119 protein-coding genes (2 of these 119 running past the window's edge) are annotated in these 114,171 nt (G+C 39.5%); 34 read left to right on the top strand and 85 right to left on the bottom strand.

Annotated elements, in window-relative coordinates; all coding sequences use genetic code 11:
- The 6 genes from ACXACJ_RS09885 to ACXACJ_RS09860 form a co-directional block, all read left to right on the top strand.
- Positions 1-533: the 3' portion of a TolC family protein gene (locus ACXACJ_RS09885; protein WP_475134204.1), read on the top strand. Its footprint begins 184 nt before the window's first position; the window shows 533 of its 717 coding nt (coding positions 185-717); its start codon lies beyond the left edge, outside the window; it ends in the stop codon at positions 531-533.
- Between the two features lie 29 nt (positions 534-562).
- A complete protein-coding gene (locus ACXACJ_RS09880; protein WP_475134203.1) occupies positions 563-1,744 on the top strand; it encodes an efflux RND transporter periplasmic adaptor subunit in 1,182 nt (393 codons plus the stop codon).
- Between the two features lie 26 nt (positions 1,745-1,770).
- On the top strand, positions 1,771-1,986 hold the full coding sequence (locus ACXACJ_RS09875) for a hypothetical protein (RefSeq protein ID WP_475134202.1): 216 nt from the start codon (positions 1,771-1,773) through the stop codon (positions 1,984-1,986).
- Positions 1,976-2,710, top strand: coding sequence for a HupE/UreJ family protein (locus tag ACXACJ_RS09870; protein ID WP_475134201.1), 735 nt, complete (start codon positions 1,976-1,978; stop codon positions 2,708-2,710). Before ACXACJ_RS09875 ends, ACXACJ_RS09870 begins: the two co-directional genes overlap by 11 nt.
- A 10-nt stretch (positions 2,711-2,720) precedes the next feature.
- The gene (locus ACXACJ_RS09865) at positions 2,721-3,344 is read left to right on the top strand and encodes a hypothetical protein (RefSeq protein WP_475134200.1); all 624 of its coding nucleotides are present in this window, start codon (positions 2,721-2,723) and stop codon (positions 3,342-3,344) included.
- 79 nt (positions 3,345-3,423) lie between these two features.
- A complete protein-coding gene (locus ACXACJ_RS09860; protein WP_475134199.1) occupies positions 3,424-4,671 on the top strand; it encodes an MFS transporter in 1,248 nt (415 codons plus the stop codon).
- A 270-nt stretch (positions 4,672-4,941) separates the two neighbouring features.
- Here ACXACJ_RS09860 and ACXACJ_RS09855 read toward each other — a convergent pair whose 3' ends face one another.
- Positions 4,942-6,243 (bottom strand): restriction endonuclease PLD domain-containing protein, encoded by a 1,302-nt coding sequence (locus ACXACJ_RS09855; RefSeq protein ID WP_475134198.1) that lies wholly within the window; start codon positions 6,241-6,243, stop codon positions 4,942-4,944.
- Positions 6,244-6,575: 332 nt separating this feature from the next.
- Here ACXACJ_RS09855 and ACXACJ_RS09850 point away from each other — a divergent pair, with 332 nt between their 5' ends.
- The 3 genes from ACXACJ_RS09850 to ACXACJ_RS09840 are packed head-to-tail and all read left to right on the top strand — an operon-like array spanning position 6,576 to position 10,510.
- Positions 6,576-7,313 (top strand): XRE family transcriptional regulator, encoded by a 738-nt coding sequence (locus ACXACJ_RS09850; protein ID WP_475134197.1) that lies wholly within the window; start codon positions 6,576-6,578, stop codon positions 7,311-7,313.
- 6 nt (positions 7,314-7,319) lie between these two features.
- Complete coding sequence (locus ACXACJ_RS09845) at positions 7,320-9,959, top strand: Eco57I restriction-modification methylase domain-containing protein (protein ID WP_475134196.1); 2,640 nt, start codon at positions 7,320-7,322, stop codon at positions 9,957-9,959.
- Positions 9,960-9,970: 11 nt separating this feature from the next.
- Positions 9,971-10,510 (top strand): hypothetical protein, encoded by a 540-nt coding sequence (locus ACXACJ_RS09840; protein ID WP_475134195.1) that lies wholly within the window; start codon positions 9,971-9,973, stop codon positions 10,508-10,510.
- 39 nt (positions 10,511-10,549) lie between these two features.
- Here ACXACJ_RS09840 and ACXACJ_RS09835 read toward each other — a convergent pair whose 3' ends face one another.
- Both ACXACJ_RS09835 and ACXACJ_RS09830 read right to left on the bottom strand, forming a co-directional pair.
- Complete coding sequence (locus ACXACJ_RS09835) at positions 10,550-10,816, bottom strand: helix-turn-helix domain-containing protein (RefSeq protein ID WP_475134194.1); 267 nt, start codon at positions 10,814-10,816, stop codon at positions 10,550-10,552.
- Positions 10,817-11,057: 241 nt separating this feature from the next.
- Entirely contained in the window at positions 11,058-11,369 is a 312-nt protein-coding gene (locus ACXACJ_RS09830; RefSeq protein WP_475134193.1) for a helix-turn-helix domain-containing protein, read from the bottom strand.
- Between the two features lie 126 nt (positions 11,370-11,495).
- On the opposite strand from ACXACJ_RS09830, the gene ACXACJ_RS09825 reads away from it, so the two are divergent.
- Entirely contained in the window at positions 11,496-11,702 is a 207-nt protein-coding gene (locus tag ACXACJ_RS09825) for a hypothetical protein (RefSeq protein ID WP_475134192.1), read from the top strand.
- Between the two features lie 64 nt (positions 11,703-11,766).
- Here the strand turns inward: ACXACJ_RS09825 and ACXACJ_RS09820 are convergent, their stop codons facing one another.
- The 19 genes from ACXACJ_RS09820 to ACXACJ_RS09730 form a co-directional block, all read right to left on the bottom strand.
- The gene (locus tag ACXACJ_RS09820) at positions 11,767-12,876 is read right to left on the bottom strand and encodes a hypothetical protein (RefSeq protein ID WP_475134191.1); all 1,110 of its coding nucleotides are present in this window, start codon (positions 12,874-12,876) and stop codon (positions 11,767-11,769) included.
- A 16-nt stretch (positions 12,877-12,892) separates the two neighbouring features.
- Positions 12,893-14,227: a Na+/H+ antiporter NhaA gene (gene nhaA, locus ACXACJ_RS09815; protein WP_475134190.1), complete on the bottom strand. Its 1,335-nt coding sequence runs from the start codon at positions 14,225-14,227 to the stop codon at positions 12,893-12,895.
- Positions 14,212-14,568 (bottom strand): SpoIIAA family protein, encoded by a 357-nt coding sequence (locus ACXACJ_RS09810; RefSeq protein WP_475134189.1) that lies wholly within the window; start codon positions 14,566-14,568, stop codon positions 14,212-14,214. The genes nhaA and ACXACJ_RS09810 overlap by 16 nt, the downstream gene beginning before the upstream one ends.
- A gap of 54 nt (positions 14,569-14,622) precedes the next feature.
- Positions 14,623-17,133 (bottom strand): heavy metal translocating P-type ATPase, encoded by a 2,511-nt coding sequence (locus tag ACXACJ_RS09805; protein ID WP_475134188.1) that lies wholly within the window; start codon positions 17,131-17,133, stop codon positions 14,623-14,625.
- Between the two features lie 19 nt (positions 17,134-17,152).
- Positions 17,153-18,043: a bestrophin family protein gene (locus ACXACJ_RS09800; RefSeq protein WP_475134187.1), complete on the bottom strand. Its 891-nt coding sequence runs from the start codon at positions 18,041-18,043 to the stop codon at positions 17,153-17,155.
- 6 nt (positions 18,044-18,049) lie between these two features.
- The gene (locus tag ACXACJ_RS09795) at positions 18,050-18,487 is read right to left on the bottom strand and encodes a Fur family transcriptional regulator (RefSeq protein ID WP_475134186.1); all 438 of its coding nucleotides are present in this window, start codon (positions 18,485-18,487) and stop codon (positions 18,050-18,052) included.
- The gene (locus tag ACXACJ_RS09790) at positions 18,484-19,038 is read right to left on the bottom strand and encodes a hypothetical protein (RefSeq protein ID WP_475134185.1); all 555 of its coding nucleotides are present in this window, start codon (positions 19,036-19,038) and stop codon (positions 18,484-18,486) included. Before ACXACJ_RS09790 ends, ACXACJ_RS09795 begins: the two co-directional genes overlap by 4 nt.
- A complete protein-coding gene (locus ACXACJ_RS09785; RefSeq protein WP_475134184.1) occupies positions 19,038-19,802 on the bottom strand; it encodes an AlbA family DNA-binding domain-containing protein in 765 nt (254 codons plus the stop codon). The genes ACXACJ_RS09790 and ACXACJ_RS09785 overlap by 1 nt, the downstream gene beginning before the upstream one ends.
- A 63-nt stretch (positions 19,803-19,865) precedes the next feature.
- Positions 19,866-20,084 carry an SHOCT domain-containing protein gene (locus ACXACJ_RS09780; protein ID WP_475134183.1) on the bottom strand — a complete coding sequence of 73 codons (219 nt, stop codon included), beginning with the start codon at positions 20,082-20,084 and terminating at the stop codon, positions 19,866-19,868.
- A gap of 241 nt (positions 20,085-20,325) precedes the next feature.
- On the bottom strand, positions 20,326-20,451 hold the full coding sequence (locus tag ACXACJ_RS09775; protein ID WP_475135080.1) for a zinc-ribbon domain-containing protein: 126 nt from the start codon (positions 20,449-20,451) through the stop codon (positions 20,326-20,328).
- A 23-nt stretch (positions 20,452-20,474) separates the two neighbouring features.
- A complete protein-coding gene (locus ACXACJ_RS09770) occupies positions 20,475-20,816 on the bottom strand; it encodes a P-II family nitrogen regulator (protein WP_475134182.1) in 342 nt (113 codons plus the stop codon).
- A 71-nt stretch (positions 20,817-20,887) separates the two neighbouring features.
- Positions 20,888-22,099 (bottom strand): efflux RND transporter periplasmic adaptor subunit, encoded by a 1,212-nt coding sequence (locus ACXACJ_RS09765; RefSeq protein ID WP_475134181.1) that lies wholly within the window; start codon positions 22,097-22,099, stop codon positions 20,888-20,890.
- A 24-nt stretch (positions 22,100-22,123) separates the two neighbouring features.
- Entirely contained in the window at positions 22,124-26,536 is a 4,413-nt protein-coding gene (locus ACXACJ_RS09760) for a CusA/CzcA family heavy metal efflux RND transporter (RefSeq protein ID WP_475134180.1), read from the bottom strand.
- A gap of 298 nt (positions 26,537-26,834) precedes the next feature.
- Positions 26,835-27,146: a DUF6660 family protein gene (locus tag ACXACJ_RS09755; RefSeq protein ID WP_475134179.1), complete on the bottom strand. Its 312-nt coding sequence runs from the start codon at positions 27,144-27,146 to the stop codon at positions 26,835-26,837.
- A 60-nt stretch (positions 27,147-27,206) separates the two neighbouring features.
- A complete protein-coding gene (locus ACXACJ_RS09750; protein ID WP_475134178.1) occupies positions 27,207-28,358 on the bottom strand; it encodes a tyrosine-type recombinase/integrase in 1,152 nt (383 codons plus the stop codon).
- Positions 28,355-28,714: a helix-turn-helix domain-containing protein gene (locus ACXACJ_RS09745; RefSeq protein WP_475134177.1), complete on the bottom strand. Its 360-nt coding sequence runs from the start codon at positions 28,712-28,714 to the stop codon at positions 28,355-28,357. The genes ACXACJ_RS09750 and ACXACJ_RS09745 overlap by 4 nt, the downstream gene beginning before the upstream one ends.
- A gap of 245 nt (positions 28,715-28,959) precedes the next feature.
- Positions 28,960-30,342 (bottom strand): tRNA uridine-5-carboxymethylaminomethyl(34) synthesis GTPase MnmE, encoded by a 1,383-nt coding sequence (gene mnmE, locus ACXACJ_RS09740; protein ID WP_475134176.1) that lies wholly within the window; start codon positions 30,340-30,342, stop codon positions 28,960-28,962.
- Between the two features lie 58 nt (positions 30,343-30,400).
- Positions 30,401-31,102: a hypothetical protein gene (locus ACXACJ_RS09735; RefSeq protein WP_475134175.1), complete on the bottom strand. Its 702-nt coding sequence runs from the start codon at positions 31,100-31,102 to the stop codon at positions 30,401-30,403.
- A 154-nt stretch (positions 31,103-31,256) separates the two neighbouring features.
- Positions 31,257-31,694: a universal stress protein gene (locus tag ACXACJ_RS09730; RefSeq protein ID WP_475134174.1), complete on the bottom strand. Its 438-nt coding sequence runs from the start codon at positions 31,692-31,694 to the stop codon at positions 31,257-31,259.
- Between the two features lie 206 nt (positions 31,695-31,900).
- Between ACXACJ_RS09730 and ACXACJ_RS09725 the strand changes: the two genes are divergently transcribed.
- The 3 genes from ACXACJ_RS09725 to ACXACJ_RS09715 are packed head-to-tail and all read left to right on the top strand — an operon-like array spanning position 31,901 to position 34,514.
- Positions 31,901-32,365, top strand: coding sequence for a (2Fe-2S)-binding protein (locus ACXACJ_RS09725; RefSeq protein ID WP_475134173.1), 465 nt, complete (start codon positions 31,901-31,903; stop codon positions 32,363-32,365).
- Positions 32,358-33,473 (top strand): molybdopterin cofactor-binding domain-containing protein, encoded by a 1,116-nt coding sequence (locus ACXACJ_RS09720; protein WP_475134172.1) that lies wholly within the window; start codon positions 32,358-32,360, stop codon positions 33,471-33,473. The genes ACXACJ_RS09725 and ACXACJ_RS09720 overlap by 8 nt, the downstream gene beginning before the upstream one ends.
- Positions 33,474-33,485: 12 nt before the next feature.
- Positions 33,486-34,514 carry a molybdopterin cofactor-binding domain-containing protein gene (locus tag ACXACJ_RS09715; protein WP_475134171.1) on the top strand — a complete coding sequence of 343 codons (1,029 nt, stop codon included), beginning with the start codon at positions 33,486-33,488 and terminating at the stop codon, positions 34,512-34,514.
- A gap of 150 nt (positions 34,515-34,664) precedes the next feature.
- On the opposite strand, the gene ACXACJ_RS09710 is transcribed toward ACXACJ_RS09715, so the two are convergent.
- The 6 genes from ACXACJ_RS09710 to ACXACJ_RS09685 all read right to left on the bottom strand — a co-directional run bounded on the left by ACXACJ_RS09710 (position 34,665) and on the right by ACXACJ_RS09685 (position 40,016).
- Positions 34,665-35,459: a hypothetical protein gene (locus tag ACXACJ_RS09710; protein ID WP_475134170.1), complete on the bottom strand. Its 795-nt coding sequence runs from the start codon at positions 35,457-35,459 to the stop codon at positions 34,665-34,667.
- On the bottom strand, positions 35,447-35,959 hold the full coding sequence (locus ACXACJ_RS09705) for a glycine-rich domain-containing protein (RefSeq protein ID WP_475134169.1): 513 nt from the start codon (positions 35,957-35,959) through the stop codon (positions 35,447-35,449). Before ACXACJ_RS09705 ends, ACXACJ_RS09710 begins: the two co-directional genes overlap by 13 nt.
- A 45-nt stretch (positions 35,960-36,004) precedes the next feature.
- On the bottom strand, positions 36,005-36,346 hold the full coding sequence (locus ACXACJ_RS09700) for a VOC family protein (protein ID WP_475134168.1): 342 nt from the start codon (positions 36,344-36,346) through the stop codon (positions 36,005-36,007).
- Between the two features lie 279 nt (positions 36,347-36,625).
- On the bottom strand, positions 36,626-37,339 hold the full coding sequence (locus tag ACXACJ_RS09695; protein WP_475134167.1) for a DJ-1/PfpI family protein: 714 nt from the start codon (positions 37,337-37,339) through the stop codon (positions 36,626-36,628).
- Positions 37,340-37,417: 78 nt separating this feature from the next.
- A complete protein-coding gene (locus ACXACJ_RS09690) occupies positions 37,418-37,993 on the bottom strand; it encodes a Crp/Fnr family transcriptional regulator (RefSeq protein WP_475134166.1) in 576 nt (191 codons plus the stop codon).
- Positions 37,994-38,135: 142 nt separating this feature from the next.
- Entirely contained in the window at positions 38,136-40,016 is a 1,881-nt protein-coding gene (locus tag ACXACJ_RS09685) for an amidohydrolase (RefSeq protein WP_475134165.1), read from the bottom strand.
- A gap of 372 nt (positions 40,017-40,388) precedes the next feature.
- Between ACXACJ_RS09685 and ACXACJ_RS09680 the strand changes: the two genes are divergently transcribed.
- Positions 40,389-41,684 (top strand): aminotransferase class V-fold PLP-dependent enzyme, encoded by a 1,296-nt coding sequence (locus ACXACJ_RS09680; RefSeq protein ID WP_475134164.1) that lies wholly within the window; start codon positions 40,389-40,391, stop codon positions 41,682-41,684.
- Between the two features lie 88 nt (positions 41,685-41,772).
- On the opposite strand, the gene ACXACJ_RS09675 is transcribed toward ACXACJ_RS09680, so the two are convergent.
- The 17 genes from ACXACJ_RS09675 to ACXACJ_RS09595 all read right to left on the bottom strand — a co-directional run bounded on the left by ACXACJ_RS09675 (position 41,773) and on the right by ACXACJ_RS09595 (position 58,879).
- Positions 41,773-44,040: an aconitate hydratase gene (locus ACXACJ_RS09675; protein ID WP_475134163.1), complete on the bottom strand. Its 2,268-nt coding sequence runs from the start codon at positions 44,038-44,040 to the stop codon at positions 41,773-41,775.
- A 112-nt stretch (positions 44,041-44,152) separates the two neighbouring features.
- Positions 44,153-44,878, bottom strand: a complete 726-nt coding sequence (locus tag ACXACJ_RS09670; RefSeq protein ID WP_475134162.1) for a hypothetical protein — start codon at positions 44,876-44,878, stop codon at positions 44,153-44,155.
- A 3-nt stretch (positions 44,879-44,881) separates the two neighbouring features.
- On the bottom strand, positions 44,882-46,231 hold the full coding sequence (locus tag ACXACJ_RS09665; RefSeq protein ID WP_475134161.1) for a short-chain fatty acid transporter: 1,350 nt from the start codon (positions 46,229-46,231) through the stop codon (positions 44,882-44,884).
- A gap of 75 nt (positions 46,232-46,306) precedes the next feature.
- Complete coding sequence (locus ACXACJ_RS09660; protein WP_475134160.1) at positions 46,307-46,642, bottom strand: ArsR/SmtB family transcription factor; 336 nt, start codon at positions 46,640-46,642, stop codon at positions 46,307-46,309.
- Positions 46,639-47,079, bottom strand: a complete 441-nt coding sequence (locus ACXACJ_RS09655) for an SRPBCC family protein (protein ID WP_475134159.1) — start codon at positions 47,077-47,079, stop codon at positions 46,639-46,641. The genes ACXACJ_RS09660 and ACXACJ_RS09655 overlap by 4 nt, the downstream gene beginning before the upstream one ends.
- 70 nt (positions 47,080-47,149) lie before the next feature.
- Positions 47,150-47,518 (bottom strand): response regulator, encoded by a 369-nt coding sequence (locus ACXACJ_RS09650; protein WP_475134158.1) that lies wholly within the window; start codon positions 47,516-47,518, stop codon positions 47,150-47,152.
- Positions 47,493-48,050 (bottom strand): biliverdin-producing heme oxygenase, encoded by a 558-nt coding sequence (locus tag ACXACJ_RS09645; RefSeq protein ID WP_475134157.1) that lies wholly within the window; start codon positions 48,048-48,050, stop codon positions 47,493-47,495. The genes ACXACJ_RS09650 and ACXACJ_RS09645 overlap by 26 nt, the downstream gene beginning before the upstream one ends.
- A 1-nt stretch (position 48,051) precedes the next feature.
- Complete coding sequence (locus ACXACJ_RS09640; protein ID WP_475134156.1) at positions 48,052-48,477, bottom strand: response regulator; 426 nt, start codon at positions 48,475-48,477, stop codon at positions 48,052-48,054.
- Complete coding sequence (locus tag ACXACJ_RS09635; RefSeq protein WP_475134155.1) at positions 48,474-50,720, bottom strand: ATP-binding protein; 2,247 nt, start codon at positions 50,718-50,720, stop codon at positions 48,474-48,476. The genes ACXACJ_RS09640 and ACXACJ_RS09635 overlap by 4 nt, the downstream gene beginning before the upstream one ends.
- A gap of 152 nt (positions 50,721-50,872) precedes the next feature.
- Entirely contained in the window at positions 50,873-51,394 is a 522-nt protein-coding gene (locus tag ACXACJ_RS09630) for a YdeI/OmpD-associated family protein (protein ID WP_475134154.1), read from the bottom strand.
- A gap of 9 nt (positions 51,395-51,403) precedes the next feature.
- Positions 51,404-52,204, bottom strand: a complete 801-nt coding sequence (locus ACXACJ_RS09625; RefSeq protein WP_475134153.1) for a glutaminyl-peptide cyclotransferase — start codon at positions 52,202-52,204, stop codon at positions 51,404-51,406.
- Between the two features lie 17 nt (positions 52,205-52,221).
- Positions 52,222-53,874 (bottom strand): DNA repair protein RecN, encoded by a 1,653-nt coding sequence (gene recN / locus ACXACJ_RS09620; protein ID WP_475134152.1) that lies wholly within the window; start codon positions 53,872-53,874, stop codon positions 52,222-52,224.
- 88 nt (positions 53,875-53,962) lie between these two features.
- Complete coding sequence (porD, locus tag ACXACJ_RS09615; protein WP_475134151.1) at positions 53,963-54,880, bottom strand: type IX secretion system protein PorD; 918 nt, start codon at positions 54,878-54,880, stop codon at positions 53,963-53,965.
- Positions 54,852-56,054, bottom strand: coding sequence for a bifunctional phosphopantothenoylcysteine decarboxylase/phosphopantothenate--cysteine ligase CoaBC (gene coaBC, locus ACXACJ_RS09610; protein ID WP_475134150.1), 1,203 nt, complete (start codon positions 56,052-56,054; stop codon positions 54,852-54,854). Before coaBC ends, porD begins: the two co-directional genes overlap by 29 nt.
- A gap of 5 nt (positions 56,055-56,059) precedes the next feature.
- Positions 56,060-56,383, bottom strand: coding sequence for a DNA-directed RNA polymerase subunit omega (locus tag ACXACJ_RS09605; protein WP_475134149.1), 324 nt, complete (start codon positions 56,381-56,383; stop codon positions 56,060-56,062).
- Positions 56,384-56,385: 2 nt separating this feature from the next.
- Positions 56,386-57,216, bottom strand: a complete 831-nt coding sequence (locus tag ACXACJ_RS09600; RefSeq protein WP_475134148.1) for an outer membrane protein assembly factor BamD — start codon at positions 57,214-57,216, stop codon at positions 56,386-56,388.
- A gap of 97 nt (positions 57,217-57,313) precedes the next feature.
- Positions 57,314-58,879 (bottom strand): OstA-like protein, encoded by a 1,566-nt coding sequence (locus ACXACJ_RS09595; protein WP_475134147.1) that lies wholly within the window; start codon positions 58,877-58,879, stop codon positions 57,314-57,316.
- A 45-nt stretch (positions 58,880-58,924) separates the two neighbouring features.
- Here ACXACJ_RS09595 and tilS point away from each other — a divergent pair, with 45 nt between their 5' ends.
- The 4 genes from tilS to ACXACJ_RS09575 all read left to right on the top strand — a co-directional run bounded on the left by tilS (position 58,925) and on the right by ACXACJ_RS09575 (position 62,226).
- A complete protein-coding gene (tilS, locus tag ACXACJ_RS09590) occupies positions 58,925-60,244 on the top strand; it encodes a tRNA lysidine(34) synthetase TilS (RefSeq protein ID WP_475134146.1) in 1,320 nt (439 codons plus the stop codon).
- The gene (locus ACXACJ_RS09585; RefSeq protein ID WP_475134145.1) at positions 60,237-60,785 is read left to right on the top strand and encodes a cyclic nucleotide-binding domain-containing protein; all 549 of its coding nucleotides are present in this window, start codon (positions 60,237-60,239) and stop codon (positions 60,783-60,785) included. The genes tilS and ACXACJ_RS09585 overlap by 8 nt, the downstream gene beginning before the upstream one ends.
- 63 nt (positions 60,786-60,848) lie before the next feature.
- A complete protein-coding gene (mdh, locus tag ACXACJ_RS09580) occupies positions 60,849-61,769 on the top strand; it encodes a malate dehydrogenase (RefSeq protein ID WP_475134144.1) in 921 nt (306 codons plus the stop codon).
- A gap of 196 nt (positions 61,770-61,965) precedes the next feature.
- Positions 61,966-62,226, top strand: a complete 261-nt coding sequence (locus ACXACJ_RS09575; protein ID WP_475134143.1) for a hypothetical protein — start codon at positions 61,966-61,968, stop codon at positions 62,224-62,226.
- A gap of 90 nt (positions 62,227-62,316) precedes the next feature.
- On the opposite strand, the gene ACXACJ_RS09570 is transcribed toward ACXACJ_RS09575, so the two are convergent.
- Positions 62,317-62,913, bottom strand: a complete 597-nt coding sequence (locus ACXACJ_RS09570; protein WP_475134142.1) for a hypothetical protein — start codon at positions 62,911-62,913, stop codon at positions 62,317-62,319.
- 245 nt (positions 62,914-63,158) lie between these two features.
- Here ACXACJ_RS09570 and ACXACJ_RS09565 point away from each other — a divergent pair, with 245 nt between their 5' ends.
- The 5 genes from ACXACJ_RS09565 to ACXACJ_RS09545 all read left to right on the top strand — a co-directional run bounded on the left by ACXACJ_RS09565 (position 63,159) and on the right by ACXACJ_RS09545 (position 67,966).
- Positions 63,159-63,998 (top strand): AraC family transcriptional regulator, encoded by an 840-nt coding sequence (locus ACXACJ_RS09565; RefSeq protein WP_475134141.1) that lies wholly within the window; start codon positions 63,159-63,161, stop codon positions 63,996-63,998.
- Positions 63,999-64,163: a helix-turn-helix domain-containing protein gene (locus tag ACXACJ_RS09560; protein WP_475135079.1), complete on the top strand. Its 165-nt coding sequence runs from the start codon at positions 63,999-64,001 to the stop codon at positions 64,161-64,163. It abuts the gene before it with no gap.
- A 176-nt stretch (positions 64,164-64,339) separates the two neighbouring features.
- Positions 64,340-64,795 carry a (2Fe-2S)-binding protein gene (locus ACXACJ_RS09555; protein WP_475134140.1) on the top strand — a complete coding sequence of 152 codons (456 nt, stop codon included), beginning with the start codon at positions 64,340-64,342 and terminating at the stop codon, positions 64,793-64,795.
- Between the two features lie 12 nt (positions 64,796-64,807).
- On the top strand, positions 64,808-67,009 hold the full coding sequence (locus ACXACJ_RS09550) for a molybdopterin cofactor-binding domain-containing protein (RefSeq protein WP_475134139.1): 2,202 nt from the start codon (positions 64,808-64,810) through the stop codon (positions 67,007-67,009).
- Positions 67,010-67,342: 333 nt separating this feature from the next.
- Positions 67,343-67,966, top strand: coding sequence for a hypothetical protein (locus ACXACJ_RS09545; RefSeq protein WP_475134138.1), 624 nt, complete (start codon positions 67,343-67,345; stop codon positions 67,964-67,966).
- A gap of 78 nt (positions 67,967-68,044) precedes the next feature.
- Here the strand turns inward: ACXACJ_RS09545 and ACXACJ_RS09540 are convergent, their stop codons facing one another.
- Both ACXACJ_RS09540 and ACXACJ_RS09535 read right to left on the bottom strand, forming a co-directional pair.
- Positions 68,045-68,635: a hypothetical protein gene (locus ACXACJ_RS09540; RefSeq protein ID WP_475134137.1), complete on the bottom strand. Its 591-nt coding sequence runs from the start codon at positions 68,633-68,635 to the stop codon at positions 68,045-68,047.
- A 145-nt stretch (positions 68,636-68,780) separates the two neighbouring features.
- The gene (locus ACXACJ_RS09535; protein WP_475134136.1) at positions 68,781-69,143 is read right to left on the bottom strand and encodes a nuclear transport factor 2 family protein; all 363 of its coding nucleotides are present in this window, start codon (positions 69,141-69,143) and stop codon (positions 68,781-68,783) included.
- 111 nt (positions 69,144-69,254) lie between these two features.
- On the opposite strand from ACXACJ_RS09535, the gene ACXACJ_RS09530 reads away from it, so the two are divergent.
- Both ACXACJ_RS09530 and ACXACJ_RS09525 read left to right on the top strand, forming a co-directional pair.
- Positions 69,255-70,622 (top strand): MATE family efflux transporter, encoded by a 1,368-nt coding sequence (locus tag ACXACJ_RS09530; protein WP_475134135.1) that lies wholly within the window; start codon positions 69,255-69,257, stop codon positions 70,620-70,622.
- A gap of 103 nt (positions 70,623-70,725) precedes the next feature.
- Positions 70,726-71,013: a lasso peptide biosynthesis PqqD family chaperone gene (locus ACXACJ_RS09525; RefSeq protein WP_475134134.1), complete on the top strand. Its 288-nt coding sequence runs from the start codon at positions 70,726-70,728 to the stop codon at positions 71,011-71,013.
- 11 nt (positions 71,014-71,024) lie between these two features.
- Here the strand turns inward: ACXACJ_RS09525 and ACXACJ_RS09520 are convergent, their stop codons facing one another.
- The 12 genes from ACXACJ_RS09520 to ACXACJ_RS09465 form a co-directional block, all read right to left on the bottom strand.
- Positions 71,025-71,924: a hypothetical protein gene (locus ACXACJ_RS09520; RefSeq protein WP_475134133.1), complete on the bottom strand. Its 900-nt coding sequence runs from the start codon at positions 71,922-71,924 to the stop codon at positions 71,025-71,027.
- The gene (locus tag ACXACJ_RS09515; RefSeq protein WP_475134132.1) at positions 71,924-73,357 is read right to left on the bottom strand and encodes an MBOAT family O-acyltransferase; all 1,434 of its coding nucleotides are present in this window, start codon (positions 73,355-73,357) and stop codon (positions 71,924-71,926) included. Before ACXACJ_RS09515 ends, ACXACJ_RS09520 begins: the two co-directional genes overlap by 1 nt.
- Positions 73,358-73,704: 347 nt before the next feature.
- Positions 73,705-76,650, bottom strand: coding sequence for a glycosyl hydrolase family 28-related protein (locus ACXACJ_RS09510; RefSeq protein ID WP_475134131.1), 2,946 nt, complete (start codon positions 76,648-76,650; stop codon positions 73,705-73,707).
- Between the two features lie 152 nt (positions 76,651-76,802).
- The gene (locus tag ACXACJ_RS09505) at positions 76,803-77,366 is read right to left on the bottom strand and encodes a PIN domain-containing protein (protein WP_475134130.1); all 564 of its coding nucleotides are present in this window, start codon (positions 77,364-77,366) and stop codon (positions 76,803-76,805) included.
- Positions 77,356-77,811: a helix-turn-helix domain-containing protein gene (locus ACXACJ_RS09500; RefSeq protein ID WP_475134129.1), complete on the bottom strand. Its 456-nt coding sequence runs from the start codon at positions 77,809-77,811 to the stop codon at positions 77,356-77,358. Before ACXACJ_RS09500 ends, ACXACJ_RS09505 begins: the two co-directional genes overlap by 11 nt.
- Before the next feature lie 221 nt (positions 77,812-78,032).
- Positions 78,033-78,578 carry a hypothetical protein gene (locus ACXACJ_RS09495; RefSeq protein WP_475134128.1) on the bottom strand — a complete coding sequence of 182 codons (546 nt, stop codon included), beginning with the start codon at positions 78,576-78,578 and terminating at the stop codon, positions 78,033-78,035.
- Positions 78,579-78,580: 2 nt separating this feature from the next.
- The gene (locus ACXACJ_RS09490) at positions 78,581-79,054 is read right to left on the bottom strand and encodes an RNA polymerase sigma factor (RefSeq protein WP_475134127.1); all 474 of its coding nucleotides are present in this window, start codon (positions 79,052-79,054) and stop codon (positions 78,581-78,583) included.
- 2 nt (positions 79,055-79,056) lie between these two features.
- Positions 79,057-80,409, bottom strand: coding sequence for a serine hydrolase domain-containing protein (locus tag ACXACJ_RS09485; protein ID WP_475134126.1), 1,353 nt, complete (start codon positions 80,407-80,409; stop codon positions 79,057-79,059).
- A gap of 150 nt (positions 80,410-80,559) precedes the next feature.
- Entirely contained in the window at positions 80,560-81,819 is a 1,260-nt protein-coding gene (locus ACXACJ_RS09480; protein ID WP_475134125.1) for a hypothetical protein, read from the bottom strand.
- A 231-nt stretch (positions 81,820-82,050) separates the two neighbouring features.
- The gene (locus ACXACJ_RS09475; RefSeq protein ID WP_475134124.1) at positions 82,051-82,518 is read right to left on the bottom strand and encodes a nuclear transport factor 2 family protein; all 468 of its coding nucleotides are present in this window, start codon (positions 82,516-82,518) and stop codon (positions 82,051-82,053) included.
- A gap of 256 nt (positions 82,519-82,774) precedes the next feature.
- A complete protein-coding gene (gene groL / locus ACXACJ_RS09470) occupies positions 82,775-84,406 on the bottom strand; it encodes a chaperonin GroEL (protein WP_475134123.1) in 1,632 nt (543 codons plus the stop codon).
- A 32-nt stretch (positions 84,407-84,438) separates the two neighbouring features.
- Positions 84,439-84,717: a co-chaperone GroES gene (locus ACXACJ_RS09465; RefSeq protein WP_475134122.1), complete on the bottom strand. Its 279-nt coding sequence runs from the start codon at positions 84,715-84,717 to the stop codon at positions 84,439-84,441.
- 258 nt (positions 84,718-84,975) lie between these two features.
- Between ACXACJ_RS09465 and ACXACJ_RS09460 the strand changes: the two genes are divergently transcribed.
- Both ACXACJ_RS09460 and ACXACJ_RS09455 read left to right on the top strand, forming a co-directional pair.
- The gene (locus tag ACXACJ_RS09460; RefSeq protein WP_475134121.1) at positions 84,976-85,698 is read left to right on the top strand and encodes a hypothetical protein; all 723 of its coding nucleotides are present in this window, start codon (positions 84,976-84,978) and stop codon (positions 85,696-85,698) included.
- 96 nt (positions 85,699-85,794) lie between these two features.
- A complete protein-coding gene (locus tag ACXACJ_RS09455) occupies positions 85,795-86,502 on the top strand; it encodes a DUF4197 domain-containing protein (RefSeq protein WP_475134120.1) in 708 nt (235 codons plus the stop codon).
- Positions 86,503-86,587: 85 nt separating this feature from the next.
- On the opposite strand, the gene ACXACJ_RS09450 is transcribed toward ACXACJ_RS09455, so the two are convergent.
- A complete protein-coding gene (locus tag ACXACJ_RS09450) occupies positions 86,588-87,223 on the bottom strand; it encodes a peroxiredoxin (RefSeq protein WP_475134119.1) in 636 nt (211 codons plus the stop codon).
- 137 nt (positions 87,224-87,360) lie between these two features.
- On the bottom strand, positions 87,361-87,747 hold the full coding sequence (locus tag ACXACJ_RS09445; protein ID WP_475134118.1) for a GtrA family protein: 387 nt from the start codon (positions 87,745-87,747) through the stop codon (positions 87,361-87,363).
- Between the two features lie 107 nt (positions 87,748-87,854).
- On the opposite strand from ACXACJ_RS09445, the gene ACXACJ_RS09440 reads away from it, so the two are divergent.
- Positions 87,855-89,561 (top strand): ArnT family glycosyltransferase, encoded by a 1,707-nt coding sequence (locus ACXACJ_RS09440; RefSeq protein ID WP_475134117.1) that lies wholly within the window; start codon positions 87,855-87,857, stop codon positions 89,559-89,561.
- A 44-nt stretch (positions 89,562-89,605) separates the two neighbouring features.
- Here the strand turns inward: ACXACJ_RS09440 and ACXACJ_RS09435 are convergent, their stop codons facing one another.
- The 17 genes from ACXACJ_RS09435 to ACXACJ_RS09355 all read right to left on the bottom strand — a co-directional run bounded on the left by ACXACJ_RS09435 (position 89,606) and on the right by ACXACJ_RS09355 (position 101,984).
- Positions 89,606-89,983: an SdpI family protein gene (locus ACXACJ_RS09435; RefSeq protein ID WP_475134116.1), complete on the bottom strand. Its 378-nt coding sequence runs from the start codon at positions 89,981-89,983 to the stop codon at positions 89,606-89,608.
- Positions 89,983-90,153, bottom strand: a complete 171-nt coding sequence (locus ACXACJ_RS09430; RefSeq protein WP_475134115.1) for a type II toxin-antitoxin system antitoxin — start codon at positions 90,151-90,153, stop codon at positions 89,983-89,985. The genes ACXACJ_RS09435 and ACXACJ_RS09430 overlap by 1 nt, the downstream gene beginning before the upstream one ends.
- Positions 90,154-90,156: 3 nt before the next feature.
- A complete protein-coding gene (locus ACXACJ_RS09425; protein WP_475134114.1) occupies positions 90,157-90,303 on the bottom strand; it encodes a hypothetical protein in 147 nt (48 codons plus the stop codon).
- 11 nt (positions 90,304-90,314) lie between these two features.
- Complete coding sequence (locus tag ACXACJ_RS09420) at positions 90,315-91,166, bottom strand: SPFH domain-containing protein (RefSeq protein WP_475134113.1); 852 nt, start codon at positions 91,164-91,166, stop codon at positions 90,315-90,317.
- Between the two features lie 218 nt (positions 91,167-91,384).
- Positions 91,385-92,794, bottom strand: coding sequence for an MATE family efflux transporter (locus ACXACJ_RS09415; protein ID WP_475134112.1), 1,410 nt, complete (start codon positions 92,792-92,794; stop codon positions 91,385-91,387).
- Between the two features lie 153 nt (positions 92,795-92,947).
- The gene (locus ACXACJ_RS09410; RefSeq protein WP_475134111.1) at positions 92,948-93,640 is read right to left on the bottom strand and encodes an SIR2 family NAD-dependent protein deacylase; all 693 of its coding nucleotides are present in this window, start codon (positions 93,638-93,640) and stop codon (positions 92,948-92,950) included.
- Positions 93,640-94,179 carry an HD domain-containing protein gene (locus ACXACJ_RS09405; RefSeq protein WP_475134110.1) on the bottom strand — a complete coding sequence of 180 codons (540 nt, stop codon included), beginning with the start codon at positions 94,177-94,179 and terminating at the stop codon, positions 93,640-93,642. Before ACXACJ_RS09405 ends, ACXACJ_RS09410 begins: the two co-directional genes overlap by 1 nt.
- Before the next feature lie 102 nt (positions 94,180-94,281).
- Positions 94,282-96,591 (bottom strand): S9 family peptidase, encoded by a 2,310-nt coding sequence (locus ACXACJ_RS09400; protein WP_475134109.1) that lies wholly within the window; start codon positions 96,589-96,591, stop codon positions 94,282-94,284.
- Positions 96,592-96,757: 166 nt separating this feature from the next.
- Entirely contained in the window at positions 96,758-97,327 is a 570-nt protein-coding gene (locus ACXACJ_RS09395) for a DUF2911 domain-containing protein (RefSeq protein WP_475134108.1), read from the bottom strand.
- A 56-nt stretch (positions 97,328-97,383) separates the two neighbouring features.
- Positions 97,384-98,616, bottom strand: coding sequence for a nucleoside recognition domain-containing protein (locus ACXACJ_RS09390; RefSeq protein WP_475134107.1), 1,233 nt, complete (start codon positions 98,614-98,616; stop codon positions 97,384-97,386).
- Between the two features lie 47 nt (positions 98,617-98,663).
- A complete protein-coding gene (locus tag ACXACJ_RS09385; RefSeq protein ID WP_475134106.1) occupies positions 98,664-99,356 on the bottom strand; it encodes a 16S rRNA (uracil(1498)-N(3))-methyltransferase in 693 nt (230 codons plus the stop codon).
- Positions 99,357-99,416: 60 nt separating this feature from the next.
- Positions 99,417-99,860, bottom strand: coding sequence for an rRNA adenine methyltransferase (locus ACXACJ_RS09380; protein WP_475134105.1), 444 nt, complete (start codon positions 99,858-99,860; stop codon positions 99,417-99,419).
- A gap of 6 nt (positions 99,861-99,866) precedes the next feature.
- Positions 99,867-100,127, bottom strand: a complete 261-nt coding sequence (locus tag ACXACJ_RS09375) for a hypothetical protein (protein ID WP_475134104.1) — start codon at positions 100,125-100,127, stop codon at positions 99,867-99,869.
- Positions 100,128-100,324: 197 nt separating this feature from the next.
- Complete coding sequence (locus ACXACJ_RS09370; protein WP_475134103.1) at positions 100,325-100,702, bottom strand: DoxX family protein; 378 nt, start codon at positions 100,700-100,702, stop codon at positions 100,325-100,327.
- A gap of 11 nt (positions 100,703-100,713) precedes the next feature.
- Positions 100,714-101,124: a VOC family protein gene (locus ACXACJ_RS09365; RefSeq protein WP_475134102.1), complete on the bottom strand. Its 411-nt coding sequence runs from the start codon at positions 101,122-101,124 to the stop codon at positions 100,714-100,716.
- A gap of 3 nt (positions 101,125-101,127) precedes the next feature.
- Positions 101,128-101,550, bottom strand: a complete 423-nt coding sequence (locus tag ACXACJ_RS09360) for a VOC family protein (protein WP_475134101.1) — start codon at positions 101,548-101,550, stop codon at positions 101,128-101,130.
- A 17-nt stretch (positions 101,551-101,567) separates the two neighbouring features.
- Positions 101,568-101,984: an SRPBCC family protein gene (locus tag ACXACJ_RS09355; RefSeq protein ID WP_475134100.1), complete on the bottom strand. Its 417-nt coding sequence runs from the start codon at positions 101,982-101,984 to the stop codon at positions 101,568-101,570.
- A gap of 175 nt (positions 101,985-102,159) precedes the next feature.
- Between ACXACJ_RS09355 and ACXACJ_RS09350 the strand changes: the two genes are divergently transcribed.
- Positions 102,160-103,137 (top strand): GlxA family transcriptional regulator, encoded by a 978-nt coding sequence (locus ACXACJ_RS09350; RefSeq protein ID WP_475134099.1) that lies wholly within the window; start codon positions 102,160-102,162, stop codon positions 103,135-103,137.
- A gap of 45 nt (positions 103,138-103,182) precedes the next feature.
- Here the strand turns inward: ACXACJ_RS09350 and ACXACJ_RS09345 are convergent, their stop codons facing one another.
- Positions 103,183-103,815 (bottom strand): nitroreductase family protein, encoded by a 633-nt coding sequence (locus ACXACJ_RS09345; RefSeq protein WP_475134098.1) that lies wholly within the window; start codon positions 103,813-103,815, stop codon positions 103,183-103,185.
- Positions 103,816-103,942: 127 nt separating this feature from the next.
- Between ACXACJ_RS09345 and ACXACJ_RS09340 the strand changes: the two genes are divergently transcribed.
- The gene (locus ACXACJ_RS09340; protein ID WP_475134097.1) at positions 103,943-104,290 is read left to right on the top strand and encodes a winged helix-turn-helix transcriptional regulator; all 348 of its coding nucleotides are present in this window, start codon (positions 103,943-103,945) and stop codon (positions 104,288-104,290) included.
- 1 nt (position 104,291) lies between these two features.
- Here ACXACJ_RS09340 and ACXACJ_RS09335 read toward each other — a convergent pair whose 3' ends face one another.
- The 5 genes from ACXACJ_RS09335 to ACXACJ_RS09315 all read right to left on the bottom strand — a co-directional run bounded on the left by ACXACJ_RS09335 (position 104,292) and on the right by ACXACJ_RS09315 (position 110,747).
- Positions 104,292-104,759: a cupin domain-containing protein gene (locus ACXACJ_RS09335; RefSeq protein ID WP_475134096.1), complete on the bottom strand. Its 468-nt coding sequence runs from the start codon at positions 104,757-104,759 to the stop codon at positions 104,292-104,294.
- 156 nt (positions 104,760-104,915) lie between these two features.
- Positions 104,916-105,245, bottom strand: a complete 330-nt coding sequence (locus tag ACXACJ_RS09330; protein ID WP_475134095.1) for a DUF6686 family protein — start codon at positions 105,243-105,245, stop codon at positions 104,916-104,918.
- Positions 105,246-105,248: 3 nt separating this feature from the next.
- Positions 105,249-105,575, bottom strand: a complete 327-nt coding sequence (locus ACXACJ_RS09325) for a DUF6686 family protein (protein WP_475134094.1) — start codon at positions 105,573-105,575, stop codon at positions 105,249-105,251.
- A gap of 148 nt (positions 105,576-105,723) precedes the next feature.
- Positions 105,724-108,405 (bottom strand): DUF5695 domain-containing protein, encoded by a 2,682-nt coding sequence (locus ACXACJ_RS09320; protein WP_475134093.1) that lies wholly within the window; start codon positions 108,403-108,405, stop codon positions 105,724-105,726.
- A 20-nt stretch (positions 108,406-108,425) separates the two neighbouring features.
- On the bottom strand, positions 108,426-110,747 hold the full coding sequence (locus ACXACJ_RS09315; RefSeq protein WP_475134092.1) for an alpha-L-arabinofuranosidase C-terminal domain-containing protein: 2,322 nt from the start codon (positions 110,745-110,747) through the stop codon (positions 108,426-108,428).
- A 337-nt stretch (positions 110,748-111,084) separates the two neighbouring features.
- Between ACXACJ_RS09315 and ACXACJ_RS09310 the strand changes: the two genes are divergently transcribed.
- The 4 genes from ACXACJ_RS09310 to ACXACJ_RS09295 form a co-directional block, all read left to right on the top strand.
- Entirely contained in the window at positions 111,085-111,759 is a 675-nt protein-coding gene (locus ACXACJ_RS09310; protein WP_475134091.1) for a response regulator transcription factor, read from the top strand.
- Positions 111,756-113,042, top strand: coding sequence for a PorY family sensor histidine kinase (gene porY, locus ACXACJ_RS09305; RefSeq protein ID WP_475134090.1), 1,287 nt, complete (start codon positions 111,756-111,758; stop codon positions 113,040-113,042). The genes ACXACJ_RS09310 and porY overlap by 4 nt, the downstream gene beginning before the upstream one ends.
- A gap of 51 nt (positions 113,043-113,093) precedes the next feature.
- Complete coding sequence (locus ACXACJ_RS09300; RefSeq protein WP_475134089.1) at positions 113,094-113,837, top strand: COG4705 family protein; 744 nt, start codon at positions 113,094-113,096, stop codon at positions 113,835-113,837.
- Positions 113,838-113,915: 78 nt separating this feature from the next.
- On the top strand, positions 113,916-114,171 hold the 5' portion of the coding sequence (locus ACXACJ_RS09295; RefSeq protein WP_475134088.1) for a PepSY-like domain-containing protein. The gene runs 215 nt beyond the window's last position; 256 of the gene's 471 nt are visible here — the first part of the coding sequence; it begins with the start codon at positions 113,916-113,918; its stop codon lies beyond the right edge, outside the window.

Below are 114,171 nucleotides of genomic sequence, written 5' to 3'. Positions count from 1 at the left end.
TAAAACAGAACGTAGTTATTAACACCCAGCAGGTAAAGGTTGAGCGAAATAAAATGCTTCCAGATTTGTTAATAGGATATTCCAGCCAAACTTATATCGGAGGAGCTGATTATAATGGTGTTTACCATGATTTTAATAGCTCAGACCGATTTGGATATTTTACTCTTGGAGTTTCAATACCAATATTTCCTGGCGGGTATCGGTCAAAGATAAGCTCCGCGAAAATAAATTCGGAGATTGCCAATTCACAGGCCGACCTTGCAGAGACGCAATTAAGAGGTCAATTAAACTCTCTGGTGCAGGAATACAATAAGTTGCAAAGCTCTCTGAGGTATCTTGAAGGAGAGGCATTACCACAAGCTGATTTGATTATTTCCAATTCCGAGATAAGCTTCAAAAATGGAGAGATTTCATATAGTGAGCAACTTGTTAACCTCACCTTGGCTATTGATATACAGCAGGAGTATCTAAATACTGTCTGGCAGAATAATCAGGTCGTTATCGAGATAGAACAACTCTTGGGAATTAGATAATCAGTAACCAAATATTAAAAATAGAAAAAATGAAATCCAATATAAAATATACCATTTTAATGGCCATAGCCATGAATGTTTTCATGGCATGTGAAAGTTCAAAAGAAGAAAATCGGGAGACAGTACCGAGTGAATCAACAAGCAATGAAACGGGTAATAACCAGGTGTTTTTTACAAAGGCTCAATTTGAGTTAGCAGATGTTAAAATTGGGAAAACAGAAATGAGAAGCCTGAGTAATTTGCTCAAATTGAATGGTGAAGTGGATATTGAACCGAGCGGTAACGCAACTCTTTCTGCACCATTAGGTGGGTACCTGACAACTCCGGCATTGTTACCAGGTGAAAGGGTAAAGAAGGGTCAGGTGTTAGCCATGCTCGAAGACCCAAAATTCATTGAAATCCAACAACAGTATCTGGAGAGTCTAGGGCAATTGGAATATTTGGAAGAAGAGTACAAAAGGCAACAAAAATTGCGAGATCAAGATGTTAACTCTGCTAAGACCTTTCAAAAAGTATCTTCTGATTACAAAATACTTCAGGCTAAAATTAAAGGACTTGAAGAGACATTAAATCTTATTGGGATTAATATCGACCTGCTGAAAGGTGGTAACCTAAGTCGAAAGGCTAGCGTGTATTCGCCAATTAATGGTTTTATAAAGTCAAGTAATTTCAATTTGGGTAATTATATCAACCCTAAAGATGTGTTGTTCGAGATAGTTAATACCGATGAGCTTCACATCGTATTAAATGCCTATGAAAAGGATATTTCTCAAATACAAGAAGGGCAAGATCTGCGATTCTCGCAGGGAAATGAAAGTGGATATCAACGTAAGGCTACTGTATTTCTTGTAGGGAAAGCGAGTTCAGAAGATAGAATTGTACCTGTTCATTGCCATATATCAGACGGTGATGAAAAGGGAATCCTACCAGGTATGTATGTTAAGGCATTGGTTGAAACCAGTGCAGCACAACAAGTAACAGTTCCATCTGATGCCATAGTTAAGTATAGTGGCAATGACTTTCTGATCAGGTTAGTTTCAAAAACAAATGACAACTATGTGTTCGAACTGGTTGCAATAAGAACCGGAACAATTGCGGATGGCTATACGGCAGTTGAAGTTCCTGGAATGGATTCCATTGAAGAACAAGATTGGGTCGTTGGAAATGCCTATGCCATCATCGCAGCTAAAATCAATTCAGAAGAAGAATAATCAATAAAATCAAAAAGAATAAAATTATGAAAAAGTTAATGTTTATACCTGCTGTTGCCCTTCTTATGCTAAGTGCTTGTAATGGAAATAAATCAAACGAAAGCAAGCAAGAGGAAAAGCAAGTTGTACAGCCTATTGAAAAGGAAACTCCTGTGGAGAACTCAATGAAGGATCAGGAAGAAAAAGAAGCCAGAAGACTGGATAGTTTGAGACAAGTAAAAGAACATGGTCATGCACATTAAGCTAGATAAGTTATTTAAACAAATGTTCACTGTCTTTCAGAATAGAAAGACAGTGACTTTAGCAATGTTGGCTCTATTCAGCTTTTTAGGGACACAGGTTTATGCACACGGAGTGGATGAAAATACTCAAACGTTTTTGTCTGGAAACAGTGGCGTTGCATTTATACCCTTCCTCTATATTGGAGCGAAGCATATGATAACCGGGTATGATCACTTACTCTTTTTGGTTGGTGTTATTTTCTTCTTATACCGTACTAAAGAGATTCTGCTCTATGTTAGCATGTTTACAATTGGGCATAGCATAACGCTATTATTGGGTGTCATGGCAGATATTGCAATTAATGCATACTTGATTGATGCCATTATTGCCCTTTCTATAGTATATAAAGGCTTTGATAATTTAGGTGGATTCAAACGCTTTTTCGGAAAGCAACCGAATACCAAAGCAGCTGTGCTCATATTCGGGCTGTTTCATGGTTTTGGTTTAGCAAGCAAATTGCAAGAATTTAAATTTGATAGGGAGGGGCTGTTTACCAATCTGATAGGATTTAACGTAGGTGTTGAAATAGGCCAATTTATGGCTTTGGCACTAGTGCTATTACTGATTATTACATGGCGAAGACAGCCAAGTTTCAGACGATTTGCAACACTAACAAATACTCTTCTTATGGCAGCAGGATTTTTGCTCCTGGGCTTTCAATTAACAGGTTATTTCACCTCATAAATGTTTAAACATGGAACAACAAATTTTAGATAAAAAGCAGCTTATAAAAGCAACACTCATAGCAGTCATTTTAGGCGGGTTAGTATTAGTGATGGCAGTTTTACCTGCTGAGTATGGCATGGATCCAACAGGAGTCGGGAAGGCTCTGGGCTTTAGTAAACTTTATATTGAGGATGATCCTGGAACTACCGAGAATATGGCTATAGTAAAAGAAAACAGGCCTGTTATTCGTCTGGAGAAGGCCGGTTCTGGTCCAGGTGTTGCTATCCCAAAAGAAGCATTTGACCCTGCTCCTGAAAAGCAGTATTCAGAAAGGACAGATGAAATTTCCATTACTGTGCCAGCAGGGAAAGGCATTGAATACAAAATAAATGTGCTAAAGTATGGTAAACTCAAATATGAATGGTTGACTGAAAATGGAGTACTCTATTTTGATTTTCATGGTGAAGTGGATGAAGAAACGCCAAGTAATCAAACGTATTTTGAGAGTTACACCATTGCATATTCGAATAATATGGTTGGAACATTTCTAGCTCCATTTAAGGGGAAACATGGTTGGTATTTTAGGAATAACAGTGATGAGGATATTACGGTTAAACTGAGATTAAAAGGGGAATATGTTTTAAGAGGATAAGTTATTGATTTAAAGCCCTGGGGGTGAATTGGAATGAAATCTTCTGAAGGTTCACCCCACAGGTACAATTATTATCAGCATGAATCTATTAATAAAAAAACTTCCTTTTCAGACTTTTAAAAACAGTCTTTTCCTGAGGCTCTATATATCACAAACGATAAGTCTTTTTGGTGATGCATTAACTTGGTTAGGTTTAGCGCTTTTGGCATTTGAACTTTCCCCAGACAACTCAGCAACCATATTATCGATAGCACTTACGATACGAGTATCAGTGTTTGTCATTCTCTCACCAATTGCGGGAGTAATTGCAGATAGAGTTAACAGAAAGAATGTGCTAGTGATTACTCATTTATTTCGATTAGCAATCGTTGGATTACTTCCTTTCGTTGAAACCACTTGGCAACTTTATATTTTAATTGGATTGTTGAACTGCTTCAATGCATTTTTTACACCGACCTATAACGCTACTATACCTTTAGTATTTGATGATGAAAAAATGTATGGCAAAGCTATTTCTCTTTCGGCTTCAACATATCAATTATTAGGTGTACTGGGACCTGGCATTGCGGGGGCAATGGCAGCATTTATCGGGTTGGAGCAATTATTCTATCTGGACTTTATAACTTTTTTTGTTGCAGCCATTATTATATTCACTTTGCCGGGAAAGCTTCAGGTTTCAAGTAGTCACTTGCAGGGCAGGGTTAATAAAATCAGTTGGAAAGACCTGCAAACGGGAACAACTCATTTATTTAAGAATATGAATTTGCGATTTCCTTTGTTTATGCAATTGGTAACATCTATTGCTGGAGCTATGATTTTGGTCGGAACAGTGGGTTATGTGAAAGGAAATCTAAATCAAAGTGAAGTAGAATACGGCTGGGTAATGGCGTCACTTGGCATAGGAGCCAGTTTGGCCGCATTTTTACTAGGTAATATAAATGAATCTATTAGCAGAGTGAGATTAACTATAATCGGAGCTGTAGTTGTTTCGTTAATTATTATTCCCGGTAATTTTTTGCCCTTGCCATTTCTGATGATTGCTTGGTTTATTGCAGGAGCTTCACAAAGCTTGGTAAATGTAAGTATGCAAACGCTGATAGCTTTGAATGTTCCGAAACCCGAGCAAGGACGAGTATATGGAGCACATTTTGCATGGTCACATTTGTGGTGGGCTTTTGCTTATCCGTTATCCGGACTGATTGTTAGGTTCTATAATGATAGAAATTTTCTGTTGGGGGGTGTTGTATCCTTAATTTTTTTTCTTGTTGTAATCTTTAGTTTGAAAAGAAATAATCAAAAAGAAATGATTGTGCCTGAAAAACCATAAGTTGTTCTTGCTGTAAGGCGGTATTTCTTCATTAACGAAATGAGGGGTGATTCGAATAACCATTTCGGGGTGCTTGATTGTTTCTGGTAAGTTTTTTCATACTCGTTTGGGTTGGGAAAAGCAAGTGTGGCACGGTATGGAATGCAGCAGAGCGGAATGGAATAACGGGCTACTCTTGTTGTGGGTGACCGGAAGCTTGAGAGTGCAGCGAAGCGGAATGCACAGGCTGGAGGGATAGGTTAGGGGGATGGGATGAAAGGATACTTATGTTTAATTCATTATCCTATGGCGCATCATTTCATAAAGAGGGAAGAGCAATTTGAAAACGTCAAGTGTTTCTGAGGGTAAGTTTATTTCTGACATTTGGGAATCACTGATGTTATAATCCTTGCCAATTATAAAGTACTGTTGAAGATTATCATTCTTGCAAAATCTGTGAAGGTCGTCAGATGAGTTGAATTCGGAGCAAAACGTCTTTTTGCCTCCTACCGATATGAAGTACTCTTCTGGTAATGATTTAAGTATTCGAAATAGCTTTTCTCTATAGTCCGCATTTCTCATTCTGTCTTTAAAAAATGCTCTATCAAATATCCCTCCCTCATTTTCCTTTGCGAAAAGCAACCAAATACCAATATTCTTAGTATCAATTCTTATCTGCAATCTCGCATGATGGATAAAAGTCTGTTTGGATTTTTGATCTGGGCCAACTTCCTTTTGGTATTTTTTTATTTCACTTTCACTCTTTCCATAGCTCAGCCACATGGCATCAATCGCTCTTGGTTTAGTTGGATCAATTTGTCGAATCATAGAAATCAAATGGTCGGGCATGGGATTAGGTTCCAGTATTTGAATTCCGTAGTCGCTGAATTGTTGGAAAATGGTTTTATGTAACTCGATGCATTTTTCTTTTGCTAATTCTCTCTCAGCAATTGCCTCCTCGCTATCACTGTACCACAATTCTCTCCGAAATGCTAAATGATGTTCTTTCTTGAAATATCTGTCTGAGAAGTCGATACTATCTAAGGGGTCTTGATTTGATTTTGGTCTTCTAAGCTTGATAGATTTTCTCCTTTGCTTTAGGTTCTCTTCGGATTCGTGAATTGCCTCCACTTGCTTTTCATATTCACGTATATTTTCCGTTGTTAAGGGGAATCCTTCTTTGTATAGATCATTGAACCATGTCAAGATTGAAAGACAATCATCCTGATTGGTCACCTTGTAATTTAATTCCACGTTCTTTTCTAAGCCTCCATCGGTAAGATTAGATGAACCGATGAATGCAGTGAATAAGGCATTTGATTTGAATAAGTACACTTTAGGGTGATAATTGAATTGATTCTTATAAACTTGACATTCAACTAGCCCCGGTTCTAAGGTTGATTGTATGGTCCTCAAAACAGTTGGTGTTGTTGGTAAATCAATACCTAAGAGGTAGTGTTGCTTGCAATTCTCTTTAATTGAGCTCTTGATGTATTCAAATGCGCTGTCCTTTATTAGAGCTATTGCAAACCATAGTTCATCAGCAGTGCTGAGGTATGTTTCAATGTCTTTTTTCAGTGAATTTGATATCATATTTCTGGACGTTAGGATTTTCTGATGAGCTGAAAGAAGAAATGGAATCAAGCCAAGTAGCATAATCTCTTTTTAGCCTCCTTCTTGTTAGATGGTATCTAAAGATAGCAGTTTTGATCTTTGCTTTTTCTGATTTCCTGGATGAAATTCCCTAGACAACCATTAGTCAAAAAAACAGAAAACATTAACGTATTCTATGGAAAGCCTGGTTTTGTTGAAAGCGGGATTTACAATTTGTTAACGCAATCAAATGTCGTGTTTTCGATGAAGTCGGGTGCTTAAATTGCTACTTTGAAGATACTTTATGTATATTTGACGAAAAATCCGTCATTATGACGAAAAATCCGTCAAATAGGTTTGCAGAAAATTTAAAGAACTATAGAAAAGCTCGAAATCTTACTCAGGGAGAACTGGCGAAGTTATTGGATTTTAGTCGTTCGACACTGGCTGATTACGAAAATGGGAAAAGTGAACCTAGCTTGGAAAGACTTGAAATACTGGCTAATTATTTCGACTTGTCCATTGATGTACTAATAGGAAAAGAATATCAAGAGGATAACTTAAAAATATTAACAATAAGCGTGGATAAGGACGGAGAAGAAAACATCGAATTTGTCCCTGTTACTGCTAGGGCGGGTTATATTAATGGATATTCTGACCCTGAATATGTGCAGACTTTGCCAAGATTTCAAATCCCTGGGTTGCGACTGGGAACATATCGAGCTTTTGAAATAGATGGATATTCTATGCCCCCAATTGAGAATGGATTTATAGTTATTGGTAGGTATGTTGAAAATCTTGACGAATTAAATGAGGGGGGGAGGTATGTATTGATCCTAAGAGATGAAGGGGTGGTTTTTAAAAGGGTGTTTCATTCGGACAAACCTGATGAGTTTAAATTGGTGTCAGACAATAAAGAATATTCACCTTACTCAGTTAAAAAAAGAAACATAAGGGAAATATGGGATTTTCAAGCATTTATCGGTTACCCTAATTATGTAGATAATTTACCAATTCAGAACTTGGAAAAAAAAGTAGATGAAATATATAGACATATAAAAAAGAATTAAGCAGATATGCTTCCAATAATACAAAACTTAACCAGACCGTGGGAAGGCAACCACCAAACATATAAGCAACTACAAAATTTTGCTGAGAATCTTGGTTGGTACCCTAGTGACATTATAGAAAATGAAAGGCCTGATGGCTATGTTACTGGTCATTTATTTGTTGAGCATGGTTTAGGGAACTCTGCTGTGATTACTTTTATCAACAACAGGTATCGCTACAGTGACTTAAGCTATTCTCAGCATGAGGATCTATTGAAAATTTCCTACAATAACCTTGTTGACTTACATATATCGGTTGACTTGGAAAGAGTAAATGGCTTTCATAATCGATACAAAAAAGAAGAGCAATTACTTTACAGTGGGCTTATTAAATCTGATGTAGAGAACTTAAGAAGTGATTTCTTCGAGAAAATCATTGCAGAAAAGCGACTTTACCCAAATATAAAAGCTCTGGATGATGCACTCATAGATACCATTTCAAATTGGAAGAGAGTACTGTCTTCAGAATTAGGGAATGAAGTAGATAATAGAGATTTATCAAATTTATTTAACACTGTTATTTTCACAAGGGCTGTTGAGGATCATTACACTAGAAGAAGTGACTCTAAAGAAATAAGATTAGGTTTACCGACATTCTTACTGCAAAAGAAAGATGAATCTCTAAAAAGCGTTTTCGAGAATTTCTTAAACCAGTTTGGCATTGATTCTTGGCCGGATCATATTATTGATCTAAACACATGTTCAAAGTTTGATAATATCAATAAGGAAATAATCTATAGGTTCTTTAATGAATTTTATTTTAACAAATTTGCTCCTTACAAATATGACTTTTCGATTATTTCAAAACACGCTTTAAGTAGAATTTATGAAAGATATGTATCAATCCTTAGAGTAGAAACAACTGACCAGTTGAATCTATTTGGGGCACCAATCCCATTTGAAGAAAATAAGAAGTCTTCAGGGACATACTATACTCCTCAGTTTGTTGCGAGGTTTTTGGCGAGATATGTTGAAGTAAATCAACCCCAATTTAAGTTCAAACCCATTTCAGTATTGGATCCGGCAGTTGGATCTGGAATATTCTTGCGCACCATATTGGAAAAGAAGGCGGAAACGCTTGGTCTTGGTCTTATTGATCAGGTGAAAGAAAGCTTTTTACATATAAAGGGTGTAGATATTAATCCAACTGCATGTGATGCGACTAAACTTTCTCTTACATTATTGTATTTGGTCCTAACAGATGAACTCCCCAAAAATCCGTTTGAAATAATCGAAGCGGATGCATTGGATGTATTTACAGAAAATGATGAGAAAAGAGATGTGGTAATTGCAAATCCTCCTTATGTGGCCTATAATAATTTGTCTGACATTGAAAGGCAAAAGCTTCGTGAGTTTCTTGGTAATCTGGCGTATGGAAGATCTGACTTGTATTTGCCATTCATAAAAATTGCAATAGACAATCTAAAGGATGGGGGATTAGGGTTATTTGTGATACCAAATACCTTCATGATAATGGATAGTGCCAAGGAGTTAAGAAAATATCTAATAGAAAACACCTTTATAAGATGTATTGTAGATTTGACTGAAATCCAAGTTTTTGCTGAGAACGTTTATACAATACTCCTAATATTTGAGAAGGTAGCACCTAATGAGCGAACAGAAAAAGGAGCGTATAATGCAGAACCCCTTGCAACAATAGCAAAGGTACAAGACAATGTAGGTGAAGCATTATACAAATTGTTAAGTGGTAATCGGCTTAACAATCCATATTATGCTATTTATGATGTTACTCAGGACTTTTTCAAAAGTGAACAGTGGTACTTATTGCCACCAACAGAGCATAAGCTAAAAATGCGTCTGGAAGAATTCCCTACAATTGACTCTTTTTTCGAAATTAGGACTGGGTTTTCATCTGGAGCTTCTGATGTATTCATACAGCATTTTCAAAGTATACCTAAGGAAGAAAGAGCCATCTATATTCCTTTCTTAGACGATAGGGATGTGGAGTCCTATGAGAATCTATCCGGAAGTGATCAATACTTTTTCTATCCATTTGAAGGAACACAACAAATTGATGAGGAAAGATTACAAAGCAAGTATCCGAAGACATTTTCGAGGTTAAACAGGTCCAAGTCTAAGTTATCTGAAAGAAAGGAAGTTCAAGATGGAAGAATAAATTGGTGGTATCCTAGTAGACCTAGAAGTCCGAAATTTATGCTTGTTCCAAAAATAGTTACGCCTCATTTGGTATATACACCAAAGTTCACGGTTGATTTTACTGGAAAGTTTGCTGTGTCCAGAGCTCCATTCCTTGTTTTAAAAGAGAAGTGGTCTAAGGAGAGAGACTTATTGTTTTATTATACGGCTGTCTTGAATTCTAGCGTTTGCTTTTGGTATTTAATCAATCATGCACCAAAGTATCAGAAGGGATATGCAATGCTCGAACCAAAGTATTTAAAGAGTATGCCTATTCCCTCGCATGAAGAGGTGGATAAGATAAAACTGAAGAAAATTATTGAATTGGTCAAAGAACGAATGGAGTCAAAGAAAGGAAAACAAATTGAGCTAGATAAACGACTTGAACGAATGGTGGCGGAATTATATGGATTGAGTGAAGATGAATTGAAATTCTTGAACATAGATTAACCCTCCTTAAGATGGCAATTCTATACACGGAGAAAGATTTACATAAACGAGAGAATAAAATAAGGAAGCTGCTAAGACCCTTATTGGGTGATAGGCAGGATATTACAGCGAGACGGGTGAGTACTACTGGAAACTCAATGATATTCTCTGTTTTTAGTGGCTCTTCTCCAGTAACGAATAGTCATAGGGACATGACATTCAAAACTCTTTCAAAAAGCATTAGAGGTAATTATTTTGAGGTATGGAAAAAGACCGAGAAAAAAGAATGGCAATTGTCGAATGCTTATTTGAAGTTGATTGATTTAGACCAAAAGGAACTTCTTTCACTTCATTGTGATCCATCCGAATCAAAAGACAGTGAAATCTATATCTACAAAAGTGGGCCTCACCTACATATTAGTCATCCAACAAATTCTATTATTTCCAGTGCACACGTTGCATTGAACATCAGTGATCTTGAGGAAGTATTAAGTTCTATTGATAACTTGGAAAAGGCATTTGGTAATGCACTAAATATGATTTCTAATGAGGTCATACTAAAGACTTCATAATAGTCTTTTTTGTTAATTTATTTTTTCTGGAGAGGTAAGTCAGCTTATTTTATTCCTCCTCAACATCTCCACTATATCATCATATTCATAGAAGATTACTCCGGCTACTTTGGAGTAAGGGAGGTGGCCTTTGGTGCGGAGGTTGTGGAGGGTACCGGCACTGATGCAAAGCAGCTCCTGAACGTCCTGGCTTCTGAGCCATTTACGCTGAGGTGTACCGTGGGTCTGTAATAGTTTTTTGATCTCCTGTATTAGCTCATCTTTGAAAAAATAGAGGTCTTCGGATGTGACGACATTAGCGGGCATGATATGTTTATTGTATAATACATAGCGGAAAGATTAAAATTTTCAGACTAAAATAACAGGTAGTAGGGTAAGTGGTTAGCGTGGTTGGTCTTTCTGCAAAAATTCCTGGAGATCAGTAAGGTGTTTTGGAGATAGCTCGTTGAAAAATTGAGGGATTCCCGTTTTCACGGGAATGACGGAGAAGGAGATGGGGAATGTTGGAGAAAGGGTATGACACCCCTTTAATATTCTCCAGGGGATATTAGTCGAAACCTTCCGAGAAGAATTCCGCAGGGGTCATGTCAAGTGCCTTGATTACTTTAAGTAATGAGGTATATCGTAAGTCTCCGCCTTTTTCATACCTGCCATACTGTACCCTATGAATTCCATTTTCAAAGGCAAATACTTCGTAACTGGTGTAGCCTTTGGCTATTCTGAGACTTTTGATTCGCTTTGCAAGTTTGTCTAATTCCTGATCAAAATTGATCTCCTGATTATCTTTTGACATTCCACAAAACAAAGTGAGCAACCGCTTAAATGTTACTTCTAAAAATGCCCTACTTATTAGTAACATAGTTGTTTGCTTACTAACTTTAATTAAAGTTCATAAACAGATAACTCACTTCATTATTTAAAATGGTTATCTGTGTGGAAATTGAGAACTCCCTTTCCGAATGTCATGAGCCAAGAGAATTTCACCATGCTATATAAAAGGTTGGAGGAACTACCTGTAGAAGGTGAATTGCTTTCATTTCTAGTGGCGCAAAATGTCAAAAACCTAAACCAATTGCTTCGTGAGTGGTCGGTATGCAGCCTTTTGAATAGGGGTGGTGTCAGCTATCATTTCTTAGTAGAGCTGTATGGCCTTTTGGAGCAGCTGGGGTGTGAGGATCTGTTGCGGGAGTAGTGCTCTTCAGATTTTATTGACTTTCCGGGCGACTGCCATAGGTATTCCCCTAGGAAGTGGAGAGTTATTTGCGGTTGAGGTAATTGAGTAAGGTGTTCAATAGCTCTTTTAGGGGTTGTTTGTCTGAGTGTTTTTCAAAGAATTTGCGCTGAACGCTCTGCTGTGATATGTTCGATTGATTTTTTGAGGAGATATTTTTTGCTAACCACCGAACTGTTTGATTTGCTCCGGAACTTGTGTTTTTGGTGTCGTGAAATAGGCGAAAGAGACTGGTGATCACCTCTACCGAAAGTTGGAAGCGAAGCTTTTGAGTTTGGGTGTCTACAGTCGATTCTTGTTTGATTGAGTGTTTTATAATCGTAATTTCCTCTTTGAGCCAGTAGTTAACCTGTGTTTTCAAGGGAGGCAAATCTGAACTGTAAGCTGTTCCTTTAATATATCTGATCCTACGAAGGCAATGTCTGGATTTTTGAAGATAGTCGAGATATTGCTGGTTATCGTCCAGCTCGTCTCTTATTGCGTTATAGTGATTGGCCATAAATGAAAGCATGCCTATACTGTTGAAGTTGAGGACACACAGAATTTCCAACAATTCCTTTGCATCAGGGTCTGGTGAGGTTTCAAACCATTGAATAAGTTTGGTTACGTAGGTATTTAGGTATTGCTTCTTTTGGTGTGTAATGCTTTCACCATCGATATTCGTAAGTTTTTGGAGTGGTTTAAGGGTGATTTTCTTCAGCTTAGGGCTGATATCGCTTTTGCCTAGAAAACCTTCTAATAGCTCTTTTTTTGGATTGAGGTGTCTTAAGAATTTTTGAGTACCTATTCGGGATAGGTGCTGTCTGGTATCAATGTATATGTGGTAGGTGTTTTCAATATAAAACCTGATATCATCCAGGTCTTGGAGGGATTGTTTTAGTGCCTTCTCTCTGGATATACTATCATTTGTTTCGAGCTCTTCACGTACTTTAAACTCGAATGTATCTATTGTTAGGAGTGTCTTATGGATATAGAACTCGGCTTGAGCCTTGCTTTGTAACTGGAAGAAGCATTGATCGATGGAATGAATAATGCTTTCTGAGAGCTTAGTGAAGTCTTGAGGAGGCTGTTGAGAAGTATTTGCTCTGCCGAGGATTAGTTGATTGAAATTTTCAAATGGAAATTCTGGTTGCATTATGCTTCATCCACTTTTAGAGTTCGTTGCCTGGTTTGGTGAAGAATAATGTAACGGTACCTCCTAGCGCAGCGATGAGTGAAGCTGAAAGAATACTGATCTTTGCTACCTGGATCAATTGTTCGTTGTCGTATGCCAGATTGGTAATGAATAGAGACATTGTAAAGCCTACGCCTGCCACCATTCCCATGCCGATAATATGCGGCCAACGCAAAGATGTATGTCGCTCTGAAATGCCCAGCATTTCTCCTAAGTAGGAAAATAGAGTGATCCCTAACACTTTGCCAAGGGCAAGTCCCAGTAGTATTCCAAGCCCGAGGGAGCTTGAGAGAACCTGTAAAATACCAATGTTGAGCTTGACACCTGCATTGGCAATGGCAAAAACAGGTATGATAAAAAAAGCATTGAAATCGACTAAAGCGTTTTCAAGTTTTAGTAGCGGGGGTCTCGAGTTTTCTGTATCCCTTTTGATCGCTTTTAATATCCTCCTTTGTTGGATGTCTTGTAAAGGGTCTTTGGTTTCTATTTCGGTTTGTTCGAGGGCTGCTACATGGTGAGCTGTTCTGTCTTTTAATATCTTGCTATCCAATTTTGGCTTGACTGGAATTGTAATAGCAAAAAGGACTCCTGCAATGGTTGGGTGAATGCCTGAATTCAAAAAGCAAAACCATAGCACAATACCTCCAATGATGAACCAAAGTAGATTCTTGACACCTAGATAATTGATTAGCATGAGAACCAGGAATATGCTCAATCCTGTGGCTAAGAACTGCCCGTTTATTTGTTCAGTATAGAACAGGGCAATTACCAAAATAGCGCCCAGATCATCTGCAATAGCTAAAGCAATAAGAAACAATTTTAACTGTGATGGCACTCGAGACCCGAGCAGGCCAATAATACCCAGAGAATAGGCTATATCGGTTGCCATGGGAATTCCCCACCCGTTGATACTTTCTTGCTGCAGATTTAAAGCAGTGAAAATCAATGCTGGAAAGAGCATTCCTCCGAATGCAGCAAATAGGGGCATTGAAGCTTTCTTGAAGGAAGATAGCTCTCCAACCAGTATTTCTCTTTTCAATTCCATTCCAGCCACCAGAAAGAAGATGGCCATTAGTCCATCATTGATCCATTCCTCGATGGTGAGTCCAAAGCTAAAATGTTCTGAAAACTCAAATATAAATTCATCTGACAGGTAATGATGGTATGCCTCAGCCCATTGGGAGTTGCCTAGCAAAAGTGCTATGATTGTGGCTACAATTAGGCATAGCCCGCCTGTGGTTTCCCTGTCGAGAAATCTCTTTGCGGTTTGTTTAATATAACCGTTACTGTTTTCAGTTAGTGATGAATCCATTCTTTGGCTAAGGTTTGATTGTCATAGTCATAGTATCTGATTTCGGCATTGCAAAATGGTTTCAAAAAGGGCACAATCCATTCTTGCCATTTTCGGTTTACCACGATGGATATTTTCTCATAGTCCGCAGCATGCTGTATATCTATGTTTGAATTCAGCCACAGTCCCTGGGAGGCCCATCCGTCAGAATCTTCTATTTCAAAGTACCATCTTACTCTTTGATTGTTATCCAGGATGTTGTGAACGATTGGGTGAATCTTTTCCATATCCTGTTGTGAAAGCTGGCTATCAGCTTTTGTAGCGATGATGTTACCATTTGTTAGTGAGAGAATTTGGAACATAGCTAGGTGATTTGATAATTGAGATTCTGTAGGTTATCAAGTCTGATTACCTGATCAATTGCGAAATTTATCCTTAAAGGCAAGCAGTCTGAGGGCATTAAACACTACCAGTAGGGTTGATCCTTCATGTACCATTACAGCAGGACCTATGGTGGCAATTCCTGAAATGGTCAGTGGAATGAGCAAAGCGACAATGCCAAGGCTTACCCATAGGTTTTGCTTGATAATGGCTTTGGATTTTCTGCTGAGTCCAATGGCAAAAGGTAAGGTTTCAAGCTTATCGGCCATTAAGGCTATATCCGCTGTTTCCAGAGCTACATCGCTTCCTGCAGCTCCCATTGCAATGCCCACTGTGCTATTGGCCATTGCGGGAGCATCATTTACTCCATCTCCAACCATGGCCACTTTGGATTCTTTCTCCCGTAGCTTTTTGATGGCTTCTACTTTTTCTTCCGGAAGCAGGCTACCCCATGCATCCGTAAGGCCTATTTCTTTCGCAACTGCATCCGCCACTTTTTGATTATCTCCAGTCAGCATGATCATGCGCTTGATGCCTATTTTCTTAAGCTGATCGAGCGTGTTCTTTGCTTCTTTTCTAGGAGTGTCCATCAAAGCAACTATACCGATGAAAGTATTATTTTGACGAATCAGCATCGTTGTATTTCCATCGGATTCTAATGCTTTTACTTTTTCTTCAATCTCTTTCGATGGTTTTTTATCATCCAGAGATTCAAACAAGTCTAGATTGCCGATGTATACTTTGTCTTTTCCTAACTGAGCTTTGATTCCCTTGCCTAAAACCGCTTCGAGATTTTTGGCTTCAGGTATCTCTGAATCTTTCAATCGCTCTTTTCCATCCCGTACTATTGCTTTGGCTAAAGGATGGTCGCTGAGTTTCTCGACAGCTATGGCTGTTTTGAGCACCTCATCTTCATTTGCTTTATTCAGTGCTACAACTTCTGTCAGTTTAGGTTTTCCTTCGGTAAGTGTGCCTGTCTTGTCGAATGCCAATGCGGTAAGAACTCCCAGGTCTTCTAATGGTCGACCTCCCTTGATGAGTACACCACTTTTAGCTGCCCTTGCAACACCACTGAGTACTGCACTAGGGGTAGATATGGCCAAGGCACATGGACTGGCCGCTACTAAAACTGCCATTGCCCTGTAAAAACTTTCGCTGAATGGCTCATCGAGTACCAGAAAAGCGAAGTTCAGCAGTACTACCAGTATTAAAACGGATGGTACAAAGTACTTTTCGAATTTATCCGTGAACTGCTGGGTAGGGGATTTTTGAGTTTGTGCTTCGTTGACCAGTTTTACCAGGCGTGACAGGGTGGAGTCCTTGGCCTCTTTGATGACTTTTATTTCGAGGGTGTTATTGCCGTTAATGGTTCCGGAGAAAACTCTGTTTTCATCTTTGATGTCATCGTCTTGAGACCATTCTTTTTCAGTGTCCTCCACTGGCTTTTTGTCAACGGGTACGCTTTCTCCTGTGATAGGTGCTTGATTCACTGTGCTTTGACCTACCACCACCACACCATCAGCAGAGATTTTGGTGTTTGGTTTGACTACTATGATATCACCTATCTTCAGCTCTTCAATGCCAACTTCACTGGTCTGTCCATTTTTCTTTAGCAATGCTGTTTTAGGGGCCAATTCTGCCAGTGCAGCAATGGATTTTCTTGCTTTGTTCATTGCATAATGTTCCAATGCATGGCCAATGCTGAAAAGGAATAATAGTAGGGCGCCTTCTGCCCATTCACCTAAAATGGCGGCTCCTATAGCAGCTACCAGCATTAAGAAATCAATTTCAAAGCCTCCTTTGGCTACCGTTTCAATTGCTTCTTTTACTGTGAAATACCCTCCAAAGAAATATGCTCCAATGTAGAGTGCCATGCTTACCCATGATGGGACAGCTTCCAGGTAAGTGAGGCCAAAACCTATTCCTAATAATGCTCCACAGATGATGGAAAAGATCAGTTCGGTGTTTTTACCGAAAATGCCTCCGTGTGAATGGTCGTGTTCTGTAGCTTCTTTTTCAGAATCCTGCTCTTTGTGCAAGTGTTCCGGTTGACTTGAATCCTGAGAAGTGTTTTTAATGTATCGTTCTACATCAACCTGGGTTGTGAGAATATCCAAACCTTGTTTACGCAGGAACTTGAGAATTTCTTCTTCATTGATTTTGGCTGTTTCAAACTCAATACCAATCATGCCGGAAGCAGAGACGGCTGCCTGTAAAACGCCTTCAAGTTTGGTGAGCGTTTCTTCAATTTTGCGAGCATGCCTGGTATGCCTGATACCATCTACTTCTATTAGTTTGTGCCCATATTTATCAAGAATGGAAGCACCTGTGCGAACGGCAAGTGTTTGAATACGGTCCAGGGAAATCCTCTCCGGATCGTAGTGAAAACAAAGCTGCGGTATACCATTATCGGTTTTATCGACTACATGAACTTTTTCCAGGCCTTCAGTATCCTGTAGGCGACTGATGAGCTTATGTACACATTGATCTTTTTCGTCAGGTACCTCAGGCAGAATGAGGGGTATTTGTATCTGTAGTTTTTTCATTTTAAAAAGTTTCGTATTCTTAAAGAATGTAATAAATATCTGATTCTACTTTTACAGGAATATCCCTCTCTCCAATCATTTGCTTCAAATTAATTTCTATTGTTTCTGATAAATCTGTCATAGGGGTATCCAAGGGTTGGTTTTCAAAAGGGTCTTGCATGAGTATGGAAGTTTTTTCTATGGCTATAAAAATGATTGGGATGCCAATGGTAAGTCCAATTTCTACCAAGAGGTATTTATCCGACAACCCAAACGGAAGCATGGTGGCAAAAATATAAATGATGGTATGGATCAAAAGACTGTGGGCTTTTGGAAAAACGGTGTTTTTGATGCGCTCGCATTTTCCCATGGAGTCACACAGTCGGGCTATTGTACTGTCTATTTGCACCTGCTGAAAATCATTAACCATGTTTTTTTCTTTTGCTGCTAATAGCGTTTCAGCATGTTCAGAAAGTAAGGCATTGGGCAGGTTAAAGGCTTCAATGTTTTGTGTATCAAGATATTGCTTTACCCTGGATGTATTGGGCAGCTTTCTCAATGCTTCACCAAGGGCATAGCACCAGATGATCTGCCGCTCGGTCATTTGTTTTACCATAAGATTATAGTCTTGATGCTCTCTATTGAAAAAAGACACGCACTGCCTGACCAATGTTCTGGAATCGTTTACGATGGCTCCCCAAATAATTCTGGCTTCCCACCAGCGCTCATAAGCCTGATTAGTACGAAAACCTAAAAGCAATGCTACCGCGGTACCGAACACGGCTGTGACACTTATTGGAACTGAAATCTTGCCAAGAAATTCGTATTGATCTAGAGTACCGACCACAACTGCATAAGTTGTAATAAGTATAATATCAATCTTAATTGTTTTAAGAAAGTCAAGTATGGATATCCGTTTGTTGAGCAGCATTTCTTTTTATTTAATTATTTCCTTTTTGCACTGTGGACAAATGCCCTTTACCACCAGATTGGCTTCTTCGGCCTGATGATCAGGCGGAAGTACAATTTCAGGAATTTTATAGCTAGTGAGGCATTTAGTTTCTCCGCATATTCTGCAATGAAAATGCAGATGCAGGTCTCTTTCTATTTCACATTTACAACCATCTTCACATAAAGCATACTTGGGCACACCGGTTCCATCATCAATGCTATGAACCATACCGTTTTCTTCAAAAACTTTCAGGGTTCGATAGAGCGTAGTACGATCTGACTTTTCGAAATCTTTGTACAATTCGGTCAGACTAACTGCTGATTCACGATCTAACAGGTACTCCAATACCAAGAGCCTCATTGCTGTTGGGTTTATCTTATTCTTTACAAGAGTTTCCTCTAATTCTTTTATCGTACTACTCATAATGTATTTTTTCTAAGTATCACTTGCGTAAACTGCACTTTTAAGGCCTCACTAACTCCTGGGATGAAGGACTCCAAACCAACTTCTTTTGTAGAAAAATCTCCCGTAGCACTTAGCAAACATGCAATGGATTCTCCACCATTAAAATGCTTGAGCGTGGCATTCATTACTACCTGAAATTCCCGTTCACCTGTTATAATTTTAATAGGCCAGTTAAACGATATAGGAGAATGAGGCTGGCTAATAAAATCATCCACCGGAATCCTCCCGGAAAAAGTGATTCTTGATGCATCGTTTGAAAGCTGGCTTTTCTGTTCACTTAAAAAACCGTTACCAACATCCAGGCTTTTCAGGTTAAGCTTACCTGAAATTTCTTTTGTGTCATAGTCCAGTTGAATCAATAGTTGATGACTTTCAGCAATCACCTGCTCATCATATATTTCAGCTACCATTACTATATGCCCTTCAGTAGTCCTGTAAAGCGTTTGACCTTTAACCACAAAGGAGTTGAAGGCAATTAGCAGAAGTATAAACAACTTGATTTTCATCATTAACGAACGTTTAAATTTTCTTCTATATAATCGAGTGCCTCAGGTATATCCAACTCACGTGTACCGTTGCCCGTGCGAACAAAAAAATGAGAACGGTCGTTATCATGAAGATAAACCGGGGAACCGGCCCTTTTGATAGCGAGATGGCAGAAATCATATGCCTCGATCTTGTAAAAAGAAACGGCTACCAACGTACATAAATTTGTTCCCAGCTTATTGGATATTAGTTCCATAATGTATTGTTCAAAACCATCTCTGCCAGGTTTTTTTAGCGTGGCATAATCTTCCTGTAAACCTCGTAGTTGTCCATAATCATCAATACCGATGAACAGATGTCCTCCACTTGTATTCATAAATCCGGCTATTGTCTTAGCTACTACTGTTTCCAGTGCCTTATTCGGCTTAAATTGGTGTAAGTCCCACCTCAAAGTAGATTTAAATTCTACCTGCTGGTTTTCTCCCGCAGCTATAAGCTCCTTGATCTCCTCCAGTCTATCTCTTTTCCCGGTAAGCTGAAATATTTTTTGTCTGATCATAAAAAGAAGTGCGAGGATAACACCTAACAATCCAAAGAGCAATTTGGTAACCGCCTGATCCACATCCCACGATCCAACAACCTGCTGATAGGAAGTAAGTAGCCATGCCCACCAATTTCCCTGGTCTCCCTGCATATCGTACATGTGCAGTGAAATAACCAAAGGCTGTAGTAAGAAAATACCGAGGGTAAACCCAATAGCGATGTATAGAAGTAACTTGCTTTTCATCTTCTTGTCAGTTTTGGAGCCACAGGTGCCACATTTGATGTGAAGACACCTGCGACCCTATACCTATTTCTTCCTGTTTTGAAGAACTTTCTTCTTTTGCTCAAATTCTTCATCGCTGAGCTCCCCTCGGGCATAGCGCTCTCTTAGCGCCTCCATGGCTTTATCCTTGCTTCTTCTTTGCCCGGGTGTAGGGTATGGAATCAGAAATATCCAAAATATGAGGATCAGCCATAGGATCCACCAAATCCAGTGCATTCCTCCGAAATACCAATCATGCATCATAACTATGAGGGTTTAAGGTTTAACATTTATTTACACTTTTTACACCACTTCCCCTGTACCACACTGTCTGCAGTAGCCAGAAAACGATGGCCGTTTTTACATTGCCATCTGAGTGGCGTTTTGGAATTTATATATTCTTCAGAAAGACAAGTACCGCCCTTTGTAGCAGCCAGTGCTTTCACCCTTTCTATCCCGTGAGGCCTATTGTTAGCACAGAATGGGCACCAGCTTTTTCTTATTCTTACACTGAAGGGAGTAGCGCCTGCCAGCGATGGCCTTCAGCACATTGCCACCACAGTTTTGATTTGCTGTTTATGTACAAATCGGATAGACAAAGCCCTCCTCTTTTTCGGGCCAGATATTGCATTTCTTCAATTGGACTTGACATATCTACTTCATATCAAATCTTTTAATAGATTTTCCAGTCTTGATCCGATAAGCATCATCTATTTCTGATACGTAAATAATGCCATCGCCCGGTTCAGGTGTTTGAGCCTTGCCACAGATCAGTTGAATGGCTTTATCCGTTTCCTCATTTTGGCAGACCAGTTCCAGCTTAACAATCGGGCTATCGGTAAAATGAAAATCCAATGATGGAGATGCATCAGGATCTTTATGAGCTCCGGTACCTTCTCCTTTGGATAGGGTTACACTTTCAAATCCTGCATCTCGCAGCGCATCTACGACACCTTGAACTTTTGCTGGTTTTATAAATGCTTTTATTTCTTTCATCTCTTTTAATGTCTTATTCAAGAATTGGCAATAGCCGCAGTGAACGGCTATTGCTTTTGTTTCTGATGATCCTAATGGCTATGAGAAGTCTGGCTTTTCTTCATTTCGGAAACCAGGTAGTAGGCGTTGTTGAGGGCCACTTTAGTGCCTTCTGGCATAGGCTCCAGTAGGTTGATTTCTGTCCAGCCTTCTTCTGAAATACCGGTTCGAATCTCGACTGGTCTGAATGCCCATTCAGTTTCACCATCTTCTTTATGGGCTTCAGCAAGAAAGATATAGGGCTTGCCATCCTCTTCTACAATGGCTTCTGAGGGTAGCGCTTTCACCGTTTCGTTCTGCGTGTGGATCTTTCCATTGATGTACATTCCCGGCACCAAGAAATCTGTCTTTCCTTTGATTTCTGCATGTACATGGACTGCTTTGGGGTTTTGTTCGAATTGTTTGCCAACAGAATAGATTTCCGCTTCCAGTCGTTTTCCAGGTACGGATTCCACAGTGAAGGATACCTTTTGTCCTTTTTTCACTTTATAAACATCTTTTTCAAAGACCATTAAATCGGCATGGATATGCTCGTTGTTTACAATGGTGAACATTTCCTTCTGCGGGTCAACAAACTGCCCCACCTGAACCAGAACCTTTTCTATATATCCATCTATTGGGCTTATTACGGGAACAAACTGGTAGATGTCTCCTTCTTGAATTTTGGAGGTGTTTAAGCTGAGCTGTTTTAACTGTACTTCATAACCTTTCACTTCGCCTTTCATTGCGAGATATTCAGCCTGGGTTTCTTGATATGTTTTTCCTGACCCAACCTCTTCTTCATAAAGTCTTTTTTGACGCTGAATTTCTTTTTCAAGGTACTGGAGGCGACTATAGGATTTGATATAATCGGTTTGAAGTTGTGTCAGGTTAGGGTGAGTCAGGTAACCCAATACTTGACCCTTGTTTACCTTATCTCCCTCAATGATTTTGATGGATGAAACATTAGCTCCAATGATTGCCGTGACTGTTGCTTCGTATTGAGGAGGTACTTCTAATTGACCATTGGCAATGACCAGCGCTGATAATGCCCTGGTTGGGAGCGTATCCAATTTCATGTCCAGGGCTTTAAACTTGAGTGCCGATAAATGGACTTCTCCCATTTCTTCCTCACCGTGTTCACCAGCTTCTTCACCGCTGGCGTGCTCTTCGTGTCCGGCTTCTTCAACTTCAGGGGATTTGCTTGTGCATCCGCTAACTATTAAGAGGCCGACTAATAGAATATATAAGATTGTATTTTTCATTTTCTTTGTTATTTGCTCTTGATTTTATTGACCAATTAGGAATTCCAGATTGATTACAGCCTGATTGTACCCATTGAGCACATCGAGGTATTTGAATTTGAGACTCAGTGCCTGATTGAGGTTTTGGAAGTATTCCACATAATCTATATTGCCACTCTCAAAGCTCTTTTGAGCATTGTTTATGATGAGATTAGCTTGTGGAATAGCCTTTTGATTGTAGTAATCAAGACTATTTTGAAACTTGTTTATTTTCTCAATCTGCTGGTTGTATTGTCCTTTTATTGTTGTTTGGAAGTATTCAAAATCTACCTGTCTCATTTGCTCACGCAATTGAGCAGCTTTGATATCTGCTTTGTATGATCCAAAAAGGAGGGGGATGGAGATTCCTGCCTGCAGTCCACCGAAGCGATCATTAGGGCCTGCAATCGTTCCGTTGACGGTTTCTCCGCCAATTAAGGACTGATTGAAATACCCAATTGAAAAATCAGGCAATAGCTGAGCAGATGTCACTGATTTTTCTGCTTTTGCAATGTCTACCTGTTGCTTAGTCAGTTGCAATAGGGGGTTGTTTTGAATCAATAGCTGATCTTGTGTTAATAAAGACTGACGTTCTTCTAAAGAGCCAGTAACGAAGGTTAGATTGGAGGTGTCATTCAATAGGATCTGAAGTTGTTTCTCTTGAATGACTCTATCTGCTTCCAACAGCTTTATTTGATTTTGAACCTCCATTACCTGTGTTTCAGCAGCTGCTTTTTCGAGATAGCTTGTGGCTTCTGTTTCAAAACGAATGGTAGCTGCCTTCAGGAATCGGGCGTAAATGGAATCTTGATAGAGAAGTAGCTCATAACTTTCGTTTAGATAGGACAGCTGATACCATGCCTGCCGTATGTTCCATTTAAGTTCATTCTCTGTGGCCTCCAGTTTTCTTTGACTTCCTTCGACTTGTTCATTTGCCAACTGTCGCTGCCTGGCATATACGGTTGGGAAATCGAAAGATTGACTTATGTTAAATGAGAGATCATTCTCAAAGCTGTTATACTGGCCATATTGCATTCCAATTCCTGTTTTACCAGGGTTGAAAGCGGATTTTATTCCTTCTTTTTGAACGTCTATATTCGTTCTAGCAACTTTTACATTTCCGTTGTTGGCTAGGCCTATTTCAATGGCTTCTTCGAGTGATGTCACTTGATCGGCTTGCTGTGCATTAGCAATTGACGGGCTTCCGAAAATCCCTGCAACAGCAATTATCAAGATGATCAAATTGGTGCCAGGAGCGAATCGTTGTCTTTTTTCACTTCTGGATTCGACCAAAGTGTATAGGACAGGAAGTACCACCAGGGTCAATAAGGTGGCTGTCACCATGCCACCAATAACCACTGTGGCCAAAGGGCGTTGTACCTCGGCACCTGCAGAGCTAGAGAACGCCATTGGTAGAAATCCAAAGATGTCTGTAGTGGCCGTGAGCATGATCGGCCTGATTCTTTCTTTAGTTCCTGTGAAAATGCGCTCCCGAATACTTGTTACCCCTTCTTCTTTTAAAGAATTGAAGCGATTGATTAGTACCAATCCATTGAGTACGGCAACTCCAAATAGTACAATGAACCCGACTCCAGCAGATATACTAAAAGGCATATCTCTTAGCCATAGGGCGAACACACCGCCAATGGCAGCCAGAGGTATGGCTATGTAGATCATTATGGATTGAGAAAAGGACTTTAAAGCAAAGTAGAGCAGTACGAAAATGAGGAATAGAGCAATTGGTACCACAATTTGTAATCTGCCTTTTGCCCTTTGTAGGTTTTCGAACTCCCCACCATAAGTGATGTAATATCCAGGGGGAAGGTCAAGCTCTGCGTCTAATTTTTGTTGAATGTCTTTTACGACAGATTCAACGTCCCGACCTCTTGTGTTAATGCCAACATAGGTTCTTCTGAAAGTATTATCCCGTGATATCTGCATTGGCCCAGGCACATAGCTAATATCTGCTACCTCTTTAATGGGCACTTGAGTGCCATCCTGAAGATCGATATATAATGAACGTAGGTCGTCAATGCTCTTTCGGTGTGCTTCATCGAAGCGGATCACCATATCAAATCGCTTTTCACCTTCGAATATTACTCCTGCAATCCCACCAGCAAATGCAGCACTGACGTATTCATTTAGTTTTTGTATATCTAGTCCATATTGGGCTATTTTTTTGCGATTGTAGCGGACGGTCATTTGTGGGAGCCCTGATGTTCTTTCCGGATTGACATCACCCACACCAGGTATGGATTGGATAATTTCGGCCATTTCTTCTGCCTTTTTCGACAACAGGTCGAGATCTTCACCATAGAGCTTTACGGCAACATCTTCCCGGACACCTGTAAGCAATTCGTTGAAACGTAATTCTACAGGTTGACTAAATACCAGATTGACCCCCGTAAGTTTAGATTCCAGTAACTCTTTGATTCCGGCAATTAATTCTTCTTTCGTTTCGACAGAGGTCCATTTGTCCTGATCTTTCTCAAGCACAATGAACATGTCTGCTATGTCCATGGGCATTGGGTCTGTTGGGATATCTGCAACTCCAATCCGAGCAACTACCGTTTTAATTTCAGGGTAGTTTTCAAGCAGTGTTTTTTCAATTTTTGATGAGACATCAATAGCTTCTGTCAATCCGCTACCAGGACGGATCAGCGCTTGCATGGCAATGTCTCCTTCATCGAGCTGAGGTACGAACTCACCACCCATTCGAGAAAACACGAAACCAGCAACACCTAATAGAATAACAGCAACAATAATGATTACTGATTTGACCCTAAGTGCACCTTTGAGTAGTGGAACATAAGCCCATTCGATACCACCAATAATTTTATCGCTGAGTTTCTCGAGGCTTCTTTCAAACCGTCCAAACCAATTCTTTTTGTTTTGGATTGGTTTCATAAAAAGTGCCGACATCATTGGCACGTAAGTGAGACATAGGATGATTGCTCCAATCATGGCAAAACCGAAGGTATACGCCATAGGCTGGAACATCTTGCCTTCTACGCCTGTGAGGAATAAGATTGGTGCAAAAACAATCAGGATTATTATTTGACCAAAAAATGCAGAGCCCATCATGGTGCTGCCTGCATCGTAGGCAACCTCATTCATCAGACCTTGATTGAAGGTGAGTTTTCCTGATCTGATCCTTTTCTGAATTTCGTAGACGGTTCCTTCAATAATGATTACTGCCCCATCTATTATAATCCCAAAGTCTATAGCGCCCAAGCTCATGAGGTTAGCCCAAACATTGAACTGCTTCATTAGTATAAAAGCAAACAGTAGAGATAGAGGGATAGTGGTGGCAGTGATTATTCCTCCTCTGACACTTCCTAATAAAATGACAAGAGCAAAAATCACAATTAAAGCTCCTTCCAGGAGGTTCTGCTTTACTGTGTCGGTCGTTCTGGCAATGAGTGCGCTACGATCAAGGAAAGGCTTTATTTCAAGGCCTTCTGGTAAGGATTTTTGCACCTTCTGCATTCTCTCCTTAACGTTTTGAATAACAGCGTTTGGGTTGGAGCCCTTGAGCATAAGCACCATTCCACCAACAGCTTCCTGCCCGTCTTGAGTGAAGGCGCCATATCTGACCTGGTTTCCAAACTGAACTTTCTCGGCAACATCACCAATGGTGATTGGGATATTGCTTTCGGTCCTCACCACGATCTCCCTAATGTCGTTCAAAGAGCGAACGAGGCCTTCTCCACGTATGAAATTGGCCATGTTGTTTTTCTCAATGTATGCCCCTCCTGTATTTACATTGTTTCTTTGGAGGGCTTCAAAGACTTCAGATATGGAGACATTTAGCGCATTTAGTTTTTCAGGGTTAATTGCGATTTCATACTGCTTTATTTTCCCTCCGAAAGCATTTACATCAATGACACCATCTACTAGAGTTAACTGCCTACGGACAATCCAATCCTGGATGGTTCGTAATTCTGTAGGGGAGTATATTGAATCGTAGCCTGGCTTGGGTTTTATCGTATACTGATAGATTTCACCTAAACCAGTTGTGATTGGCCCCATTGATGGGCTTCCGAATTTTTGAGGTATCTTTTCTTTGACCTCATTGAGCTTTTCCTGAACGAGCTGTCGGGGTTTATATATCCCCATGTCGTCATCAAAAACAATTGTCACTACTGAGAGTCCGAAACGAGAAACGGATCTTATCTCTGTAACCCCAGGCAGGTTGCCCATTGCAAGCTCTACCGGGTAGGTAACAAATTGTTCAATGTCTTCAGTGGCCAGGTTCTGCGAAACAGTCATCACCTGCACCTGATTATTGGTTATGTCTGGTACTGAACCCAGGTTGATGGTCGTCATGGAGTAAAGTCCTACTCCAATAAGGGCTAGCGTTAGCAAGCCTATTATGAACTTATTCTTTATTGAAAAAGAAATGATCTTATTAATCATGAAAATATGAATTAAAATGGGCGAAGAGATGTAGTACCCGCCATAGTATGCCTATCAGTAGGAGCACACATATTACTAGTGTGAAAAACCACTGGAGCACTTTGGCTGGAGCAACTTTTTTCCTTCTCTTCTTCCTCTTCTTTGTTTTGTTTTTGATTGATTTCTTCAAAACCCACGAAGTATTTTGAGATCAATTGAAAAGGGTTGCCGAATTGGCAGAAGGAGTTAATCTTGGAGGTTTTGTATGTGAAATGGATTGTTTTTCAACAAGGCATACTTATCCCAAGAAACTTGTTGATTAAGAGCGGGGAGGCTTAAGAAAATCAAATAGAGCGGTAGCCTGAAAGTCCTGAGTAAAGCTGTTAAAGCTTGATGAGGTTTTAGCTACAGGGTAATTACTGTTAGCGTCTGTGGGGAAGAAATGCAGATGGCAACAATGACAAACACAAAAAGGAGAGCAATCGTCCCAAGATTCTGCATGGGAATGGGAGGAATGATCAGCTTGACTAATCGTAACAGATTGATCATCAATTGTTTTTTCATTGTCAGCACATGCCATGCCTGCCAATGCAATGAAATAGAAACTCAATATGTAGCATATGATTTTCATCTTTACAAATGTACGCAGTTAAGGCATGCAATGGCATTGCAAAGTTATTTGGAGCCACTTCTAGTTTGCTAGACGAAGTTTCGGAGGGCTACTGTTTAAGTCAGGAATTCTGTCAGCAGCCTCTTTTTTCTTCTGGTCAATTACCTTGGCGTATATCTGTGTGGTTTTAACGTTTTTATGGTTAAGAAGTTTGGAAACGGTATATATGTCAGTTCCTAAAGAAAGTTGCAGGGTAGCGTAAGTGTGTCTAAAACAATGAAAGGTGATCTTCTTGATAATGCCTGCACGCATCACCCACTCGGAGAGCTTAAGGTTGGTCCAGGCGGAATATTTCAAGCTTTCAAAAATTTTGAACTCTGGCCCTTTCGGGTAGCCAATGAGATTGACTGCTTGTTCAGGAATGTTGAGGGTTTGCGGGCGATCGGTCTTTTCGTGGATAAATCGGATGAAATAGCCGTTGATCTCTGAATATTGGATCTCCTTCCAGGTAAGGCCAATCAGGTCGCTCCAGCGAAGCCCAGTAAGGGCTGAGAAGATAGCAGCTTGCTTCAAAACAGGTAATTCGCACTCTGTGGCATAGAGTGCTCTCAGCTCTTCCAGCGTGAGAAACTCACGCTGTGTTTCTTTTTGGGAAATTCTATCAATGCGCAACATATAGTTTTCCTCCAGATAGCCTTTCTTGAAAGCTTCTTCTATAGCTACAGAGAATTTACTGAAGTAGGAGGACTGGCTATTTTGTGAAAGTTTTTTGGCTTTGCTTTTCAGACTAGTTGTGGTCTTAAGAAAGTCTTTGAAACCCTCACAAAAGTCTCTGTCTATATCTCCAGTGTTACATTGCCCTTTGGTATAAAGCTTCAGATATTTATAAGCACTAAGCCAGTTGCCATGATTTCCTTCACTTTCCCATTTCTTGTTTGTCAGCTTCTTGAAGAACTGAAGGAAATCAACTTGTTTGGCTTTCTTGAATATGAAGTCATAGTTGTTGCGCTGAATGTCGAGCTGTCTGGCTGATCGGACGCTTTCTGCCTGTATCTTGGTTTCCTTGTTATGCTGTTTCTCGATCTGGCTTTTAGGCTTCTCATAAATCTGCATTCCAAGGAATTCTCTGCGGGTAGACTTCCTAGTTTCTGGATCTACTAAAGGAGGGTAGAAGTCGAGGTATAGACTGATCATGCCTTTGGAGATCTTTTTCTGGCGTAGTGTGACTCTCATGGCGCTGGGTTTACAAGTTCATTGATTGATTTTCTGGAGATCACTTTCTTTTTGCCGATAGTGGCAAACCTTAAAGCTCCGTCTTTTCGCATCCTATAGAGCGTGGTGCGACTTACTCCCAGCAGCCTGGCTGCATCATCTAATGATAAGAAGTCTTTCTCTTGTATTTCAAGAAGTGGTTTTGATTTGATTGTTACAGTTTCCTGATCGGACTGCATAATCTTCTCATTCTTCTTGCGTCTCTTATATGCTCTCTTAGCGCAATTATCGCTGCAGTACTTGGTTACTGTAGTTCTGGCAGTGAATTCATTTCCGCAGTGTTGGCAGATTCTTTGGACGTAGATGTTGGAACTCATGGTTATCTCGTATTAGCAAAATGGAGGCTATCGATTCAATATGATTCATTTTGTTTCAAAATGTTTCATGATCTCTCCATTTTTGTACCTTATATAAAGATAAACAATTAGGTACAAATAAGGTACAAAAGGGTGCTAAAAATCGAGAATATGAGCTAAATAAAAACAGTCTAAAAACATCAATAAATGCTTATTTAGGCTGATTTTTAGGTTTGTTTAGTGGTGTTTATGAGTTGTTTGGAAGGTTACTTGCCAATACAGAATTTCGAGAAAATATTCGCCAGCAAATCATCCGTAGTGATCTCACCCGTGATCTCACCCAGGTAGTGCAAAGCCTGGCGGATGTCCATGGCCACAAAGTCATTGGTGACCTGGTTGTCGATGCCTTCGATGACATTCATCAGGGCGTTTTTGGTTTGCAGGAGGGAGTTGTAATGGCGGATATTGGTCACCACCGTATCGCCCCGCTTGAATTTGTTGAGGTTCACGAGCTCCAGGATGCGTTCTTTGAGCAGTTCTACATGCTCCGGATCTTTGGCGGTGAGGAAGAGCATATCCGGATGCTGGGCCTGTAATTTTTCTACCAGAGCTTCTTCTACCTTATCCAGCTTATTGCCCACTTTGAGGAAGGGCACACCTGTATTTTCCAGCACATTGATTTCCTTGTTCATCTCCACAATATCCACCTGAGAAAGGTCGAAGAGGTAAATGATCATGGAAGCGGTTTTCATTTTAGCCTGGGTGCGTTCCACACCAATTTTCTCAATGGCATCGGTCGTTTCGCGGAGGCCGGCCGTATCGATAAAGCGGAAAGCCACACCACCGATCACGATCTCGTCTTCGATAAAGTCGCGGGTAGTACCGGCAATATCGGAGACAATGGCTTTCTCTTCCTTCAGCAGGGCGTTGAGCAGGGTAGACTTTCCGGCATTCGGCTTACCTGCGATGACAGTGGGGACACCGTTCTTGATCACGTTGCCCAGGTCAAAGCTTTGGATGAGGGCATTCACTACCACCAGCAGCTTGTTCACCAGCACCTTGAGGTCGTCACGGCTGGCGAATTCCACATCTTCTTCGCCAAAATCGAGCTCCAGCTCAATCATGGAAGCAAAGTGAATCAGCTCTTCGCGAAGCTTCTTGATTTCTCCGGAGAAGCCACCGCGCATTTGATTTAGGGCTGCGTTATGGGCCGCTTCAGTGTCAGCATTGATCAGGTCGGCTACCGCCTCTGCCTGAGCCAGGTCAAACTGACCATTCATAAAGGCCCGCTTGGTGAATTCTCCCGGTTTGGCCGGACGGGCTCCCTTTCGGATCAGCAACTGAATGATCTGCTTGATGATAAAGTTCGATCCGTGGCAAGAGATTTCCACCACATTCTCCTTGGTGAAGGATTTTGGTGCAATGAAAAGTGAGATCAATACTTCATCGAGGATACGGTTTTCTTCATCGCGAATGGTTCCGAAATGGATGGTATGCGACTCCTGTGTGGTTAGGTCTTTCCCCTTAAAAACCTTATTAGTTATGTTAATGGCTTCTTTTCCACTTAGGCGGATTACGCCAATGGCGCCAATGCCTTGAGGCGTGGCCAGCGCAATAATAGTGTCATCGTTTTGCAGCAGTGATCGCATGGCTGCAAAGGTAGGGCTTAATTATGAATTTCGAGCGGCAGGTTTACGCGATTCAGTTTTAAGGAAACTGCTTTTTCTCCTTGAAAATCGATCCTAAAGCAGCCATTAAATGATTGGTCGACTTGAGGTTCAGTTCGTTTTCGCTAATAAAAGTCTCAATTTCAGGGTTGAATTTTTCCAGCGTAGAAATTAGCCTTTTTCGGCTGATAGAAGTTTTTAGTTTTCCTTCTTTCTTTTCCGAAGAAACCACTGTTCCTATCTCTTCAACATTTCCCAAGTTATCAATCATGAAAAAGGTTTTGGTGAAGAAGTATTTGTTGAAAGTTACAAAGGGTTTGTTTTTTGCGTTACTCTCAGAGCTGCCCATGCTGAGCAGGCTATTGCGGTCGAATGAGTTGTGTTGAATGGCAAGAATGGCTTTTTCTCCATCTTCACCAATCACTTCGTAAATCTGATTTCCTAAAGGAAGGTCTAAAGATTTGAACTGAATTTTGGGGTCGAATTTGCTAAAACTTAGGTGGAAGTTCTTGATTTCATTATGATCATACATGGCTTTTTTATTGCCCGAAGTCACAATAACGCGATTGGCAAGATATTCATACTTCAATTTGCCTTCTATGGTAGAATCGTTCCATAGCGTGAGCGAACCCTCGTAGCCGTTGAACATTTCGTATCGCTTTATGTTTTGCGCCAAAGCGGCATTGGATAAGAGCCCAGCAAAAAATACTGCCATGATGGCCCACACAACCTTTCGCTCCATAATTCAAAAAATCAAACTTCCCTTAATTCAATTAAGCTTCAATTTTAAGAAACCTTATTTAGAATTCAAGGGAAAAAAAGATGATTTTTTCAATAAATAAATTTCTATCCTACTGACTGTTAGGTGTATGGGGTTTATGGAATTGTACTAAGGTTTAGTCGGGCAGAGGCACTATGAACAATGGAATTTCCGATTTTCTCACCAATTGAGTGGCGTGAACTTCGGTAAATAATCTATATATAAAGCTGTGATCGTGATGGCCCAGCATAATCAAATCGGCTTTTAATTTCTTTGATTCTTCCAAAATCACCTCAATTGTTGGTCCTTGAACCAGAAGTCCGTCAGTATCAATGCCTCTTGCTAATAGATTTTCAACAAACTGAGAAAGTTGCAGATGTTCACCTTTCAAGGTGTCTGCTCTGCTATCTCGAATATATTGAGGGCCAACACCATAACCCACAAAATCAGGGTCGGGCGCAGCGGCATGAAGTAACCAGATTTTAGCTGAAAGCGCATTAGCCATTTCGGCTGCTTTATTGAGAAGCAAAGGTGTAGATCGTTCGAAATCTACACAAACCAATATATTTTTCATTTTGGCAGAAGTTTAAAAAGGGAAGTCAAACTTTGATAAGATAACCAATTTTAGGGCTCAACTGTTTCTGTTATTTCTTTTTGAATTTACCTCGATGGCGCTACCTCATTTCGAATGTGTCTTCAAATCTTAATTGAAATAAACGGAATGATTCCATTCATCAATCATTAACTGAAAAGCTCTGACACATTTCCTAACTTAAGCTTATGAAATCCCCAATCAAGCTCAATGTGAATGGCAAGGTGCACCAAGTGGAAATCGATCCGCAAACTCCTTTGCTCTATGTGTTAAGAAACAATCTTCAATTGAATGGCCCGAAATTCGGGTGTGGCCTTACGCAGTGCGGAGCATGCACCGTTCTTTTGGATGGGCAAGCCATTCCTTCTTGTGCGTTTCCGGTTGGGCAGGCATCGGATAAGGAAATTACCACGATAGAAGGCTTGACCAAGGCCGATGGTACTCTGCACCCCGTTCAGCAGGCGTTTATTGATGAGCAAGCGGCCCAGTGTGGTTACTGCCTGAATGGGATGGTGATGGCCTCTGTTTCTCTTTTGAACAGAATTCCTAAACCGAGTGAAAAGGAAATAGGGGATAATCTTCAACGAAATATTTGTCGTTGTGGAGTACATGCAAGGGTAGTTCGGGCTATAAAAAGAGCGAGTAATGGATAAGTTTTTAAATACTTCTCGAAGGGGTTTCATTAAGCAAATGGGCTTTTTGAGCATTGGTTTTTCTTTGGGAACCCATGTTTTGGGTTTAGGTGAGGATGGAATTCTGATTCCAGATGAAAATCAAATCAATGCTTGGCTTAGGGTTCTGGAAGATGGAAGAATTCAGGTTTTGACTGGGAAATCTGAACTCGGTCAGGGAATAAGTACGGCTGTGATGCAAGTAGCAGCAGAGGAGCTCAATACTTCTATGGAAATGGTGGAAGTGGTTTTGGGAGAAACAGAAGTGACCCAAAACGAAGGCTATACTGCTGGTAGCCGATCGATTGAATCGAGTGCCATGACCATCAGAAATGCAGCGGCAACGGCTCGAGAATTGCTCTTGAAAATGGCTGCAAAGGAATGGTCGGTGAGTGCTTCTTCATTGAGCATTCAGAATGGAAAAGTAAAGTCTGGAAACCGAGAAGTCAATTTTTATGACCTTTTAAAAGGCAAGCAGATTGAAGAGAGCATAGAAGGAAATGTGCCGATCAGGGGAAAAACGGTTAGAAAGATAGTAGGTCAGCCTGTTCCTAGAAGATCGATAGAAAAGATGGTTCGGGGAGAGCAGCACTTTATTCATGACCTGCGTTTTCCCGGAATGGTTCATGCCCGAATCGTTCGGCCTAATGCCTATGGTGCCAAGCTGAAGAGTTTAGAGCCTTCCACAGTAGAAGGAGAAGAAGGCTTTTTGAAACTGATTAAAGTAGGGAGTTTTGTTGGGGTTTTGGCGGAGGAAGAATATCAGGCGGTTCGGTTTAAATCCGAGCTACAGCAAAATGCGATTTGGGAAGGAGGAGAGAAGCTTCCCGCAGGAAAGGATTTAAAGACCTATTTAAAAAGCTTAAAAGCAGATTCAAATACAGATGAATCCAAAGGAGATCCAAACGCCATCAATCAAGGAGATATTCAGCATTCAGCTTCTTATTTCAAACCTTATATTATGCACGGAAGTAATGGGCCTTCATGTGCTGTGGCTTTGTTCGAAAGTGGAGAATTGAAAATCTGGTCACATACACAAGGTGTTTATCCTTTGAGAGAATCAGTTGCAGATTTGGTCGGTTTACCATAAGAAAAGGTTCATGTGAAAAGTGATCCGGGGTCAGGCTGTTATGGACACAATGCTGCGGATGATGTTTCAGCAGAAGCTGCTTTGTTAGCAGTAAATTATCCTGGCAAACATGTCCGTTTGCAATGGATGCGGGAAGATGAACATGGTTGGGAACCTTTCGGAACAGCTATGATCATGGATTTGAAAGCTTCACTGACCAAAGAAGGAAAGATTAAGGGTTGGAGTTATGATTTATGGTCAAACTCGCATAGCACGCGCCCAAGCCGAAACGGTACCAACCTGTTGCCTGCACGATATGTGGACAAAGGATATAGAAAGCCTGGAGGAGGTTTTAGAGGTGGAGCTACTAGAAATGCCGTGCCATATTATGATGTCCCGAATGTGGTTCAAAAGTCTCATGTTTTCCAAGGGCCGTTGAGGGTTTCGGCACTTCGGGGCTTGGGTGCCACTGCCAATATTTTCGCCATTGAGTCATTTATGGAAGAACTGGCCTACAAAGTTGAGCAGCATCCGCTCGATTTCAGATTAGCACATTTGACTGATCCAAGAGCAAGAGAAGTGGTTGAAAGACTTAAAAGGAAGATTGAAAATATGAAACCAGCCAGAAATGAGGGACTTGGTTTTGCCTTCTCGCGTTATAAAAACTCTGCTTCATATTTTGCTATGGCCACTTTGGTTGAAGTGCATTCTGATTCCGATAAAGTGCAGATTAAGAAAATGTGGGGTGTGATAGATTCCGGAGAATGTATCAATCCCGATGGCTTGAAAAACCAAACTGAAGGAGGAATGATTCAAGCGGCCAGTTGGGCTTTGATGGAAGAAGTGAAGTTCGATGAACAGCACATCATTAGTGTAGACTGGAATGGTTATCCCATGCTTCGTTTTCCCAATATTCCTGAAGTGGAAGTAGAGGTGATTGATAGACCTGAAGAAAAACCATTAGGAGCTGGTGAAGCAGCACAAGGGCCTTCTATGGCTGCCTTGGCCAATGCGGTTTTCTCTGCCAATAGCAAGAGGCTGCGGAATTTGCCGATCAGGTAATGCTAAATAGTTTTTTGGTAAATAGGTAAAGCATTACTTATCAGACCAAATAGCCAACTCATTTCCTGTTGGGATGGCATAGTCAAAGGAGCTTCCATAGAGAAGTGTTTCTACTTCGTTTATAAAAACAGAAGTATCGAATATTATAGATTAAGAACCGCATCCCCCACATCCCCCACAACCACTACAACCTCCGCAACCAGAATCCCCCCCACAGCCACTTCCGGATGAATCTGATATGGAATCAAAAGTTGAATCGAAGGAGTTTGAATTTTCATAATATGATCCAAAATACCCCCCACAGCCATAGTATCCGGTTTCTACATTCTCCTTTTTCTCGAAAGCTTCATCTATTTCTTTTAAAATCTCCGAGTTTAATTCTTTTATGAGGTAAATATTTCCTCCAATTGAACCTACTATCTCCAAGATTTCATCTTTGGCCTTCAGGTTTATAGCTTGATTGATCTTATTTGAAACCTCTTGAAGGTAGAGTTTTATCGAGCTTCTAGTCTCTTCTCCAAGACTGTTTAAAGGTGCTGGATCAAATAGTCTCAGAAGAAAGTTGTTTTTAAAGTAGGGTTTAAGATTTTGATTTTTACTTATTACCCTAGATGTAAAGAAGTATCTGTTTCTACCATTCTCAAAACCAACTCTTATCAGCTGATGAAAAAGAATTTCAAGCTCTTGACTTCGTTCAAATGGCTGTGTGAAAATCCGTTCATAGGGTTTAATTGATGATAGTGACCAATTCTCACCTCTTAGAACATAGGATAAAATAATTTCACCATCCCCTAGAACAACCTCAGACTTCCTTTTTTCAATCTTAAGTATCTTAGATAAGATCAGTTGGGCAAGAGTCAGTTTTAGCAATTCATTGTATTCAATTCTCGCATTATTAAGAATTAAATAGGTTTCGGAAGGGGAGAGTTTTTTTAAGACTTCCATTTTTTAAAGAATTGAGGTTTACGAAGAATCCAGTTCTTATGAAGATTAACTCTAACGAAATTTATATCTTCAAATCTAACTCGATTTGTTGGCCAGATGTCATCAGGAGGTAAAGACCCAAATTTTAGTTTATATAAATCTTTCGTTTTAGAATACCAGTCATTGAATTTTGATTTTTCACTATTACCGCCTTTAGTAGGGCCATGATTGATTTTCCTATTTAATGTTCTTTCGCAGAGTTCATCCCAATATGACTCTGTATAAAGTAGGTGCAAATGCCAAACTTGGTCTACTTGATCTGAGGGAGTAAGGGGATGTTTAGATATACATATCAGAAACATGAATTTCTTGTATTCGAGAATAGCTCTTAAGGTAAAGTCGTAGCTCCATCCATTTTCTCTAGCAAGCCTTTGACTAAATGAGAAAGTGGAGTACTGATCATCCATTTCAAAGTGCTTTATTTTAGTCCAGATATTAGTTTCTTCAGGAGTTAGGGGCATTTTGTTTTAGCTTATATTCTTTAGATAGGTAAAAATATTAGCCCCCTACTTATCAGACCAAATGGCCAACTCATTTCCTGCTGGATCGGTGAAGTGAAACCTACGGCCTCCAGGAAAAGAGAAGATGTATTTTACTATGGCGCCACCATTGGTTTTTACAGTTTCTAATACTTCTTCCAGTTGGCTGTGATAAAGAACAATCAAAGCACCATTCACAACGGGTTCGTTCGATCTCTCAAAACCACCTTCAAGACCAGCTTCGCTAAAAGCAATGTAGTCCGGGCCATAATCGGTGAATTTCCAACCAAAGGCCGCTGAATAAAACTCCTTAATGGCTTCTAAATCTGCGGCCTTAAACTCGATGTAGTTGATGTGATTATCTTTCATGGGAGAGGTGTTATGCTCCCAAGATAGAAAATCTGATGCTAGTTATTCAAGTCGATGAACTTGATTTTAGCAAAGTGAGACCTTGAATTTTTGTAAGGTTTTAAAAGCTATTTTTCGAAGTCTTCCTTTTTAAAAGAAGACTGTTTTTCCAGAAGTGATTGACTTGTATGATTGGAAAAAATAGTCTGATCTGGAGAAATAAGTCTTTTAGCGGTTTCTTCATTTTAGGGAAATTCCAGTTATAGAAATTTCCCTAAAAGCTTTGTAATAAGCAAGTTGTTACTTCTTCCAGTTCTGTAATCTGTCTAAATAAAGATAGGACTCCACAAAGGCTCTATGTTCAGCACTGGTCATTTTTTCCACCAAATTCAAAGAAGAAATGTAACTGGCCAAATTTCCGTTTGACGACATGAATTTCCCGTCTTCAACAAAGCTTACAACGGCATCATCTTGAACCAAAAGATTTGGGTAATCTTTCTGAAGGTCTTCTCCGCCACCAATCCAGGTAACGATTTTCTTTCCATCTGCAATGCCAGATTTGCCAATCAGCTGAGCACCACCGCAATTGCTCACAGTGTATTGCGTATTTTTGTTTTGGGCAATTATAAAGTCTACAAGTTTTTGATTGCGCACTTGAGTGTACATATCGTAGGCGCTAGGTACAAAAAGTACATCTAGTTTAGGGCAATTTTCGAAGGTATAATCTGGCAACATTGTTAGTCCTTCCTCACCTAAAATAGCTTCAGAGGTTTCTGCAATGGTAATCACATTGAAAAGCTGAACTCCATCTTCTGTAGGCTTTGAGAATACATCCAAAGGAGCGGTGACTTCCGTGGTTAACACACCATCATACATCAATAAGCCGATTGTAGGAAGTTCGGGATTGAATTCCTTCTTGTGTTTTGGCTCTGTTTTTACTTCTTCTTTTTGGGGTTGAGCGCATGATACCATTACCAAAGCGATCAAGCAGAATAATAGGTTTATTTTCTTCATAACTGGTCTTTTAATAGGCGTTATTCATTGATGGCGGCAAAGGTATTTTACGCAGTATTCAAAAAAACTTGAACTAGTTCAAGAAAGCTTTTTTGCTCTGATCTTGCTCAAATATTCGGGGGTAAGCCCTAAATAAGTGGCTACCAAATACTGAGGTACTCGTTTTACAAATTCTGGAAAATGTTCTTGAAACAGAGAGAAAACTTCTTCTTTGGAATAGTTGAAAATATACCTCAATCTTCTGATGGCCGCTCCATAGCCAATCTGGTACATCACTCTAAAGTACTTTTCGAGCGAAGGGAATTGCTGAAGCAGAAGTTCTTGGTTTTCCTTTGAAAGACGAAGAACTTTTGAGTTTTCTACCGCTTGAATGTAATAGTCTGTTGGAGATTCATGATGCAGAGCCAGATAGTCGCCAATCCACCAATCTTCAATGGCAAACTGGATGGTTTTTTCAAACCCTTGATCGTCAATAAAATACATGTGGAGGCACCCTTTGACCACGAAATATTGGTAATCACATTTTTCACCCAGTTCAGAAATAATTTCCTTCTTTTTCAGGTTTACTGTTTCAAAGTATTCAAAAATGCGAGGCATTGAGTTGGCTTCAATGTCTACATATTGTGAAATGTGACGGTAAAGTGAATCCCTCATTAAAGTAAATGGCTCAGTTTATTTCCTTCCAAAGTTAAAACTACCCTTGGTTTTTTCTGTCTGTAAAGTTGATTTATCCTAAAAGAAAAAGGCTTTCAATAATGTTTTGAAAGCCTTTTGAAGAATTAATAATATTCAACTTTTAGAAAACTTGTGTGCCCCCTTTCCATGTTTCTAAAACTTCAATATTTCGCATGTTCAGAAAGGCCTTTTGGGCAGTGTCCATCAGTATTGGGTTTTGTCTCAGCATAACAAAATCTGCTGGGCAATTCTCTGTCAAAGTGCCTGTACCCTTGGGCGCTGAACATTGATAGGCAGAACTATAGGTTACAGCTGAAAGTGCTTCTTCAGGAGAAATTCTTTCCTCAACAACCAAAGTATTGTTGTCTAGCGTTTGCTCATCATAAAGCGCTTTATGGTTCTCTTTTATTTCTGGAGCTCCCTCCATAATTCTGGTTACAGATTGTTCCATCATACGTAATGGCCCCAAAGGAGAAACAGGGAAATCACTGTGGAGGGAAATTTTCAATCCTCTATCCAAAGAGCTTTTGCAGAGGTCAATTCTTTCGGCTTTTTCTTCAAAAATAGCTTCGCGAAAAGCATAACCCCAATAGCCAACGTGGCCTATGAGAAAACTAGGGACAACATCTAGATTGACCATTCTTTCCAAACTTCCTTTTTCTTCTGTAGAAAGAATAGAACAATGCTCAATGCGGTGAACCGTCTTCTTATCCGCTTTTCCATCTAAGGCTTGTTCAATTACATCAAGCGCATAATCAATGGCTTTGTCACCGTTGGCATGGATCATCAGTGGCCATTTTTTGGAAGTTAAAGTACTTACCAAGGTGTTATAATTTGGCTTGTGAGCGCCTTGTGAATCTTTGTAATCGAAATTGAAAAGGCCCAAATTATCATCAGGATTACAGCAGTAGGCTTTGGATTGATAACCTGTTAAGCCTTGATTGGACCCATCAGAAACCAATTTTGCTGCGCTTACTCTAACGTTTGGATGCTCTTTTACATTAGGTGAATAATCATAATCGGGCAAGTCTTCTTCTTTCTCAATAATTATTCCGCCACTCAAATTGATATAAGGATGTGCAGTTGCGAATATATTGAGCAAATAGGCTTGTGCTGTAGTAAGCGATGCATCGTTAAGCGTGGTAATTCCTTTGGAAGAGGCTTCTTTAAATAGTCCCAATAAGTAATCGGCAATATTTTCTGGAGAAAGGAATTGAGCTGCTTGTGATACTGGTAAGGTTTTGAAAACAAAATTCATCTCGTCTACCTCTTGAAACTGGCCGTTGGTTCTAGCCTTGAAAGCATCAAGTGAATCAGATTTGAATATGGCTTGAAAATCTTGATCGGATTTGAATTTTGCATAAACCTGCTCGGTTACAAGGGAATTGGCATAAAAGGTATGAGCAGAAGCACTGAGCAACAACAAAGGGCGCTGCGTTTCGAGTAAACCATCCATGGTTTTAAGATCAAGTGTTGTCAGGTCATTCAGTTGCTTTCCTTCATTTAGAGTGAAGGGCATAAGCGCTGGATCTACTTCTTTTCCCAAAACCCAATCGTTTTGGCCGAACTCATCTAAATGTCTAGCAATCTCATTTTTGACCCAATCAAGATCATATTCAGCACTTAGTCTCTGATCTACAATTCCGCTGAGATTGATCCAGGTATCAATCAGAGATGAAGACAAAATATGAACATGAGGCTCTACAAAACCAGGAATAATTGTTCTGCCGTTTCTTAAAGCTACTTCTCGGAACATGCCTTTGGTTAAGGCTTGCATTTCGGCCGCTACTTTAGGGAGACTACCGGTGGTTGCCACTTTGCCTTGGTAAATACCCATGGCGTCAACGGGGGTCAGTTTGCCATTTTGCATGGTATAAATGGCTGAATCAGGCTGGTCGACATAGTATAAAACTGATGATTCAATCAGATCTATCTTCGGCTGTTTTTTAACGGTTTCAATGAATTTTGCGACAAAATCATGAGAAGTCAAAATGCTTGGCATTGGCCTTAAAAAGTTGATTCTCACAGCCACAATGAGTACAGTTAATACTGTGTTGATGGTTTTTCATAAGTGTTTGAGTGAGTGATAAAAAATGATTAATTATTGTTGAGTTGTGATTTTTTTATTAGAGGTAAAAATTAAAATTAATTAGATTATTATATGTGAAAATTAATTTTAAATTATTTAAAAATTACTTTCAATTCTAACTAATCTTCTCCGGTATTTCTAATTTTTACAGAATCTTGTTCGTATCTCGGGGATCGTTTATTATGCGAGCGTTATCAATTTTGATTAATTCAGAGATTGGAAGCTTGGTTCAGTCTTATTGTTGAATTGATTCTTAACTTAAACTCCCATTCAAACTGAGCCGAGATGAAAAGAAGAGCCTTACTTCAGCAATCCATTATGGGAATGCTTTCCATTCCATTTCTTAGAAAAAGTGATTTCCAATTGTCAGCATCTGAGTCTGAGCTAACAGAGGAGTGGGAAGGGCAGTTTAGCCTCGATAAAATTCAGGATGAAACTTTTTGGAAACGTTTTAAATCATCGCATTACGATGTGACGGACAAATGGATTAACCTTGAAAATGGCTATTTCGGAGTTCAACCTAAAATGGTTGTTGAAGCTTATATTGAGGCTATTCAGAAGGTAAATAGTCAGAATTCAGGTTTTGCCAGAAACACCTTTTCTCAAAAGGAATTTGGTCCAATTATGAATACCCTTGCTGAGTTTTCGGGAGCCCAAAGAGAAGAACTTTTAATCACCAGAAATGCTACAGAAGCATTGAACATTTTGATTCAAGGCATGCCTTTTCAATCTGGTGATGAAGTTATACTTCACGATCAAGATTACCACAGCATGATTGAGGCTTTTGAAATGCTGGAAAAGACTAAAGCAATCAAGATCAATAGAATTGAAGTACCTTTGATTCCGGAAAGCGATGATCAAATTGTGTCTGCGTATGAATCGGCCATCACCCCGAAAACAAAGTGCATTTTGGTTACCCATCTTATTCATTTAACGGGGCAAGTTATGCCAGTTAAAGCCATTTCGGATATGGCAAAAAAGAGAGGGGTGGATGTAATTGTGGATGCCGCACATAGTTTTGCTCATATCGATTTCAAAATTCCAGATTTGGGTTGTGATTTTGTTGGGGTCAATCTTCACAAATGGTTTAGCGCTCCTTTGGGAATGGGGTTGATGTACGTAAAGAAAGAACGAATCAAAGACTTGAGCCCGATGTTTGGCGATGTGGGGCAGAGGAAAGACAGTATTAACAAGTTGGGACACTTTGGAACCTTGGCTTTTCCTACATTGCTCACAGTACCCAAAGCAGCGGAATTCAATAATATGGTCACATTACCTGTAAAGGAAGCTCGTTTGAGGTATCTTCAGAATTACTGGACAAAGGAATTGAGGAGCATAAATAATGCAGAATTACTAACCCCAATAGAACCTAAAAGAAGCTGTGCTATGGCGGCTTTTCGATTGAAGAATTTGGATGTGGACCAGACAATCCAAAAGTTATACGAAGATTTCGGAGTATTCACTGTTAAGCGCAACTTACCTCACAATGAAAAGGCGATTCGAGTTACGCCTAATCTTTACACCACCACAGAAGATGTAGATAGACTGTTGGAGGGAATCAGTAAGTTGAGCAAAGTTTGATCGTAAGAATTAAAATCGCATAAAAAAGCCCAACTCAATGAATCGGGCTTTTGTCTATTCTCTGACGTCTAAAATCTAACGTCTATTATTATTTCTTGTTTTGCTCTTTAATCAAGTTCAAAGCAGAACCTGCTCTAAACCAGCCAATTTGAGCTTCATTGTAAGTGTGGTTCGCTACAATTACATCTTTGCTTCCATCAGCGTGAACAAACTCAATATTCAATGGTTTGCCTTCAGCAAATTGATCTAAATCCAAGAAATTGATAGTGTCGTCTTCTTGAACTTTGTCATAATCGTTCTCATTTGCGAAAGTAAGTCCCAACATACCTTGTTTCTTAAGGTTTGTTTCGTGAATACGGGCAAAAGACTTCACCAATACTGCTTTAACGCCAAGGTGTCTTGGTTCCATAGCAGCGTGCTCTCTTGAAGAACCTTCACCATAGTTATGATCACCCACAACAATAGTAGGAATACCTTCAGCCTTGTATTGGCGCTGAGTAGCAGGGACTGGACCATATTCACCAGTGATTTGGTTTTTCACTTTGTTGGTTTCTTGGTTGAATGCGTTTACCGCACCAATCAAGCAGTTATCAGAAATGTTATCCAAGTGACCTCTGAATCTCAACCATGGACCAGCCATAGAGATGTGGTCAGTAGTACATTTTCCGAAAGCTTTAATCAAAAGCTTAGCACCAGTAATGTTATTGCCATCCCAAGGTTTGAAAGGCTCCAATAACTGAAGTCTTTTAGAATCTGGTTTTACAACTACTTCAACATCGCTACCATCTTCTGCAGGAGCTTGGTAACCGTTGTCTTCTACTGCGAAGCCTTTTTCTGGAAGTTCTTCCCCTACAGGAGGATCAAGCTTAACTTGCTCTCCGTTTTCGTTGGTTAATGTATCTGTGATAGGGTTGAAGCCCAAGTCGCCTGAAATAGCGATTGCAGCCACCATTTCTGGAGAGGTTACAAAAGCGTGAGTATTTGGGTTACCATCTGCTCTTTTCGAGAAGTTTCTGTTGAAAGAGTGAACGATAGTGTTTTTCTCACCTTTATCTGCTCCTGTTCTGTCCCACTGGCCAATACAAGGGCCACAAGCATTGGTGAAGATAGTTGCGTCTAAATCTTCAAAGATTTTCAATAAACCATCTCTTTCAGCAGTATATCTCACCTGCTCAGAACCTGGGTTGATACCGAAATCTGCTTTGGTTTTTAATCCTTTATCTACAGCTTGTTGCGCAATAGAAGAAGCTCTTGAAAGGTCTTCGTAAGAAGAGTTGGTACAAGAACCGATCAATCCCCATTCTACTTTCAAAGGCCAGCCGTTTTTCTCAGCTTCAGCTCTCATTTGAGAAACAGGAGTGGCTTTATCTGGAGTGAAAGGACCGTTTACATGTGGTTCCAAAGTGTCTAAGTCAATTTCGATTACTTGATCGAAATACTTTTCTGGATTAGCATAAACCTCGTCATCACCTGTTAGATGCTCACGAATTCCATTAGCCAATTCAGCAACATCAGCACGGCCGGTAGCTCTTAGGTAACGCTCCATTGAATCGTCATAACCGAAAGTTGAAGTAGTAGCTCCAATTTCAGCACCCATGTTACAAATTGTACCTTTACCTGTAGCTGAAAGTGATTGAGCTCCAGGGCCAAAATATTCTACAATAGCACCTGTTCCACCTTTTACGGTTAAGATACCAGCTACTTTCAAAATCACATCTTTAGGGGCGGTCCAGCCATTCATTTTACCGGTTAATTTAACACCGATAAGTTTCGGGAATTTCAATTCCCAAGCCATTCCAGCCATAACGTCTACTGCATCGGCACCACCAACACCAATGGCAACCATTCCTAGTCCACCAGCATTAACAGTATGAGAGTCAGTGCCGATCATCATTCCGCCAGGGAAAGCATAGTTCTCCAATACTACTTGGTGAATGATACCTGCTCCGGGTTTCCAGAAACCAATGCCGTATTTGTTAGAAACAGATTCTAAGAAGTTGAAAACCTCTCCAGAAGCTGTTAAAGAATTTCTTAAATCTTGTTCGGCACCTTGTTTAGCTAGGATTAAGTGGTCGCAGTGAGCGGTTGATGGAACAGCCACTTTATCTTTTCCAGCTTGCATAAACTGCAATAGAGCCATTTGAGCCGTAGCATCTTGCATGGCTACTCTATCAGGAGCAAAATCTACGTAGGACTTACCTCTTTCAAAAGCCGTTGAGGCTTCTCCGTCCCAAAGGTGAGCGTAAAGGATTTTTTCGGATAAAGTGAGCGGTTGGCCCACAGCTTTTCTTGCTGCTTCTACACGAGAAGGGAATTTCTCGTAAACAGCTTTAATCATATCAATATCAAATGCCATAAGGGAAGTTTTATGTTCTTTGCTGTATACAAAACTAACTTGTATAGGGCTGGCAAAGTTATCACTTTTCGCAAATAATAAAATCCGTAATTGTGTAAGCTTTGCCTATTTATCAATCCTTTTTGAACTGCTCTAGTTCCTTGTTAATGGCATTTGTAAGCTCGTTGTAGCGAGTTTGAGCAGAATGACTAATCGCAATAGCGTTTTGAATACGGTTAATTCTTAAATAGATTAAATCTATAAAAGCGCGGTCGTTTAAGAGTTGGCGAATTATTCGATTGATTTGGCTGTCAGAAATCTCAATGGCTTCGCTGTTTTGATAAGGTTCCAAAAGAGAAATTACCCTGCGTTCGGTCAAAAATGTTTCAATCTGGTTTTGAATCAATAGGTTATCGTTTGTTCTCAGATCTTCAATTTGATTAAGGGCATTTTTAAAGTGTAAGGCTGCTAGAAGTACTGAAGAAGATGGATTCGTTTTTACAGAAAGGGTAAATTCTGAAATGCTTGGGAGATTTTGCTTTAAAAGCTGGCGAATTCCCATTTTCAATGTATCGGGTTCTACAATCCGAATTCCCGTTTCAATCAATTTTTGTAAAACTTCTTCTTGACTGACTAATTGTGATTCTAAATCGACTAAGTATGATTCATGAGTTTTGGCAAGTCCTGAGAGTGTGGTTAACTGAAGCTTTTGGTTTTCTAGATTCTGTTTTTGAGCTTTCCATTTATTGAATTGATAGAATGAGATCACTCCTAAACCAAGAATGATCAGGAAAAAGAGGAGTGCTGTAAATAAACCTGATGATTTTTTTCTTCTGTTGGAACCAAGGTATTGAGCCAAAACTTAAAAAATTAATAGTGAGATACTAAAGATAATTAATCCCACCATCATTATTAAAAAAGAATAAGGAAGAATATCCTTTGCCTTTAGTTTTGTGATTCCCAAAAGCGGCAAAGCCCAGAAAGGCTGGAGCATATTGGTCAGCTGGTCTCCATACGAAAGTGCCATAACCGTTTTGGGAATTGAAACGCCAAGGTTTTGAGCGGCTTCAGTTACAATTGGCCCTTGAACTGCCCATTGGCCGCCTCCGCTAGGAACAAAAACATTCACAATAGCTGCGCTTAAAAAGGTAAATAATGGCAATGTGGTGGCATTAGCTATTTCCATAAACCCTTGGGAGAAAAGTGCACCTAAACCAGAATATTTCATTATGCCCATAATTCCTGCATAAAGAGGAAATTGAATGATAATTCCTGAAGCTCCGCCAATGGCTTCTTCTATGGCCGAAATAAACTTTTGAAAGCTACCATGAAGAATTACAGCCAACCCAAATAGAAAGAAGTTAATGTAATTGAGGTTGATAAAACTCCAACCTACTTCCGATGGGCTAATGAAAATTTGTCTGATGGAAAGAAAGCAAATTACACCTCCAAAAATGAACGCTAGCCATTTAGCATTGTCAAGTTTTTCAGCGCCTGTCAACAGTGGTTTTTTCTCTGTTTCTTCCGAAAAGGAAATGTAATTCAACTCTTGGTCAGAACTTCTTTTGCCTAGAATGAAAAATGTAAGAGGAACAATGATTAACAAAAGGAGAGAGGTGACCAAATTCATGGATGAAAACAAAGTTTGGTCTATGCCTATTTGCCCAATTTCTTGAATAAGAAAATGATTCTTTCCCGAAACTGTTAGAGGAGCTGAACCAGAAAATCCTCCATGCCAGCACATCATGCCGCTGTAACCTGCGGCTCCTAAAAGAGGGTAATTCAGTTTCCAGCCTTTAGCCTTGGCCTTTTCAGCCACTTTTCGGGCGAAAATAGCACCAAAAACCAAGCACAAACCCCAGTTAAATAAGCTAACTAAAATGGTAAGTAAGCTAATGGTAAAGGCTGCCCTTGCTGATGTGTTACACGATTTTGTGAATTGATTGATCAGGCGATCTATCATGGGAGTAAGTGCCAAAGCATGGCCAAGAATTAGAATCAAAGCCATTTGCATGGTGAATTCTAAGAGCTCCCAAAACCCAGTTTCCCAATATCCTAAAATGGTAAGACCATATACAGAACCTGAATTTTCTGGCCTTTGAGTGAAAAAAAGTGCAAGAAAATAAGTGACGGCAGTTAGTAATACCGCAATTGAAAATGGTGAAGGCAGATATTTTTGAACAAACTTTAGGTATAAATTCTCTTGTCGCATATACCAAAACTAGCAATTCGGAGGATGCGGACAAGAGTAATGTGTTCGGATGGTTTTAGGCGATTATAACCCAACTCATGAATTTGTTGCTTTACCTTCTTTAAGTTGAATGAGCTTGTCTAGCTTTTTCAGTCGGGTAGACCAAAAATCGTCAAAGAACTCTATCCAGTTTTGAAGCGCAGTGAATCCGTCTTGTTTTAAAATGCAATAACGTTCGCGCCCAACGTCTTCAATGGAAATAAAGCCTGAGGCATTCAACACTTTTATATGTTTGGAAACCGCAGGGCGACTCATTTCAAAGTTTTCCGCAAGAGCATTAATACTCATACTGTCTTTATACAAGAGCATCAGTATTTCACGCCTGCTGGGATCGGATAGTGCATGAAATGGATCGGTAATTTGGCGTTTCATTGCTTGGCTAATTTTAGAAGTTCATCTAGCCTACCTTTCACGTTAATTTGCCATCCTTTATTCATGATGATATAGCTTATATAATTCTTCATTCCTTCAAAACCACTATGCTCTAAGCGTAATTCTGTTCCGTTTTCCTTTTCTGTCAACGTCCAAGTTACGATAGAATCCAAGGTGATTTTTCCTTTCTTAGGGCCTCCTTTCCACGAATAGGCAAGTGTTTTATAAGGTTCAACTTGTAAAACCTCACAATAAATATTGCCGTCAAAACCGATCTTTACTTTAGGCTTGGCATGAAACATAAACTTATGACCAATAATAGGTTTGAAGTCATTCTCCATCAACCATTCCGCGAGCAAATCCGAATCCGTTAAATATTTCCAGATCACTTCTGGTTTGTGAGGAAAGCTCCAAACATGAACAATATCCTTTTTCATAAAGCGTAACTTTTGGGTTACGTAAATTTATGTAACTTCTAGGTTACTTGAAAATGGCTTTTACAAAAAATTAAGAATCAGATAAAACTTGTGTGAGCAATTCTTTTAGCTGAGCAATTTTAAAGGGTTTTTCTAAGGAGGCGGTAACACTGAGGTTGGTTGTTTCTTTCTCAATATCAACCGAGCCCGTTAATAAAATCGAGGGAATTTGATCGAATGCTTTCTGATCTTTGGATTTCAGCAATTCAATTACATCATAAGCCGTATAAAGGCCAATGTGAAAGTCGATTAAAAGCGCATCAAATTGTTCTAAATCTGTGATCTCTTTTAAATCATTAAAATCGCTTACGGTTTGTACTTTGTAATCCTTTCTCAATGCCATATTCAGCATTTCGAGATACTCTGCACTGTCATCAATTATGAGCAGCTTCTTCACCATACGTTAATCTATAATTTTCTATTAAGCAGTTAAAACCCTGAATGGCGCCTTCAACTACTTTTCCCTGATCTAAATCTTCAGAATGATGGAGATAAGTTAAGAAGTTTTGCCAAGTGGTTTGGTCTGCTTCATTGGGTTCAAAAAACAAAAAATGATGATGGTTCAGGTGTGGCATACGGCTCAATTTCGCGTGAATAACCTTTGCGCCTAAAGTAGAACCTAAAGCTACATAGAGTAAACCTACGGCTTTAGACAGATCAACTTGGCCTAAAAAGTCAGTTTCATTCGAAATTTTTGCGCCTAATGTCTCTAAGTCATTAGCTGCCAATTCGGCTCTTTTGGGTGTGAATTCATTTAATTCTATAATTGAGGATAGTTTCTTTTCTAGTATTTCGAAAAACAAATAATTGGTTTGAAGAATATGGATCAGCTCATTTTCCTGAAGTGTCTTGTTCATGATTTTTTCAGCATACAACAATTCTTCAAGCTGTTTGTGAAGGGGAGCGGTGGCCTCTCGAATAGCGGCTATCATACTATACAATTGAGCTGGTATAATTATGATTGAGCCAGAAATTGCAAGTGTCTTCTACCATCGATCGGATTTTTTTAATGCCTGAAGGTTTTGTCAAATAAGCGTTTGCCCCAAGATTCAAAGCGCTGCTTACATCATTAGGGCTATCGCTCGATGATAAAATTACCACAGGAATATGACGGGAGTCATTCAACTCTTTTAACGATTTCAGAATTTCCAATCCGTTAATGTCTGGCAAATTAAGGTCGAGTAAAATCATTCTGGGACGCACCTGAGGACTAGCGCCTGTTTTTAGAGAAGCCATGGCCAATAAACCAGCTTCAATAAAATGGACATTTACCCTCATAGTGGTGGATTCAAAAGCTTTCGACAAGAAGAAGCGAAAGTCTTCATTGTCTTCTATACACAGAATATCTACTTGATTCATACAAATTTCTTTAAGCTGAGCCTAAACGTGGAACCGTCTCCCTCACGGCTTTCTACCCAAATTCTTCCTTTTTGTTTCTCAACAGTTCTTTTTACGATGGCTAGACCAACGCCCGTGCCTTCAACCTCGGTTTTTGAGGGTACTCTGCTAAATAAGCCAAAAATTTTGTCTCTTGCCACTTCTGGAATCCCTATTCCGTTGTCTTTAATGGAAAACTCAACCTCTTCTTCTCTTTCTGAAGCTGAAATTATAACGTGTGGTGTTATAGAAGAATCAGTATATTTAATAGCATTGTCTATCAAGTTTAGAAATATCTGATAGATCATGGTTTTGTTTCCCCAAACTAGCGTGTCTTTAGGAACCTGAATGTCAATAGTGCTTTCTCTTCGGTTTACCTTCATCTGAGCAGCTACTTGATTAATTAAGCTTTTAACATTCACTTTTTCCAAAGTAATTTCTTCTCTGCTGATTTTAGAATATTGAAGAATACTGCTGATCATTTCTTGCATTAAATCAGCATTACTAGACATTTTGGCTAAAAATGGATCGGTAGAAGCAATATCTTTATGTTCTTCCATAAAAAGCTCCAGATAACCTTTAATGGTGGTTAAAGGAGTTTTTAGGTCGTGAGAAAGTGTGTAACTGAAAGAATCCAGTTCTTCATAAGCTTGGTTAAGTTTTTCATTCAGCCTTCTGATTTCGTTGGACTTAAGTTGTAAAAGTGAATGCACCTTTTTGAGCAATCGCGTAGCGGAGTTGATTTCAGCTTCGCTCCAAGCTTCCGAAGTATTTCTTACCTGTTGCGACCAACTTTCAAATGATTTTCGAGGCGAAATTCTGATGTTTCCATCCTTGTCTTTCGAAATGTCTTTATTGTTTTTACCAGCCCAAGTTACATTCACCAACTGTTCTGGTTTAAACCAAATGATATGCTCGTGTAGTTCTTCTGAAATGGTAAGCGCAAGCAATCCACTGGCTTTTTGGCTGTAGCCAGACGATTCTGGAAAGAACTGGCTCAGATTGGTAGTTTGAAATAATTTGCCTCTGAAATTCTGAGAAGAAAGCCATCGCATAATATGTCTCACTTCAGTTTCGGTTGGCGTTTCTCCAACTAAAACTAACTCTTCATCAAAGCAAATGGCACCTCCAATAGCTTCTGTAATATCTAGGAAATTGGTTTTATGGGCGGTTAAGCCCTTAATTACATCCCAATCTTCACGCATATGAGATTCTAAGCGCTCAATGGTAGAATCGTATTGCGTTTGTGCTTTTTCGCTTTCTTCTCTGCTTTTAAGCTCAATTAAATTTGAAAGGTATTGAGATATGATTTCGCTCGACTTTCTTTGGTCATAATTCAAGAAAATAGGTTCTGAATGATGGCAGGCAATCAAACCCCAAAGTTCTCCTTTGTGTAATAAGGAAATGGAATAACTAGCGGAAACCCCGCCCATATTTTTTAAATATTCTATATGAATAGGAGAGACAGCCCGAATGGGTACTTGGCTCAAATCTAAGGGTTCTTCTTTGGCGGAAAGTATGGGAACAGGCGTAGAATGAACGTCAGAAATTAAACGAATGAGATTCTTTTTATAGAGTGCTCTCGCTTGTTTAGGGATGTCCGTAGCAGGGTAGTGGAGGCCTAAAAAGGGAGTAATGTCCTCTTTTCTTGCTTCAGCAATTACTTCTCCATGCCAATCTTCCCAAAACTTGTAAATCATTACTCTATCCAAGTTTAAGAGGTTGCGGAGCTGCGTGGCAGCCACCTGCATTAGCAACTCAAAATCATCATTTGCAAGATTCAGTTTCAGTATGATTTCGCCCAGAATCATTTGGTTTTTCATGGGCATATCATCAGAACCTTGAGGTTCCAAACTCAAAATGATCATGTCTTCGTGTTCAGAAGAAATGATGTTCAATTTTGTGTCTCTGATGGTTACTTTATAAGGATTGTGGCTTGAGAAATTATTTCCTCTGAGCTGCACGTTCAACAATTCTGTGAATGTATCTCCTTTAACCGGAGTTTCTATTTTTTTATCAAAAACGCTGATGGACTGCCCCACTAAGTCTTTTTCTTGAAAAAGCTCTTGGCAGTTTTCACTTACGTATTGAATGATATAGTCTGTTTTTGTAACGGCAATTAAATATCCATGGGCCTGAACAAAACCTATTTGGTGAATAGGTTCTTTGTCACAGTTAGACAAATTCTCGTTCAACTGTTCTTTTGAGTCAAATTCTGCTTGCATAGCTCGGTTTGATTGAGGTTTAAAAAACCATTTGGGATTTCTGAAAAACTACTTAAAAAATGAGACAATCCATATCGATGGTTTGTAATAGAAGAGCCACATTTTATATAGAACAGCAGAATGTGGTTAGTGTTATAAAAAATTACGAACGGCTAATGATTTTTGCCTCGCTGGTTGTACTCCTTGATTTTAGCGTTAAGCATTTTAAAGTCAATTTTACCTTTGGCATCTCTCAGGTGCTCTAGAATGGCCATTCCCTTATTGAGTTGACTGTCAATGTTTTTAACCTTGCCCACGATGTAAATCAGGCTGCGTTGCTTGCCAGGGGTAAGTTTATGGAAGTAGTGACTGCCTTCTTCATCTTGATCGAGAAGTACTTGAAAAAACTCAGGTATGGGGATTCCATATTCTGAAGTGTCCTTTTCTAGCTTCAAATTAACAGAATCACCTTCTTCAATCTTAAGTTTCTTCCTTACCTCTTTATTCACCATAATGTAGCTGCTATCGCCAATAGGCATAAGTGCTGTATGAATGGTGACTTGATCGTTAACGATGCAAACTACTCTTCGGTGATCGCCATCGCTAAATTGAGCCGTTATCTCAGCGTTTATGGGAAAATGGTAACTCCAAATGCTATAATTAAGCTGTTCTAATGTGGTTGTGAGAGTTACCATAATCAAAGTTTATTCTGAAGCTTTTGAACTATTGCCCGACAGTTTTAAAACATACATGCTTGGCCAAAGCTTACCCGTTACAATCATGGTTTGGGTAGATTCGTGCCAAGCAATTCCATTTAAAACGTCAATAGATTGATTGAGCATTTTTGTGCGATAGGTTATATCTGAAAGGTCTAGAAATGCTTCGATTTTTCCGGTCTTGGCATCAATTTTAGCAATAAGATCTTTAAGGTAAATGTTTGCCCAAATGTATCCATCCACATATTCAAGCTCATTTAGGCTGCTTACAGCAACGCCTTCATAAGTCACATTCATTTTGCTTTTTACCGCTAAAGTAGCGGTGTCCAGAAAATATAAAGTGTTAGAACCATCGCTCATAATAAGGTCTGAGCCATTGTCTGTTAGTCCCCAACCTTCAGTTTGATAAGAAAACTCCTTTAGTTTTTCAAAATTCTTCAAGTCATATACAAAACCAGTTTTTTCTTGCCAGGTGAGCTGATAGATTTTGTTGTTCAAAATGGTAATGCCTTCACCAAAATATTTATCGTCAAGAATTACCTTTTTTTCTGGTTTTCCCGATTTAGGGTCGACAATACCAATCCACGAACCTTCGCGTCCGGTACTTTCAAAAAGTTGACTATCATGAATCAAAAGTCCTTGCGTATAGGCCGTAGGATCGTGAGGCATAGTTTGCTCCACTTTGTAAGAAATCAATTCCGGATTGCTAATGGAATGTTTTTCCTTTTTAGGGCCACAAGAGGCTACCAATGTGAATACAGCCGATAAAACTGCGTATTTATAGTTCATGCTTAGTTGTTTCAATTTTAAGATTTCATAAGTTCTCTGGCACTCTCCAAAGAACTGTCGGAGAACTGTTTGCCTCCAATCATTTGTGCAATTTCGGTAAGTCTTTCCTCAGCCGATAGAGGTCTGATATTACTCGATGTCACACTTTCTTCATTGTCTTTGTACACAAAATAATGCGCTTTTCCTTTAGCTGCAATTTGTGGCAAGTGGGTAATGGTAATTACTTGGTGATTTTCAGCCATTTTCGACATCATTTGTGCCATTCGAATGGAGATTTCACCCGAAATACCAGCATCAATTTCGTCAAAAACTATGGTAGGAAGTGCAGTTTTGTCCGCCAAAATGAATTTTACGGCAAACATCAATCGTGAAAATTCACCTCCAGACGCTACCTGTTTTAAAGCCTGAGGTGCAATTCCTTTATTGGCAGAAAATAATAAGTCTACTTTGTCAATTCCAGATTCTGATGGTTCTTTTTCCGTATGCTGAATACTGAGACGAGCATGAGGCATGCCTAAATCGGCCAATAAAATGCCAATTTCAGTTTCAAAGGTTTTGAACATCTTGATGCGTGATTGGCTGAGCGTTTTCCCTGTTTTCTGAACCAAGGACAAGGCTTTGTCTGTGGCTTTTTGAGCTTCTTCAATGGCCTCATCAAGATTGCCCACTTTCAGAACCTTGCTGCCTAATTCCTCATATATCTTGATGAGCGCAGAAATATCGTTTACTTGATGCTTTTGTTGAAGTTTATAAATCAGACTTAATCTTTCTTGAACTTCTTCTGTTCGCTGAGGATCATACTCAACTTTTTCTTCTTCGCCTTCAAGTTCAGCAATTACATCCTTCAGCTCAATCCAAACGCTTTGCAGTCGTTCAAAGAGTTGTTCGTATTCTTTAGAAAACTTCTGAATTTGGCCTAATGCTCCCTTGGCTTCTTGAAGCATTTGGTTTGTATTAAAGTCTGACTGATCCAGAGCAGAGAGGGCATCGTTCAGTTTCAACTTAATTTCTTCAGCGTTTTCAAGCTTATTGAGTTCGCTTTCGAGGCTTCCTTGTTCATCAGCAGAAAGTTGAGCCTTATCCAATTCATCAAACAAAAATTGATGATAATCTGCCTCTTTTTTCAATTCTGAAGATTCAGAAATAAGCTCTTCCAGAATGCTTTGCTTCGCTGCATAATCTTGAAAAGCCTGAACATAGCTCAGTTTCAAATCTTGATTCTGGGCAAAGGCATCGATTAGACTCAGCTGATATGCATTTGAGCCCAATAGGAGATTATCGTGTTGAGAATGAATGTCCATCAATCTTCGGCCGAGTTCTCTTAAAAAATCAAGATTGGTGAGGCCATCATTCACAAAAGCTCGAGATTTTCCACTTGGACTAATTTCCCTTCTTACAATACACTCGGTTTCATAGTCCATCTCGAATCTCTCAAAAAGTGGCTGCAGATTATAAGCCGAGATGTCAAATGTGCCTTCGATAACACACTTCTTTTCTTGATCGAGCAATGATTTAGTGTCCGCACGGTTGCCCAGAAGCAAGCCTAATGCTCCTAGAATAATTGATTTTCCTGCACCGGTTTCTCCAGTAATAATATTGAGTTGGGCGTGAGGTTCAATTTCGAGCCTTTTAATCAAGGCGTAATTTTCTATACTCAAACATTGCAGCATAGCACAAATGTATCAATTCGAAGGGCTAAGGACAATATTCGGGCTTAAGTTAATTGTGATGAAATTGCTATGAATGGGCAGAATTCTCCTAGTTCTGAACAATTTTTTGGTATTTGCCTCTGCGGGTAGGGTCGAGCTTCAGAAGTTCATTGTACACTTCCCTTCTTGTATTCATTTGGCCTTCCGAAAAAATGTTGGTGATTTCTTCATTTTTTGAATCAAGAAATGAAATGATAAGAATGGCGTTGGGCAAAACCCTGTTCACTTCTTGAACCTTTTTGATTACTTCTTTAATAACCTCTCTGCTTTCTTCTGGCTTGTCTTTAAACTTGTCCATGCCATTGATGTGGTAATCGTAAAAACCTTTTCTGATGGCCTCAAATTGATTATTCACAACCAAATTTTCGACCAGCCAATATCTATTTCTTCTGCTTTCAAATTGTCCCCAGCCTAAGCCACCGTTGTTTTGAGCATTATTTACAATATCTAATGCGGTTTGAAAAAATGGTGTTCCACCCAATGGGCTGAACGAGTTGTAATCTATGCCAATAGCGATGTAGGCGTAGTAGGCGAGGAGGGATGAAATATTGTTGAAGAAGCGGTTTCCGTTGAAATCGAGGATTTGACCTTGTGTAAACTGAAATTCCCAGTTTCGGTCGGCAAAATTCAGAAGTAAAGTTTCGTAGGAAGTGCCATAAACAGGACGAATCACTTGAATTTGAGCGCTGGCTTTAAACTGGCCAATGGTGGGCTGTTCTAGAATGGTAAGGATTAAATTTCCCTTGATTTTTTCGTTATTCTGAAAGTTGTCTTCCGTCCAAACTCTATCATTAAAGAACTGTTGAAAGGCTGTTTCCATTTGAGAGAAAATACCTCTTTCTGTAGTTTGAACATTATCGGCATTAATACTTACTGTGAAATTCAACTCTTGAGCAGAGAGCTGAAAAGGGAGATAAAGTAGAAAAAAGCTTAAGGTTTTAAGCTTCCAGTTTTTTAACAATGGCATTAATGATGTCTTTGGCAACTTCCTTTTTGGTCTTTAACTCAAAATCCTGAATATTATTTTCTCTATCAATGATAGTGATTTTGTTTGTGTCGTGGCCAAAGCCTGCACCACTATCATTTAGGGAATTCAAAACGATGAGATCAAAATTTTTGCTCTCGATTTTCTTTTTGGCGTTGTCCATCTCGAATTCAGTTTCCAAAGCAAAGCCAATATTCAATTGATTAGCCTTTTTCAGCGCGCCTAATTCTTTGGCTATGTCAGTGGTTTTCACCAATTCGATGGTCATGGAATCGCCTTTCTTTTTGATCTTCTGATCGGCTACTGTTTTGGGAGTGTAATCGGCTACTGCAGCAGCCATAATGTTGATGTCGCTCGTCTTATTAATCTCTAAACAAGCTTCATACATTTGCTTGCCCGACTTTACTCTCTTTAAGGTTACATTCGGATGCGAAATACTCAGGTTTGTAGGGCCAGAAACCAACGTAACGTTTGCGCCTTGGTTTGCAGCTTCTTCGGCCAGAGCAAATCCCATTTTTCCTGAAGAATGATTTCCGATAAAGCGAACGGGGTCCAAGGCTTCATATGTAGGCCCAGCGGTAATTAAAATTTGTTTACCAGCCAGTTTTGATGAACCTGAGAAATAATCAGATAGGAAATTGAGTAGATGCTCAGGTTCAGCCATTCTTCCTTGGCCAACCAAACCACTCGCTAATTCGCCATGTTCAGCTTCAATTAACGGATTGCCATAACTCGTAAGCTTGGCGATGTTTGCCAAAACCGCAGGATGTTGGTACATATCCAAATCCATAGCTGGGGCAAAAAACACAGGGCATCGGGCAGAAAGATAAGTAGCCAACAAAAGATTGTCACATGCACCATTGGCCATTTTTGCCAGCGTATTGGCACTGGCAGGAGCAATAATCATAGCATCGGCCCAAAGGCCAAGATCTACATGATTGTTCCATTCGCCTGTTTCGTCTTTTTTAAATTCAGTTAAAACAGGTCGTTTAGAAAGGGTAGAAAGCGTTAAGGGAGTGATGAATGCATGGGCCGTTTCAGTCATTATAACCTGAACTTCCGCGCCTTCTTTCACAAGTAACCTAACGAAAATAGCAGCCTTGTAGGCTGCTATACTTCCGGTTACTCCCAGAATAATCTTTTTACCCTTTAACATTGAGTTTATTTAGATTCTGAAGATTGTTCAGCATCTCTCATTCTCCAATAGATTTCTCCATTGATGAACTCTTCAACAGCCATTGCAGTTGGCTTAGGCATTCTTTCGTAGAATTTAGAAATTTCGATTTGCTCTCTGTTTTCGAAAATTTCTTCAAGGTTATCTACTGTAGAAGCGAACTCTGAAAGTTTTCCGTTTAGTTCTTCTTTCATGTCGCTAGCAATTTGCTTAGCTCTTTTAGAGATTACTGCGATTGATTGGTAGATGTTTCCCGTTTGATCTGCCAACTTATCGGTGTCACGGGTTACAATTGATGGGCTAGCTGCCATAATTAAACTGTTTTATTTAGTTCTTCTAATTGTTTTACTGATTTGCTGTAGTAGTCATTCACTTTGTCGGTGTATTGGCTACTTGGGTACTTCTCGATAAACTCTTTGTAATAGTCTATCGTTCTGTTCAACCTTTCTTTTTTCTTGGAAAACACACTGTTCGTGGCTAATTCATATCCAGTTTCTACTGAAAGGTAAAGTATTTCTTCGTTGTATTTCGAATCAGGAAAATCATTTTTGAAAGCATCGAAAGTAACGAGTGCTGCTTCCAAATAGTTTCTATATGTCAATCCTGTTGAAAGTCTGTGGTAAAGTTTTGCCTTTAAGTAGGCTTTTGTCTCGAATCTTACTTGAAGCTCGTCAATAATTTTGTTGGCTTCTGTAAAGTATTTAGAAGAAGGCCATCTATTCAAGAAGTTCTGCATGGCCACTACGGCTTCTTCCGAACTTGATTGATCTAAATTGGCATCAGGCGCATCTTTATATAAGGCATAAGCGGCCATATATTCGGCCTCTTCAGCATATTTACTTCTTCCGTAAGTTTGGTAGAATGTTTTAAAACGGAAAGAGGATAATTGGTAAAGTCGTTGATAGTAAAGGCTATACGCCCAGTAAAACTGAACTTTTTCCGCTTCAATTGTTCCTCTGTAATAAGGAGAGATTTTTTCGAACAGTATTTGAGCTTTACCATACTTGCCTTGTTCGTAAAAGGCGATGGCTCCTTTGTATAGCTCTTCAAAGTCGTTGCTTTTTTCAAGTTTGGCCAATCTAGTGGTACAACTCGAAAAGCCAATAAGTGTAATTAAAAGGGCTATAAATACCGTTTTTTTCATAAGTCCGCAAAGTTACCAGTTATGTCCGATAATTCCAATCTTCTGACAATGTGCTTATTCTACAAATAAAGTAAGTTTTAGGCCTCAGTTTTAGAGATTAACCTTTTTTAACTCCCAAGGGCGTTTTCTCTAAAAGCTGCTCGGGTTCTCTTTTCTTTTCAATTGGAGCAATGCCTTTAATCTGTTCGAGGGTGGGTTTTTGGTCAATCAACCATTTAAAACCTTTCAGCTTTTTCTCAGGAGTAACGATCTCTGTTTCGGGTACAAGCCTACCGTCCACTTCCTTGTAGGTTCTTAGTTGAGTTACCGTATTTTTATCGAAATAGAGCGCCATGTTTGAACAGGTTAATTTGTTCATCGTCAGGGAATTGTTCTTGACATCTTTGGCGAAGTAAATGCTTTCTCCATTGCCAAATACATCGGTTTTCCGAATAAAACCTTCGTTGAAAGTCACTTCCATATTCCGCCCTTTTACCTGGTTGAAGTTTTCAGCGCTATCGGCAGAAATCACAAAAGAATTTTGGCGCAAATGCATTTTAGAAATTCTGTTATTGGCCAGTTGAATGCGGATTGAATCAGAAGAAATTTGGCTGTCCGTATTCCAAATCAACGGAGCGGAATACATATAAATGGTTGAATCCATCATGTTATACGAAACCGAATCAGCCGCGCCCTGAAAGTCAGTTTTATAAAGTTTCACATTATGAAAGGCCGTTAAATACTTCTGGCTATCCAATTCGTTTTGAACCGATTTAATGGTGTCGCCTTTGATGAATAGGCTATCGCCTTGCATCATTTTTTTCAAGTAGGCATTATCGTATACATAGGCCAAACTTTCATTTTTGAAATATTTGGCATGGTCGCCATAAACGGTCAATGAGTCTCCAAAAGTGGTGAGTTCCACTTTTTGATCTGCCTGATAATATTTCAAGCTGTCATCTGCAATTAGTTTTTCTCCTTTGATATGATAGTCTTCGGTTTGAATATAGCCATCATAAACTTCGCTGTACTTGATTTGCGACTTGTACAGAAACCCTTTGTTGCTGGAAAGTGTGTCGCCTTCGGCAGAAACTCCAAGCGTTTTGCCTTCCGATCTGGCTACTTTATCAATTGTGGAGTAATTGAGCGTATCCGTTTGCAAGTCGAAATCTGGATTATCGAGATTTACTGAATCGAGAAAAAGTGCCTTTTTGGTTAGCGAGTAATAGTAACCTCTTTTGCTGGTTAGTACATTTGCGCTGTCCAGTAGTTTCCCTCCATCCTGATAATATCCAGTTTCTGTTTCTCTATTGTAATCTAGGTAATCAGTGAAGAGTTGGGTTTCATCATCCTTCAAAATTACATTATCTCTGATTTTAACAATGCGTTGATTTCCCAGGTATTCCATGTAGTCTCCGGCTAAATCAAGAGAATCTACAGTGTCAATTACTTTTACGTGCCCATAAGCAATCGCTCTGTTGGTTTCATTGTATAGATAGGCCGAATCGCAATATATGGTTGTGGTTTCTTGGGTAAGAACCACAGAGCCCACCAATCTTCGGAGTGTCAAACCGTCTTTGGTTGACTGGTATAAATACTCAGCAGAATCGATGCGAACTCGCTTTTGACCAAAGGTCGAAAGTGAAAGCAACAGAAATGATATTAGGAAAAGTGGTCTTGCCATGCTTTAAGAAACCGCAAAATTATTGATTTATGCTAATTTTGATCCATGTTGAATCGGTTTTTGGAATTTATCAAAAAGCATGCCTTGATCAAGGGGCATGAAAAGCTGCTTTTGGCAGTCAGTGGTGGCACCGATTCCATGGTGCTTTTGCACCTTTGCCATTCAGCTGGCTTCGACATCGCAGTGGCTCATTGCAATTTTGGTCTCAGGGCTGAAGAGTCCGATGGAGACGAAGAATTGGTTAGAAATACCTGCTTAGGTTATGGAATTCCATTCTTCACCAAAAAACTAAAGGCCAAAGTTTATGCAAAGGAAAATGGTGTTTCAACCCAAATGGCGGCTCGAACTTTAAGATATGCTTGGTTTGAAGAAGTTTTAAAAACTGAAGGTTTTCAAAAACTTGTCGTAGCCCACCATGCTCAAGATAATTTGGAAACCGTGCTTTTGAACTTGGTTCGGGGAACGTCCATTTCTGGTTTACGAGGAATGTTGCCACAAAATGGAAACATCATTCGCCCAATGCTTTGCTTTACACGAGAAGAAATTGAAGGCTATCAAATAGAGAATCAGATTCAGTTTAGGGAAGACAGTTCAAATTTGTCGGACGATTACAAGCGCAATTTCTTGAGGCATAATGTAGTCCCTTTGTTGAAGGAATTGAATCCTAATTTGTTCACTACTTTGGAGAACACATTAGAGAAAAATCTTGAAGTTGAAAAAGTTTTTAAGCGGCATGTTTCCGAACTGAAGTACTTAGTAGAGAAAGATTCAGAAGACTTTAAGATTTCCATTGAGGCATTAGAACAAAAGAAGGTTGGGCCTTATCAGCTCCATAAACTGATCGAAGATTTCGGGTTTAATTTTGAGCAGGCCAAGGAGATTCTAGAGGCCAAGGATGGACTTTCTGGAAAGTCATTTCTTTCAGAATCGCATCAGCTTGTTATTGATCGGGATTACCTCTTTATTTTCTCCAATCAGAAAACAGAATTTAAACCTATCCGTATTTCAGAAGGCGTTTCTAGCTTTGCTTTAGACGATAAAATTTATTCGGTTCGAATCCATGAAGGAAACAGCATTTTTGATAAAAACCCGAAGCATGCGGCCTTGGATTTCAACGAGTTGAAATTTCCTTTAGAAATCAGGTCATGGCGCCAAGGCGATGCTTTTGTTCCGCTTGGGATGAAAGGCAAAAAAAAGCTCAGCGATTTTATGATTGACCAGAAATTTCCTCTAAACTTAAAACAAAGGGTCAAAGTAATGACTTCTGGAGAAGACATTGTTTGGGTGATTGGCCATAGGGTAGACGACCGCTTTAAGGTAACTTCAAAAACTCAACAGATATTTAGCATTAGCGAACATGTATAATCCGTTCAAGAAAACATACAGCCAAAACGAAAAGGATCAGATTAACTTTTTAAGGTCGGTGGAGCCTTTCAGTAGACTTACCGATGACGAGCTTTTTGTTTTTACGCCTTACCTCTATAAAAGGAAGTACAAAATGAACGAGGCGGTTTTCTTCAGCAAAGATCCTAGCCAAGCGGTTTACATTATTAACCATGGAAAGGTGAAGCTGTGCATGGAAAGAAATGGTTCGTTTGAGGATTTGCTCGAAATTGGCGATCGTGAATGTTTTGGCGACAACGCATTCTTGAAAGATTCTCACCGCCTTTATAATGCTTTGGTTTCTAGCGATGGAGCGGAACTTTTTGTGCTTCCTCAAGGTAACATCATCGATATTTTCGAATCATACCCCCGAATCAGGGCCTCAATCATGGAAAGCCTAATGATTCGCTATAATGAATACACCTTGCAGTTGTTCAAATCTTATCAAGAATCTTACGGGTTTTTCGAATTAAAGCAGGCTTATTCGGCCAATTCCGCCTCTCGTATAAACTTAGAAGACTAGGTTTCATTTACATCCCTTGGTTACTATCTTTGTCGTGTTTGAAAGTAACTAACCCTATATCACATGAAAGTAACTGTTGTAGGTGCCGGAGCAGTAGGTGCCAGTTGTGCTGAATATATAGCCATTAAAGATTTTGCCGCAGAGGTAGTATTAATCGATATCAAAGAAGGTTTTGCTGAAGGTAAGGCCATGGACTTGATGCAAACGGCTTCATTAAACAGCTTCGATACCAAAATTACTGGAACTACGAACGATTACAGCAAAACTGCGGGTAGCGATGTGGCTGTGATTACTTCTGGTATTCCTCGTAAACCAGGTATGACCCGCGAAGAATTGATCAGCACCAATGCTGGTATTGTGAAATCAGTAGCTGAAAACTTGATCAAGCATTCTCCTGAGGTAATCATCATTGTGGTTTCTAACCCAATGGATACTATGACTTACCTAACTCACAAGGCTACTGGTCTTCCTAAAAATAGAATTATCGGTATGGGTGGTGCATTAGACTCTGCTCGTTTCAAATATCGTTTGGCCGAAGCTTTGGATGCTCCAATTTCTGATGTGGATGGTATGGTAATCGGTGGTCATAGCGATACAGGAATGATTCCTTTGACAAGATTAGCAACAAGAAACAGTGCTTTGGTTTCTGATTTCATCAGCGCTGAGCGTATGGAAGAAGTGAAGCAAGAAACTAAAGTAGGTGGAGCTACTCTTACCAAATTATTGGGAACTTCTGCTTGGTATGCTCCAGGTGCAGCGGTTTCTGCTATGGTTCAGGCTATTGCCAACGATTCTAAGAAAATGTTCCCTTGCTCTTGCTTGTTAGCAGGCGAATATGGTTTAGACGATATCTGTATCGGAGTTCCTGCTTTGATTGGCGCTAAGGGTATTGAAGAAATCGTTGAAATTAAACTTACTGACGAAGAAAAAGCAGAATTGACTAGCAGTGCTGATGCTGTTAGAAAAACCAACGGATTGCTATAATCCATTTCTAAAGAAAATTAGGTTTAGAAGAGATCGCTTTTGGCGGTCTCTTTTTTTTATGCCTTGCCTTTTCGTTTTAATATTCGAATAAACGATTATAGAAAATAAAGGGATTGGCCAAATTCTGGTGTTTTGGGCAAACAATAGCCCTTTCTGTGACCTTAATTATATAGTTAGAACATAGAAATTAAAATTTATGAATACATCAGAAAAACAAATTCAAGGCATAGAAAAAAGGTTGGACCTTCTTTGGGAACAACATAAACACGATCATAAAAAGGACGAAAAGCTGGGTACTTATGTAGACGTAGATAACTTGGCTATTCGCAATGCCGGGATTTCAAGAGGTAGTTTATCTTCTCCTGGAAGCTTCAAAACTTGGAGGAACAATACATCTTCTGGCCGCTACTTCCTAGAAGGTTTTGGCGCGGGTAGAACCCGAATGTTCAGAAGATAGAGTCAAATTAGTTTAGCAAAAAGCTGTTTTAGAGCAATTGGAAGTATTAAACCGCTGTCATGGTTTACTTTCATCTTTAAAGCAGCTTTTTTAATTTTTGGGCAGCGCGATTTTTTTAACAGTTGCTGTAACGGGTATGACATCCACTTCTCCTTCTTTCCACATAAAAATCACATCCTGAGTTTTCCCTATTAGAATACCGCTTTTTGTTTCATTGTCCACATAGGTTATTTCAATGGGTTTCGATTCTAGTATTAGGTTTTTGGAAATTTGACCATACATATCGGCAGCTACATATAGATAAACAATAAATCCAAAGGCAAAGGCAGAATACCTGAATGTGCTAAACCAGCTTTTTTTGTCCCAACCGAAGGTGGAGCGAGAATAGGAAGTGGGATATTTTTTCTGCCAAACAATATCAAGCCTAACAAGGCAAAACGAGAAGAACATTGAAACGATAGAGAAAAGCAGGATTTTATAATCCGCGAATGGCGCAAGCAAAAAATCAAATACGTCTGAATAATCGAAAATATTTATGCCAAATTCTGCGTACAGCTGATAGTTAAAGAGCATTCCGATACCAACTGTAAGAATATAGGCCAAAGAGATTACGGTTTGCATTTCTTTGATTATCAGTTCATAAGCGTCTTTGATTAGACCTTCCTTCAGTGTGTTTCCATTTGGCATCTTCAAAAATGCCTAAAACCCAATTCACTTGCAAAACAGCTTTAGAGTTTGAGCTATATTGAAACATAGTGAATGTTTGATTTTTGTAATTTTTGCTTTGAAAGCTGCTAAAAGAAAGTGATTGATTTTCAGGATTTTGTAAAGAGATGATTACAAAGCGATGAAGAGAGTGTACCGTTTGGGGTTGCCATATTTGATTTCAAGTTTTAATCAGGTCATTTCATCGAATCTGAATACTGGCGATTTTGAATAGAACATCAGTCTGGTTTACAGTTTCAAAAATCAATTTAACCGAGCAAAATGAAATGCATTACAGTTGGTTTGAATTGCTTGAATATGATAAATTTCTAATCATGAAAGGTGCAGAATCATTAGAAGAGTTTTATAAAAGAAAATTTCAGTGGGTTCCTGAAGAAATCAGAAAAGATATTGGTCATTTTAACCTTTTTCGGCTTAAACCTGACTTTTGCGGGCCTGAAAGCATTCCTTACAGAAGGCGGGATTTTTACAAAGTGATGCTGATGAAAGGCCACAGCCGTGTGCATTATGCCGATAAAGTTGTGGAAGTAAGGGATTATGCGCTTTCGTTTTCAAACCCGAAAATCCCATATAAATGGGAGCATATTGAACCGATGGAAGAGTGTACTTACTGTATTTTCAGTGCGGATTTCTTTCATCAGTTTGGGCATTTTCAGGATTACGAAGTGTATCAGCCCAACGGTACCCACATATTCGAACTTTCAGAAGAACAGGCTGCCGAAGTGCGGTTGGTTTTCGATAAAATGGAAGCAGAGTTTAAGTCAGAATATAAATACAAGTATGATGCGGTACGAAACCAGATTTTCGAGTTGGTTCATTATGCACTAAAACTCCAGCCTTCAGCGCAGTTGAATGTGCAGCCTATAAATGCTTCCAGAAGAATTTCCATGTTGTTTATGGAATTACTGGAAAGGCAGTTTCCTATCGATGAGCCTAACCAATATGTAGTAATGCGTTCAGCTTCCGAATTTGCAGGGCATTTGAATGTGCACGTAAATCATTTAAATAGAGCAGTAAAACAAACCACGGAAAAAACCACGACTTAGATTATTGCAGAACGGATTATGCAAGAGGCGAAAGTACTTCTGAAGCAAACTGCTTGGTCTGTTTCGGAGATCTCATTTGCCTTAGGGTTTACAGAAGTAACTCACTTCAACAACTTCTTTAAAAAGCACCAAGAGCTCAGCCCCCTGAAATTTAGAAATGGCTGAGGAATAGAGAAATCATTTTGCTTTGATCTCCGTTAGCGTTAAAGAAACGAGCAATAGGGCTTCACCGCCCTTCTAAAATCTTCCCATTGTTTGATTTTCATAAGTCTCTATTGAAAAAGCTTCGTTATTTTTAAATTGATATTGAATAAGCAATCTGAAAACATAAAATATACTTCATGGCCAATTTTACTTTAAACATTAATGGAAAGCAGAAGCAGGTGGATGTCGACCCCAGCACACCGCTGCTTTGGGTACTACGCGACCATCTGGATATGGTGGGCACAAAATACGGATGCGGAATTGCGCAATGTGGCGCTTGCACGGTTCACTTGAATGATGTAGCGGTTAGGTCTTGTTCTTTGCCGGTTTCAGCCATTGCCGATCAGCCGATTACTACGATCGAAGGTTTGTCTGAAAATGGTGATCATCCGGTTCAAAAAGCATGGTTAGAAGTTGACGTACCACAATGTGGCTATTGCCAAGCGGGCCAAATTATGAGTGCCGCAGCCTTGCTCAAGCAAAATCCAGCTCCTTCCGATGAAGAAATTGAGTTTGCTATGACCGGCAATCTTTGCCGTTGCGGAACTTATGTAAGAATCAAAGAAGCCATTAAATCAGCCGCTCAACTTTAAAACCATCCAAACATGACCTTAATAAAAACGAAAGTAGGAAGAAGATCATTTCTGAAAACCTCGGCTGCTGCTGGGGGAGGAATGTTGATCGGTTTTAGTTGGCTTACAAGCTGTTCTTCTTTGGAAAAAGGCAAAGAAGGCGTAGCGATTCCAAACGAATGGTTTGATATCAACGGTTATATCAAAATTGGTGATACGGGTATGGTGACCATCTATTCACCAAATCCTGAAATTGGCCAAAATGTGATGACTTCTATGCCAATGATTGTGGCAGAAGAGCTGGATGTGCCTTGGGAAAATGTAGTAGTTGAACAAGGTAGATTAGATGAAGATGCCTTTAAAAACCCTCAATTTGCCGGAGGTAGCATGTCCATTTTAATGGCTTGGGATCCTTTGAGAATGGCAGGCGCAGCAGGTAAGCGAATGCTTATGGAAGCTGCTGCTAAAGAATGGGGCGTGAAGGTTTCTGAAGTTTCAGCTAGCAATGGCGTAATCAAAGAAGTAAATGGCAGCCGATCAATCGATTATGGTCAAATTGCTTCGAAAGCGGTAGGTATTGAAGTTCCTGAAGAACTCGACCTGAAAGATCCGAAAGATTACAAGTTGATTGGTACTTGGAAGAAAAATGTGGAAGGTTCGAAAATCGTAACAGGAAAACCACTTTTCGGTATCGATTATAAGAAAGAAGGTATGCATTTGGCGATGATAGAACATCCGCCAGCCTTTGGTATGAAGGTGAAAAGCTTTAATACGGACGAAATTAAAGCTATGCCAGGTGTGCGAGATGCTTTTGTTATCGACACCACTATTCCAAATCCAGCATGGTCCGATGTAAATGTTTTCCAAAACCTTGTAGCCATTGTAGGCGATTCTACATGGCGATTGATGCAAGCTAAAAAAGCGCTCAAGGTAGATTGGGAAAGGGTAAGCGAACTGGAAAGTTCAGAAATGCATGAGCAGCGTTTGATCAAAGACCTTGAAAGCGGAAGAGTTCAAGATAGCCGTAAAGATGGTGATGTAGAAAAGGCGTTTGCGAAAGCGGCTAAGGTGATTGAGAAAACCTATACCTCTCCGTTTATGGCTCACAATACGCTGGAGCCTATGAACTTCTTTGCGCATGTAACCGAAAATTCAGCAGAGTTGGTTGGTCCAACGCAAACACCACAAGCGCTGAAAGATTCTGCGGTAAAATTATTGGGAATTCCAGCTGATAACATCTCTGTAGATATGACCCGTATTGGAGGTGGGTTTGGTAGAAGGCTTTATGTGCATTTTGGACTTGAAGCTGCGGCCATTTCTCAAAAAATGAAAGCTCCAATCAAATTGATTTATACCCGAGAAGATGATATGACTCAGGGCACTTATCGGCCAACTTACCGCTCTGTTTACAAAGCAGGTTTGGATAAGGATAATAACCTGATTGCTTTTTCTGCCAAAGGAGTAGGGCTTCCCGAAGGTCCGATTTTCCCGAATCGTTTCCCTGCTGGAGCAGTCGATAACTATTTGGCTGAGAAAAAAATGTCGAGCACGAATATTTCAACAGGTGCATGGCGTGCACCACGTTCGCATTTTACGGCTGGTGCTGAGCAAAGCTTTTTGGATGAAGTTGCAGAATTGGCTGGCAAGGATCCAATCGAATTTAGATTGGAACTGTTTGAAAAGGCCATGAACAACCCTGTTGGAAGTAAGTATGAATATGATGCAGCGCGTTATGCTGGTGTTCTCAAATTGGTGAAAGAAAAAGCCAATTGGGGTACAGAAACGCCTGGTGTATATCGTGGTGTAGCCGCTTATTTCTGCCATAATTCTTATGTAGCTCAGGTTATGGATATTGTGGTGGAAAACAACCAACCTAAAGTGAAAAAGGTTTGGTGTGCTGTGGATTGCGGTATCGTGATCAACAAAGAAGGTGCAACGAACATCATTCAAGGTGGAGTAGTAGACGGTATCGGTAGTGCGATGTACAGTCAGTTGACTTTCGAAAATGGTGCGCCTGTTCAGAAGAACTTCGACACTTATAAGCTGATCCGCCATAATCAGGCTCCAAAGGAAATCGAAGTATTCTTTGTTGAGAACACCATTTCACCAACAGGTTTGGGCGAACCTGGTTTGCCTCCAGCAATTGGTGCTTTGGCGAGTGCATTATATAAAGCCACAGGAACCCGTTTCTACGATCAGCCTTTTGCCCAGCAAAAACAGATTTCGCTAGGATAACGGTTTTCAAAATAGAATTCAAAATCACAATGGCTTATCGGTTTCGGTAAGCCATTGTTGCTTTCTGAAGGTGTATAGTTTGAATTTTGTAAGAATTGTTTTGTGTCTCATTATCCTTCCTTGATATTAAGGAATTTGATCAGAATAGAGATTTTATAATTAGATACTGAAAAAGGAGGGCTATTTGGCCTTCTTTGTTTTTTATCCGATTGATTTTCAGTGTTTCACGAAATTTTCGCCTAACAAGAAGAGTAGTTTCTGGTTTTAATGATAACGCTAAAGGATGCAAAAGTCGGTTGGCGTGAATTTTCAAATCAACACAACGCAATAAACATGAAACACATAAAGCTAAAACAAGTGGCTTTCACACTTTCCGTTCTGATATTTGTGATTGCCGCTTCTTCCAATATAATGAAAGGAACCCGCTTTGATATTGAAGAATATCGAGCGTCATTGGGGTCTCAAAATGATAGTATCGCTTCTGTAATGGCCTTCGGAAAGGTGTACAAAGTGCTGAAGCATCCGCGATGCATGAATTGCCATCCCGCTGGTGATACACCTTTGCAAGGAGAAGACAGCCACATCCATTCAATGCTGCCTGTAAGGGGAGTAGACGGAAAGGGGCTTTATGCCATGCAATGTAAGAGTTGCCATTTCGATGAAGGTGTTCCCGGTGAACATATGCCTCCAGGGAATCCAAGCTGGCATTTGCCTCCCGCTGATATGAAAATGGTTTTTCAGGGAAAATCAGCTCGTGAATTGGCTTTGCAATTAGTGGATAGAAGTAAAAATGGGCGTAAATCCATGGACGATCTGATTGAACATGCGAATGATACGTTGGTAAAAGAAGGCTGGCATATGGGTGGAAATCGCGAATTACCTCCTTTGAGTTACGAAGAATGGAAGAACGCTTGGATCAAATGGATTGAAACAGGGGCTTATGCTCCGCCACAATAGAAGTTATTATAAAGAGTGTCTCAAAAGAAGAATGTCATCTCAATTTTGAGTAAAGTTCTTTTGAGACACTTTTAGAAGTTAGTGGCTAGGCAAAACAAAAGAGAAATTGAGTCCTATAGCATTGGCCGAAACTTTGGCTCCGTTCGGTGTTTTATAATCCATCAAAGTATAGGTAACAGCGAACCAACTATAGCCAATTTCAAGGCGAGGCCCTAAAGCACTCTTAAATTTTACATCACTGATAAAGCCATCTCCATCGAATTTTACCGCTTGGTGAGATGCGAGTCCCAGCCCAAATCTTAAATCCTTCATCGGCACATAGAAAGCTGTAAGATTTATGGGGATTCTAGTGAATTTAATGTTGGCATCATTTGCTGCGGTGGTTGTGTATTTGTACCCAATACCTGCGCGCAACATGAATTTCTCTACATCTGAAAATTGAAATTGGCCACCGACCATTAAATAACCACCTTGGCCAGCTCTCATTGTTTGGTCTTCTCCATTTTGAAAGAATACGGTGACGATTTCATCTCCGCCAAATTCGATTCCCCCTTCAATCAGAAATTTGGCCTGTAGTTTTTGTGAAGCTTCTTGGCCAAATGAAATGTGACCAACCATAATTGTTAAAATAAAGGCTAATACCGAAGCAAAGCCATAACGTTTTATCATGTTGAAAATCAGTTAAAATGGCACGAATGTATGCAGATTTACAGATTTTCAATCACGTGTTGATTTAATTATTTTTAGTGAATTTATTGAAATATTGTGATGTTCAAAATTGAAGAATTTGAGGGCTTTTCTGAAAATCGAACAATCAAAACAGACCGTTTTTGTTGGGAGAATTCTTGTCGATCACCTGACCTAAGTCCCAGAGTTCAATTATTTTTTCTTCTTCAAATCGAAAGATGTGGACTACCGCAATTTCCATATTTTCCTTTACTACATGAGCATGGGATATCACAGTTTGATCTTCCTGATACATGTGTTTTATCTCGAAAGACAAATTGGGAGAAGTCTTGCTGGCATCGGCCATAGCATCGAGCAATGACTGTCTATCTCCTTCAAAGTATTGATTGTGGTGAATGAAACTGTTGGACACAAATTCTTCATAGGCATTTTGAACATCACCACTACTGGCCATAGTCAGAAATGATTTTGCGATCTCTTTTAAGTTCATTTTATCTGGTTTTAATGAAGCACTTAGGGTGAAAATAGGGCTTCGTTTTCAAAAAGCTATGTGCTTAAACATAAATACTTTACCTTCGCGACCCTCCCGAATTTTGATGCTATGAAAAAGGATGTTCTGCTTGATAAGGAACCAGTGGTTTCGCTGTTCTTTAAATACTATTTTCCTGCTCTTACTAGCATGCTAGCTATCACTATTCACCAAATAGTTGATGGATTGATTTTGGCCGAATATGTTGGGAAAACTGGCACTGCTGCGGTTGGTTTGTTTTCTCCAATTATTACAATCTTCATCGCTTTTACGCTCACTTTGGTAATTGGTGGAGGTATTCTTATCGGTAAAAACTTAGGTGCTCAGCAGAAGGAGCAAGCACAAAACGTCTTTCAGTTTACCACAACTCTCGCGGTACTCTTCGGAATTATTGTAGCCTTGATAGCTCCGTTTTTCACGACTTCAATCATTCAATTTCAAGTAGGTTCTGAAGATCCTGTATTGCGGGGTAATGCTTATGACTATGCGTTTTGGGGCTTTTTGTGGATTCCTTTCTTCTTACTCAGGATGGTTTGGGGAAATGCAGTAAGTCATGATGGCGCACCTAAGATTTCGAGAAATGCTTCCTTACTGGCAGTGGTGTTGAATATTGTTTTAGATGTACTTTTTGTGATGGTTTTTAAATGGGGTACGGCTGGCGCATCAATTGCAACAGGAATTTCTGTTTTTGCTTCTACAGTTTATTTGGCTGTTTACTTTATTCAAGGGAAGGGCCATTTAAGTTTGAAAGCGTTTAAGTTTTCACTGAAACTAAAGGTGTGGAAGGAGCTTTTGTATCACGGACTACCGTCACTGGTTTCTGAAATTTCTTTCTCTATAGGTTTGCTGTTGATCAATCGTGAATTGGTTGGGTTTGGGCCATTGGCTGTTTCCGCTTTCGGAATTGTTAACTACTTGAGCTTTATTTTCCTTAGACTTTTTACCGCAGCAATGGTCTCTGTTTTGCCCATCATGTCTTTCAATATTGGAGCGAAACAACCCAAACGAGTGTTGAAAACCATGAAGTTTGGTCTTGTTTATAGCCTTTCTCTTGGGCTTTTAGTTTGTGCAATTGGTTTTCTGTTTCCGGAGTTTCTAATCAGTATATTCTCAGGAGAGGAATCCCTAGCCTTTGAAGTTATGGCAGTCCGATCTATGAATTTGTTCTTCCTTCTTTTCCTTGCCGCTGGAGCGAATTATGTTCTCGGAGCTTATTTGCAAAGCATTGGGAAATCTGCTCTTACCATTTTACTGAACCTTTTGAAAGGCCTCGTTTTGGTAGTTCTCGGCTTGTTGGTTTTGCCCAATTACTTCGGAATAGATGGTGTCTGGCTTTCTCGTTCGTTAAGTGAAATTCTGGCCTTCATTATCATATTCACCTTCATTCTTCTTAAAAAGAAGGACTTTTTTAGTGCGAAAGTTATCCTGAATAGAAAGTAAGATCTATGCCGTTGAAAGTAGAAATGTTGAGCTTGTGTATTTTCTAAAGAATGTGGTTATTCTTATAATATTAGAAATATCTTTGCGCTCATAACAGTGAGAGATGAGCAAGGAAATAGGGCTTTTGAATAAGATTAAACAAGCTGATGGGCAATTGGTGAATCAGATTGATGATGAAACCGTGTTGATGAGTATTGAAAATGGTGAATATTATAAAATGAATGCCATTGCAGGACTTATTTGGAATAAAATAGAGAAACCTTATGTGGTTGAAGATCTAGTGAAAGAATTATCGGCTGAATATCAGGTAGATTTAAAGCAATGTGAAGAGGATGTACTGGAATTGCTTAATGATCTTAACGAGAATAATTTAATCGTTATAGAAGCTTAAACTCCCAATTATTAGTTCTCGAGTTCAGATTTTAAGGAATCACATAGGACTTTCGAAAACCGAACAGCTGATTCAGATATAAAATGGCTTCCATCTTTATATTCAAATTGATGGTTAATGCTGGAGAAGTTTAAGTAGGGGATTTCCATTTCTTTAGAGACTTCAGTCATCAAATCATCAAATTCTGGCATTCTTTCTTCCTCTGTTTGATGTATCAGTTCGTGAATGGGCACTCTGATGATTACCACGCGTCCATGTTGTTTTAAAAGCGAGATGGTTTTTTTCAAGTACTTTATTCTTAGCTCTGAAACCTCTTGAGTGTTTTTTATGGTGAAATCCACAGAGGATTCTAATAGCGCCTGTTTTTCTTCAAGACTGGTGTCCATATATTCTAGCCAGCCATTTTTATGAAGCATCATATCTTTTCTATCGCGTAAAAGAGGATCGATAAATCGCTTATTGTAGACTTTGTGAAGATATTCCAGATTAGGGTTGGCATTCACGTTTTTCATGAGATCCAACATCAATCCGTTCTCTTTAAAATGGGCAGAGTCGTTAGGGTCTTCTGTCAGTGAAGAAATAGTCATGGGATTTACTTCAAGTAGAAACAGACCATCAGATGCGGTTTTGTCCAATTTTCTTTGAATACTTTCAAAATAAACAGAGCCATAAGGACTTACAAACATGGAAAACCCATAGTTGAAAATATCCATTCCCAATTCTCTTTGAATTACAGAAGGTACCATATCACTTCCTGCTCTAGATGAACCAATAATAAGTGAAGTCTGCTTTGGCGAGGTAAACTTAAGGTAAGAGCTATCGTCATTACCCTTGATTTGCATAATTACCCAATACAAGCTAAGGCAAACGAATAAGGACGAAATCAAAAATTCTATTACAAACTTCTTCATCAAAATTGAAAGTAAATGTAATCAGGATTTTCAGGGGCTTTCAATAATAAGCATACAAAGAAAATAATGCTCAATATGGCCCAAACATAGGGTGGTTTTAGCTTTAATGGAACCCATTCTAAAGCATATTGATATTCTCGGCCAAACCATTCAACAATAGCGAAAACACACGCGCCTAAAAGCCAATTTAAGCTCGTTTTAGGCATGCTGAAAAGAGAACTGGAGAAAATGCCTTTATGGAAAAGATAGATCGTTTCTAGGGTTGTCGCACGAAAAGCGATCATCATTGACACGATCATCATATTAGTCAACGCCATTCTGAAGATGTCTTTAAAAGATGGGAACCATTTGCCTTGAGCGACTATTTCGGGTTCCTTTTCATTACTTTTTTTCCATGTTGGTATATAATGGTAAACGAAATTCATGAATCCAAACATCAAAAAGCTGAAGCGTGCACCGTGCCAAAAACCACTAACAATATAGATTATGAAAATATTTCTGACTTTAAAGAACTTAGAACCTCTGCTTCCCCCTAACGGTAAGTAAAGATAATCTCTAAACCACGTATTCAACGAGACGTGCCATCTTCTCCAAAATTCCCGCATGTTTCTTGAGAAGTAAGGGGCTGCAAAATTCTGGTTAAGATCGAAGCCTAATAACTTTGCAGCGCCAATGGCAATGTCTGAATATCCAGAAAAATCACAGTAAAGTTGAAAGGCGAAAAAGATACTTCCAACAGCCAGCGTGCTACCTCTTTGTTCTCCTGGGCTATCAAATATGATTTCGACATATTCGGCCAAGCCATTCGCAATTACCATTTTTTTGAATAAGCCATACACAATTTGGGTCATGCCATTCAAAGCCTTATGGTAATCAAAGCCTCTTTTTTCGTAAAACTGAGGAAGCAAATGGCTCGCTCGCTCTATGGGGCCAGCGACAAGTTGAGGAAAGAAAGCAACAAAAGAGAAAAAGGAGACAGGGTTTTTACAGGCGTCTAGGTTGCCTCGGTAAACATCGATAGTGTAGCTTAAAGTCTGAAACGTATAGAAGCTTATACCTACGGGCAGAATAACTTCCAAAGAACTTATTTCTAAGGCACTACCCATTAGTCTGAACGAAGCATTAAAATTTTCAATAAAGAAGTTAGCGTATTTAAAATACCCAAGCATTCCCAAGTTTACCAAAAGACTAACCCAAAGGAGTTGCTTTTTACGGCTCTGGTTTGAAGTCTTGGAAATGTAAATGCCAACCCAATAATCAGTCAAAGAACTCACAAAAATCAAGAGCAGGAATCTCCAATCCCAAAAGCCATAAAAGAAATAGCTGGCAAATAAAATGAAGAAGTTTTGTGCTTTTCTGTAATTGCCTAACAACCAATAAATCGCAAAAACCACAGGGAAAAAGAGCGTGAACTCTAAGGAATTGAAAAGCATTTAATCGTAGAAGTGGTTTAGTTGGGTGACTTTACATTCGGAAGTTTCTCACAAAATTCACCAAAAATATAGATAATTAGGGTTTTCAAAAAAAACATGAATTATTAAATAAAAATCTTTAGTTTCGTAGCCATTCGGACTTTACTTAAACGCTAAAAACAACTACATAATGAATTGGGAGAAACCAACAATTGAGAAATTAGGAAGTATTTCTATATCAACGCAAGGTAATGCTGGATCAGGATCCTATGATGGATCAGGTTATTCTTGATTAATTTTAGAGTACTTAAAATAAAACAAAAAGGTCTATTCGATATTTAGAATAGACCTTTTTGCTTTTTGTTTTGCTAAAGCTTGATCTTATAAACCGATCTACTGGTAGTGGCAAAAAGCAGGCTTTTGTCTTTTCCGCCTAAAGTCAATGAATGCACTCTTTCGTCAAGTGTGATGCGTTTGATTTCCTTGCCTTGTTTGTCCAGTACTATGATTTGCCCTTCGGCTAGATAAATATTGCCTTGGACATCAGTTGTATTTCCATATTCACCTCGAGTAATGAATTCCGTCATGTTGGTTAGCTGTCCATTTCCCCCAACCTTAAACTGATAGGTGATTTTTGGGTCTTCATGCGTTACATAAACTGATTCTGATTGATTGGGCTCTACTGCTACCAACTGTACAGAACGCCCTAGGTCGAAAGTGTTTGGAATAATGGTAACACCATCGGGTGCTACAAAACTCTGCTCAGCTAAACCTGAAGCAACTTTAGCGAAATCGCCTCTCCAGCGGTGTGTTGGATGAATTACTCGCTGAACATTCTTAACGGAATTGGTATTCACCAATTTCAATGCCTGCATGTCGTCTGGTTGGTTTGGGTTGATGGCATAGGCCAAAGCCGCCCAACCACCATTTCCCCAGCCACTGTAGTATTGCTGATTGTCTGACAAAGTCTCGATCATGGCTGGTTTGTTCGGGTCTTCAAATCCGGGTTGCGGGTCATAACGGCAGATCACAATCAAGTTGTCTTTTGTGTCGATAGCGAGTGAGAACGGTTTGAAGGGATAATCCGCGTAGATTGAAACCGTATTGGTTTTCGCTGACCATTTGTAAACTCGCTTCTGCTGGTTCTCACAGAAATACACATTGCCTTGGCTATCAGCCACAGCACCCGTAGCGAACTCATAGCCAAAACCGATTTTCTCAACGTCTGCTGAAGTTTTATTGGAAGGCTCATTGCCAGTGACTAATGCTCTGGCAAAGTCTCCAGGATAAACCGATAGGTTTTTGTTCATATCGAAAACGGTCTTCTCTGGAAGATGCAAAACCTGTGTCCAGCTGCGCATATTTCGGAAATCGATATTCTGGCTGTTAGAAACTTTCACTCCCCAAGGGCGAGGTGTGTTCGCCCGGATTACGCGGTACATCCAGAAATTTGAGAAGAGTAAATCCTTGCTGTTTTCAATATCCAGGGTTTGTGCTTTTTTACCTTCTTTGCCTTCTTCTTCAAACTGAAATGCATAGAACTTCCAGTTCGAAACGCCATTCAATCTTGCTTCTTGGCGAACGTGATGTTCCAATGACATAGCATAAACCCGACCAGGAGTTGAAGTATTACTGATGTACAAACCTGCGCTGGTGTAAGTGTTGGCCGTCCAAATGTCTTTCAAAATTCCACCACCATTATTGGTTACCCAAAGGCTCCAATATTGATTGTCCCAAGCTTGATCCATTCCTTCATCATAAACAGGTTCCTGAGGGGTGCTGATCTTTCTTTCTCTTCTTCTGTAGTGAGAAGGTTCGCCCGGTTTGGCCATGGTGCCGTGTCCACCCACGAACTTCACATCATTAATCATTGAGTTTTCGCTGGCCATCCATTTCAAGCCAACGGCTCGGTAATTGTAAGCTCCTGTGTTGATGCCGATTCCGTTCACAATATCATCTCCACCTTCAGATGATTCCAGAACAGGAACCGGCCCGCCAAAGCCGCTAAAGTTTGGAGTGCTTTCATCCAAAACCAATTGTGTCGCGAAAGGGTGGAGGCCAATCAGTTTGTTGCCAGGCTTTAATTTTAGAGTCTTGGTGATTTTATACCAGCCTGTTGGTAGGTAAACGTTCTGGTTTTCGGCCAATGCTTTTTGAATGGCTTGAGTGTCGTCAGTTTTACCATCGCCAACTGCTCCAAAGTCTTTAGCGTTTACCCAGTTTTCTATGTTTGGTAAATCGGGAATTACCTTGTCGAGTTTTTTGGGAGAGCTGTTAATCGCCTCAATATCTGCAATGGTTTCATAGTTGGAATCATCCGTCATATTGTTCATCACAAGCCCATAAACAAAGTTGTTGATGCGGTAATTCTTGCCCTTTCCTTCTATGTTTTTTCCGCTTGGTGCGAAATGAACAGGCACTTTTACATTGCTGCAAGTGATGTTGAGCAGGTTCACTTGACTATGACTTTCGTTCTCAACTCCAATGGAAACGCCAGTCTCGACATTTTCAAAAAGGCAATCTTCCATAAAGAGCCTGTCAGCCACTCCTTCCTGAAGTTCTACTGCAACTGGAGTGTCTTTAACGTGCATTGAAAGAATGGACATTCCTGTGTTTCGGCTCACAACGGCAGCTTTTCGTTGACCTTCGAAGTACAAATCGATCATCATCATGGGCCAGCCTGGAGAGGTTCTGGCGGTAGAAATACCATATTCTCCACCATAGAATTTCAGGTCTTCAATTTCATTTCCGAGGTCATAAATGCCTGCAAAACCATCACCGATATGGAAGTCGCAGTGGCTTACAAATCCGTGCTGCGCGAAGTGAGTTCGAAGCGCAACAGCTTTTGGATTTCCTTTTTCAATTCGAAAATCGATATTGGAAATGGCACTGTAAAATGTTCCAGCTCCGGCATCACGAGGCCCTTGGTCGCCTTCAACTAGGTTGTCCGTAAACCAGAACATAAAATTGCTTTCGGTTTGGTAACCGGGAGTGCTTTTGCCCAAAATGAATTCAGGGCGGTTTTTTCCATAGCCAATCAATCGAATGGCTTTCGGAACGTAAATCGTTTTGCTGATCAGGTATTTGCCTTCAGGAATGAAAAGAATACCAAAATTCTGCTCTTTTTTAACCTTGTTAATGGCAGTTTGAAGCTGCTCTGAAACATCGGTTTTGCCGTCAGCTTTGATATTGAAAGCTTCAGAGGTAAAGTGAACTGCTTCAGAATCAGTAGGTTTTTGAGTGTAAACGGACTGTGCTTTAAGCGTAAACGAGGCACAGTAAAGCAGTGCCAGAATCGATAAGGAGAGTTTCATGTATGAGTTGTTTTTACATGATCCAAAAGGCAGATCATGCAGCGCGTTAGCTAAATCTATAGCATTCTACCCACTTACCGAAACCCATTTTGATGATTAGCCATAAAATGGGGTGAGGGGGTAAGATACGGCTGAAAATAAAAGCAGGTCTGCTATAAAAGGGAATGCAAGTAATCAGCGGTGTCTCGTAGACCGATTTTTCTATACCGATCAAGTATTTCGAATTCATCTAAATCTGGATTGGTACGGTTCATCACTAGAGCTCGGAAGGCCTCGATCGCTACATTTTGATTCAGATCAATCGTGTCGGTTAAAAAATCATCGGCAGATTTAGCGCTTAAGCTAAACGTGGCTAGATATTCAGGAGGGAAGTCTTTCAAATTATTGGTGACAATAATATTTGCGTTTGTTTTGATGGCTGCTGCTAGAACATGTTTGTCTTTTTCATCTGGAAGCGTTAGCGTAGGAATCAGAGATTCATAATTGTTCACCAATGCGTCTGGAAATGCGTTTTGGGCTATTCTGAGTTTTTTAACAATTTCTTGTTGAGGTACTCCCTTTCTCTTCATCACTTCTTCCCACTCATCGAAAATGTGTTTGCTCCATTTTGGGGTGAACAAATCATAATGAGCAAACCAGAAAAGTATATCTCTAGTCTCTATTGGAAAGATTACATTGGTGTCAAGTACACATGTGAAACGAACGCTATGTATCATACAAGCCAGCTTCTTCGTCTGATTTCATCATCTCGATCAATAAATTCCTCTGCCTTTCTTTCGTTTTCTTTCGGTACTCAATCACATCTTCATATTTGATTCGTCTGTGTTTGCCAACTTTGGTGAAATTAATCTCACCATTTTCCAGAAGCTTGACTAAATGCGGACGAGAACAACCTAATAGTTCAGCTGCAGCTTGAGTTGTCATTTCAGTGGCTAATGGAACGATAGATACAGGATTGCCTTGGCTTGTTTCCTTTAGGATTTTCGCTAAAAGCTTAAGTGCGTTTAAAGGAAGTTTGATTTTCTCAGAAGTTTCTTGAATTTCAATTTCAGGGAAATCTGAATGAATTTCATCCAAAACAGAAGCTAAAGCATCGTAAGATTCTAATGCTGCTTTTTGTTCTTCTTTGGAAGGTTTCTTGAGCTCTTTTGCAAATTGCATACTAATGATTGTTGATAGATACAATTTTAAACGAATTATTCGAAACATGTTTCGTTTATTTCGAATAATTTAAAAATGTAGTTACACCATCATCAACAATCAGGCTCCAATCATAAGTAACGAGACAACTAGTAAAACGGTAAGTGTCTTAATTTTCCCTCTTTTTGCAAGCAATATTCCTAACATGATTTCTGAATTTTTAAAGGTTAAACATTTGATTATCAATATTGAAACTCTGTGAGTGTCGAGTTGATTTCTTTTATCTTTTTCAGCCAATTTCTGCTTGATAAGTAAAGCATGACGCCTAAGGTGATCAGTGCCAAGGCCAATACAGCGTATTTGCTTCGCGTAAGCTCAACGGACTGTGCGAAAAATATGAGAATGGACAAACCGAAGAGTAAAGCGCTTAACAAAAGCGAAACTCCAATGCGTTTTAACATCAATTGAAAGCTTTGTAATGACTGTTTTAGATTGTCTTCTTTGGCCGGATTTCTCAACATAAGCCAACAGAAAATTCGGGTTGAAAGAAAAACTATTGATGACCCAATCAGCAGCAGATTGACCCAAAGGGGTTTGGTAGAACCATCAAAAGCATCGTAATAGATGGCGATGAATGCCACGAGAAGTACGGCTTCTAAAGTAAACCTGAGCTTCATTCTCATAATGTGAGGATGGTTTTTCAACTTGGTCATCATCAATAAGTCATTCTGGCTTTTTTGACCAGAACCTACTTGATTCCAATTGGCTTTTAAACTGTCTAAATCCATCTTTATTGATTTAAAATATCTTTCAATTTGTCTTTCACCCTGCTAATTTTTACACCTACATAATTTTCAGTAATCCCAAGAATATCGGCCATTTCCTTATAGTTGTAATCTTCCAGAAAAAGGGCAATTAAGGCTCTTTCAGCGGGGTTAAGCTTTCTTATGGCATCGAACATTTTCTCTTCGTTTTCGGAAATCTCGGTTTGTGCTGAAATCTGGGAGTTCTCCGAAAACTGGTCTTTGAGTTCGAGATTAACGGTTCGTTTTCTGAATTGAGTAATGGCCGTGTTCAGACCAATGCGATACATCCATGTACTGACTTTCGCTTCATTTCTGAACTTTGGGAAAGCTTTCCAGAGTTGCAGAACGATTTCCTGAAACAGGTCTTCCTGATCTTCTTGAACATCGCGATACATTTTACAGACTTTGTAAATAATGCCCTGATGCTCTTCAACCAATTCCAGAAACTCTTTTTCCACGTTTAATTTTCTTTCTCGAAACTAAATTCTTGCCCCATTCTCGAAGCTTTTATGCCTGTTACGATTTCATTTTCTAATACGAAAGTGAAATCAATTTCCACTTTTTTGCCAAAGAATTGGTGGTTTCCCTTGGCGTAGATTTCAAAAGGAGGCCTCCCGGCTAGTTGAGCAAAGAGTTTTCCTTCTTGCGAAATAATGTTTAGCTGCATATTGCTTGAAGCCGAAACGAAACGTCCTGTATATTTTTCCAGATCAATGTTTTGGGTTGAAATCTCTGCTTGAAACTCAGGCATCTCAAAGGGCAATCCGAACACTATTTTCTCTACATCTTCAGCAATCTCAGAAATAGGCAAGGTTGAAACATTGCTCAGGATAATGATGGAGATTTCTTCCTCTGGATAAATAGCTAAGTGGCTAGAATAACCCCAAGTACCGCCTCCATGAAAGTGTTTTTTGGGAGAACCTTCTCCAAGATACCAGCCGTAACCATAGTTATTTCCGCTGAAAATGGCTTGAATACTCTCCTCACTTAGTAGGTTTTGATTGAAGAAACTGTTGCTCCAGTTGAGTAAATCATTAGCGGTTGAATACATGTCACCTGCACCTTTCAGCATCGAGAAGTTGCGATAAGGAGCTACAACCAAACTGTCATCTGAAACCAGGTGATAACCAGATGTCATTTCGGGAATAATTTTCAGGCTGTTGGAAGAACCGGTATTACTCATTTCAAGTGGGTTTAAAATTTTGGTTTTTAGAATGTGCTGAAAATCATCTTGATAAACCTTCTCCATAATAGTAGCCAACAGATAATAACCAAGGCTCGAATAGTGCATGTCAGAGCCAGGTTCAGAGAGCAAATCCATTTGGTTGATTTCGGCTATAACCTGCTGCGTATTCATTTCCAGTTTGGATTTTACAGGCCAATAGTTGCTTATGCTTTCATTATGTGGAATGCCAGAAGTATGATTCAACAGTTGCTCAATTGTGATCTCCTTGAACTTGGAAGAAAGCTCTGGTAAGTATTGTGAGGCTTTGTCTTTTATGCTCAATTTGCCTTCTTCTTGAGCCATGACTACTAATGTGCCCGTAAAGGTTTTGGTGATGGAAGCGATTTTATACTTCGCATTCTTTTTGAGGCTCACATTAAGTTCTAAGGAAGTACCGCCAAGAGTTTCCTGAAACAGAATCTCACTTCCTTTTGCTACCAATATTTCTCCACTGAACTTTTTCTTCTGGTGAATGATGTTCAGGTAATTCCTCAATTGATCACTATTGAGAGAAACAGAAGTTTGCCCATTTACTAAAGCTGAAGGGAGAAGTAGCGCTACAAAAGCAATAAACAGAAGTGATTTCATAAGACCTTTTTGATTGGTTTTTCAATAGGTCGTAAAGGGGAAGGGAAATCTTACAGATCAGGTGGATTTTTTTGAAATTTCCGAGCCTTGTAGATATCTACACATGAAAGGGCAGGGGAGAATAGTTACACTTCTGATATTAATGTTGGATTATTTAGTGGGTTTTTTAATAATCTCTTTATAGAACAAGTATCTTATATACTGTTTTGCGTCAGGATCATTTTGAGCAATCATGCTTAAGCTATTCATTATCTCTAAAATGCCTACCATATTTTTAACCTCTTGTTCTAGTTTAATTTTAAACTCATTTTTATATGGTTTAATGCTTTCCTCTCTTGCATGTTTAAAAGCTTCTTGAATACGAAATTTGAGTAAGGTTGGGTCGCTTTCATTACTGAGGTGCTTGAAATTTGTCAAGAATCTCTCTTCGTTCTTTGATACTGATTCTGTGAAATTCAGCACTTCCGATAGAATTTTATCACTCTTTGTTTGCCTGTGGTCTATTTTAAATATTGCTGATTCAAGCCTTTTTTTGGGCTGAAAAAATACTTGCTTTTTTTTATTCTGGTCTGTTGACAAATATTCGATTGATGAGATACCTAGTATTCCGACAGCCTCTCTTCTTATCTCATCATTTGAAAGAAGAATACTATGTTTAAGAAACCCCAAATTACTAAGCTTAGTACTTTGATCACTTTCAAAAATCACCTCTATATTTGAATCATCTAAAAAAATTGATCTGACCTTGAACTTTCGGGTTCTGTCTTTGTAAGATCGATGTAAAGTAAGAAGACAAAGGCATACTGAAAATGGAATATTGTAGTCTTGATAGCTTTCGGAAGTAATGCCTCTCAGATAGAAATTGCTATCGGTTTCAATAATTCTATACTTTCTTTTGTCATTTACCCTCTCTGAAAAAATTGACTTAAGTTTACTTATGTTTTCCAGAGCTATTTCAGCTAAGTCTTGGGAATATAGAAAGTCTGAAAACTTCTTAATTTTGAAATTTTCCTCAAGAAATTCAGATTTAGCAGAATGAATAGTTTCTAATTTAATTGACTGTTTATCGATTTCAGAATTTTCTTCAAGTAGATTGTTAAATCGTAATAGAAGAGAATTTTGTCCACCAATCTCCAAACATTCAATATCACTTAAACTCATGTCAAGATCAAATTTCTTGAGTTTTTTTTCACTTTTTAAGGTCTCGTTTACTAAAGTCAAAGCACCACGGACATCTATATAATCATTCGATTTTAATTCGTTTTCAAAGACACGTTCTAGAATTTCTTTCTCAGGTATATATTCAAAAAGAATTTTCAGGTCATCTATATGAATGCCAGAACCTTCATCAGTGTTAATCTCATTGCTGAGAAGGTGGGTAGGCTTGAGTGCGTTAGGTTTATTATTCATGTAATGAAAATAATAAATATTATTTATTAAAACATTTAAAATGCTATTTGAATATATAAAAACGTTATTGATTGCTTTAGGTGTAGTCTTTTTACTAGGGCTAAAAAACCATTAGATGGTTATTGCTACCTATAAAAAGATGGAGGCCAATGAAGGTATTATTACCTGCATTGGCCTCAAGATTTTGGGAGGACTATCAGGAATCCCATTCTGTTTTTTGATGTATTCGGATTACCAATACTCAAATATCCGAGAGATTTTACCATCTCTGAATTCAAAAAGGGTCATTTGCTCATCGCCTTCTGTTATCTCTGAGCCGTTTTTTTTCAAATACCTTCTGCTGACCACAATAGCGTTTAGTCCAACTATTTTGTTGGTGATTTTGAAGCCAGCTACTTCACCGTCATAGCTACCATTGGCCTGATTATTCATGTATCCATTGTAGAGGTCTTCTCTGGAATAGGTGCCGCCATATTTTGGGTGGACATAGGTGAAATCATCAGTAAAATAGGTGAAGAGTTTTTCAATGTCTTCTGGTTTAGAGCCCGCTTGAAAGATGGTTTTATTAAGTTCATAGTAAATATCTAAAGTGTTGTTAAGTGAATCTGCGTGGCTTTTTGAAATTTCCTGTGCAAAACTGCTGCCTTGAAAAACAGCCAGAGAGATGACGAATAGGAGAGATCTAAATGTATTTTTCATTGTTTATGTTTTGAACTTCAAAGCTAAGGTCAATCCGAAACTGCGCCATTGACTTTAGTTAAGAAACGGCTTTAATAGCTGTACTAGTTTTTCAACATATCTTAGGTAAATAAACAAGTATAAGATTTCTCCCTATGGTCGAAATGACATTCTAATCAGGCTTGTGGAACCTAAATAAAACCAAAAAGCCTGCCCTCAATCGAGAACAGGCTTTTATTTATATACTTTGTACTAATATCTAAGTACTAGAGGGCAATTACATCATGCCGCCCATTCCACCGCCCATTGGAGGCATTGGAGAAGCACCTGGCTCTTCTGGTTGCTCAGCCACTACACATTCGGTAGTTAATAGAAGAGCAGCGATAGAAGAAGCGTTTTCAAGCGCTAAACGAGTTACTTTAGTTGGGTCGATAACACCAGCTGCAATCAAGTTCTCGTATTTCTCAGTTCTAGCGTTGTAACCGTAGTCGTCTTTACCGTTTTTGATTTCGTTAACCACTACAGAGCCTTCGCCACCACAGTTAGCGATGATAGTTCTTAGAGGAGCTTCAACAGCCATTCTAACGATGTTAACACCAGTAGCTTGGTCTTCGTTTTCGGTTTCGATACCTTCCAAAGAAGCAGCAGCCCTGATTAAAGCAACACCACCACCAGCAACTACACCTTCTTGTACAGCAGCTCTTGTTGCGTGCAATGCATCGTCAACTCTATCTTTTTTCTCTTTCATTTCTACTTCAGTAGCCGCACCGATGTAAAGGATAGCCACACCACCAGAAAGTTTAGCAAGTCTTTCTTGCAACTTCTCTTTGTCGTAGTCAGAAGTAGTGTTTTCGATTTGCTGTTGGATTTGGTTTACTCTTGCTTTGATATCTTCTTCACGACCAGCACCATTTACGATTGTAGTGTTGTCTTTGTCGATATTGATTTTCTCAGCAGTACCCAAGTACTCAACAGTAGCGTTCTCTAATTTGTAACCTCTTTCTTCAGAAATTACAGTACCGCCAGTAAGGATAGCGATGTCTTCCAACATAGCTTTTCTTCTGTCGCCAAAACCTGGAGCTTTAACAGCAGCAATTTTTAGAGAACCTCTGATTTTGTTTACTACCAAAGTAGCAAGTGCTTCACCGTCTACATCTTCAGCAATGATAACCAATGGCTTGCCTGACTGAGCTACTGGCTCAAGTACTGGAAGCAATTCTTTCATTGAAGAGATTTTCTTGTCGTAGATCAAGATGTATGGGTTATCCAATTCAGCTTCCATTTTCTCTGTGTTGGTCACAAAGTATGGAGAAAGGTAACCTCTGTCGAACTGCATACCTTCTACAGTTTTAACTTCAGTTTCAGTACCTCTTGCTTCTTCAACAGTGATAACACCGTCTTTACCAACTTTTTCCATGGCATCGGCAATCATAGAGCCGATTTCCTCATCGTTGTTGGCAGAGATAGTACCAACTTGTTTGATTTCGTTGGTGTTTTGTATTGGTTTAGATTGTTTCTGAAGGTCAGTTACGATAGCTGCAACAGCTTTGTCGATACCTCTTTTCAAATCCATTGGGTTAGCACCAGCCGCTACGTTTTTGATACCTGCGTTGAAAATTGCCTGAGCAAGTACAGTTGCAGTAGTAGTACCATCACCAGCGCTGTCAGCAGTTTTAGAAGCAACTTCTTTAACAAGCTGAGCACCCATATTTTCGATTGGCTCTGACAACTCGATTTCTTTAGCTACAGAAACACCATCCTTAGTTACCGTAGGAGCACCGAATTTTTTGTCGATGATTACGTTTCTACCTTTAGGACCCAATGTTACTTTTACAGCATCCGCCAAGGTGTCAACACCTTTTTTCAGACGGTCTCTAGCGTCATTACGAAAGAATAATTCTTTAGCCATTTCTCTTTAAATTTTTAGTTTTTTCAGATCGATTAAACAATTGCAAAAATGTCAAACTCTCTCATGATCAAGTAGTCTTTACCGTCAACAGTGATTTCTGTTCCAGCATATTTACCGTACAATACGGTGTCGCCTTCTTTTACAGTAAGAGGCTCATCTTTTTTGCCAGCTCCTGCTGCAACTACAACACCTCTTTGAGGCTTTTCTTTGGCAGTATCAGGAATGATAATACCTGAAGCAGTTTTTTCTTCAGCAATGGCAGGTTCTACTAGAACTCTGTCGGCAAGCGGAGTGATGTTTACTTTTGACATTTTTCTATAAATAGTTAAGTGTTAAAACAAATTGTCGGAATGCCCATTTGCATTTAGTGTGCCAATCGCGATTCATGCACTTTTGTCAGTTTTGTGTCATGTTTTGCTCTTAGCCTTGCGAAAATTACTGACATTTCTGGAAACGATTGTCATCCCGTTCCATTCTTCAACTATTGAAAATTACCATTTGGCATACTTCAGGTGTGTTTTTTTGGCAGACTAGCGTTATATTCTATGTCAGTTAAAAGAATTGTACATATGGAAAAACTTAGCAAAGATTGGATCACCGATGGCATGATTGATTTTGAGTATAAAAAGTATGTGCTTTTGGCATATCTACAACAAGTAAAAGGCAGCTTTGATGCTGCTAAATTGTATCCGGCTTTGAGCGATTTGATGGAACGCTACGAAGATACGCTCAGTTTTCAGCGTAGAAAGAATTTAATGCGTTCGGGCTTCCCCAAAGAAATTTCAAGGATTGATTTAGAAAAGCTCAAAATCATGTACGAAGAACTCACCAATGATTCGGAGCTTATGGAACAGCTTGAAGAAATTGTAGAGTATGCTTTGCCCAGAATGAAATACACCCTTGAGATTGGAAAGGAAATTTACGACCAAGTAGAAGCCGACCTTAATATTGAACCGATAGGCATTATGCCACTTTATACTGATGAAGGTTATTTGATGATGGAAATGGGAGGGAAGAAGGAAACTCAGGTTTACCAGTATAAGATTTCAAAATTCACCATGTCGGGCCATGGCTATCGCAGCATTTATCTGGATTTGATTGATTCCTTTAAAAGAGGATTGGGCGATACTTTCGAACAAATTAAACTCAGGTTGATTAAGGCATACAAAACCTTGCCAAACCCAGCTACATTTTTGGTAAACTCTGAAAGGGAATATCCTCACTCAGAAACGCTAATGCCAGTGACCAAGCGTTTGGTTTTGCAAACAGTTAGCCAATACCAAAAGAAATAGACTGAACTCAAGAAAAATTGAAATTAATATGGAGTTTGGTATAGAATTTTCTTGTTAGCCCCGTTAAAGCATTTATTAGTCAAGACACACATATCAATGAAAAAACTATCGCTCGTTATTTTGATTTTTACGGTGTTCAGCTGCACGGCTGAAGCTCAGATTTTAAAGAAAGCCAAGGATTTAATGGGAGGGAATACGCCTTTCACTAAAGAAGAAGCCGCTCAGGCCTTGAAGGAAGCATTGGCCCAAGGTACCTCAAAAGGTGTGGATGTGCTTTCCAAAGTAGACGGTTATTATAAAAACCCAACCATAAAGATTCCATTTCCGCCAGAAGCCGAAGCGGTAGAAGAAAAATTGAGAGCTATTGGCTTGGGTAAACAAGTAGACGAAGCCGTGGAGTCTTTGAACAGAGCTGCCGAAGATGCTGCCAGTGAAGCCAAAGACATCTTTTTGGACGCTATTCGATCTTTGACTATTGGAGATGCCATTAATATTGTAAAGGGAGAAGATGATGCCGCTACACAATATTTGGAGCGACAAACTACTACTTCGCTTGAAGCTAAATTCAGTCCTATTATTGAAAAATCACTTCAGAAGGTGAATGCCACCAAATATTGGGGCGATGTAATGGGGGCTTACAACAAAATTCCTTTTGTTAAAAAAGTAGATCCAGATTTAACTGCTTATGTTACTCAAAAAGCAATTGATGGTTTGTTTGTGATGATTGCTAATGAAGAATTGAATATTAGGGAAAATGCAAGTGCTAGAACTTCAGCTTTGCTTAAAAAGGTTTTCGGTAAATAGTTAGACTTAACTATTTATCAATCAAAAAAAGTCCGTTAGAAAAACACTTCTAACGGACTTTTTAATTTTACGCCAAAGCGAGTACTTATTTATTCGGCTGAGGAGTAAATCTCAAATAAGGTTTTACCACTCTGTGTCCTTTCGGGAATTTAGCAGGAATGTCTTCAGTTTTAATAGCTGGAGAAACAACGGTATCTTCTCCGTCTTTCCAATCAGCAGGAGTAGCTACGCTGTAGTTAGCCGTTAGCTGAAGTGAATCGATTACTCTTAGAATTTCGTGGAAATTTCTACCTGTTGAGGCCGGGTAAGTCAAAGTCAATTTCACTTTTTTATCTGGCCCAATAATAAATACCGATCTAACCGTAAGCGTATCGTTCGCATTAGGGTGAATCATATCGTATAAATTAGCCACTGTTTTGTCTTCATCGGCTATAATTGGGAAGTCTACATTACAGTTTTGTGTTTCGTTAATGTCGTTGATCCAACCTTTGTGAGATTCCAACCCATCGACAGAAACAGCTAATACTTTTACATTTCTCTTTTCAAATTCAGATTTAAGTTGTGCGGTTCTGCCTAATTCGGTAGTACAAACCGGAGTGTAATCTGCAGGGTGCGAGAATAATAATCCCCAGCTATCGCCTAACCATTCGTGAAAATTAACGGTGCCTTCTGTGGTTTCAGCAGTAAAGTCAGGAGCTATATCGCCAAGTCTAATTGCCATGATTTTTTAAAATTTTAGGGTTAACACTGATTATGTAATACGTATAAAGAACACGCAAGTTAGAAAAGAGTTCTTTTTTGTCTATAGAAATAGTAGGGTATTTATTTAGGTATAATTTTCACCTGAATTCAAGAATCCTAATGATTAATAAAGGTGAAGTTATAATTGGCTACAAAATTCCAGAATACCACAATGATAATGGCAATAAGCTTGGCCGTATAGAATTTGGTATCTCTCTTATTCACAAGTAAATAGATGATCAGGTTGTTTAAACCCAGGCCAATAAGGGAGATTAATAAGTATTTTGAAAACTGTACAATAGCATCTGGATTAGTATCGTGAAAGGTCCAGATTTTATTGAGAATGTAATTAGAAGTTGAAGCCAAAGCGAAACCCAAACTGTTAGCTACATATTTATTAATCTTTAATTTTTCCTTGGTCAAATAGGTAACACCAAAATCGATAGCGAGCCCAGTGAAGCCTACAGTGCAGAATTTTAAAAATTTAAGGCCGAGTTCAAACATTCAGGCGAAGCGCAATTATGGTTTAGGAGTACATGCAAATATGCTGAACAATTTTCATATCTCGAAAACTTGTACTTTTGCCTTTCGTTAAAAGCGCAATCATTCAAATGACTTCAATTGAAACTAGCCAGAACGGCAAACATCAACGCATTTTTCTCTATTTTCTCATTATCTGGACTGTCGATGGTCTTATTCAAAACTATTTTACTGAAGTAAGTGGCGAAGAGGCTTATTATTGGCTGTTTTCACAGTTTTTAGATTGGAGTTATCTCGATCATCCGCCTATGGTAGGCGTGGTAACTGCGCCAGGGTATTGGCTAATTCCGAATAATCTTGGTTTAAGGTTGGGCATGCTGGCTTGTAATCTCCTTACTATTATAGTGCTCAGAAAAACGCTTGAAGTTAAAGATGATAAGCTTTTCGTTTGGATGATGTTGGGCTTGCTTCCTGTTCATTTAGGTGGGCTCTTGGTTAAAACCGATGTGCCTCTTTTGCTGTTTACGGCCACATTTTTCTATTTGTACAAACAGTATTTAAAAGAAGATAACTGGAAGAATGTTGTGCTATTGGCTTTGAACATCGCCTTAGTGATTATGAGCAAATACCATGGTTTCCTTGTGGTTATGTTCACCGTACTTTCCAACCTGAGTTTCTTCAAAAGAAAATCATTTTGGTCCATTGTTGGGCTTACCGTGGTATTTATGCTGCCTCATACGTATTGGCAGTACGCTCATGATTTCGCCAGCATTAAATTCCACTTATACAACCGAATCGACCTTGGTTTTAGCTTCGGAACCATAATGTATTACATTGGCATTCAGCCTTTGGTTTTTGGACCATTGATTGGTGTTTTGTTGTTTGGAGCTGCCTACAAACATAAAACTGAAAACTCTTTTCACAGGGCGTTGAAATTCAACATTGTAGGTGTACTTATTTTCTTCCTGATTTCTGCTTTCAGGGTAGAAGTTCATAAACACTGGACTAGTGTTGTGATGATTCCCCTAATTCTTTTAGGGCATGAATACATTTCTGGAAGAACAAATTGGCGAAAATGGATGGTGAATTTGTGTTTGATTTCATTGATTCTGTTCATCCCTGCCCGAATTTATCTTATGTATGATTTTCTTCCGAAAGCTTGGACTAAGGATTGGGATGTTTTGCATAATTGGGATACTTGGGCTGATGAAGTGAAAGAGCTTTCAGGTGGTTTGCCGATAGCTTTTATTAACCACTACGAGCGAGCTTCGCGATACAGCTATCTCACGGGTGATATTGTTCATTGCTACAATACTTTCGATTACCGGGAAACGCAGCATGATTTGTGGCCTTTGGAAGAAAAGTTGCAAGGGAAAACGGTTTTCATGATTGATCGACATAATCGAGAGAAGAAATATCCGACTTACACCACCAAAATCGGAAAGGGCATTCATTATCACATTGTCGAGAATTTCAGGTCTTTTAGAAAGGTTGAAATCGAAATTGAAGAGGCCACTAAGGAAATTGAAGTTGGGGCAGGGGAAAGCATTCCTCTAGAGTTATTGCTTACCAATGGCTATGGTTACGCAGTAGATTTCGCAGATGTAAATGGAAGAGATGTGTACTTAAACGCTCACTTTTTAGTGGGCTTAAAACCAAAGAAAAATGAAGTGCTTGAAGTGTTGAAAGATAAAATTGAAAGCGAAGCTAAAACGAGCAAATCTGTTGTGGTTGAGGCTCCGAGTGAGCCAGGCGAATATGATTTGAGGTTTTCAATTCAAGTAGACGGAATCGAAGCACCAATCAACAGCAAAAAGTATAAAGTGATTGTGAAGTAGTAAGTAAGCTTTCTTCACTCACTATTAAAGAAAATGGGCTGTGGTCAGTTTTGCCGACCCAGCCCATTTTTTGGATTTCCTTCATGATCAAATCTCCTTTTCAGCTCTCTTCCTACAATTACAATGGAAATGATGACTGAAAGAAGAAGGGCTCCTACAGAGATCATAATGCCCGTTTCTCCATCAAAAACCATAAAAGAGAAGATCTCGATGGTGATGGCTACCAATGCTGACCACATCATAACGTTACCGCAATATTCCTGTGCGAAGTCCCAAGTGGCTTGGCTTTTCATTGAACGTTTTGTTCTGTAACCCACCACATGGTTTATTTTATCTGGATGAATAAGTTTCATCAGAAAAGCTGGAAATAGGGTAGAAAACCCCATCATTATTTGCACCAGTAAGAGCTCAGAATTTTCCATTATTCACTGCTGTTTTTCTTCTTTTCCAATCTTCCAGCTTCTTTCAAAGCCTTGTTGATGAGCCACTCCATTTGTCCATTTGTGCTACGAAATTCATCCGCAGCCCATTTTTCCACCGAACTTAACAGTTCGGGGTCTAGTCGTAGCACAAATGGTTTTTTCTTAGACATAAACTAATGCTTTTTCCGTCCTAGAATCAAGTAGGTACCGTGGTTATACGAGGTAATTACCTGCCAACCTTGAACGGCCATAGTATTTAATCTTTTTTCAAAAAACTCTATTTTTTCGAAAGCCTTTTGATTTATCACTTTGTATTCCATGGTTATGTTTTTTAGTGATGTAAAGTGCCGGCATTCACTACAGGAGAAACCGCTTTATCGGAACAGAGTACCACCATAAGATTTGAAACCATGGCAGCTTTTTTATCTTCGTCAAAGTCTACAATGCTCTTGTGATTAAGTTCTTCAAGTGCCATTTCAACCATGCCAACCGCGCCTTCAACAATTTTCTGTCTCGCAGCTACAATTGCGGTGGCTTGCTGACGCTGAAGCATTGCACTGGCTATTTCTTCAGCATAAGCCAAATAACCAATTCTGGCTTCTATTACATTGATTCCAGCCATGGCCAATCGCTCTCTTAATTCTTCTTCTAAGTCGTGATTTACTTCGTTCATGCCGCTTCGAAGCGTGATTTCGCCTTCATCTTCAAAGTTGTCGTAAGCATAACTTCCGCCTAGTTTACGCACTGCAGCATCCGATTGAACTCTCACAAAATGTTCGTAATCATTTACCTCAAACATGGCTTTGTAAGTGTTTTCTACTCGCCAAACCAGAATCACAGAAATCATGATAGGGTTACCTAGTTTATCATTCACTTTCAATCTTTCACTGTCGAAGTTGTAAGCTCTTAGTGAAACCTTCTTTTTATTGTAGAATGGGTTAACCCAGAAGAAGCCGTTCTTTTTTACCGTTCCTTTATAGTTTCCGAAGAAAACCATAACGCGGGAAGAGTTTGGGTTGATGATGAAAAAGCCAAAAAGCAGAACGAAAAAGACTGGGAATAACAAGGCGAACCAAGGTGATCTGGTAACAGCTATACCGGCAATGGCTCCACCGAAAATGAGCATCTCCAAAAATAGAATTGGGAAACCAGGGTTAGGGGAAAATGATTTTTCTTCTTTCATGAGTTTTGATTTTGATATGATATCAATTTAATATCAATCCAAATCAAATTACGCATGAATAGAATGAGAGGTTTCAAATAGGGCTGAAATGTTTAGAAAACTGATAAATGGGAAAGGGCTAACCTTCCATTTTCTATGCCCCTCTTCTATAAAATATTGAAGTTGGGGTAAAGAAAGCAAGATTAGCCCTTGTTGTATGTTGTTCAAACGCTAGATATCTAGATCTGAACCGTTTTCCATCTGCCTTTTTTGAATAACACAAATGAGCAAATGGCGATTAAAGTTTCAGCTAAAGTAATGGCCAAGTAAACACCGATAGGCCCCCAGTCGAGCACAATGGCTGCAACGTACGCCAGTGGAATTTGGAACAGCCAAAAACAAAAGAAATTGATGATTGTCGGGGTTTTGGTATCTCCAGCACCATTGAAGGATTGAGTAAGCACCATTCCATAAGCATAGAAAATATACCCCGCAGCAATAATTTGAAGACTTAAGGCCCCGGCATCAATTACGGCAGGTTCATCTTTAAACCACGACACGATTTCTTTAGCAAAGAACATGTATAAGATGGAAATACTCACCATAAAAATGGCGTTGTATTTGCCCGTAGTCCAAACGGATTTTTCAGCCCTTTCTGGTTGTTTGGCGCCCAGGTTTTGACCAACAAGCGTAGCGGCTGCGTTGCTCATTCCCCAAGAAGGCATAAGCGTAAACATCATTACTCTGATGGAAATACCATAGCCAGCCAAAACTTCGCTACCAAATTCAGACATAATTCTAGTAAGGAATACCCAACTGGAGGTACCAATCAGAAATTGGCCAATGCCACCTAGGGAAACCTTCACCAAACCCCACATGATTTTGGCTTTAAAAACCACATCTTTCAACGCAATTTTAATTCGGCTTCCTCCCATAAAGAGGACGAATAGTTGCCCAACAACAGCCAAGCCACGGCCAATCGTGGTTGCAATTGCTGCTCCTTCAACTCCGTAAGCTGGTATGGCTCCAAATCCGAAGATGAAAACTGGGTCTAGAATGATGTTTAATCCGTTTGACACTACCAAGGTCCACATGGCGATGGATGCATCTCCAGCACCACGGAATATTGCGTTGATCAAAAAGAGCAATACTACTGTAATATTTCCTCCAATGAGAATTCGTGTATATCCATAGCCCTCTTCAACCAGATCGGCTTCACCACCCATCAATCCAAGAACCTCTTTCGGGAAAATGATTCCGAAAATACCGATAACCACAGCGATAACACTACCTAAAAGAATTGCTTGAACCGCAGTTTGTGAGGCTCCAGCCATATCCTTTTCTCCTGTGCGTCTGGCAACAACGGCTGTTGCAGCCATACTTAAACCAATGGCCAAGGCATAAACCAGCGTGATTACGGATTCTGTAAGTACCACCGTAGCAATCGCATTGGTACTCACTTGCGAAACATAAACCATGTCTACCAATGAAAATGTCGATTCCATTAGCATTTCGAGAATCATGGGGATTGAAAGCATGAAAATGGCTTTCTTAATGCTGCCTGAAGTAAAGTTTTCTTCCTTACCAGTAAGCGCTATTTTAAGGTTATGAAAAAACCTTTTTATAAAATGTTTTGATTGATTTGTCATTTATGAGATTGTAATTGTTAAAAAAAGACCAAAAGTCAGAAATAGCTTTCTGACTGATCGTTAGACCAGCTCAGGCAGAGCGATTATGGTTTGTACAATTCTCATAAATTCATGATGCTGTAAATTTTGACTTTTTTTTCTTAAGGTCAAAATTTAATTGTGTGCTGAGCGCAAAATTTCTTTTATCCTTAACATTCCCGTGGTTGCTTTTTCTTCTATAAAATGAAGTCTTGGGCCTTGTCTGATTTCGGGTTTGTGTGGATCGACAATATAAATCGGGGTAGAGTTGGGTACATAATGAACCAAACTGGCTGCTGGGTAAACCACTAATGAAGTACCAACCACCAGCAGAATATCGGCTTGTTCAGCAAGTTCAATCGCAGTTTCCATCATGGGTACGGCTTCTCCAAACCAAACAATATTGGGCCTTAATTGGCTGCCCTTTTCACAAAGGTCGCCTAGTTTCAATTCCCAATGATCCATTTCGTAAATCAGGTTTTCGTACTGTGTGCTTCTGCTTTGGAAAAGCTGACCGTGCAAATGTACTACTTTGGAAGAGCCAGCCTTTTCATGCAGATTATCTACATTTTGAGTGATAATGGTGACATCGAAGTCTTTTTCCAGTTCTTTTAAAATATGATGTGCTTGATTCGGCTTTGCTGTGTGAGCTTGTTTTCTGCGTTGATTGTAAAATTCAAGTACTAAAGCGGGATTTTTGTGCCATCCTTCAGGAGTTGCCACTTCAGTTACATCGTGGCCTTCCCAAAGCCCATTGGCATCACGAAAGGTTTTTAAACCGCTTTCTGCACTAATTCCAGCACCAGTAAGTACAACCAGCTTTTTCATTAAATGCCCAGTTCTTCTCGGTTTTCCTGAAGTACAGCAATAATAAATTCGATGTGTTCTGTGAGGTCAACCCCTAGTTTTTCAACGCCTGCTTCTATTTCGTCTCTTTCCACTTTCGCGGCAAAGCTTTTTTGCTTCAATTTCTTTTTAACAGATTTGGCAGTTAAGCCTTCAATGCCCTCCGGGCGAACTTGACTACAGGCCACAATAAAACCAGTAAGTTCATCGCAAGCTAACAGAGCCTTGTCGAGCAAGGTGTCATAAGAAACACCCCATTTGGTGTAATGGGCAGATATGGCATGCGCAATTTTTTCTTCTCCCATATCTCTCAACATCGAGACAATTCGAGAAGGATGTTCTTCTGGATAAGCCTCATAATCCGCATCGTGAAGCATTCCTGTAATGGCCCATTCTTTCGGGTCTTCTCCAAATTTTTCAGCATAAGCCTCCATCACCAGTTCAACAGTTCGGGCATGGCGCAAAAGGCTTTCGCTGTTGGTCATGGAAACTAATATGGCTGTGGCTTCTTTCTTTTTCATGGTTTGGAGGTGGGTTTAAATAAAAAAGCTATCCGAAAAGCAACGTCTTAATTAGCCAAAACCAACTAAAACTTCACCTTTCGGATAGCTTATAATAATCAATTAATTGCCGTCTGGCAAATCAATATCTACGTTGTTGCGGTAATCTCCAAGCAAGTGTTCTGCGAAGAAGTACCACATCATTTTTTCGTAATAAGGTTGCTTGCTACCGTATCCATGACGAGAAGCTGGGATTGGCATGTAGTCAAATCTCTTTCCTGCTTTCATCAATTCATCAGCTACTCTGATACTGTTCGAAGGGTGAACGTTATTATCGATTGTACCGTGAGTTAGCAACAAATGACCTTTTAAGTTCGAAGCCAAAGAAGGGTTAGTTTTGATTTTGGCATCCCAAGTAGTTTCAACCGTTTCGTTTCCTTCTTTATCCTTTTTCTTCTTGTCTTTTCTCTTAACGCCATTATGTGTTTCAGACCACCATTTGTTGTAAATGTTGTTGTCGTGATTACCGGCTGATGATGCAGCAGCATCGTAGAAGTCAGGGTAGGTAAGTAACGCTGCAGTAGACATGAATCCACCACCTGAGTGACCGAAAATACCAACATGATCGATATCGATCCACTCATATCTCTCGGCCAATTGTTCTAATGAACGCTTATCGTCAGCAATAGCGTAATCTCTCAAATTCTCATAACCATAGGTGTGGTAGTATTTATCGCGCATTGGAGAACCACCTCGGTGGCCCATGCTTACCACAATAAAACCAAGCTGAGCAAGCGCTGTATTGTAGCGACCAGTAATGGTGAAATCATTTACGAATGATTCAGTTTGTGGCCCAGGGTAAACGTATGAAATGATTGGGTACTTTCTGGTTGAATCGAAATCGAAAGGCTTGTACATTACGCCATATAAATCGGTAATGCCATCGTCAGCTTTAACTGTAAAGCGTTCTGGTTTTTTCCAGCCGGCTTGTTCCAATAGGCTCAAATCAGCAGTTTCCAAATTCATTAATGTGTTACCGTTGCTGTCTTTCAAAAGAGAAGTAGGAGTAACGTCTACAGCAGAGTAATTGTCTACATAAAACTTGTTTGATTCAGCCATGCTCACTCTGTGATTACCCATTTCGGTTGAAATGGCCTTAAATCCAGAACCATCAAAGTTGGCTTTGTAAATCATTGAATAATAAGGGTCGATGCCCTCTTCGCGACCAAATGCTTCGAAATAAACTTTTCTTCCAACAGTATCGATGCTTTGGATTTGGCCAGTAATGAAATAACCACCGTTAGTGATTTTGTTCTTCAAAGCTCCAGTTTGGCCATCATATAAATACAATTGACCCCAGCCGTTTCTTTCCGACCACCAAATCAATTCTTTTCCTTCTTCCAAAATAGAAAGCTGCTGATAGCTCCAGTTGAAATACGGATGATCTACATCTTGGAAAAGCTCAGTTACTTCACCGGTAGAAGTATTTACAACGCTAACATCTAAGGTGTCGCTGGTGCGGTTCATTCTGGTTAAGAAAAGTCTATCAGAAGTTTCGCCAGGCAAGTAAGTGCTGATGGTTTGGTCGGTGTATTTATCGATATCGACAACAATCTGTTTTTTACTTTCGGCATCGAAAATTTCTAAATGCTCTTGAGGAACATCCACATCGCCAGGCATTGCATATTTGTAAACTTCAAGTTCTGGGCGTGGTTTGGCTAATTCATTGATCACAAAAAGGTCTTTCACTTTTCTTGAGTCGGTTCTGTTTACAAAGAATTTCTTCTCGTCTTTGAACCATCTTACTCTAGCTCTCGATCTTTTGTCTTTTGTAGTATCGTCTTGATCGTAAGAGTAGCTGAACCATCTTTTTCCGTCAGTAGTCAACTGAGTTTCTACAGAATCTTCTCCATTCACTTCCATCATAAATAGGTTATGGTTTTTAGCGAAGGTGATGTAGGTACTGTCAGGCGAATAAGAAGCCCAATTGTTCCTTTTCTTACGTTTTTCGGTTGAATCGCCCTTGGTGATATTTCTTGTGTTCAAATCGAAGTGGTAATCGATGCTGTCCACAATAAAAGTCAGGGTTTTATTGTCGTCTTCTAACTCGAGCCCTTTTAGGTCTAAATCGTTGTGGTTCCAAGGTTTTCTGGTCAGTTCGCTAAGTTTTGCTGCGAAATCCTTACTGTTGAACATTTCTGTTTTGGTCTTTTTAACAGGATCAACCACGTAGAATTTCTTTCCAGAAGTGGTGGTGTAAGTGTACCAAAATTTGTCGCTATCCTTGAACCAGTGCGGAGCAACTCGAGTGCTTTTTAGCATTTTGTTCAGGTTCGAAGAGCTGAATTTTTGAGCCGCTTTAAAGTCGGCTTTGTGCTGCGCATACACGTTGAAAACCGCCAGCGTCAGCAAAATAGTTAGTAGTTTCTTCATCCTTTAAGGGTTAGTTCTCTAATAATAAGGCCAATGCTTTTGAAATACAAAGCCTTTATTTTGCATTAACCAATTACAGGATGAGCGGAAAATAGAGTGTTGGTTTTCTGTTGGTTTAAACAAAAAAAGCACCTCTAGGGTGCTTTTAGAATCTTAAAACGGACTATTAAAATTTAATAGGTAATTCAGCGATTGTGTTTTGCCAGCCTACCAAAAGATTGGCTCCGTTTTCGGCTTCGGTGAACATTACAGAAAGATACTCGATGGTTTCTTCGCTGGTAGAAACTTTGGCTTCAGCTCTAGCAATTTCTTTGCTGTCTTTCAGGCTGTAATTACCCCAAGTGTTCAATTTGCTATGCAATACAAATGTCCATTTGTCTTTTTCAGGAATGGCATATATGGTGTAAGTGCCTTTTTTAACTTTAGAAGTCCCGAAAGTTACGTCTTCATAAAAAGTGATTTCGCTGGCTTCATTAGCGCCAAGTCTCCATAATTGACCAAAAGGAACATCTTTTCCGCCAATCATATCTCTGCCTTTTAACTGAGGTCGGCTGTAATACATTTTGATTTTGGCATCTACTTTTGGCCCGCCTCTTAAGTCAGAAGTTGGAACTCCGTTAGGATAGAAAGCAACATCTAAAGGGCTTGGATCTGGACCTGGAAATTTTTGAGCTTGAGCATTTAGGCAAAAGCATACCATCAAAATGGTGAAGAGTGCTAAAGTTGATTTTTTCATTTTATGATGTGATATGTGTATTGGATTTGAATTAAATAAACTTTGGGTAAAACGGCTCAATAGAAGAACAAATAACCGATGAAAATTGCGGCAATAACTCCTGCTAAGTCGGCAATAAGACCAGCTGTAACCGCATATCGGGAGTTTTTAATGTTTACAGCGCCAAAGTAGACAGCCAAAACATAGAATGTGGTTTCAGTACTACCTTGAAAAATGCTAGCCATTCTTCCTACAAAAGAGTCAGCGCCAAATTCGTGCATGGTGTCTACCATCATTCCTCTTGCCCCACCACCACTCAAAGGTTTCATAATGGCGGTTGGTAAAGCGTCTACAAAATCAGTGTTTAATCCCGTTAGCCCGATCAAAAATTTTAAGCCATCTACAATTAAATCTAATGTTCCTGAAGCCCGAAACACTCCAATGGCAACCAACATTGCCACCAAATAAGGAATGATTTTAATGGCAATGCCAAAACCTTCTTTCGCGCCTTCTATAAAGGCATCGTACACATTGATTTTGTTTTTGAAAGCCAAACCAATAAATGAAGCAATCACGCTGAACAGAATCAAACTGCTAGCGACCGATGAAATGGTTTTTACTTCTTCTTGTGGAATACTCTGAAAATAGTAAATGGTAAGGGCGATAAATGCGGTAAGTGATCCTAAATAGAGCAGTACTGTTTTGTTCAGTAAGTTGATTCTCTGATAAAGTGCTACGGTTATTAGTCCCGCTAAAGTTGAAAAGAAAGTAGCCAGTAAAATGGGTATGAAAACATCGGATGGGTTTGCTGCGCCTTCGGTGGCTCTGTAGGCCATAATGGAAACTGGTATTAAGGTTAAGCCAGATGTGTTCAGCACCAAAAACATAATTTGTGCATTTGAGGCTGTATCCTTGCTGGTGTTGAGTTCTTGGAGGCCGTTCATGGCTTTTAATCCAAGCGGTGTAGCGGCATTATCCAATCCCAGAAAGTTCATAGAGAAATTCATTACCATTGGGCCAAATACGGGGTGGTCTTTTGGGATTTCAGGAAAAAGCTTGGTGAAAAGAGGGCTAATTGCCCGTGAAATAATCGTAACCACTCCGCCTCTTTCTCCAATTTTCATCATGCCCATCCATAATGTCATAACGCCCGTTAGAGCCAGAGAAAGCTCAAAGCCCGTTTTTGACATATCGAAAGTGCTTTGAATAATGCTAGGGAAAATCTCAACATCGCCTAAAAAAATGAGTTTGAAAAGGGCAACAACGAATGCAATCAGAAAAAAAGCAATCCAGATATAGTTTAAGGCCATGGGTGAATTTAGAATTAAGTTTGAGGATTTACAACCAGCTCGGTGGGCTACATAAGATTAAGCAAATGAGTAGCTGCAATAGCAGCGGTTTCGGTTCTCAAACGGTTTTGGCCTAAGCTCACTTTCTGAAAACCTTGCTTTAGAGCCAATTCCACTTCGTTTGTGCTAAAATCACCTTCAGGGCCAATGAGCACCAAGTTGCTGGCAGCTTTCATAGCCAAATCTTTTAAATGAGTTGGGTTTTCAAAATCCACATAGGCGATGAATTTCTTTTCGGATGAAATGTTGGAAACGAATTTTTTGAAAGCAACAAGTTCATCAATCTGAGGAAGGTAAGCTTGGCCGGATTGCTTCATGGCACTGACCGCTTTTTTTATCAAACGATCTGTTTTTAGCACTTTTCTTTCGGAATGATCGCAGAGTAAGAATGTAATTCGGTCTACGCCAAATTCTACTGCCTTTTCAATAAACCATTCAATTCGATCCAAGTTTTTGGTTGGGGCAATGGCGATATGTCTAAAAGTAGAATTTGCGGCAACACTTTCTTTTGAAGTGATTTCAAAGCCACATTTTTTTGGATTGTCATCGCTGATTGTAGCTTGGTAGAAGCTTCCTTTACCATCGGTTAATTGAATGGAGTCTCCTTGTTTTAATCGAAGCACTTTCACCGCATGTCGCGATTCTTCATCGTTTAAAACGAAAATTCCTTCAGTGATTTCGGGTTGGTAAAAAAGCTGCATAGCCCGAAAATTAACTTGCCCCAACAAGAATGTCTAATGGCAAGCGAAATTTTTGAGATTTCAGAATAGGGAAGGAGGTGTTTGGGCTTCTTTTATTCTTTTCAAACCTTTTTCAACACCCATAGCTACAAATTGAGTATACCCGTCTTCGGGCAAAGCTTTTAAATGTTCTTTGGCCATGTCGTAGGCTTCAAGAGCATCTTGCGTGCGGTTCAAGTCCTCATAACCCTTTCCAATGTTTAGAAAGAGCGAAGGCAAAAAGGCATCGGACAAATGCTTGACTTTTAAGGCATAACCCAACGCGGTTTCGTCCCAATCCAGTTTTTCCTGAATCGATTTTTGATGACGGGCCACGTAATGCGCAGCAATTGCCTTTTCCAGGTCGTTTTTGGCCAAATTCCATGCTTCGTGAAATTTGTTGGCGGCCATTATGGGGGCAGTACCTTCCAACTCCATGCCTTTCGCGCAAAGAACGACTACTCTGTTGTTGGGGTCGAATTTCATTTTCACTTATTCCAATACTTCTGCCATAACACCTATTTTTTCTAAATGGCGAATGACCATTTTTTCGTTTAGGCTGCCTTGGCGGGTTTCAATTCTTAAAATCTTATCGCAATCCTCCAGATCGAACGAAATAATAGCCCGAGGAAGAATACCAGATAAAACCTGATAAGCCAAGTGCGACTCTCTTTCAGATTTAATATCTGTTCTAAAAACCTCAATTAGCGGCTCTTGTTGTTCAATCCTTACTATTTCTTCAGATCTAAACATGAAAAGTCTTAGGAGTGAAAAAAGTTGGAGCTTGCAAGCATAGTTCATGGGTTCTCATACGAATGCGATTGTCATCTGTTTTACCTTTTTGAAATAAAAAATTGGCCGTATCATTTTAAAAAGCCAATCCACTCTAATCGTTCTGAAAACCAAGGTTTTCTACTTGTGTAATTGCTTACAAGCTCTGCACTTTAAATCTAGTTTGCAACAGAAGTTGAATTGATTTTATGGTATTGATAATAAGACACCATAAGTATTGCGAGTACGATCAATGGAAAAATAGCTTCGAACCCGAACCCGTCAACTGCCCAATGGCTTACGCAGGCTGCAATAAAATCGAAGGTGAACCCAGCATAAGCCCATTCTTTGAGTCTTTTTGGCGCTTTTGGAACGATTAAAGTTATAGCACCGAGAATTTTAAAAACGACAAGCATTATTCCAAAATATTCGGGATAACCCAAATGTCTAATGCCTTCTTTGGCCAATTCCGATTGAGAAGTGAGCGCTGGCATAACGCCTTCAAAAGCGAAAATGAGTCCAGTGGTAATCCAAAAAATGATTTTGTTCTTTTTCATGAGGTATGTGTTTAAGGGATTTGATTTTTGTCCATGTATAAAACGTTCCAACGATGGCCGTCAAGGTCGGCAAAAGCGCAACCGTACATCCAACCTTGAATTTCGGTAGGCTTGGCAAAAACATTACCGCCAGCAGTTTCTACTTTTTGAGCAATATCATCTACTTCTTGCTTACTTTCTGCATCAAAAGAAATAAGCATTTGTGATAACTCATTGGGGTCCGAAACTTTATGTCGAACAATATGCTCAAAGGTATCAATACTGAAAAGCATCAATACGGTGTTTTTAGCTCCCATTAAAAAGCAAGCTGAAGTATCGGTATTGCCGTTCTTTTCATTCAATTTAAAGCCCAAAGCAGAAAAGAAAGCTCTCGATTTTTCAATGTTTTTAACGGGAAGGTTTAGCCATATTTCTTTTGTCATTTTCTAATTTTTAGAGGTAGAACGATTATGATGAAGCAGCCAACGGTTTCCATATTTATCGGTAAGTCCGCCTAAAAGCGCTCCCCAAAAAGTGGTTTCAATGGGATGTGTAGATTTTCCACCGGCTACAAGCAGTGCATAGGTCTCCTTTATTTCTTCAGGGGTTGAACACTCCAACATCAGGCTCACCGCATTTCCTTTCAGCAAACCATCTTCACTTACCATGTCCGAACCCATCAGTATCAACTCGTCTTTTTCAAGCGTGGCATGCAAAATGGACTTCTTCATTTGAACGGGAAGATCTTCTGATTTAGGAGATTCTCCCACGGTTTGAAAATTTAGGTTTCCGCCCAAACAAGCCTGATAAAAACTCATGGCTTCTTTGCAATTGCCATTGAAAGTGAGGTATGCGTAGATTTGCGCCATTGATTTCTCTTTGAATTTTAGTTGGCTTCAGTATATTTTTTGAAGTTGTCTAAAATAGATTGCCAACCATTTTTCTGCATTTCTGCTGGATTTTCATCTTCTGGCTCAAAAACCTCAATGATTTTTACTGAATCACCATCTTCTTCAAAAGTGATTTTAACTTTTCGTTCATCTCCCAGAGTATAAGCCAACAGCTCATTTTCAGAGACTTCATCATAAATTCCCCAGAACTCAAATCCGAAACTTCCGTCTTTGGCTTCCATTCTCGACATGAATTTACCGCCCACTTTCAGGTCGTTTTCGGCTACCGGAGTATGCCATTCAGGGCTAGCGGTGTTCCATTGAACAATGTGTTTTGGAGAAGTCCAGTATTCCCAAACTTTTGCAATGGGAGCCTTCACTGAAGTTTCTATCGTAATAGCAGTTGCTTTCATATGTGTTTAACTTTTAAGTATTTAAATGAGAATTGTACACAACAAAGGTGGCAACTTGTTTCGAATTTCCGATAGTGTAAAAGCGGCTGTTCGCGGGGTTGTTTGCGACAGGCGAACCTCTTACATTTATTGAATTATTTTTTAGCTGGAATCTTCCGGTTTTAGAGCAAATCCTATGAAACGAGTTTCTATTTATGTGCCTAAGTCTGCAGTTATTGAGGCTGTGGCCGATCCGCACTATATGTTCAATGCAGCCAATCAGTTTTTGGTTTCTGCAGGCCAAAAGCCACTTTTCGAGGTCGAATTGGTAGGTCTTAAGAAAGATATTCCTTTTGCCAATGGCGCTTTTTCTGCCCATACCAACCGATTGATTGATGAAGTAACACAAACTGATTTGATCATTTTGCCGGCCTTATTTGGCAATATGTCCAAGGCAGTTGAATTGAATGAAGAAGCCGTTCCTTGGATTGTGGATCAATATAGAAGGGGAGCAGAAGTGGCTTCTCTGTGTGTTGGAGCTTTTTTATTGGGCAAAACGGGGCTTTTAGATGGCAAGGCATGTTCTACTCACTGGGCTTTTTGTCAAGAATTCAAAGAGACTTATCCGCAGATTGAAATCAAAGATGGAAGCATCATAACCGAGGTTGAAGGGGTTTATTCCAGTGGTGGAGCAAATTCTTATTGGAATCTTCTTTTGCATTTGCTCGAGAAATATACAAATAGAGACACTGCAATTTTAGCCGCGAAATACTTTGCCATAGATATCGATAGAGACAGCCAATCGGCTTTTGCTATGTTCAATGGTCAAAAAGATCATAAAGACGAAGAAGTGAAACGCGCTCAAGTTTATATTGAAGACCATTTTCAGGATAAAATCACTGTAGATGAATTAGCTAACGAAGCATCAGTGAGCCGTAGAAGTTTTGAAAGAAGGTTTAAACAAGCCACCGGCAACACGATTGTGGAATACATGCAACGTGTTAGAATTGAAGCTGCGAAAAGAAGTTTTGAGTCTTCAAGAAAGAACATTTCTGAAGTAATGTACGATGTGGGTTATACCGATACCAAGGCTTTTAGAACAGTGTTTAAAAAGGTAACCGGCTTAACTCCAGTTGAATACAGAAATAAATATCAGAAGGAATTAGTGAATTAATTTCATAAAAAAGTCCTTGGCTCTTAGAACCAAGGAATTTTTTAATTAGTCGATGAAGGTGAAGAGGTGTTGATGTGGTTTTCTCACTTTCTTAAGGTTTACCAACCAGTCTTTGTCTTCGTTTCTATATCCTAAATTCAAGATCAACGTACTTTTTAAACCTTTCTCTTTCAAGCCTAAAAGTTCATCTAATTCAGCTGGTTTAAATCCTTCCATTGGGCTCGAATCTACTTTTTCTAGGGCAGCAGCCACTAAACCAAAGCCTAGCGCAATGCCAGCTTGTTTAGCCGCATGGTTAAAGTTTTCTTCTGGTGTTTTTGAAGTGAAATTCTTGATCAGGTTTTTGCGATAATCATCGGTTTGCGAATCAGGAATATTGCGTTCTTCATTATTACGCTTGAAAACATCGTTGATTCTTTCTTCAGTGTACGTGTCCCAAGCCGCAAAAACCAAAGTATGGCTCGGCTGTGTAATTTGTGGCTGATCAAAAGATACGGCTCTGATTTTTTCCTTCAATTCTGGGTTTGTAATTACAAAAACCTCGAAAGGCTGAAGGCCAGAAGATGTTGGTGCAAAGCGAATGGCTTCTAATATTTTGTCAACTTTTTCCTGAGGTACTTTTTCGCCATTCATTTGTTTAGTGGCATACCTCCATTGCAAAGCTTCAGATAAGTTCATTTTAAATTATTTAGGTTTTCTTAATTCGTGTTTAAACATGTTTTCGATCTACATAACCAACATTGGTTTCTTTTCGTTACCAATGAAGTCAAAAAAATGAGTTACTTTTTGGTAACCAGTTTTAGCCATGAAAAAATATGAAGGAATTGAATGTACCGCACAGATTCGTCCGGTACGTGATGCCCTAGATGTAATCAGCGGAAAATGGAAGCTTCCCATCATCATTGCCATGTCGAAAGGCAATATGCGTTTCCGCGAAATTCAAAGGGCTGTTGATGGCATTTCTCCAAAAGTTCTTTCTTCTGAGCTTAAGGTGATGGAAATGAATTTATTAGTCGAAAGAAAAGTAAATAGCGAATCACCATCCGATGTTGCTTATCACCTTACACCTTATTCCAGAAGTTTGGGGACGGTAATCCATGCCCTTCAAAATTGGGGAGAAGAACACCGAAGAAGAATTTTTGAAGAAGCCTAAATCAAGGATTTTTCTTTGGAGTTTTCACACCTTTATTATCCCATTTTACCACAAAGAATTTTAAGGTTTCCGAGCCCGTATTGGTTAATCCATGCCAGTCCCAAGGTTTGGCGTACATAATATCACCTGCTTTGGCAGGCGATTCTTCGCCTTTCATACTCCAAGTTCCATTTCCTTCCAAAATGTAAATGAACTCTTCTGCTGAATGTTGATGAGGCGGGTGAATTTGTTGGCCAGGTTTAATTTCGGCCACAGCGGTTAGCGTATTTTGAGTGCCATAAGTTGTGGTTCCGTTTTCAGGGGTATACACAATCAAATTTCCCCAATCTTCGGGCAAATGCTGGGCCTTGTTTCTAGAGATTATTTGCGTGTCTATATCAGCATAGGTCGCATGGCCTTTCCAACCAATAAATGCCGAAATTGCCATTAAAACCACGGTTAGGGCTATGTTAAATTGAGATTTTTTCATTTGCGCGTTTCTTTAAAACTTGAAGATGGAAGGCTTAAATTTTAAATACAAGCAGAATTACTTCAGTTCGGCACTCAGAAAGCAAATAGTGCCTTGGATGGCTCCTAGCCAAAGAAAGGCTTGGGTCATTCGGAGCCATCAAGGACTTATAGGTTTTTAGCGACTAGACAACAACTCGTAGACGGATTCCATCAGCAAGGCTTGGTCTATTTTGGTGAGAAGGTATTTCACTTCTTTTTGCGTGAAGGCCATGCTGTAATGCAAACGCTTATGGCTGATTACGGCTTTATTTCCTTCAGGGTGAAAGTTGCTGAAATGTTGTGGAGAGAGTGATTTTAGCATTCGGATAAAAGCTCTCAATTCCCTTTCGGTGAAGCTCAAAAACAGATTTCTATAATTGACATTATAGCTTTCGCAGCAACTGCATTTGGAAATTTGAATGGCCTTATCTTCTGCTAAAACAGATAATTGATGTTTTTCTTCCATGGTTTAGGCAGACAAAGCTTCGTGAACTTCCAACATGATAAGAGATTCTTCAAGCACTTGTTTGAAGTGATAGAATTCTAAATAATTGAAAGTGAATTGTATATCGGGGTGGCAGGTGACTATGATGATTTGGTTTTCACCATTGGGGAATAAAATCGAATTTGAATTGAAATCGAGCTGAATTATGCTTTCTGCAAACATTTTAAATTCGTCCCACTCAAAGCCAGAAAGTATGTTGTTGTAGAAAAGGCCAATACGTCTACAGCATTCACAATATGACACATTGAACTTACTCCCTTCCGCTAGGATTTTGTTTTGGCATTCATTCATAAGGCTAATTTTAGTTTATTATTTAGAATGATTCTAAACAAAGTTAATCCTCATGAATAGTTCAGGCAATGGCTATTGATAGTGAAAATGATCGCTAGAAGTAGTGATCAATCCTCCAAGATATCGGGTGGCTTGGAGGATTAATGTCTTAAAATTTCAGTTTGGTTACGCCTTTTTTCAGCGGAATCTTATAAGCTCCTCTAACTTTTTCAAAGGGTAGAGAAACTTCTTTATTCAGCCTTAAATAAGCAAAAGCCGTGTGATCGGTTTTTGGTGCTAATTCAAGACTTACCGATCCTTCTTTTTCATCATAAGTAATGTTTTCTATCATTCCAGCATCAAGGGTTATCCAAAGATTTTCAGGGGCTATGAAAACGCGATTTTTGGCTGCTGTGGTTAATTCTACACTGACTTTGTCCTTTTTTATCTGCTGATTTCCTCCAAATGTCAGCCATCCAAATTGCTCTGTTTTGGTTAAATAGGTAGACGTATTTATAGCGTAGCCAAAGAAACCAGAACCGTAGTCGCCTGATAAATAGTCGATTTCTAGCGTAGAAGGGAAGGAGTGGAAGGCTGCCGGTCCAAAGCCATCTTGAGTGATGTTGGAAATAGAACCCAACAAACCGCCATAACCAACTCTAATCAAGTGTAAGTCTGGATTTTTCCGATAAGCTTTAAGCATTGGAATGGCATTCAAACCAGATCCATAATGATGAATTTGACGTTCTACTCGTGAAAGTTTTCCTCCATATAGAAAGTCCCAATACCTTCTTGCGTTGCCATTGTAAGCCCAGTGAGGAATGGTTGGCATATAAGCCAAAATTGCATTCAGCGTAACCTCAGCTTTTAGGTCATAACCAAAATAATCGGACCACATATATACTTCTTCCTGACCCGTAGAATCCCAAGGCATTTCACTTCCAAAGGGGTAGTTTAGCGATTTCCAATGATCTGCTCTGGCTTTCATTTTTTCTTCCAAGTCACCTGCCAAATCTGTCAGACCTTCTAATTGTAGATCCTCTAGGATTTTCAAAAATATGGTGCCTTCCATTTGCCCAAATTGAGCATAATAAGGAGCAAGCTCTGTCATGGCAATTGCGGTGTGATAGGCGTTTTTCAGGTACCAATCCCAACTATGATTGGTAACCAAGTCTTGATGGTAGCGAGCCATTCGGTACATTACCCAATGGGCAGCGGCAACATGTGGATAATTGTAACTTCTGCCTAAATCATCAGCACCTTCTTTGCTCCAGGCCGCCCAAGTTTTGTAATTGTATTTGGCGGTATCGTATGTTCCCGCAGGCATTTGGTCTGGCTCGTAATAGAATACGCTTTTGTGAACGCCATACTTTTTGTCTCCATCGCTGTTCTGAATTTGCCCCCAGAGTGTGCCATCAATAAAGGTCTCAAGCTTGGCAATCTCTTCCGCATTGGGAATAACCAATTGTTTCATCATGGCACCCAACCAACTTCCTGCGCCTCCTTCATCGCTTAAACCCGCGATCCAAGCTCGACTATCTTGAGAAACTTGCTCTTTCGTTTCATAGTCATAAGAAATTACGGATGGAGCTCTTTGGAAAGGGTCACTTTCATCGTCAAACCACTGTTTGGTGGTTAGAAAATGGCCATAATTTTTCACGACATCAGCTTCTGATTGAATGACTTTATAATTTATGGTTTGAGTAAGCCCATCTTCATAGCGAATTGTAAGTCGGGATCTGCCCCAGGCTTTGCCTTCAATTTGATAATGAACAAAGCCATTTTCGAGTTGTCCCCTTTTTTGGAAATTTAAAGCTCCTTTAGGCTCAACTTCCATGCTTTCAACTGGGCTTTTGTACTTTAAGTAAAGGCTGCCGTTGGTCTTTTCAGGAAGAACATAACCCGGAATTCCCATAGCAACGGGCCTTTCTTCTTCTAGCAGTTTACTTTCTACTTTTTTAATGTCTTCGGCCAAAACCAGCTTTATAGAAAAGTTCTTCTTCTCTTTAGGTTTTAGAATCAATGCGTGTGGAGAGTTCCACGGCATGGCTTTGCTCCATTCATTTTCTGCGTAAGCCTTGCTTAAGCTCATCCATTCGTGATAACCTTCAAACACAATGCTTCGTGGACTCAGTTCATCCAGAAGAGGACGGTAGGCTTCGAAGGGCATGTTTTCTTCCGGAAGAACAAGTAAAACGGGTCCTTTTCCACTTAAACGCTTTACCTCCAGATAACCTGCATCCATTCCTATATATGGATCGAAGAAGACATTTTGTGCGTGTGCTTCATCCAAATGCTTGCCTTCAAGAATGTTGTTAAAAACCATTGGGACGCCAAGAGCTCCTATTTCGATATTCTGATTGGAGGTGTTTTCAAACTCAAAGCGCAAAGAAAGTTCTCCCTTGTTCAATTCGTAGAGGCGTTTTACAGTCAAAGGAAGTTGGTCATCGGAGAGAGTGGCTGATATGTCGGCAGCGGCAAATATTCTTCCCGAAACAGGAAGCGCTTGAACTGACTTTCTGTGCCTGGCTGAACTGTAGCTTTTCCAAGAGCCACCTTCTGTTCTAATTCGAAAATTAATATCTCCTAGATGATATAGACTGTCTTTATCTCGGATTTCTAACCGATCTCCTGGGGTGAAATCGAACTCCAAATCTGACTTAGGATTTAAGGCCGCAACGGTTTGCGAGCTTTTCACCAGTTTTACACGAAATGAAGGTGTTTCGAAAGTTTGAAAGCCATTTTCTAGCCCTAGAGTAGATTTTCGCTTTTCTATTCTTTGCCAATATCCCTGTCCAAAAGCAAGAGATGAAAACAAGAGTAAAACAAAAGTGAAGGTTATATATCTCATTTTTTCCATAGGTTCTGATGCTATAAAATTCGGAATTTATAAATCCCTGCGGTTTCTTTTGGTATCATTAAGGTCCCGTTTGAGAAGCTAGTTTTTCCTTCTTCAATACGAATGTTGTCCTTGTGGTTTTCATCATTATATACCATGTCGTTTTTTCCGCGAAGAATGAATGAATCACCAAGTTCACTGATAATTCCATTTGTGCCGTCTATTTTCAAGGGGTGATCTTGGTGTGTAGCATTAATGACAGAAAAGGTGATGAATTTTTCGTCTTTGGTGACAGTGGCCGCAACATCCAAAGGGGCAGAATAGCCATTTATTTCAATGGGGATAGAACCAAATTCTTCTCTATAAAGCTTTAAAACCAGTCCCGTCCCTTCTAACCAACTGTCGGTGGGTGTGGTTTTTATGGCTCCAATCACATTTACAGTTTGGGCATAATTTGCCATGTAAAAAATGTCAGATTGACGAGCAAATTCATTGAATCCAGCTGCTATGCCCATGGCATCACGCAAAAAATAACGTGTTCCTAATAGTCCATAAACATGTGGTCCATACCAGTAATTCCACTCATCCAAAGCAATTTTAATTTCGTTATTCTTTAATTCAGGATGATCTTTTCTTTGTTTTCGATGTTCTTCAGCGACACTTCGAATAGCCTCTGGAATTTGTTTTACGTGAGTTAGAAGTCCACCTGCATGCCAATCTTGTCTATAAAAATGCTCACTGATATAATCCATTTCATTAGCAGTGTGGGTGTACATCATTTCGTTCCATTTACCAGGAAAACCAACTGCAATGAGCTCAATGTTTGGGTCAACTTGTTTCATGGCTTTGGCTACTCGATTATGTTTTTCAACATAATCTTCAATAGGCATATGACCTAACTGCCAATCACCGAACATTTCGTTGCCCACAGCCCAAAGTCTTACGGAGTAGGGTTTTTCATTACCATTTTCTTTTCGCCAATTCCCCATTTTTGTTTGTGTAGAACCATTGACATATTCTACCTCTTCTGCGGCCATTTCTGCAGTTCCCAAACCTGTGTTTACAGCTATGTTGGCCTCTGCATTCAATAGCTTACAAAGTGTCATGAATTCATCAATTCCTACATCGTTATATTCTAATCCATTCCAAGCTTTGTCAAACCGAGTGGGTCTTTGATCTGGATTTCCAATTCCGTCTTTCCAGTTATAGCCTGAAACAAAATTCCCGCCCGGCCATCGGTAAATGGGAGAGTTTAGCTCCTTCAGTAAAGTGAGCACATCGGATCTAAATCCTTCAATATTGTTTGCTGGCATCAATGATGTGGCTGCCAAGGTTACAGATCCATTCCCTATAAACTCTATTTTGAACGATGAAAATTGGATGTCTTCGTTTAGTTTGAAACTAAATGGAAGGGTTACAAAACTGTTAGATTTGAGGCTTTCATTAAAAATGATTTGTTCTTCTCCATTTTGAACAGAGATTTTCAACCTTTCAATTCCCGAACTGGCTTTAAAAACAATTCTGCCAATGTATTCTTCACCAAAAACCAGCTGTAGTGAATCTTGAACCATGGAGATATTCTCGTTTACCTGAAGAATAGGCAGAATACCTTGGGAAAATGCATGAGATTTATCCTGGCTAACTAAAGAAGAATCTGCGTTGGTTTGCCATGGCGAATGTCTGGAGCCTGGTTTATAATAGAACTTTCGGTCACTCAGTATTTCTGCCCATAAACCTCCGTAAATGGATTTACCCATATGCTCTATGAACTGACCATATAGCAGAGGAGACATGGGTTCTCTCTTTTCTTCTAAATTGAATGAGATTTGAGGAGCAAGTTTTTCAGAAGAGATTTCTTCTAACTTCAAATTGTCGAAATAGACTTTTCCTTTTGCTTGACCATTTTTTCCTAACCAACATTCCAACATAAAGCTGTCTTCGTTTTGAGAGTCGAACTCCATTTCTACGTATGTCCAATCTTGATTACTCTGGAAAATAGTATCGCCTTGAAATGAAATGTTACCAAGGCCAAAGCCAGCTCCTGATCCATTTTTGCTTACAAGGTTTTCTGTCTTTAAATAACCTGAAACCTTATAATGAGCATATGGCTTAATGCTGATTTTCCTAAACCAACGATTAACAGAAAAGGAATCAGTTTCAATGAGCAACATCGTTGTAGAATATTGACTGGAAACACTGTCTGAGTAATTTTCTTGTTTACTCCAATACTCAGTTTCCCATTGAGCTTCTTTAGGGTTTTGATCCGAATTAGGAGAAAGTAGGGTAGAAGAAGTCGGATGGCATGCCGATAAACTGATCAGGACAAATAAAAATAGACAGGTTTTATAGGGCATCTCTCTCAATTAAAAAGTTAAAATCATATCTAATTTTCTTGTGGGCATGTTACAAGGAAATTGAATTCTAATTGTGGATATTAAATTTAATAGGGCCTTTCAACTTAAACTGAATGAAGATTAGCACAAACTAATATGATTTTATCATAAGTGTATTTTTTACACGTATTTTAATTGATGTGAGTTTGTGTTTTCGGAAAATCAATTCTTACGAATGAATTTTAAAGAGCTTCTTTTTAAATTCTGAAATTCCCATGATGGCTTCTATTTGTCTTTTCTTACATATCAATAGAACTCGTTCCAAATTTCTTCCAAATTGAAAGTTTAATTGCCTGCTATGAAAATTCTGATTGTCGAGGATGAAAAGGAGCTTGCTCAAGATATGATGAGCTTTCTTGCCAATGAGCAGTACCTGTGCGAGTGGGCTTTGGATTATGAATCTGCCATGGAAAAGGTCAATACTTATGATTACGACTGTATTCTTCTGGATTTGATGCTTCCTGGAGGCGATGGACTTTCCATTCTCGAAGAATTAAAAGACCTGAATAAGCAGGACGGAGTAATTATAATTTCTGCAAAAAACTCGATTGAAGATAAGGTGAAAGGCTTGAAACTCGGGGCCGATGATTATTTGGCAAAACCATTTCACCAAGCGGAATTGGCCGCTCGAATCGAATCCTTGATCAGAAGGAAACAATTTGAAAGCAACAATGTGATTAAGCATAAAGAATTGTCCATTGACATTCATTCAAAGACGGTGGCGGTTCATAACGATTTAGTGAGTCTTACTAAAAAGGAATACGATCTGCTGCTGTTCTTTATCGGCAATAAAAACCGCGTGCTTTCCAAAGGTGCTTTGGCCGAACATCTTTCGGGTGATTTTGCTGATATGTTCGATAATCATGATTTTGTTTATGCTCACGTAAAAAACTTGAAGAGAAAGCTGAAAGAAAAGGGTTATGGCGATTACATTAAAACCATTTATGGAACCGGCTACAAATGGGAACAATGACCAAATTACTTAATAAACCACTTAAGGCATTTGCCATTTATTCCCTGATTATTCTGCTCATAAGCATACCCGTTTATGTTTTTGTGGTCGATTATATTTGGATAAGCGAGTTGGATGAAAACAACTGGCTTACGCTTCAGCATACCAAGCTAAAACTTCAATCGAAGGAGTTCACTAATTCTGAAATAGAGCAAATAAACCACATTTGGGGCGAACTTCAACCAGGCATGTCTATTGAAAAAGCCGAAGCAAAAAGTGATTTTCAAGATAGTGTTTACCAAGCAATTCGACCGAATAGTTATGATTTAGATGATGGTGAAGATCGTTTTCGTGGACTAAAGTCTTATGTTGAGATCAACGGTCAGCCTTATTTAATTACCATAGAAACCAATGTGGAGGAATCAGATGAAACTTTCATTGCCGTTGCCATAGTGACTTTCGTGTTTTTTACGGTATTGATTTTGGGATTTATGCTTCTGAACCGAAGTATAGCCACTAAAACATGGAAACCTTTTTATCAAACCCTGAACGCACTTAAAAACTTTGAGCTTTCCAAAGCCGAAAATATTGATCTGCCGAAAAGTGATATTCAAGAATTTCATGAATTGAATGCATCTCTTGAGCAGCTTATTAAAAACAATGTGGAGGCTTATCTTAAGCAAAAGTCTTTTACAGAAAATGCTTCTCACGAGCTGCAAACGCCTATTGCATTGCTGAAATCGCGATTGGATATTCTACTGCAGGAAGAAAATATAACTCCTGAAATTTCTGAGATTATCAGCAGTATTGAGGCGCCACTTTCACGGCTTTCTCGCATTAACAAAAACCTTTTGCTGTTGGCTAAGGTCGAAAACCATCAATTTGGTGACTTAGAGAATATCGACATCAAAGAATCGATTGACTTTTGTATTTCTCTTTTCGAAGATTATATAGAAAGTGAAGAAATCACTTTACTGAACCATGTTCAAGCATCGAAACAAGTAGAAGCTAATCCATTTCTATTGGAAACTTTGCTGAACAATTTGCTTTCCAATGCTATCAGGCATAACGCGAAAGGTGGCGAGATTTTCATTCACATGGAACATGATACGCTTTTATTCAGTAATTCCGGAAATGCTGCATTAGCCAAAGAGAATTTATTTGAGAGATTCTCTTCTGTTTCAAAAAGCAAAGTGAGTAGTGGTTTGGGCTTATCCATTGTTAAGGAAATTGCCAAGCAACATGGCTGGAGTGTGGCCTACCATTTTGAAAATGATCTTCACATTTTTTCAGTGAAGTTCTAATCTTCCAAATTTCTTCCAAATTGATGTTCAGATTAAGGAAAAAACTTAATCATGAAAATATCGAACAAAGTAGCTCAAATTACGCTGCTGTTTTGGCTCATGAAAATTGTAGCCACAACCCTTGGCGAAACCTTCGGAGACTTTCTTTCAATGACCTTGAATTTAGGTTATTTGATTAGCCTCGGAATTACCGTTTTCGCGTTTATGTTGGTGTTGGCAATTCAATTGAAATCCAACTCATACATTTCATTTCTTTATTGGTTGGTAATTGTCGCGACAACAACCCTGGGTACAGAAATTTCTGATTTTATCGATCGCAGCTTGCATCTGGGTTATACTTCAGGTACTGTACTCTTGCTGAGTTTGTTGTCTGCTACACTTTTTGTCTGGTACAAAAAATATGGGAGTTTACAGTTTTATCCAATTTCCAGCAGAGGTAAGGAGTCTTTCTACTGGCTTGCAATATTATTCTCTAACAGTTTGGGTACCGCATTTGGCGATTATTTAAGCGATGTTGCGGGTCTGAGCTATTTACAAGGTGCCTTATTTACTGCTTTGGTTATTGCCGTAGTTGTATTGCTACATTATAAAACCAAGCTGAACGAGGTAGTTCTCTTTTGGCTTGCATTCGTTTTTACCCGGCCTTTCGGAGCCACGTTTGGTGATTTTCTTACAAAGCCATTGAGCAAGGGAGGTCTGGATTTAGGAACGCTCTCGGCTTCATTAGTAGCCGTTTTTATTCTAGCCGCACTGATTCTGGTAGATAGAAGAGCGATGAAGTCAAAACAAAATTGACTCAAAAAAACGTCTTCTAAATTCCTTCCAAATTCAATTCTAGATTCGAATAACATTAACTAATTAAACCCATAAAAGATGAAAAAATTACCTATGATTTTAGTGCTCAGCCTTACTGTAAGTACTGTGGCATGTGCCCAAAAGAAGAGTGAAGTTCCTCAAAAAGTACTTTCTGCTTTCAATGCAAAATTCCCCAGCGCCAAAAAGGTTTCTTGGGATATGGAAGAAGCAGATGAATGGGAAGCAGAATTTAAAATGAATGGGAAAGAATATTCTGCCAATTTCTCTCTCGATGGCATGTGGAAGGAAACGGAATATGAAATCAAGAAATCGG

The sequence above is a fragment of the Roseivirga sp. AWQ4_251 genome (assembly GCF_056158225.1).
The sequence above is the reverse complement of the archived record's forward strand: the minus strand, read 5'-3'. Positions and strand labels throughout refer to the sequence as shown.

Coding starts and splice junctions, on each gene's coding strand:
- ACXACJ_RS09855 (WP_475134198.1), bottom strand. CDS start 6,243: ATGATATCAAATTCACTGAAAAAAGACATTGAAACATACCTCAGCACT.
- ACXACJ_RS09520 (WP_475134133.1), bottom strand. CDS start 71,924: ATGAAGAAGTTTGTAATAGAATTTTTGATTTCGTCCTTATTCGTTTGC.
- ACXACJ_RS09835 (WP_475134194.1), bottom strand. CDS start 10,816: ATGCCCGCTAATGTCGTCACATCCGAAGACCTCTATTTTTTCAAAGAT.
- ACXACJ_RS09395 (WP_475134108.1), bottom strand. CDS start 97,327: ATGAAAAAATCAACTTTAGCACTCTTCACCATTTTGATGGTATGCTTT.
- ACXACJ_RS09310 (WP_475134091.1), top strand. CDS start 111,085: ATGAAAATTCTGATTGTCGAGGATGAAAAGGAGCTTGCTCAAGATATG.
- ACXACJ_RS09770 (WP_475134182.1), bottom strand. CDS start 20,816: ATGAAAGAAATAAAAGCATTTATAAAACCAGCAAAAGTTCAAGGTGTC.
- ACXACJ_RS09710 (WP_475134170.1), bottom strand. CDS start 35,459: ATGGAAGTCTTAAAAAAACTCTCCCCTTCCGAAACCTATTTAATTCTT.
- ACXACJ_RS09860 (WP_475134199.1), top strand. CDS start 3,424: ATGAATCTATTAATAAAAAAACTTCCTTTTCAGACTTTTAAAAACAGT.
- ACXACJ_RS09800 (WP_475134187.1), bottom strand. CDS start 18,043: ATGCTGCTCAACAAACGGATATCCATACTTGACTTTCTTAAAACAATT.
- porD (WP_475134151.1), bottom strand. CDS start 54,880: ATGCCATTGTTAAAAAACTGGAAGCTTAAAACCTTAAGCTTTTTTCTA.
- ACXACJ_RS09635 (WP_475134155.1), bottom strand. CDS start 50,720: ATGCAAGCAGAATTTGACTCAAAAGAACAGTTGAACGAGAATTTGTCT.
- ACXACJ_RS09370 (WP_475134103.1), bottom strand. CDS start 100,702: ATGAAAAAGAACAAAATCATTTTTTGGATTACCACTGGACTCATTTTC.
- ACXACJ_RS09575 (WP_475134143.1), top strand. CDS start 61,966: ATGAATACATCAGAAAAACAAATTCAAGGCATAGAAAAAAGGTTGGAC.
- ACXACJ_RS09775 (WP_475135080.1), bottom strand. CDS start 20,451: ATGCAATATCTGGCCCGAAAAAGAGGAGGGCTTTGTCTATCCGATTTG.
- ACXACJ_RS09655 (WP_475134159.1), bottom strand. CDS start 47,079: ATGAAAAAGGATATTGTTCATGTTTGGAGCTTTCCTCACAAACCAGAA.
- mdh (WP_475134144.1), top strand. CDS start 60,849: ATGAAAGTAACTGTTGTAGGTGCCGGAGCAGTAGGTGCCAGTTGTGCT.
- tilS (WP_475134146.1), top strand. CDS start 58,925: ATGTTGAATCGGTTTTTGGAATTTATCAAAAAGCATGCCTTGATCAAG.
- ACXACJ_RS09810 (WP_475134189.1), bottom strand. CDS start 14,568: ATGTTCCAAATTCTCTCACTAACAAATGGTAACATCATCGCTACAAAA.
- ACXACJ_RS09505 (WP_475134130.1), bottom strand. CDS start 77,366: ATGATACATAGCGTTCGTTTCACATGTGTACTTGACACCAATGTAATC.
- ACXACJ_RS09780 (WP_475134183.1), bottom strand. CDS start 20,084: ATGATGCATGATTGGTATTTCGGAGGAATGCACTGGATTTGGTGGATC.
- ACXACJ_RS09830 (WP_475134193.1), bottom strand. CDS start 11,369: ATGTTACTAATAAGTAGGGCATTTTTAGAAGTAACATTTAAGCGGTTG.
- ACXACJ_RS09685 (WP_475134165.1), bottom strand. CDS start 40,016: ATGCCAAGCATTTTGACTTCTCATGATTTTGTCGCAAAATTCATTGAA.
- ACXACJ_RS09500 (WP_475134129.1), bottom strand. CDS start 77,811: ATGCAATTTGCAAAAGAGCTCAAGAAACCTTCCAAAGAAGAACAAAAA.
- coaBC (WP_475134150.1), bottom strand. CDS start 56,054: ATGTTAAAGGGTAAAAAGATTATTCTGGGAGTAACCGGAAGTATAGCA.
- ACXACJ_RS09680 (WP_475134164.1), top strand. CDS start 40,389: ATGAAAAGAAGAGCCTTACTTCAGCAATCCATTATGGGAATGCTTTCC.
- ACXACJ_RS09645 (WP_475134157.1), bottom strand. CDS start 48,050: ATGATAGCCGCTATTCGAGAGGCCACCGCTCCCCTTCACAAACAGCTT.
- ACXACJ_RS09360 (WP_475134101.1), bottom strand. CDS start 101,550: ATGGCGCAAATCTACGCATACCTCACTTTCAATGGCAATTGCAAAGAA.
- ACXACJ_RS09440 (WP_475134117.1), top strand. CDS start 87,855: ATGACTTCAATTGAAACTAGCCAGAACGGCAAACATCAACGCATTTTT.
- ACXACJ_RS09825 (WP_475134192.1), top strand. CDS start 11,496: ATGCTATATAAAAGGTTGGAGGAACTACCTGTAGAAGGTGAATTGCTT.
- ACXACJ_RS09755 (WP_475134179.1), bottom strand. CDS start 27,146: ATGAAAATCATATGCTACATATTGAGTTTCTATTTCATTGCATTGGCA.
- ACXACJ_RS09570 (WP_475134142.1), bottom strand. CDS start 62,913: ATGCCAAATGGAAACACACTGAAGGAAGGTCTAATCAAAGACGCTTAT.
- ACXACJ_RS09330 (WP_475134095.1), bottom strand. CDS start 105,245: ATGGAAGAAAAACATCAATTATCTGTTTTAGCAGAAGATAAGGCCATT.
- ACXACJ_RS09880 (WP_475134203.1), top strand. CDS start 563: ATGAAATCCAATATAAAATATACCATTTTAATGGCCATAGCCATGAAT.
- ACXACJ_RS09510 (WP_475134131.1), bottom strand. CDS start 76,650: ATGAAACTCTCCTTATCGATTCTGGCACTGCTTTACTGTGCCTCGTTT.
- ACXACJ_RS09385 (WP_475134106.1), bottom strand. CDS start 99,356: ATGCAGCTTTTTTACCAACCCGAAATCACTGAAGGAATTTTCGTTTTA.
- ACXACJ_RS09325 (WP_475134094.1), bottom strand. CDS start 105,575: ATGAATGAATGCCAAAACAAAATCCTAGCGGAAGGGAGTAAGTTCAAT.
- ACXACJ_RS09485 (WP_475134126.1), bottom strand. CDS start 80,409: ATGAAATCACTTCTGTTTATTGCTTTTGTAGCGCTACTTCTCCCTTCA.
- ACXACJ_RS09630 (WP_475134154.1), bottom strand. CDS start 51,394: ATGGTAACTCTCACAACCACATTAGAACAGCTTAATTATAGCATTTGG.
- ACXACJ_RS09410 (WP_475134111.1), bottom strand. CDS start 93,640: ATGAAAAAGCTGGTTGTACTTACTGGTGCTGGAATTAGTGCAGAAAGC.
- porY (WP_475134090.1), top strand. CDS start 111,756: ATGACCAAATTACTTAATAAACCACTTAAGGCATTTGCCATTTATTCC.
- ACXACJ_RS09415 (WP_475134112.1), bottom strand. CDS start 92,794: ATGACAAATCAATCAAAACATTTTATAAAAAGGTTTTTTCATAACCTT.
- ACXACJ_RS09705 (WP_475134169.1), bottom strand. CDS start 35,959: ATGCCCCTAACTCCTGAAGAAACTAATATCTGGACTAAAATAAAGCAC.
- ACXACJ_RS09745 (WP_475134177.1), bottom strand. CDS start 28,714: ATGAGTTCCAACATCTACGTCCAAAGAATCTGCCAACACTGCGGAAAT.
- ACXACJ_RS09375 (WP_475134104.1), bottom strand. CDS start 100,127: ATGTTTAGATCTGAAGAAATAGTAAGGATTGAACAACAAGAGCCGCTA.
- ACXACJ_RS09555 (WP_475134140.1), top strand. CDS start 64,340: ATGGCCAATTTTACTTTAAACATTAATGGAAAGCAGAAGCAGGTGGAT.
- ACXACJ_RS09850 (WP_475134197.1), top strand. CDS start 6,576: ATGACGAAAAATCCGTCAAATAGGTTTGCAGAAAATTTAAAGAACTAT.
- ACXACJ_RS09650 (WP_475134158.1), bottom strand. CDS start 47,518: ATGGTGAAGAAGCTGCTCATAATTGATGACAGTGCAGAGTATCTCGAA.
- ACXACJ_RS09320 (WP_475134093.1), bottom strand. CDS start 108,405: ATGAGATATATAACCTTCACTTTTGTTTTACTCTTGTTTTCATCTCTT.
- nhaA (WP_475134190.1), bottom strand. CDS start 14,227: ATGGATTCATCACTAACTGAAAACAGTAACGGTTATATTAAACAAACC.
- ACXACJ_RS09820 (WP_475134191.1), bottom strand. CDS start 12,876: ATGCAACCAGAATTTCCATTTGAAAATTTCAATCAACTAATCCTCGGC.
- ACXACJ_RS09665 (WP_475134161.1), bottom strand. CDS start 46,231: ATGCGACAAGAGAATTTATACCTAAAGTTTGTTCAAAAATATCTGCCT.
- ACXACJ_RS09640 (WP_475134156.1), bottom strand. CDS start 48,477: ATGAATCAAGTAGATATTCTGTGTATAGAAGACAATGAAGACTTTCGC.
- ACXACJ_RS09345 (WP_475134098.1), bottom strand. CDS start 103,815: ATGAACTTATCTGAAGCTTTGCAATGGAGGTATGCCACTAAACAAATG.
- ACXACJ_RS09465 (WP_475134122.1), bottom strand. CDS start 84,717: ATGTCAAAAGTAAACATCACTCCGCTTGCCGACAGAGTTCTAGTAGAA.
- ACXACJ_RS09475 (WP_475134124.1), bottom strand. CDS start 82,518: ATGAAAAATACATTTAGATCTCTCCTATTCGTCATCTCTCTGGCTGTT.
- ACXACJ_RS09750 (WP_475134178.1), bottom strand. CDS start 28,358: ATGAGAGTCACACTACGCCAGAAAAAGATCTCCAAAGGCATGATCAGT.
- ACXACJ_RS09840 (WP_475134195.1), top strand. CDS start 9,971: ATGGCAATTCTATACACGGAGAAAGATTTACATAAACGAGAGAATAAA.
- ACXACJ_RS09425 (WP_475134114.1), bottom strand. CDS start 90,303: ATGGAATACAAAGTGATAAATCAAAAGGCTTTCGAAAAAATAGAGTTT.
- ACXACJ_RS09380 (WP_475134105.1), bottom strand. CDS start 99,860: ATGAAATTCGACCCCAACAACAGAGTAGTCGTTCTTTGCGCGAAAGGC.
- ACXACJ_RS09660 (WP_475134160.1), bottom strand. CDS start 46,642: ATGAAACGCCAAATTACCGATCCATTTCATGCACTATCCGATCCCAGC.
- ACXACJ_RS09340 (WP_475134097.1), top strand. CDS start 103,943: ATGAAAAAATATGAAGGAATTGAATGTACCGCACAGATTCGTCCGGTA.
- ACXACJ_RS09695 (WP_475134167.1), bottom strand. CDS start 37,339: ATGAAGAAAATAAACCTATTATTCTGCTTGATCGCTTTGGTAATGGTA.
- ACXACJ_RS09595 (WP_475134147.1), bottom strand. CDS start 58,879: ATGGCAAGACCACTTTTCCTAATATCATTTCTGTTGCTTTCACTTTCG.
- ACXACJ_RS09355 (WP_475134100.1), bottom strand. CDS start 101,984: ATGAAAGCAACTGCTATTACGATAGAAACTTCAGTGAAGGCTCCCATT.
- ACXACJ_RS09400 (WP_475134109.1), bottom strand. CDS start 96,591: ATGAAGAAACTACTAACTATTTTGCTGACGCTGGCGGTTTTCAACGTG.
- ACXACJ_RS09805 (WP_475134188.1), bottom strand. CDS start 17,133: ATGAAAAAACTACAGATACAAATACCCCTCATTCTGCCTGAGGTACCT.
- ACXACJ_RS09420 (WP_475134113.1), bottom strand. CDS start 91,166: ATGAAAGAAGAAAAATCATTTTCCCCTAACCCTGGTTTCCCAATTCTA.
- ACXACJ_RS09785 (WP_475134184.1), bottom strand. CDS start 19,802: ATGAAAAGCAAGTTACTTCTATACATCGCTATTGGGTTTACCCTCGGT.
- ACXACJ_RS09455 (WP_475134120.1), top strand. CDS start 85,795: ATGAAAAAACTATCGCTCGTTATTTTGATTTTTACGGTGTTCAGCTGC.
- groL (WP_475134123.1), bottom strand. CDS start 84,406: ATGGCTAAAGAATTATTCTTTCGTAATGACGCTAGAGACCGTCTGAAA.
- ACXACJ_RS09530 (WP_475134135.1), top strand. CDS start 69,255: ATGAAAAAGGATGTTCTGCTTGATAAGGAACCAGTGGTTTCGCTGTTC.
- ACXACJ_RS09605 (WP_475134149.1), bottom strand. CDS start 56,383: ATGGCAGCTAGCCCATCAATTGTAACCCGTGACACCGATAAGTTGGCA.
- ACXACJ_RS09725 (WP_475134173.1), top strand. CDS start 31,901: ATGAAATCCCCAATCAAGCTCAATGTGAATGGCAAGGTGCACCAAGTG.
- mnmE (WP_475134176.1), bottom strand. CDS start 30,342: ATGCGATCACTGCTGCAAAACGATGACACTATTATTGCGCTGGCCACG.
- ACXACJ_RS09600 (WP_475134148.1), bottom strand. CDS start 57,216: ATGAAAAAAACGGTATTTATAGCCCTTTTAATTACACTTATTGGCTTT.
- ACXACJ_RS09545 (WP_475134138.1), top strand. CDS start 67,343: ATGAAACACATAAAGCTAAAACAAGTGGCTTTCACACTTTCCGTTCTG.
- ACXACJ_RS09730 (WP_475134174.1), bottom strand. CDS start 31,694: ATGAAAAATATATTGGTTTGTGTAGATTTCGAACGATCTACACCTTTG.
- ACXACJ_RS09625 (WP_475134153.1), bottom strand. CDS start 52,204: ATGAACTATAAATACGCAGTTTTATCGGCTGTATTCACATTGGTAGCC.
- ACXACJ_RS09445 (WP_475134118.1), bottom strand. CDS start 87,747: ATGTTTGAACTCGGCCTTAAATTTTTAAAATTCTGCACTGTAGGCTTC.
- ACXACJ_RS09525 (WP_475134134.1), top strand. CDS start 70,726: ATGAGCAAGGAAATAGGGCTTTTGAATAAGATTAAACAAGCTGATGGG.
- ACXACJ_RS09875 (WP_475134202.1), top strand. CDS start 1,771: ATGAAAAAGTTAATGTTTATACCTGCTGTTGCCCTTCTTATGCTAAGT.
- ACXACJ_RS09790 (WP_475134185.1), bottom strand. CDS start 19,038: ATGATGAAAATCAAGTTGTTTATACTTCTGCTAATTGCCTTCAACTCC.
- ACXACJ_RS09435 (WP_475134116.1), bottom strand. CDS start 89,983: ATGGAAAATTCTGAGCTCTTACTGGTGCAAATAATGATGGGGTTTTCT.
- ACXACJ_RS09335 (WP_475134096.1), bottom strand. CDS start 104,759: ATGAAAAAATCTCAATTTAACATAGCCCTAACCGTGGTTTTAATGGCA.
- ACXACJ_RS09845 (WP_475134196.1), top strand. CDS start 7,320: ATGCTTCCAATAATACAAAACTTAACCAGACCGTGGGAAGGCAACCAC.
- ACXACJ_RS09480 (WP_475134125.1), bottom strand. CDS start 81,819: ATGAATAATAAACCTAACGCACTCAAGCCTACCCACCTTCTCAGCAAT.
- ACXACJ_RS09535 (WP_475134136.1), bottom strand. CDS start 69,143: ATGAACTTAAAAGAGATCGCAAAATCATTTCTGACTATGGCCAGTAGT.
- ACXACJ_RS09865 (WP_475134200.1), top strand. CDS start 2,721: ATGGAACAACAAATTTTAGATAAAAAGCAGCTTATAAAAGCAACACTC.
- ACXACJ_RS09450 (WP_475134119.1), bottom strand. CDS start 87,223: ATGGCAATTAGACTTGGCGATATAGCTCCTGACTTTACTGCTGAAACC.
- recN (WP_475134152.1), bottom strand. CDS start 53,874: ATGCTGCAATGTTTGAGTATAGAAAATTACGCCTTGATTAAAAGGCTC.
- ACXACJ_RS09795 (WP_475134186.1), bottom strand. CDS start 18,487: ATGAGTAGTACGATAAAAGAATTAGAGGAAACTCTTGTAAAGAATAAG.
- ACXACJ_RS09405 (WP_475134110.1), bottom strand. CDS start 94,179: ATGAAAAAGAAAGAAGCCACAGCCATATTAGTTTCCATGACCAACAGC.
- ACXACJ_RS09735 (WP_475134175.1), bottom strand. CDS start 31,102: ATGGAGCGAAAGGTTGTGTGGGCCATCATGGCAGTATTTTTTGCTGGG.
- ACXACJ_RS09585 (WP_475134145.1), top strand. CDS start 60,237: ATGTATAATCCGTTCAAGAAAACATACAGCCAAAACGAAAAGGATCAG.
- ACXACJ_RS09690 (WP_475134166.1), bottom strand. CDS start 37,993: ATGAGGGATTCACTTTACCGTCACATTTCACAATATGTAGACATTGAA.
- ACXACJ_RS09870 (WP_475134201.1), top strand. CDS start 1,976: ATGCACATTAAGCTAGATAAGTTATTTAAACAAATGTTCACTGTCTTT.
- ACXACJ_RS09390 (WP_475134107.1), bottom strand. CDS start 98,616: ATGGCCTTAAACTATATCTGGATTGCTTTTTTTCTGATTGCATTCGTT.
- ACXACJ_RS09495 (WP_475134128.1), bottom strand. CDS start 78,578: ATGGATTTAGACAGTTTAAAAGCCAATTGGAATCAAGTAGGTTCTGGT.
- ACXACJ_RS09550 (WP_475134139.1), top strand. CDS start 64,808: ATGACCTTAATAAAAACGAAAGTAGGAAGAAGATCATTTCTGAAAACC.
- ACXACJ_RS09540 (WP_475134137.1), bottom strand. CDS start 68,635: ATGATAAAACGTTATGGCTTTGCTTCGGTATTAGCCTTTATTTTAACA.
- ACXACJ_RS09300 (WP_475134089.1), top strand. CDS start 113,094: ATGAAAATATCGAACAAAGTAGCTCAAATTACGCTGCTGTTTTGGCTC.
- ACXACJ_RS09760 (WP_475134180.1), bottom strand. CDS start 26,536: ATGATTAATAAGATCATTTCTTTTTCAATAAAGAATAAGTTCATAATA.
- ACXACJ_RS09350 (WP_475134099.1), top strand. CDS start 102,160: ATGAAACGAGTTTCTATTTATGTGCCTAAGTCTGCAGTTATTGAGGCT.
- ACXACJ_RS09460 (WP_475134121.1), top strand. CDS start 84,976: ATGGAAAAACTTAGCAAAGATTGGATCACCGATGGCATGATTGATTTT.
- ACXACJ_RS09365 (WP_475134102.1), bottom strand. CDS start 101,124: ATGACAAAAGAAATATGGCTAAACCTTCCCGTTAAAAACATTGAAAAA.
- ACXACJ_RS09765 (WP_475134181.1), bottom strand. CDS start 22,099: ATGAAAAATACAATCTTATATATTCTATTAGTCGGCCTCTTAATAGTT.
- ACXACJ_RS09430 (WP_475134115.1), bottom strand. CDS start 90,153: ATGTCTAAGAAAAAACCATTTGTGCTACGACTAGACCCCGAACTGTTA.
- ACXACJ_RS09675 (WP_475134163.1), bottom strand. CDS start 44,040: ATGGCATTTGATATTGATATGATTAAAGCTGTTTACGAGAAATTCCCT.
- ACXACJ_RS09315 (WP_475134092.1), bottom strand. CDS start 110,747: ATGCCCTATAAAACCTGTCTATTTTTATTTGTCCTGATCAGTTTATCG.
- ACXACJ_RS09515 (WP_475134132.1), bottom strand. CDS start 73,357: ATGCTTTTCAATTCCTTAGAGTTCACGCTCTTTTTCCCTGTGGTTTTT.
- ACXACJ_RS09720 (WP_475134172.1), top strand. CDS start 32,358: ATGGATAAGTTTTTAAATACTTCTCGAAGGGGTTTCATTAAGCAAATG.
- ACXACJ_RS09700 (WP_475134168.1), bottom strand. CDS start 36,346: ATGAAAGATAATCACATCAACTACATCGAGTTTAAGGCCGCAGATTTA.